The organism is Alteromonas sp. P256 (genome assembly GCF_036864455.1).
Classification (GTDB): domain Bacteria; phylum Pseudomonadota; class Gammaproteobacteria; order Enterobacterales; family Alteromonadaceae; genus Alteromonas.
This window is the reverse complement of the sequence record NZ_JAZETM010000001.1, coordinates 57,672-173,014: the sequence shown is the minus strand read 5'-3', so window position 1 is coordinate 173,014 and position 115,343 is coordinate 57,672. Positions and strand designations below refer to the sequence as shown.

The window sequence follows — 115,343 nt, the reverse complement described above, 5'->3', positions numbered from 1 at the left end:
ATGAAAATTCAACGCATTGAGTGTAAATTAAGCATGAGAGCAGGGCAGGTAACAAAAAGTCTTTACCTTTTAATTGTCATACGTATAATGCACAGCGCGCTAGGGGTGTAGTTCGAATTGGTAGAACAGCGGTCTCCAAAACCGATGGTTGGGGGTTCGAGTCCCTCCACCCCTGCCACTTTCCTTCTGAGTTTTTTTGGTTACACTTTTACAAATTATCGTAAAGCCTCGAACCTTAATATAATTTCCTTTTATTCGTTTTTATTTATCCCTTCATTTCTAATGTTTTCCCATTGAGAAGAGCCTGTGAAAAACGATTAGTCATTCAATATCTCACGTCATTGCAGTACACTATGAACACGTTATTACTACGCTATTTCTGCTTAAAGCATTAATCTAATTTGCCGGTATTATTATGCTCATTACGCCTTATCAACACGCTGTTTTGCAAGAGATGGGTATTCCCGTTTGGATATCTAAAGAGGCATATTTTGCCGCACAAAATAGTAAAGAAGATAATGGGGCTAATAAGAATACGGGCAGTGAGAATACGGCCAAATTGCCTTCTAGAGAAAATGCGACTGCTCCAGTATCTAGCAAGCCTATTTCACAGCAAGAAAAACAGTCGAGACTTGATCAGCTAAGAGCCCATGTTGGTGGTGCGTCCGCTCATAAAGAAAGCATACCCATTGAAGAAAGCTCAGCCGCTAAAGAAAGCACACCCATTAAAGAAAGCTCAGCCACCAATAAGCCACAACCCACTCAAAGCGATACCAGTTCTCAGTCTCAGCCATTGGGTATACCACTAAGTGCTAGTCAGAAAGTAGCAAGTGCAGCATGGCTTTCTGATCTCACATTAGCCTGCGTGCAGCTAGGCCTCTCTTCGAGTCAGGTTAACGTATTCATTGGAACAACACTCAGTATTCGTAAAGACGCTATAGTTTTACCTGCACCGCCAACGCAGCTCAATACGCAGCAAAAACGAGATCTATGGCAGGCGTTAATATCAACTAGCCAAAATAGCGAGTAAGATCAAGTGCCAAATTTGACGATTGTTAACTCGCATACGCCATTAGATTCTCTTACCGAGGCCCATCGCATTCACGAGTCTGTGCAGGTTGAACCATGGTCTTTTACTACTTTTGAAGATTGCCTTACCTCACCTTATTATGGCGTATTCGCTTACCTTAACGAAGAGGTAGTGGGGTTCGCCATTGTGCTAGAAGTGCTGTCAGAAGCTACGTTAATGGATATTGCTGTAGATGAAAAAGCAAGAGGTAAAGGGCTTGGTAAAGCGCTGCTTACCTTTGTACTAGAGCAATGTAAACGTCGCAGCATGGATGAGATGTGGCTCGACGTGAGAGAAAGTAATGAAGTTGCTATCTCTCTTTATAAGCAGCAGGGATTTTCCTATATAGATACACGGAAAAATTACTATCCCACAGAAACCGGCAGAGAGAATGCCTTAGTCATGAAGTGGAGTCATGAAGTGAAGTCATGAAGTGGAGTAATGCCAAGCCGTAGAGTTTGTCATTTATGTGGTGATTAATTTACTTTGCATGCAATTTCGATAGCAAATATGCTCGATTATCATGATGAATCCCAAAGGTATCTTAGTCTATTAAGCTGTAACTAAAAGTTGACCATTTGGTCATATTTCGTTTTGCATTTTTCCACGCTTCATTTCAATTAGGCTAGTTTTACCTTATAGTCGCGCTCTTTATAAATAATACCAGTGCACCTGCGGTAGCACGCCGCGATTATACACATTTTAAGTCTCGCTGAGTGAGTAACTATCTAAGCGGACTGGTATAAAAGGTGCTCAATACTTCAGTGCGCAGCAACAGCGCAAATGTAGCCAATTGGATTTAATAACCATGCAACACACTTCCACTATAGATAAAACCCAGTCTAAAGGCATTAAAATGCTGTTAGTTGCCGTGCTGTGCTTGGGGTTTAACTGGCCTGGAATGAAAGTAGGGCTAGAGATAGTTTCCCCGCTGTGGATGGTGAGTTTACGCTTTTTACTCAGCTTACCAGTATTAGCGCTTTTTGTGGTGTTAACCAAGAAGCGGTTACCTATGCTGAATCGAAAAGACAGGTCCGTCATTCTTGTTGTCGCTTTTTTTCAATTTATTTTATCTATGGGCCTAATTACGGTCTGCCTCCAGTTTATTCCTGCAGGAACAGCGAGTATTCTCATTTACACCACGCCGCTTTGGATGTTGTTAATTGACACCTTATGGTACAAACATCGTGCCCCATCAAAGCGACTCATACTTACCGGTATATCCACCGTTGGCTGCGCAATGATTTTGTTTGCATCTGGTGAGCCGGGCGCACGCCTACCGTTGTTGGGAATGTTAGTCGCCTCTGCGCTCTGGGCTGTAGCAATCCGCAGAGTGTCATTTCACAAGTGGCAAGGTAGCGTTATCGAGGCAGTATTTTGGCAGTTCGCCATCGCAGGAATTGCTATGGTGGGATTAGCCTTGGCTTTTGAACCTATTCCAGACTTTGCACTTTACACATGGGCAGACTGGCTTCTATTAACCTACATTGGTCCTGTGGCAACAGGGGTGGGGTTTGGGTTAATGGTGGCGGCTGGGCCAAAGCTTCCTCCTGAAAAAATTGTGCTTATTTCAACGCTGACTCCAATAGTGGGCTATGTAAGTTCAGTAATTATTTTACAGGAAACCTTATTGCCAATGGTGGTCGCTGGTGCAGTATTAATGATTGCTGCACTGATTGTGAATGGGTTGTCACCGTATACATTGAAAAAAGTATTTAGGCTACCCTAGGCGCTTTTTACTCCTTATTACTCCATAGCTTTGCTGAGCAATACACAATTTTAGTGCCGTTAAAGTTAAGTAGAGGCAAGTTGAGTCAAGTTTTTCTACTCCCTAAATAATTAAACAATATCAGAAAACTGAAGGTTGACGTTGAGAATAATAAAGGCAAAAAAAAGCCCAAGAATATCTCGGGCTTTTACTACATGTTTATGTTTTAAAAGTATGCTCTAAACGTGTTTTACAACACGGTTCAGTTTTAGAATCTACCTCTTAAACCAGCAAAGAAGTTTGTGCTTGTATCATATACAGTTGGATAAGTATTACCGTTACCTAGCGCTGGGCCAGCACCTGAGTATACAGGAGGCTGTTCGCCAAGTAAGTTAAGTGCACCAAGCGTTAACTCAAAGTTATCTGACATATAATACGTCGCCGAGATATCTAGGTAGTTAATCGCATTGAAGCCAGTTTCTAGTGTATCGCCTTCATCATCGTTATCGGTTGCACCGAAGTGTCTCCATGTAGCGGTAATATCGATGTCTAGCTCAGTGTTCCACGTTGCCATAAATCTGTGACGGTATTCTGGGTTTGGCGCACCACAAGCATTACCAAAGAAGCCCGCACATTCTACTGCATCGCCACCGGGGAATGGCACAGTATCTAGCGCATCAAGCAATGTTGCTGCGTAGTCTAGCTTAATGTTGCCAAGTTCAGTGTCGAAGTTGTAGCCAACTTGTAAATCAACACCCGATGTTTCAAGCGTTGCGATGTTCAAGTTTGTTTGTTGGAAACCTACACCAAATGTACCTGCTGCAAGTGAACCTGCAGATGAACGCGTGATTAAACCACAGAAGGTTGGATCGCCTGTTTCTAGACAGTTATCAAAGATAGTCTGCGCTGGAATACCGGCAGAGATAGCGTCATCAACTTTAATATCGAAATAATCGATACTGATTGAAAGGCCTTCAATGCTTTCAGGTGTAATTACCGCGCCAAAAGTTACTGTGTCTGCAGTTTCTGGGGATAGATTAGGGTTACCACCAGTTAGTGACTGTGTTTGACCAGAAATAACATCAAGGATGCTGCCATATTGAGCTGCAGTTACACCCGTGCGCGCACAAGTTTCCAGCGACGCAAGAGGGTTGCTACCCGCACAAGGATCGTATAGCTGCTCACCACTTGCATCGGTACCTTTAGGACTTAGGTTAGGAAGACCTGTGTTTTGACCTGTGAACAAATCAATTACGTTAGGAGCACGTACCGCACGTTGGAACTGTGCACGTAATTTAACGTCTTCAACCGGCGTCCAAGATAATTGATAGCCATACGCATTAGTATCAAAGCTGTTGCTTGTACCATTTCCGTTAGCGTCGTAATCAGAGAAGCGGTATTGCGCACTTAGCACTAATTGCTCAGCAAAAGGTGCGTCAGAAAGTAATGGAATTTGCGTTTCTAGGAAGAACTCGCGAACTTCAATAGAACCTTCAACTGCTAATGTTGCGCCGCCTACACCAGTAAAACCACCACCTTGAATTTGACTTATCTCATCTGGTGAAGAAGCAAGTGTATCTTTACGATACTCAACACCCATCAGTAGGCCAATGCCGTCATCAGCTGTAGGTAACTGAATACCGTAATCGCCTAAGTTAGCTTGAATGTCTGCGCCGAACACTTTCTGTGAGGTTTCACCATTAACAATACCAATACCTTGAATGAAATCGAGTTGGTCTTGTGTAACTTGGCTCTCACCGCCTGGGCGTTGGAAAATGTTATAAGGAACACAACCGCCAGATTGGTCAGTACACACTACGTTGCCGTCGGCATCGGTAGTAGCAAGTAAAGCTTGCTGCAGGTTAGCCACAACGAAATCGTTAGTAGAAGCGCTTTGGTCGCGAGTTTCCGAAATTTGACCGAATAAGTTCCATGACCATGTATCGTCTATGAAACCTTTTAAGCCACCCACAAAACGCCATGTGCTGTTTTCAAGACGAGAATCACGAGGACCCCCTTCAACGTTACGGTGAGAAGCAGTAATACCGCTCACTATAGCATCACTGGCGATATCATCGGCAGAACAACCAAAGATCTCTGTAAATGCAATACCGTCGTTACCCTGGATAAGTGGGTTGCCACAGTTTATATCATAAGCACCAATACCAAATGATGCACTTGGTGCAATCTGGGCGTTACTGGTGTTGTTGATAAATGAGAAGTCAGCGTAAGCTTCAAGGTTCTCAGTTAAATCGTAATCGCCTTTTGCATAAAAGTGATAACGCTCTGAAGGACGTTGGAAGAAGTTCTGCGCACCAAAGTTAAAGGTTTGCGAAGGTCCGCCAGCGTAAGGAATGATGTTGCCGTTTTCTTCTTGGAAGGCAAAACCGCCCGGGCCGCCAAATAAACGGAAGTTGGCAGAACCAACACAGCCTAAACCTTCAAAGCTTGACGCGCCGCTGCTTTGACCAAGTGTACATGCAGAAAATATACGGTCTGCTTGAACAATTTCATTTCTATCTTCATAGGAAGCGTAAATGGTTACGTTACCCTTACCGTCGCCTGTTGAAGCACCGAACATGGTATAAATAAGGGTTTCATCGCCATCCATAGTCGAACCAGGGACAGGCTGATTACCCGCATTTAATACGCCTTCGTAAAGGCCATTATCGTTGTCTGCATAGTTTGAGCTAAACTGACCACCAAACTCTATGCCCTCAAAATCGTCGCGAAGAATAAAGTTAGCAACACCACCTACGGCGTCAGAGCCGTATACCGCCGATGCACCACCAGTTAGAATGTCTACACGTTCTAACATTTGAGTGGGTACTAAGTCGACGTTAGCCGCCGCTGTACCAGATGAACCGTATGGAAGACGTTTACCGTCGATCAGCACCAAAGTTCTGTTTGCACCAAGACCACGTAAGTTAAGCGTTGCTGTACCTGTCGCGCCATTTGATACTTCAGAGGCCTGACCGGCGAACACCTGCGGTAGCACGTTTACGAAGTCTTCTACACGTAAGTTACCACGAGCAGCAGCTTCCGCGCCTGATACACTTAATACCGGAGTAGCAGCTGCAATGTTAGGGTTTGAAAGTAGACGAGAACCTGTTACTTCAATTTTTTCAACTTTTTCGTCTTCGGTGTCTGCATCTTCTTGTGCATACACATTACCGGATAATGCTATGGAAGCCGCAGCTCCGAAAGCGCAAGCTAGTCTGACTGACTTAGCCAGCTTGTGGTTTGTAAACATTGTAGTCTCCCTAGACTGTGTGTTGTCTTAGAACTTTTAATTATTTTAATCTGTGCGTCTTTTTTGCGCACATCTAATCTATACACAAAACTGTCATATAATCAACATGGCTATGTAATATTTACAAAATATATGTTTAAACTTGAGTTCTTTATGATTCAGGTTAATAAATCCATTTTCTGCCAAACGTGTAAATATTTCTTGAAACAAGGCTCTACTGTTACAGACGGTAAGATGCTAAAATCGCCAACAATTAATACACCACCCGAATTTTGTTTTTTCATTACATTCGTAAAATGGAAATTCAATGCATTGTGGTTCAAATGTCGGAGTCGAGTTGGCTAATCAACACGACATCCAAAAGCACAAAAAAGATTATTATTAATGTCAGATCTAAAGCTTCTTGAAGAAATAGGAAAGCGACGTACGTTTGCAATCATTTCACACCCTGATGCGGGTAAAACCACCATTACCGAAAAAGTGTTGTTGTTCGGTCGTGCTCTTCAAACCGCAGGTACGGTTAAGGGAAAAAAGTCGGGCCAGCATGCCAAATCAGATTGGATGGAAATGGAAAAAGAGCGTGGTATCTCCGTGACGACTTCCGTTATGCAATTTCCTTACAACGACCACTTAGTGAACCTACTCGATACCCCGGGGCACGAAGATTTCTCTGAAGATACTTATCGTACGCTTACCGCCGTTGACTCCTGCTTAATGGTTATTGATGCCGCGAAAGGGGTAGAAGATAGAACCCGTAAGTTGATGGAAGTGACTCGTCTGCGCGACACGCCAATCGTTACTTTTATGAACAAGCTCGACCGTGACATTCGCGACCCGTTAGAACTGCTTGATGAAGTTGAAACCGAGCTTGATATTCTTTGCGCTCCTATTACATGGCCTATTGGCAGCGGAAAGCGATTTAAAGGTACTTATCATCTGTATCGCGACGAAACCGTGTTGTACCAAAGTGGTCAAGGTCACACCATTCAAGAAGTACGCACCATCAAAGGGCTGAATAACCCTGAGCTTGATGAGGCAGTAAGCAGCGAGTTAGCAGATACACTGCGCGATGAACTCGAATTAGTGCGCGGTGCGTCAAACGACTTCGATAAAGAGCTTTTTTTAGAGGGGCAATTAACCCCCGTATTTTTTGGCACTGCACTAGGTAACTTTGGCGTTGATCACATGCTCGATGGCTTAGTTGAGTGGGCGCCAGAGCCTTTAGGTCGTGAGACAGAATCAGGGAAAGTTGACAGCAAAGACGCCAAGTTCAGCGGGTTTGTATTTAAAATACAAGCTAACATGGACCCAAAACACCGTGACCGAATTGCGTTTTGCCGAATTGTGTCGGGTAAATACGAAAAAGGCATGAAAATGCGCAACAGTCGTTTAGGTAAAGACGTTCGTATTTCTGATGCGCTTACGTTTTTAGCCGGCGACCGCTCTTTACTTGAAGAAGCCTATGCTGGCGACATTATCGGTTTACACAACCACGGCACTATTCGCATAGGCGATACTTTTACTTCTGGCGATAACTATCGATTCAGCGGTATTCCTAATTTTGCTCCCGAACTATTTAAACGTATTCGTTTAAAAGATCCCCTTAAGCAAAAACAATTGTTGAAAGGCCTTATACAGCTTTCAGAAGAAGGCGCGGTTCAGGTGTTTCGTCCGCTCGCGAATAACGACCTTATTGTTGGCGCCGTTGGTGTGCTTCAGTTTGATGTGGTGGTTGCGCGTCTTAAGGCCGAGTACAACGTTGAAGCCTTGTATGAGCATATCAATGTAAGTACAGCGCGCTGGGTTTATTCTGAGAACGAGAAAAAACTAGACGAGTTTCGTCGAAAGGGTGAGCAAAACCTTGCACTAGATGGCGGAGATAACCTCACGTACATTGCACCGACTATGGTGAACCTTCAGTTAGCGCAAGAGCGCTACCCAGACATTCAGTTTACGAACACGCGCGAAAATTAAGAACACACTATGAATATACATGCTCTATTAGTTAACCGATTCAGCGAAGCACTTCAAAAAATGGGCGTTGAAAACGCGCCTATTCCCGTTTCTCGCAGTGCTCGCCCAGAATTTGGTGAGTATCAGTTTAACGGCGCTATGGCGTTGGCTAAGCAATTGCGCCAAAAGCCGCGCGACATTGCAGATAAAATCGTCGAAATAGTAGAACTTGACGACGTATCTTCAAAACTAGAAGTCGCCGGCCCAGGCTTCATCAACATTCATATGAGTGACGAATGGCTTGCTAGCCAATGCGAAACTTCACTCGCTGACCCTCGCTTGGGCATCGCTAAGTCGGATGAACAAAATATTGTTGTCGATTATTCTTCACCAAACTTAGCTAAAGAAATGCACGTGGGGCATTTGCGAACCACTATTATCGGTGACGCGGTAGTGAAAGTACTTGAGTTTTTAGGGCATAAGGTCATTCGCCAAAACCACATGGGCGACTGGGGTACACAGTTTGGAATGCTGTTGGCACACCTGTCTGACAAGCTTCAAGAAGAAGTGGCTGAAACCGCGCTGTCTGACCTAGAAGACTTTTATCGCGAAGCTAAGGTTCGTTTTGATGAAGAAGATGGTTTTGCCGATCGTGCTAGAGAGTACGTAGTGAAACTTCAAGGCGGAGACAAGCAGTGTTTAGCACTTTGGGAGAAGTTTATCGATGTATCGATTACTCACTCAGAAGAAGTGTACAAAAAGCTTAATGTCAGTCTAACTCGCAACGATATTATGGGTGAATCGGCGTACAACAGCGATCTGGCTAATGTCATTGCCGACCTTAAAGCAAAAGGGATTGCTGTTGAAGACCAAGGCGCGCAGGTGGTGTTTATTCCTGAACTTGCCGACAAGGAAGGTAATCCTGCTGTTTATATCGTTCAAAAATCTGGCGGCGGATACCTTTATGCCACAACCGACCTTGCAGCAATGCGCTATCGCAGCACTAAGCTAAATGCCGATCGTACGCTGATACTTACCGATGCCCGTCAGGCGTTGCACTTTAAGCAAACTGAAATTGTAGGCCGCAAAGCGGGCTTTATGCTTGAAACACAAACCTATGAGCACTGTCCGTTTGGTATGATGTTAGGCAGCGATGGCAAGCCTTTTAAAACGCGTACGGGTGGAACGGTTAAGTTGGTAGAACTGCTAGATGAAGCTATTGAGCGCGCAGGCAAACTGATTGCTGAACGTGACAACGATTTAAGCGAAGACGAACTGAATGAAGTAGCCTACAAAGTAGGTATCGGTGCGGTGAAATATGCCGACCTATCTAAGAATCGTACCACTGACTATATGTTTAACTGGGACTCGATGTTGAGTTTTGAAGGCAACACAGCGCCTTACCTACAGTATGCTTATACTCGAGTGAAAAGTTTATTTAGAAAGGCTGGGGTAGACATGGCGTCTATGCCGGTTGATATCTCATTGGTTGAGAAACAAGAGCATGCGCTAGCTGTACTTCTTTTACAATTTGAAGAAGTTATCAGCATGGTGTCTCGTGAGGCAACGCCGCATATTCTTTGTACTTATCTGTACGATGTGGCATCGGCCTTTATGACGTTTTACGAGGCGTGCCCAATGCTAAAAGACGGCATAGAGCCAACAGTTCGCGACAGCCGGTTGGCATTGTCAGCTTTAGTTGCCAATACGTTGGAAAAAGGTTTGACCCTTCTCGGTATCGAAACACTAGAAAAAATGTAATCTACGTCATACATTGCACAGTATAAACTAAGTATATGAGAAAGAGGCTGGCAGTAATGCCAGCCTTTTTCATTTCTGCAAGCTAGGTCAACAAGGCTTTGTCTTTACGGATTGAAGCTTATATCGAAGCGCGTATACCGGTCAGCTTTTTTATATAAAAGCTGATAGTAAAAACAGCGTGGCCATTACAAAAAATAACGACAAATCATTAACGACAAAACAACAATAGGAAAACCAATGACAAAAATACTCGCATTCGCTGGTAGTACTCGAGACGGTTCTTTTAATAATGCTATCGTAAAAGTCGCCGCTGAAGGGGCAAAAGAAGCAGGGGCCGATGTAACCGTTATCAACCTAGCTGATTATCAAATGCCAATATTCAATGAAGACGAAGAGGCTGAGTTTGGTATTCCAGAAAAGGCATTAGCGTTTAAAGCTTTATTAATGGAGCACGATGGTTTTCTTATTGCTTCGCCTGAATATAATTCCAGCTATCCTGCTTTGCTGAAAAACGCTATCGACTGGGCTTCTAGAATGAGTGAAGGTGAAAAGCCGCTTCAAGCATTCAAAGGAAAAGTTGCTGGTATTATGGCTGCCTCTGCTGGTGGGTTAGGCGGCTTAAGAGTGCTGGTAGTGCTTAGAATGCTGTTAGAAAACATCGGCGTTATTGTTAGCCCAAATCAAAAGGCCATTGCGAAAGTAAACACCTTACTTGATGATTCTGGCAGCGTAAGCGATGAAAAGACAATAAAACAGCTTGAAAACTTAGGCAAAGACACCGCAGAGCTTGCGCGTAAGCTAGCTGATAAATAGTTCAACGATCTAGCCGATCGCGTTTCTAGTTTTAGACTTATTTTAAACTATGGGCGCAGCTACAGAGCCGCGCTTTTCTCCCATCACTATTACCTCAAATGCCTAGTTCAATTCGATATATCTGTTGGTCTAATTCATATCTAATTGTCTTGATACTTCTGTACCATTCTCGACGCTAATCTCCAGATCCTGAGCGCAGGTGAATCAGGCTTTTGCTTTTGTAATTCCATCTATTTTATAGGCTTAGGTGCAGTAGAAAGCCGGTAAAACTTAGGCATACTTTAGCTGAAAGCTTAATTATTGAGCTTTTTAGAAAATGGAAACAATTTAATAAGGAATAAATAATGAAGGAATTGATAAGTTCAGAGATAGATGCCGTGTGTGGTGGAAATAGCGCAAGACGACTGGAAATTCAACGAATGCGAGAAAGCCGCACTGGCGGGAGACGTGACAACTCTCTGTTTAATTGCGTAACTGCAAGCGTTGTAGGAGCCAGTTTAGGCATTTTTGGAGTTGCTGGTGCAATGGCTGGTGCTGGCTTTGGTGCTTATGTGTGCTCCCAGTAAAACCAAAAATTTGCGGGATGCAGTAGTGTATCCCAGCTTTTCTAAAATTTGAGTTTAAAGGAATATTATGAAAACGTTTTTGTTTAACAGCATCTTTGTCGCTCTTTCTTCATGCTGGGGCTGGTTCGATCAAAACCTTTGGTTTCTATTTGCGCTCTTGGTACTCATTAAAATTGAAATGGCTGTTAATGCCTCTGAAAATGTTCGATTTAAGATTCAAAAGAACAGTGTTTAGTCTATTCATTGCCAGCCGTTGTACCGCGCTTTAGCGAATTCAATCAGCAAATGAGTGTTCACTTTAGCTAGCAATTGTATTTTCTCACAGCAGTGTCTGCGCAGGTGTTTACTCAATACCTCTCGACGTTTCCAGATAGCTTGCGAAACTACCAAGCCAGTGGCTTCCCATATAGTGCATATCTTCAAGGACTGCATTGAGTCCTGCATCGCGATGTGCTTTCATCACATTTTGCAAAGCGCCTACTCGCGGATCATTAATATCTAACGCGTTTATCATACCCTCAATCATCCACGCTCTGCTGATATTTAAACCGTCTAAATGTGCTAATTTTCCATCAGATTTATCGGTTACCGTAGCGGGCTGCAACCAATTGTTGCTTGTGCTGTTAAGCGTAGGGAAGAAGTCTGTAAGCCATTCGCCGTATTCTTTTTTAGATAAAACTCGGCGCATTAAATCCGCTTCTGCCAAGCAGGGTGAAAGAAAGTCTTGCCCCGATGGCTCATAGCTGATTGGGCAGCGGGTATCGCTTTTATAATAATCTTTTATTCTTGATGTAAGCAGGGCTTCAAAAGGCTCATTGTTTGCAATTCGACTCCAATCTAGCATTAAGCCAAATGCAAAGGCAGTTTGACTGTGTTCGCCTGTGCGTATGGGGTAGGCGAGCTTGGGTAACCAACTTTCTATTCGCTTGACAATAATAGCTTCTAGTGGCTCTAGTCGCGACAGCCAAACGGCAGATTCAGGCAACGACGATTGGCGCAGCTCAGCGGTTAGCTGTAAGAACCATGCAAGGCCGTAGGGGCGTTCGAATGCGTTGTTATTTGGCCGTTGTATTGTTGCTATTTCACCCTCGATATTTTGCTGACTAAAACTTTTATCTAAACTGGCAATAATCGTTTCTCTGGCAATGTTATCGGCTGCGGTGTTGAGCATGCGAACCAATAACCAGTGGCCGTGTACAGAAGAGTGCCAATCGAGACAGCCATAAAATGCAGGGTAAAGGGCTTTTGGCGTCTTTGCATCGGCATTGCTGCTCATAGTGTGTTTAATAATATTGGGATATTCTTGATGAATACATTGAAGAGCGAGGTCTGAAAATACCTTCTCGTAGCCACTATCTTGTTTGATATCTCTGTTACTTGAGTCATATGCTGCACTAGTACTGCTTTTTGCGTTGTCACTGACCTGTGCAGCAGCCATTGTATCGCTAGTTTTCAAACCAGTCGCAAGGCCTCTAGCGTTCTCACTAGCGCTACCGTTCAAAGAAGCATTAGCGCTGAATGTGGCGCTGGCGAAAAATGAAATAGCGGTTAGAGAGCAGAGAATGGCGTTTTTGACCTTTCGCATACAGATTCCTTTTTTAGTCAATGTGACATTAACTTGTAAGAGATTACCTTCTAAGAGATTACCTTCTAAGAGATGAACAAATAATAGCTTAACCCACTTCTAGGGCGTTTAATATCTCTTCATAGTCACTTGTATTGCCTATCTCTTTGTCAAGCCACTCGCGATTATAATAGGTATCTAGATAGCGCTCTCCGCTGTCGCACATTAGCGTAACAATAGAGCCCTGCTCCCCTTTTTCTAACATAGATTGAGCAACTGCCAGCGCGCCCCACAAATTTGTCCCCGTGGACGGGCCCGCCTTTATACCCATCGTGTCATTTAGCCAATGCATGGTGGCCACGCTTGCTGCATCAGGAACTTGAATCATATCGTCGATAACATCGCCCTGAAATGAAGCTTCTACTTTGGGTCTGCCAATACCTTCTATCCTACTGCCTCTATTGGCCGTTAATGAGGGGTCTCGTTGTTTATAGCTGTCATAAAACACGGAGAACTCTGGGTCTACCACCACCAATTTAGAGGCCATACCTTTGAAGCGAATGTAGCGCCCTATGGTGGCAGAGGTGCCGCCGGTGCCCGCACTCATCACTATGGTATGGGGCATAGTGTGAGGTTCGGCCTCCATTTGGTGAAAAATACTCTCAGCGATGTTGTTATTTCCTCGCCAATCTGTGGCGCGCTCTGCAAACATGAACTGATCCATAAAGTAACCGTTATTCTGCGTAGCCACATGAATTGCCTCATCGTGCATTTGTGTCGGGCAGTCGACAAAATGACAGCGGCCTCCAAATTGCTCAATAAGCGCAATTTTTTTAAGGGCAGTAGAACGCGGCATAATGGCGATAAATGGAACGCCAATCATGCGAGCAAAGTAGGCTTCAGATACCGCGGTGCTTCCAGAAGATGCTTCCACAACGGTAGTGTGTTGATTTATTTTGCCATTACACAAGGCATATAAAAATAATGAGCGGGCGAGACGATGCTTTAAACTGCCAGTTGGATGGGTACTTTCATCTTTTAAGTAGATATCGATACCGTTAAGTTTGAGTGCATCGAGTTTGATAAGGTGCGTGTCCGCTGAGCGCTGATAATCCGCATTTATTTTTTTTATCGCTTGGGAAACCCAGTTTGCCATTACAACTCCTTAAAACATGTCGCCAGAAGAAAATATGACTGTAGAATAGCAGTGAGTTTTCAGTTTTTTTGTGCGTTGTTTTCTATATTTAATAAGTTAATTGCGACTCAATGCCAAAAATTAATGATTAAGAGGTTTGTGATTCTGTATGGCGTTTTTGAAGCGAAGTGTTCGGCAGTGCTGAGGGCATAAATTGTTTGGGCTTGATAAAAAACTTGGTATCTTGTGCTAAAACGCTAAAGCACTAAAGCACTAAAGCACTAGGTCTTAGGTCAGGTCATTTCACCCTAAATCATCATGCTCAACGACAACGTGTCTTAGATCTTTACGTCTTAGGTAAATTATAAATTGGGAAATATACTATGAGAGCTTCGCTACTCACCTTTTTATTTATGCTGTCGCCATACTGTCTATCTACTGAAACACTGAAAGTCGCTACATTCAATGTCAGTATGGAGGCGGGAAACTATCCTGAGGCTTTAACAAAAACGAAAAATTCACAAGGGGTAACGCAGCAGTCCACACCGAGTATAGACGTGCTTCAACGAGTGCTAAGTACGGGAGAGCACCCGCAAGTTAAAAATGTGGCTGAAATTATTCAGCGCGTTAATCCAGACGTACTGCTATTGAATGAGTTCGATTATATTGCGGATAAGACCAAAGGTGTCGACGCCTTTATTAGCCACTACCTGAATGTTTCTCAAAATGGTCAGCAGGCTGTTGACTATCCCTATACGTACATTGCACCGGTCAATACGGGGCTCGCCACGCCATTCGACTTAGACAACAACGGGCGGGCTGAGCAGCTTGGAGGTGATGCTTACGGTTTTGGCTTATATCCAGGGCAATACGGTATGGCACTGTTGTCGAAATATCCCATCGACATCGATAATATTCGCACGTTTCAACGGTTCAAATGGCACCACATGCCTCACCCCCAACAGCCATACATACCCAATCCTCAGCAAAAAGAGACTGAGTGGACGCCTTGGTACGATGCCAAAGAGTGGCAGGCGCTGCGTCTAAGCTCAAAGTCTCACTGGGATGTGCCTGTGCTGGTTAATGGCGAAAGCATTCATATATTGGCAATGCACCCAACGCCGCCGTCTTTTGATGGGGAAGAGGACAGAAACGGCAAGCGCAATCATGATGAGATTCGTTTAATGGCAGATTACTTATCGCCAGATAAAGGAAGCTATATTTATGATGACAACGGCAACAAGGTGAGTTTGCAACACAATACGCGCTTTGTACTTGTGGGTGATTTTAATGCTGCCGACATAGGCGATAAATACCGTGAGGGTGTCATTGAGCAACTAACGGAAAACCCATTAGTGAATAATACTGTTTTGCCAATAAGTCGCGGTGGGGCAGAGTCATTTAACGTCGCTTACAGTGACCGCTATACGGCAAGTTGGGGCGCTAGGGCTGATTATGTGCTACCCTCTGCACAGTTCGACATCACTGACGCTGGCGTTTTCTGGCCGACAAAAAACAGCGAGCTTTATCGTTTGGTGGCCAACAGAAAAACGAGTTCTGATCATCGCTTAGTTTGGGTTACACTAGCGCTTGATTAACCCTTCTATGCCCTGAGCATGCAAACGCTAGCAGTCGTATTATTATTTGAAAATGAGAAACCGTTGAAATATTTTTCTCTCCCATTTGCGTTGTTCGCCAAGCTTTTATTGCTATTGCTCGTACTACCCCATACAAGCGTTGGTTACGCCGTCAGTACCAGTGTCATTACCGTTCCGCTTAATCGATACTTTCCTCAAACATGGGGCACCCAAGATGGCCTACCTCACAACACCATAAACGCGCTCGCACAGACTCAAGATGGCTATTTATGGGCCGGCACTTGGGAAGGCTTGGCGCGATATAATGGTGTTGAATTCGATGTGTTCACACGGGGAGAAAAAACAGGCCTGCCTGACTCAGGGATCCGAAGCCTGTTTTATCACTCAGATTCCCAAGAATTATTGGTTGCAGGGAGTAGAGGAGGACTCTCCGTTCTCAGCCAACAGCAATGGAATGCTCAGAAAACGGCTTCATCAATGATCAACCACGGCTTTAAAAGTAGCGATAACACCGTGTGGCTAGCAATCGAAGATGGTGGACTTGAGGTAAGGTTTCCAGATGGTACAGACGCTCAATTCCTCACCCATACCAGCGCCTACCGGGTAATTGAAGACAGACAAAAGCGAATTTGGATCGCAACCAATGCGGGGCTCTATGTTTATAAAAACCATGATGTGGAGTTGGCAGCGCCCAATATTCCGGCGCTATCCGGCCCATCTTTTACTTTTACCCTAAACCAATATGGCTACGTGCTGGTAGGCACTGAGCAAGGGGTGTGGCAACACAGTGCTGAAGGTTTCTCAATGTTACATCCAGCACTGGCAAGGGAATCAATCAGCAGTATATTAATGGATAGCCAAAACAGCATTTGGGTTGGCACCATCAATCATGGTTTGTATCGGTTAAGTGGATTTGGTCTAGAAAAGCTTGATGCAAACGTTGGGCTTCCAGATAACCGTATTTTCGCTTTGCTTGAAGATGCGGAAAAAAGTATTTGGGTAGGCACCAACGGCGGCCTTTTTGCGTTGCGACGTGCGCCGTTTACTACGTTTACGCAAAGCCAGGGATTAAGCGGCGACTACATTCGAACGGTTATGCAGCATAACGAGACTATTCTCGTTGGCAGTAGCAACGGCCTAGATGTGCTAAAAGACGGTCGTTTTACGCCGATATCATCTCCTCTTAAGCGTTCTATCTCAGTCTTAAGCCTAGCTAAATACGCTGACAATGCAGTATTAGTGGGTACCTACACTGATGGTGTCATGGTGTTTAAAGATGAGACGTTAACGCCTTTTCTAAATCGAGATGGTGGGTTACCCAGTAATGAGGTGAGAGCTATTTTACATGCCAAAGACGACAGCGTTTGGTTTGGCACAGCACACGGTTTAGTCAGGATGCTCCCCGATGGTAGCCTTGAACAATTTGATGAATCAAGGGGGTTACCTGCCCATTTCACCATGGGGTTAGCAGAAGATAAATTAGGTCGAGTTTGGGTAGCTACAGGTTTAGGCGTTGCCTATATTGACAATAACCGAGTGCATAACATCAAATTTCCCGAAAGATCTGATGCACAGTATGCGTTTAGTTTTCTTGTCGACAATGACGGACTCTGGATGGCAACCGATAGGGGCGTCGCTTTCTTTGACTACGCGTCAAAATCAGTGACACTTGCTGGGCGTGCTCAAGGCCTGCCCGTAGACAAAGTATTTGCCATCCGATTTGATAAAAAAGAGCGTGCGTGGATAAGCTCCAACCAAGGTGTCTTTTTAGTTTCTCGTCAAAACTTACAAGCATGTATGGAAGACCCATCGAAACAGCTTCAGTTTGAGCAGTTCAAAGAGGCCGACGGCCTGCAAAGTATGCAAATGAACGGTGGATCGCAGCCTTCACTTTTTATTAGTGATGAAAATAGCATTTGGCTTGCTACCGCTAAAGGTCTCGCCAACATACAGCCTCAAAGCTTAGAACGTATTACTGGTTTCAACATTCCCGTGAACGTTGAGCAGGTTTCACTTGATGGTAAAATAATATCGTTACTCCAAAGTGAAAAACCAATTGAAGTATCACCGAATATCGACCGCATTACGTTTGAATATGCCGGGCTGGGTTTTGCGATGCCCTCTCGCATTGAATATCAAACGAAACTAGTGGGATTCAACCAAAAGTGGCTAACTCGAGACCAAGTTAGGCTAGCGGAGTATACCAACCTAGCGCCTGGTAACTATATATTCAAAGTGCGAGCTCGTTATCCCAATGGACAATGGCAAGAAAGTCGTATGCCTATCAGCTTTGTTGTACAGCCTAAATTTACACAGACTGTTGTGTTTAAGCTCGGCGTGTTTGTCATTATTTGTTTAAGTATATTGGTGCTGTTTAGATTGCGTTTTCATCACTTACGAAAGTCAGAAGCCCTGTTACGAGAAAGAGTATTAGCGCAAACTGAATCACTTGAATCGCAAACTAGGCAATTTGAATATCAGGCCACCCATGATGGATTAACCGGCATAGCCAATCGACGGGCCTTCGATGCCCGAGTCGTTGAATTGTTTGTTCAAGCTAAAAATAAGATGCAGCCCCTTTGTTTAGCGATTATCGACATCGATCATTTCAAACAGGTTAACGATCAGTACTCCCATCTCATCGGTGATAATGTGATAAAAGAAGTTGCTGCACTCATCGAAAAAGCGCTACCCGTTGACGCTGTTTGTGCTCGTTGGGGCGGAGAAGAATTCACTGTTTTGATGCCAAACTTTGATTTAGCCACAGCAAATAAGTGTATTGATACGCTTCGTTTATCCATTAAAAAACACGATTTTAGCTGGATTGCCGACAACCTAAGCGTTACCGTAAGTGCGGGTGTCGCGAGTATCGAGTTCGCTAGTGATCACGACAGGCTGCTAAATCAGGCCGACCAAGCGTTGTATCAAGCGAAGCAGCAAGGTCGAGATAGAGTCATTGACTACACCTTCTGAAGTGCTGTAGCGCTAAGTGCAGAACCCTAGCCATTGATAAAAACCAGTATAAGAGCAGAGAATTCTATATGCGTTTACTAGCGTTTGTTTTTACTTTAACTCTCGCCGCTTGCGGTGCAAAGCCCAATGAAGAATTTATAGATATAGAAGCATTACAGAATTTAGAGCAAGGCGTCGATCACGACCTTCCCCTTATTGCGCAGGCATATTCGATAAAAAGCAGTGAGCTGTGTGAAAAAGAGGGTGGCACGTGGAAGCAAAATGATAGCAAGCAATCTGCTATTTGTGTGTTGCCCGCCAGTGATGCCGGAAATGTATGTTCTGATAGCTCTCAATGCACAGTGGCGTGTGTGGCAAAAACCGACAATGTCACCGCTGGAATGAAGGTTGAAGGCATGTGCTTAGAATCTACCAATCTCTTCAACTGCCCAATTTATGTGTCAAATGGCGTTGCCGAACAAAGTATGTGCGCCAACTAGCTAAAGCGATGCTCTCCACAAATTGACTTTTAGCGAACTTACACCTAACCAACTTACACCTAACCAATTTATACCTAACAATTCATAAAACAGGGACATGTTAGATGCTTCAAAATATTCAACACTTTGCAAAATCCATAGCGGTTTCTCTTTTCGCTATTTTTATCTGTTTTGGCGTGCTCGATTTCCTGTGGCTAGGCATCATTGCCGACAGCTGGTATCAAACCGAAATGGCGCCGTTGCTACGCTCGCAATTTATTACGTGGCCGTGGCTAATATTTTATCTTATGTATGGCTTTGTTGTATTTGTATTGGCAGTGGTAGCAAACCGCGACAAGTCGCTATTGTATGCAGGCATTGATGGCGCTTTACTTGGGCTTGCCAGCTATGGCGCTTACAACCTCACGGCGTACAGCATTATCGACGGGTTTACCCTGTTTATCATGCTAATAGATTGGGCATGGGGAACATTCCTAACCAGCGCTAGCGCTATGGCAGGCTGGTTAGGGTTCAAAGCAGCGCTACAAAAATAGCTGTTTTACGGAAATGAATAGCGGACAATGCGTTTTAGCACGCTGGCATACTGCTTAAAAAATCCGCCCGTGTTGTAATGCATACCGTGTTCTTTGAAAATGGCTTGTACCTGCGGTGCCATTTCTTTGTAGCGGCGTGCGGGAATATCTGGAAACAGATGGTGCTCTATCTGAAAGCTCAAGTGGCCGGTGAGCACGTGAAATAGCTTGCCGCCTTTTATGTTGGACGAACCAAGCCCTTGTCGGTAGTACCATTGCCCTTGAGTTTCATCAATACAGTCTTGGGCACTAAAGGTTTGCACATCGCCCGTGAAGTGCCCGCAAAATATGATGGTAGACGTCCATAAATTCCTCAGTAAGTTAGCCACCAAGTTACCGGTGAAAACGTAAAGAAAGAACGGGCCGGCTAGCAAAGGAAATAACACATAGTCTTTAACTAATTGACGGGCTCCTTTGCTAAAAAAGCGACGCTTTAACTCAGCATGTGACAATTGATTTTTGCGGTTGTCTTTTTTCTTACCAAAAAATACGCGCTCTGCGGCCATCTCATGATACGACACCCCCCATTGAAACATGACGCTAAGCATTACGTAGGTAATAAACTGCCATAGGTTTTTTACGCGCCAGCGAAAATCATTCGACAAACGCAGTAAACCATAGCCAAAATCTCTGTCTTTGCCAATAATATTGGTATAGGTGTGGTGTTCGTAATTATGCACACGATTCCAGCTAGAGCCATCACAGGCAATATCCCACTCATAGGCTTTGGAGTTGATGTGCTTATCGTTCATCCAGTCGTACTGGCCGTGCATAACATTGTGACCAATTTCCATATTATCTAAAATTTTAGCCGTTGCTAAACTCAGCACACCTACTACCCACAGCAGAGGTTGTATAAACCCTAACATCAGCAGTATTCTGCCGGTCCATTCACACGCACGCTGGGCCAATATTACCCGTCTAATGTAGGCGGCATCTTCACTGCCAATTTTACTTTTCACGTCGGTTTTAACGGCATCAAGCTGAATGGCAAGTTTGGTATAGTCAGGTACCTTTGTATTGCTATTTTCTGTGTTAATTGATGCACGGTGTGAAGCCTGTTCATTCGCATTTTTTCCACTATTAAAGCGGTAGCTTGAACCTTTGAATACTTGGCCCTTATTAACGATACTTTTATTAACCGTGCTTTTATTGACGGTGCTTGTATTTACAGTGTCTGTATTAATTGTCGCGGTCATGCTTGAAGCTCCAAATCGGTAACGGCTTGAGATACACAAAGTTGAATTAGCTGCTCTGCGTTGTCTGATAGCGCGCCGGTTCGTGTATCTCGAACCACGCCACGTTTTTTCACACATTGGCATTGGTGACAAATACCCATGCCGCATCCGTAGGTAACAGGTCGGTTAGCTTGCTGAAGTTGTGTTAATAGCGTTTGCTGGTTATCTACTAAAAGAGAGCTTCCGTTATGGTTTAAAGAGAAAATGGCTTTCTCACTACTGGTTTGCGCTGTTGCCACGGGAAATGCTGCAAAATGTTCGCTATCTAATGACACATCATCAGAAGGGGGAAGGTTCGCATGTGTATTTGCCACTTCATCATAAAGAGACTGCGGGCCGCACACCATCCACTGTGCTTCAGTGTGGTGAGCCAAAAACTGTTCCACCCCGCCGTCTTTTTGGCGGCACAGTAATTCATAGGTGAAGTATGTATTTAGGCGCTTATGTTCGGCAAGCTCTTCTGTGAGTAGATGCTCATTCTCTTTAGCAAAATACAGTAAGTGAACAGGCCGACTTTGCAGATTATCGCTACTTGCACTGTTTAAATCTTCTAGCATAGCGATGAAAGGCGTAATGCCTGAGCCGCCAGCTATCATTACAACGGGTTTGATTTGCTCGGGCATTGCTCCTTTCAAAGAAGTGTTTTCGGGCTTATTCAAACGCGCAGCGTTTGTTATAACAGCATTTGGCATAATAAAGTGGCCCATGGGCGCAGAAATATTCACTGACAACTTTGATGATGCCTTTGATACCGCTTGTGTTGCCGATTTCGATGAAAGCGCGCTCAAATACGGCGTTAGCGCCCCGTCTTCTTTAACCCGTATAACCAATCGAATAGTACCTTTATCCAGTTGGCTTTTCTGGCCGCTGGCGATAGTAAATACCCGAGTAACTAACTTGCCGTTTACTTCTACGGTAAGCGCAATATGTTGGCCAGCAGTATGTTGGGGCCAGCGCTTTTGTGGCAAGAGAATAAGCTGAACGCTTGTATCACTTAGCGCAGATACCGATTTTACACGGGCCTGATAATACCCGTCCCGCCATGATGGATTCACCATTTGAACAACCGTTTCCCAATATCCTGCCCACGTAGCGTGGTGGAAGAAAACGGCTGCGGCCTTATGTATTAATGCTTTCACTGCGATGTTTACTCTTTTCTCTTGTATTAGCTTTTATATTTGCTCTCTGGGAGCCTTCAAAAATAGGTACGGTTAGCGTTTTTACTATCACCAAAGATATGTAAAACCCTTGGCTTACACCTGTATGCTCAACCAGCGCACAAGTGTAAGCTTAAAAAAATAAAAAACAAGAGGGCGATTATTAAATGTTCAAGCACGACAAACGCAATTAAGACAAAAAGGGCTGATAAAATAGGCTGTCTAAATTGAGTCTTATTTACTGCAGCCTCTATCAAAATTGCTCTAAATTCGGTAGTATCCGCGGTCTTAATTTTTAATTAATAAGCGGACTATGTTTGAAATTAACCCGGTTACTAATGCGATAAAAGATATCCGCGAGCGCACCGACGCGCTTAGGGGGTATCTTTGACTTTGATGCGAAGTCAGAGCGTTTAGAAGAAGTAAGTCGAGAATTAGAAAGCCCAGATGTGTGGAATGAACCAGATAAAGCGCAAGCACTTGGGAAAGAAAAGGTAGCCTTAGAGCAAATTGTAGAAACCATTCACAATTTAGACCAAGGCACTGAAGATGTTGAAGGTTTGGTTGAACTTGCCGTAGAAGCTGAAGACGAAGAGACATTCGAAGAAGCGCAAAATGAACTGAATAGTTTAATTGAGGCGCTAGAGAAACTAGAATTTCGCCGTATGTTCTCCGGCCCAAACGATGCCAACGATTGCTATATTGATATTCAATCTGGGTCAGGCGGCACGGAAGCTCAGGATTGGGCGAATATGCTGCTGCGTATGTATCTTCGCTGGGGTGAAGCTCACGGCTTTAAAACCGAACTTATCGAAGTATCAGACGGTGATGTTGCCGGTATAAAAAGTGCTACATTGCGCATTCAAGGTGAGTATGCCTTTGGCTGGCTGCGCACCGAAACAGGTGTTCATCGCCTTGTTCGAAAGTCGCCATTTGACTCTGGCAATAGAAGACACACCTCGTTTTCTTCGGCGTTTGTATACCCTGAAGTTGACGACGATATTGATATCGATATCAATCCTTCCGATTTGCGTATTGATACTTACCGAGCCTCAGGTGCCGGTGGACAGCACGTAAACCGAACGGACTCCGCTGTGCGTATTACCCATGAGCCCACCGGAATTGTGGTGCAGTGCCAGAACGATCGCTCGCAGCACAAAAACAAAGATCAAGCCATGAAGCAGTTGAAAGCGAAACTCTATGAGTTTGAACTGCAAAAGCAAAACGTTGAAAAACAAGCGATGGAAGACAGTAAGTCAGATATCGGGTGGGGGAGCCAAATACGGTCTTACGTATTAGACGACTCTCGCATAAAAGATTTGCGTACTGGCGTTGAAACACGCAACACCCAGGTTGTCCTTGATGGCGATTTGGATAAATTCATTGTAGCTAGCCTGAAATCTGGGCTGTAGACCGAACAACGAAGTGAAAGGTTATGACTGACCAACAAACTGACGATAACAAATTGATTGCAGAGCGCCGTGCTAAGTTAAGCGCTATTCGTGAGCAGTGCCGTGCAAACGGTTTCCCTAACAGCTTCCGTCGCGAAAATTACGCTGACGAATTACAAGCTAAGTTCGGTGAATTCGATAAAGAAACGCTGCAAGAGCAGGGTAATAAAGTAAGCATCGCCGGACGTATTATGGCAAAACGCGGTCCATTTATGTTGCTTCAAGACATGACTGGACGTATTCAGGCCTATGCTGACAAAGATACGCAGAAAGTGCTTAAAGCCAAATACGGTGCGTTAGATATTGGCGATATTATTGGTGTTGCCGGTGATTTGCACAAATCTGGCAAAGGCGATTTATACGTTAACATGGCCGAATACGAGCTGCTGACTAAAGCACTGCGCCCATTGCCTGAGAAGTTTCATGGCTTAAGCGATCAAGAAACTAAGTATCGTCAGCGCTACGTAGATTTGATCACCAGTGAGCAAACCCGTAAAACCTTCATGATCCGCAGCAAAATTGTAAATGGTATTCGCAATTATTTGACTAAGCGCGACTACCTAGAAGTAGAAACGCCAATGCTGCAGGTTATTCCAGGTGGCGCTACCGCAAAGCCTTTCGTTACGCATCACAATGCGTTAGACATTGATATGTATTTGCGTATTGCTCCTGAGCTTTACTTAAAGCGCTTGGTGGTAGGCGGGTTTGAACGTGTGTTCGAAATTAACCGCAACTTCCGTAACGAAGGCTTATCAACGCGTCACAATCCCGAGTTTACGATGCTTGAGTTTTATCAGGCCTACGCTGACTACAACGACTTGATGAATCTTACCGAAGATATGCTTCGCACCTTGGCAGAAGATATCCTTGGCACTAGCATTATTACCAATACCACAAAAGACACTGACGGCAATGTAACCAGTGAAGTTCAGTATGACTTTGGTCAGCCTTTTGAGCGTTTAAGCATGGGTGATGCCATTTTGAAGTATTGGCCAGAGGCCAATGAAGCAGCAATCCGAGACCCAGAAGCGCACCTCGATGCGCTGAAAGCCATGGCAAAGCAGCTTCATATTAAAGAGCCTGAAGTGGATGGCATTTGGGGGGCAGGTAAATACTTGTGTGAAATTTTTGAAGCCACTGCAGAAGAGAAACTAGAGCAACCGACGTTTATTACGGAATATCCGTGGGAAGTTTCTCCGCTAGCGCGTCGCAACGATAATAACCCGTTTATTACCGACCGTTTTGAGTTCTTCGTTGGTGGTCGTGAATTGGCCAACGGCTTTAGCGAGCTTAACGACCCAGAAGATCAAGCGGAACGTTTTGCTAAGCAAGTGGTAGAAAAAGACGCTGGCGACGATGAAGCTATGCATTTTGATGACGATTACATTCGCGCCCTTGAGTATGGCTTACCGCCTACAGCGGGTGAAGGTATTGGCATCGACAGATTAGCCATGTTGTTTACCGACAGCTCTACTATTAAAGACGTTATTTTGTTCCCTCACATGAAGCCTCAAGCAGGCAACGACGCTGAGGCAAAAGACTCAAAAGCTGAGTAAAATAACCGAATCAAAAAAGCTAGATAAGAAGCGCTTTCACGCGCTCTACAAGAAGGGTATTGGTGGGAACGCTAATACCCTTTTTCTTTGCCATAGACACAATATAGCCGTTGATCGCGTCTATCTCAGTTTCACGTTTATATTGCACATCTTGATGCATACTGGAAAAATTACTGCCCGTCGCCTTTGCTACCTGCATTACTTTGTCTTTAACTTCACTAAGGTCAAAGTGCTCACCGCAAGCTCGAGCTACTGCTACAAATTCTTGGCAAATATCGTGTATTTGTTCGCTGTAGTTTTCATTGCAAATAGCAAGGTTTGGGACATTATTAAGCGCAGTGAGTGGGTTTATGACTGCGTTAACTGCAAGTTTGCTCCAAAGCGCGTGTAAAATTTTGTTTGAGAGTGCCACTGGCGGTAACGCTTTATTCAGCAATGTATAGGCTCTCACAAGCTGTCTACTTTCACGCTCTGTTTTTGATAGCTTGCCTGTTTTCCCTAAGCTGCCTGTTTCCAATAGACTGTCTGTTTTCAATTGATGGTTTGTTTTCAATAGACTGTCAGCCTTGAATGAGTCGGCTAACGCACACAAGTTAGGATGTTTTATACTGCCTAGCGTAGTATTTCCCAAGCCCGTATACACAAGCTGTTGCTGTGCATCGTCTCTTTGCTTTTTCAATGCACCGTGGCTCGTTGTCGCTAATAGCAGTGGATAGTCATCACCTAGTAAAGCCCGCGCTATTTCTTGTCCGCCCATGCCATTTTGTAGCAATACAATAACCGGTTTGGCGTGTAAAAACGGTAGCCATTGGCGAAGAGCCGATTCTAGTTGATACACTTTAAGCGGAAATATTATTACATGGTCGGCATCAATCTTTGTGGGTGATGCAATAGCGCCGTGCAGGGGAAAAGAATGTCCATCAAGCCATGTTGCTTCGTTTGGAATACTAGATTCGTTTGGAGTGCTAAAAAATGTACCGAGTGTTGGTTTATCACAACGCTTGGTAGCTTCATTGCGGTGCAAGGACGAGTAAACCCGAGGGTAGCGAGTATAAGTCACCTTATGCTTTTCAGCGCCTGCTGCCAAAAGGCTCCCAATGGCACCACTGCCTACAATATGTAAGTGCGTCATATCAGCTAGGTTGCCTGGCCGTGCTAGGGGAACTGTCATGAGTGTAGCGAGAGGGCAGTGCTGGCCATGCAAAATTATCGGGGTTTGCGACAGTCAATAGCCATTGCTGCACCATACCATCGTTAAATTCATCGCCCTCTAGTAAAGGCGCGGTAAAGGTCAATGTACCGCTTTTCAAAGGTAATGAAAGTACAAAGGCGTGTAAATACAATCGGTCGGCACTGCTACCGCCGTAAAGTGAATCCCCTAAAATAGGTGCGCCTATGCTTTTTAAAGCAACTCTAATTTGGTGAGTTTTACCTGAATGGGGCTTTAATAAAAAACCGCGGACCCCTTGTTTTGCCGACTGGCTAAAAAATTGAGTGACGGCAGGGTTGTCAGTGGTTTTTAATAAAATGTGTTGACCACCACGGCGATTTTTCATGTCGCCGATGATTAAGCCCTGCTTTTTCTTCGGCTTTTTATCACTGAGCGCTAAGTAGTACTTACTTACCTGGCGAGTCTCGAATAGTAGGCCAATCTCTGCTGCCAAATGCTCATTTTCAGTAAGGCATAAACAGCCAGAAGTGCCGGTGTCTAAGCGGTGGCATAGAAACAGTTGAGGTATATTTAACTGACGTTTTAATAACTCGACTATACCCAGTTCTGGTCCAAGCTCTGAACCAAGCTCTGAACCTAGCCCTGCACTGGGTTGTGCAACATGCTCGCTATGCGTAGGTGAGGTAGTATGCATGGCAATGCCAATGGGCTTATTGACAACAATAACCCCGTTGTCACGGTAAATAATAGGAATGTGCTGCACTGCCTAGCTTCACTTAACGTCTAGGGTTGATAACGCTTCTTCGTAGTCTAATTCGTCTACCGCCTCAATAACTGCTTCGCGCTTTTCATCGCTAAGGTTCATCGCATTTAGCCATTCATCGAGAGTAGTTTGTGAAATAAACTCACTGGCTTTTAGCGCTGCCACTAGCTGTTTCTCAGCGCGATCTGCAGCTGCGTTATTTGTCACATTATTCGTCACATTACTCGTCACATTATACGTCGCATTAGTTTGCGCTTCAGATGCCGCGGGCTCAGCAGTCAGGCTGTCTACTTCGGCAACAGTGTCATTAAGCAATACAACAAACCGAGAGTAATTACCGGGTAGCTGCTGTTCGTTTCTAATTGCACTTTCTATTTGTTTACTGTCATTGTGAAGCGCGAATAAGCCCAAGTTACCAGTCACGCCCTTTAGCGTATGCATAAGCGAGTAAGCATCGTCATACTGCTCCTTTTCCATAAGCGCTTGCAAGTTTGCATCTAAAAGACGATATTCGTCTGTAAATTTACCGAGTAGGGTAAATAAGAGTTTTTTGTTCCCGCTTAACTGCGACATTCCAAACTCGAGATCGACTAATGTGGTTGACTTGTCCATGCAAATATCCTTCTACAACACGTTAAGGCGACGTTGCTCTAACGTCGTTGGTCATTGCTTTACTACCATTGAGCGAAACAATATGGCACTGGTTTGCGTTACCAGAGATGATAGAACTCATAATGGTGATAGTGTATTTCAAGATCGCACAAATTAATACAGCCATAGTGTTGCCTGTACAAGTAAAGCATTAAAAATTCTGTTAATCTTCGATGCAATTGCGACGCCCCCCTCTGTTATAAAATAATAAAAACACCGCTTTAAAAAGTGCGGTTTGTAACGTAGTTAGTTAAAAAAGGAATAAACATGCCGGGTAACCCCTCCTTTCGTATCGTCTGTGCGGCCCTTTTAGTGTTAATTGGTAGCGGGTGCCAACGGGTGCAGGTAGAACAACCGCAAGAAGAAAATTCAGTTTCTATTCCTTTTGAGAAATACACGTTGGATAACGGCCTAACCGTCATTCTTCACGAAGACAACTCAGACCCACTTGTGCACGTAGACGTGACTTATCACGTTGGCTCTGCGCGGGAAGACGTTGGCAAATCAGGATTCGCCCACTTTTTTGAGCACATGATGTTCCAAGGCTCAAAACACGTTGCTGACGAACAGCATTTTAAAGTTATCACCGAAGCAGGTGGAAACTTAAACGGCACAACAAATACAGACAGAACCAATTATTTTGAAACCGTACCTGCTAATCAATTAGAAAAGGTATTGTGGCTTGAATCTGATCGCATGGGCTATTTACTTGAAGCGGTAGACCAGAAGAAGTTTGAGAACCAGCGGGAGACCGTTAAAAACGAAAGGGCCCAACGAGTCGATAATCAGCCCTACGGGCTTCGATTTGAGCTAAATGGCGAAGCGCTCTATCCCGAGGGTCACCCTTATTCATGGTTAACAATAGGCTACGTTGAAGATTTAGACCGCGTAAACGTTAACGATTTAAAGGCATTTTTTAAACGTTGGTATGGACCAAACAATGCAGTGCTCACCATTGGCGGCGATATTGATGTGGCCAAAACAAAAGCACTTATTCAGCAGTATTTTGGCGATATACCCTCAGGGCCAGAGGTTGTGGATGCGAAGCCTCAGCCCGTGACGCTTGATGAAACGCGTTACTTAACCTTAGAAGACAAGGTACATTTGCCCCTGCTACAAATAACGTACCCTACCGTTTACGCCCGTCACGTTGATGAGGCACCCTTAGATGTGTTGGCCAATATTCTTGGCGGTGGAAAAACGTCGTTATTTTATAAGAACTTGGTAAAGCAAGGAATGGCGGTGCAGGCCGCTGTGTCTCACCCCTGTCGCGAGCTAGCCTGTGAGTTTCAGCTACTGGCCTTAGCCAACCCCGCTAAAGTGACGTCGTTAGCGACACTGCAACAAGCGCTCAACGATACATTAAAAGAATTTGAAACCCGAGGGGTTACCGCCGATGACCTTGCCAGAACGAAAGGTCAGTTAGAATCTAGGACGGTATTTGGGCTTCAAAGCGTTTCAGGTAAAGTCTCTGCGCTTGCAGCAAATGAAACCTTCTACAACACTCCCGACCTCATTGCACAAGACATTGCGCGATACAATTCGGTTACCGCTAGCGACATAATGCGTGTATACAATGATTATATTAAAGACGCCAACAGCGTTGTATTAAGTGTTGTGCCAAATGGCAGCCCTCAGCTTGCTGCAGCAGAGCCGACGTTCGAGCGACCCACGCGCAAACTGCCAGATGACCAATTACAATCTGAGCATCAATCAGCCTCTGCTAAGCATAAAAGTGACAATGAGTCGTTCGCTAGCCCAGCGTCAACGTTTGATAGGAGCATTATGCCAAGTGCCGGGCCTGCGCCGGTTTCTAAAGTACCAGACTACTGGGAACGTTCGCTACGTAATGATATTAAGGTGCTTGGCGTAACCAGTAATGAAACGCCCACGGTAACCATAACCTTGGGTATGGACGGTGGCATGTTGCTAGACCCAGAAGGCAAAGCAGGCACCGCATACCTTACGGCGCTACTGATGAACGAGACCACGAAAAACTACAGTAATGAAGACTTAGCAAACGAACTTGCTAAGCTAGGCAGTTCGATTCGCTTTAGCACTGGTGGAAGGTTTACTCAGATGTCAGTGTCTACCTTGACGAAAAACATTAAACCCACGCTAGCGTTGATGGAAGAGAAACTGTTTAACCCTGCATTTACTGAAGCAGATTTCTCGCGCATGAAAGAGCGCGTTCTGCAGGGCTTGCAGCAGCAGGCAAAAACGCCCTCTAGCTTAGCGCAGAGAGCCAAAGACTTAATTTTGTTTGGGGAAGAAAATCGAGTAAGTTTGCCTGATGGAGGCACTATAGCGTCGGTAAACAATATTGCCTTGGATGATGTAAAAGCATTTTACGAGCGCTATTATTCACCCGCAAAGGCCAGCATGGTTGTAGTGGGTAACCTGACGCCAGAGCAGACCATGGAAGCGCTTGGCTTTTTAAATGACTGGGAAGGGCAAGACTATGATTTTGTCGATTACCATGAATTTCCTCAGTACGAAGAACAAAACCTGTATGTAGTACACAGTCCTGATGCGGTGCAGTCGGTGGTGTATATTGTGGATAGAGGTTTACCCTTTGATGCAACAGGCGAATATTTTAAATCTCGACTTATGAATTTCCCGCTAGGTGGAGCCTTTAACAGTAGAATCAATTTAAATCTACGGGAAGATAAAGGTATAACCTACGGTGCGAGTAGTGGCTTTGTTGGTGGAAAAACCTTAGGTTGGTTTGAAGTGAGTACTGATTTAACCGCAAAGGATACTGCACTGGGCATCAAAGAGATTTTTGCCGAGATAAATGCGTATAAAGAAAAGGGCGTGACTGAGTCTGAAATTGAATTTATGCGAAATGCCTTTACATTAAGTGATGCATTGGCATTTGAAACACCCTCTAGCAAAGCTCGCTTCTTACGACAGTTGCTCAGCTATGACTTGGAAAAAGGATATCGAGACGAGCAACTCGACATCATTAACCGCATAGATAAAGTGGCTATTAATAGGCTAGCAAAACAATATTTGAATGCTGATAAGATGCAAATTATTGTAGTGGGTGATAAAACGAAGATTTTGCCACAGCTGAGCTCATTAAATATACCGATGGTTGAATTATCGGTAGAGGACAACAAGCGAGAAGCGTTAGACTAAACAGCCAACGTATCTTGAATTTACACTATTGCCGCCCATGACTTCCAAACTGGGCGCAATAATGACATCACGGAATACCATTTTGACAGCAGACAACACTTGTTTCGACGCGCGCGTTAAGGCGCTTAAATCGCCAGAATTTTTAGCCTCGTTAAAAGACATAAAGCGTGGTGTAGAGCGAGAGGCGCTTCGAATCAATCCAAACGGTACGTTGGCACAGACGCCACATCCTAAGCCGTTGGGCTCGGCCCTGACTCACGAATCTATTACGACAGACTTTTCTGAGTCTTTGTTAGAGTTTATTACTCCTCCAGAGGCAAGCTCGGCAAAGACCGTTGCACAACTTCAAGATATTCACCGCTTTGTTGCAGATAATATTGAAGAAGAGCAAATTTGGCCACTCAGCATGCCCTGCTTTATTGATGATGAGACGGAAATTCCCATTGCCTACTTTGGCGAGTCTAACGTGGGTAAAATGAAGCGCGTGTATCGCATCGGGCTTAAAAATCGCTACGGTAGTATGATGCAGGCTATCGCGGGTGTTCATTTTAACTTTTCCTTACCAGAGAGCTTTTGGGCACTGTGGGCGAAGCAAAACGGTACCACTCATTCACAAGACCAAACGTCGGCAGAGTATTTTGGCCTTATTAGAAACTATCGGCGCTTGTGCTGGCTAATCCCTTATTTGTACGGTGCATCTCCAGCTTTATGCAGCTCATTCTTAACAGGCAAGGAGCACAGTCTACCGTTTAAGAAGGTGGGTAAAGGTACACTGTATATGCCTTACGCCACATCGCTTAGAATGAGCGACTTAGGCTATACCAGCGCAGAACAATCTTCGCTAAAAATTTGCTACAACGAATTGGATAACTACGTTCGCTTGTTGCGCGAAGCGATGAGCACACCTTCCACTCGTTTTGAGCGCTTTGCCTCAGGTGAAGGCGGAAATTATCAGCAGCTCAATCACAATATTATTCAAATTGAGAACGAGCTTTATTCTCCTATTCGTCCCAAGCAGCCTACTGAGTCAATGGAGAAGCCCACCGACGCTCTCGTAAGGCGCGGTATTAGCTATATAGAAGTGCGCGCATTAGATGTAAACCCGTTTTCTGCCATAGGCATCTCTGATTCGCAGTTTGATTTTCTTGATGTGTTTCTGCTTTCCTGTTTGCTGATGCCCAGTGACGCGTTAGACGAACAACAGCTTAATGAAGCAAAAGAAAATATGGATCGCGTTGTATTGGAAGGACGAAACCCGGAGCTAATGCTGACAGAAAATGGCAACCCGGTATCGTTACCTCAATGGAGCGAAAAGCTTTTTGCATATTTTGGCCAAGCGGCCACATTGCTTGATGAGGCGAATAACACAAAACAATACACCAAGGCAGTAAGTGACGAATACGCTAAAATTCAAAACCCCGCTTTAACGCCTTCAGGGAAAATGCTTCAGTCTCTGTTAGACGGTGACAAAGACAATAGTATTTTTGGGCTAGAGTTAGCGCAGAAATACAGCAACGAAATGAAAGGGTTTGACTACACGTTTACCGATAGTGCTGAGTTTGTTAAACAGGGCGAAAGTTCTTTTGACGCGCAGCGAGAAATAGAGGCATCAGATGAAAAAGACTTTGATACCTTTATTGCTGACTACTTTGCCGAGCCCCCAGCAAAAAAAAATGCCTGACATAAGTCAGGCATTGAAGGGTTCCAGGGAAACACACATTTTACTAGAACATTAATTAAGACATTCTATGAGCCAAAAGTTCAAAAAGTGGGTTGTTTTTTTATCAAGCTTCATCGTTCTTTTTCCGCTATTCATCGCAGGGTGTGCCACAACACCTCCAAAAAATATTAGCAATCTATGTGAAATTTTTTACGAAAAAGAAGACTGGTACGATGCTGCCGCCGACGTTAGAGATAAGTGGGGCGTGCCCATTCATATCCCAATGGCAATGATGTACCAAGAGAGTTCGTTTAGACACGACGCACTCCCTCCTAAAGATTATGTGTTTTTTGGTTTGATTCCTTGGGGTAGGGTAAGCAGTGCGTACGGATATTCGCAAGCGAAAACACCTACGTGGCAAGACTATGTGAGAGAAACCGATAATTCAGGCGCAGACAGAGACGACTTTGAAGATGCCATTGATTTTATGGGCTGGTTTATCTACAAATCACAAAAGGTCAATGGTGTGTCTAAGTGGGATGCTTACGCCCAGTACCTTAATTACCACGAAGGTTGGGGCGGGTATAAGCGTCGCAGCTACGATAGAAAGCCATGGCTTAAAAAGGTGGCATCAAAGGTCAAAGCGCGCTCGTTACGCTATGCCACTCAACTAAAAACCTGCGAAGAAGATCTTCAGAAAGGTTGGTTTATGAAGCTATTCAGCTAAAGCTACTTCGTAAGGCGTTTGTACTTGTCGCTCTGCGGGCTGTTAAACGCTATTTGAAACTAGCGTAGTAATAAGCAGCATATATCAAAACAAAACCATAAAACATCAGAACAAAAAAAGAGGGGGTAGATTATCTCTACCCCCTCAGCGACGCTAAGCTAAGACCGTTTTTTTGACCCAACGTCGAACAGGCATACTCAATGTATTGCAAATGAGAATGATTTGCAATAACAATTTAGTGTATTTTTTGTGACCCTTCTATTTCTTGATGCAGATCAAGATACCCATGCGAAACCATTCATCCCTTTTTCGCTGTTGATCTAGATCATAACCATAGCTCCCGCGCTCCCATACACTTCAACTATAGATTTTTATTCACGTGCTCGTTTACGTGCTAATTTTTCGTACTTGTGGAGAGAACAATTATGTTGTGGACAATGATTAAAGATCCGGTGGTGTGGGGTTCGCTGTTAGGTATAGGTATTATCGTTGGAATGATGGTGTACTACACCTATTTGTTCATGCACAACAGCGCGGCTGGAAAATAAAGCTGGTTGCTTTAAACGGCAGAGGCAGTCAGGCCTCTATTTTCAAAAAGTAGAGTGGAGCTACTGTTTGCCAGCCATTACCGGCACATCAAGCAATACCAGTAAAGCAGCTTTACCGCCATACTCTAATGGGGCCTGGTGAAACGCTTTAACGTGGGGATGTTGAACCAAGTAATGGGGCAGGGCGGCTTTCAGTACGCCCTGACCAAAACCGTGCATAATACAGGCGCAGTCTACAAGGTCTTTTCTCGCGGCGTAAATGAGCGCGGCAATTTCATCTTTTGCTATTTCTCTTGTCAGTCCGTGAAGATCTAAATGTAGCTCTGGCGAAAAATCACCTCGTCGCAATTGCTTTAACACATGGGTGGGCACATCGCTGCGGCAATAACGCATCGGGCCTTCTTGTGGCAATACGGCTTGGTACATGTCTGAAAAGTTAAACGACGCCGCGAGTTGTTTACTGTGTTTAAGATTTTTAGCCGACGACTGCTGTTTCTTCTTAAACAGTTCTACTTGTTTATTTGGCTCTACTTTATCTTGCGCCAACGGCTTTACGCCAACCATGGCGTCGGTAAACGAAAAGGTATCTTCTTGAGCAGCAGGCGCGTGCGTACTTTGCCGCTTTTTTAACGCTTTCAATTCTTTTTTAAACACTTTCATAATGAATCTAATCTGCATTGGGCTTTCAAAGAAGCAAGAGGCTTCTGTCAAAAGCGAGCGTTAATAAAATACCTTTCGACGCTGCCTCACCCACAGTTAATTATGTGAATTAGCATGAAGTTTGGGTATGATACCAGCTTTCAAAATATTGATGTACCCAAACGCTATGACCGATAAGTTTTACCTAGAAGAAGCCATTGACGATCTGCATACATTGCTTGATATGACCCGATGGGCAACAAGCCGTTTTAATGACGCTGAACTCTACTTTGGTCATGGCACGGACAATGCGTGGGACGAAGCCACAAGCTTGGTATTGCAAGCCCTTCACCTTCCACATCCTATCTTATCGTCAGTGGGAGATCATATATTGTCTTCTCGCCTTACAAAAAGTGAGCGTGAGAAAATAGCAGAGCTTGTATTAAAGCGTGTACAAACACGCATGCCTTTGCCCTACATGACTAACGAAGCATGGTTTTGCGGTATGCCGTTTTATGTTGACGAACGAGTGCTCATTCCTCGTTCACCCTTTGCTGAGTTAATTCAAAACCACTTCTCGCCGTTTGTAGAAAACGAACCGTCGAACATTCTTGATATGTGTACTGGGGGAGCCTGCATTGCAATAGCACTCGCCCATGCTTATCCAGAAGCGCAAGTAGATGCGGTGGACATTAGCTCAGACGCACTTGAAGTGGCAGATATCAACATACAAGAGCATGGCCTTAGTCATCGCGTTTATCCCATTAAGTCTGATTTATTCACAAGCCTTGAAGGGCAAAAGTACGATTTAATTATTTCAAACCCGCCGTATGTTGATGCACAAGATATGGCAGATCTCCCAGAAGAGTATCATCATGAGCCAGAACTCGCGCTAGCCGCAGGGGAAGATGGCCTTGATTTGGTGGATACCATGTTGCGTCAGGCCCCCTCGTATTTAAATGATGGCGGTTGGCTATTTATCGAAGTGGGTAATAGCGAAGTGCACATGAATGAGAGATTTCCTGGCTTAGAAGTTATTTGGTTAGAATTTGAAAACGGCGGCCAAGGCATCTTTGCTGTGAATAAAGACACACTGGTTCAGTATTTTAGTAGTAAGGATTAATGGTTAATTATGTCAGGTAACAGCTTCGGGAAACTTTTTACTGTAACCACGTTCGGAGAAAGCCACGGTATTGCCATTGGCGGTGTCGTAGACGGTTGTCCTCCAGGATTGGACATTACTGAAGAAGACCTTCAGATTGATTTAGACAGAAGAAAGCCGGGAACGTCTCGTTATACCACAGCTCGCAGAGAGGACGATGAGGTACAAATCCTTTCAGGCGTTTTTGAGGGCAAAACAACGGGAACCAGTATTGGTCTGTTGATAAAAAACAAAGACCAACGAAGCCAAGATTACGGCAATATTGCCGACCGGTTTCGTCCAGGCCACGCCGACTATACCTACGATCAAAAATATGGCAGCCGCGATTATCGCGGAGGTGGTCGCTCATCTGCTCGCGAGACAGCTATTCGCGTAGCAGCGGGTGGTATTGCAAAAAAATACCTTAAAGAAGTTCATGGTATCGAAGTGTCGGGTTACCTATCTCAACTGGGCCCCATTGCCGTAGAGAACGTTGATCATTCTATTACCAATACCAATCCTTTTTTCTGCCCAGACGAGAACAAACTAGACGCTCTCGACGAATACATGCGCGATTTAAAGAAGTCTGGCGACAGTATTGGCGCGAAAGTGTCAGTGGTCGCTAAGAACGTGCCTGTAGGACTTGGTGAGCCCGTGTTTGACAGGCTAGATGCAGAAATTGCGCATGCCATGATGGGTATCAATGCGGTTAAAGGCGTTGAAATTGGTGACGGGTTTGACGTTATTAACCAAAAGGGCAGTGAGCATCGCGATACGCTGACTCCTGACGGCTTCGCGTCTAATCATGCCGGTGGCGTACTTGGTGGTATTTCTACGGGGCAAGACATTGAAGTTCACATGGCATTAAAGCCAACGTCGAGTATTTCTGTGCCAGGTACCACAATCAATAAGCAAAACGAAGAAATTGATATTGTGACAAAAGGTCGCCATGATCCCTGCGTTGGCATTCGCGCTGTGCCTATTGCTGAGGCAATGATGGCGCTAGTATTGATGGACCATCTTTTGCGCCACCGCGCACAAAATATGGGCGTTGTATCAACGACCGCACCTATTGCAGGCAGCCGTTAAACGCCACGTCTATCGTTTAAAACACTTTGCTTGCTATATTACGTTAGTGGCGCCCTAATATTACATTAGTGGCGCCTTTTTATATGGTCGGTGTAAATGGATTTTATACATATGGAGATACGCATTGACGCTTCCTAGCCATTCTTCGATTACCAGTAAAAAGTCTTTCATTATTTTAGCATTAACCTATTGGCTCTACTTTGGTCAACTTGGTGTGCTTGTTCCTTATTTAGGTATTTTTTTAGACGGTCGAGGTTTTTCGTCACAGGATATTGGTGAGCTATTTGCTGTAATTACGTTAGCGCGTATTTTAGGGCCTGGACTGTGGGCAGGTGTGGCAGATAAAACGGGTAACGCGGTTGGTATTATGCGACTTGGCTGTCTTCTTACGGTGCTCACCTTTAGCTCGGTGTTTTACTTTTCTAGCTTTTGGGGGCTCACTCTTGCCTTTGGTCTTATGATGATGTTTTGGACTGCGGTATTGCCTCAGCTGGAGGTTATCACAATGAACGCAGTCTCTACGAGTACTGCTAACTACGGGCAAATAAGACTGTGGGGCAGCATTGGTTTTATCTGCTTGACCGTGACTGCGGGTAAAGCCCTCGATATGTTTTCCACCGAAACTCCGGTGTATGTCAGTGTTGGGGTGCTATCGCTACTATTCATCAGTACATTATTCATTACCGCGCCGGCTAAGAAATCAGAAGCTGAAAGTGAGCCTGGAAGTATTTGGACGTTCGTTAAGCAAAAACCGTTTGCGGTATTTATTTTTGCCTCTGCATGTCTACAAATTAGCTTCGGTGCTTTCTATGGCTTCTTTGCATTGTACATGCGAGATCTCGGATACTCTGGTCAGCAAACCGGCGTATTTATCGCACTTGGTGTACTGGCTGAGGTGGGTATATTCTTAGTTGCCAGGCATCTTATCAGCCGTTTTGGCGTGTGGAATTTACTGTTTGCGAGTATCGCGCTGACGGCTCTGCGATGGTACTTGCTTGCCGACTTTGCCCAACATATATCCGTGATTGTGCTTAGCCAAGTTATTCACGCATTAAGCTTTGGATTGACTCACGCGGTGTCTGTGCACTTTATTCATCAGTATTTACCCGCAGCGTTTCACAGCCGCGGGCAAGCCGTGTATATCAGCATTGCCTTTGGTTTAGGGGGCGCGTCTGGTAACTACCTCGCAGGTCAACAGTGGTCACAAGGCACCAATGCCTATGAAACATTTGTGACTGCAGCCGTTTTCGCTGCAGTGGGGGCCCTGTCTCTCTTCTTGTGCTCTAAAAAAGTGATGGATGGTAAGGCACCTCAACAAGCCTAATCAACCCATTAAATTGAAGGCCAAGCTTCAGAAGTCCAAGCTTCAGATGTCCAAGCCTCAAAAGGCCAAGTTTCAGAAGGCCAAGTGTCAAAAGGCCAAGTGTCAAAAGGCCAAGTTTCAAAAGGCTAAGTATCAGAAGAAGCGGGGCTAGGGCATTGTGAAATGACCTCGATTATACCGCTTTTATGCTCTTGCTCTAACCGTACATCAAATTTCCACAGCCGATGCAAATGACGCATCACTTCCTCTTTTGACTCAGCAAGAGGGATATCGTGTTGAGGGATGTAGCGTAATGTTAAGGAACGGTCGCCGCTTATATCTACGTTGTATACCTGAATATTAGGCTCTAAGTTGCTCAAGTTATATTGGGCCGAGAGCTTTTCTTTGATTGTGTGGTACCCCTTTTCATTGTGAATAGCACTTACGCTTATAAACGATTTTGAGGTGTCGTCTTCAAGAGCAAATAGCTTGAAGTCTCGAATGATTTTTGGGGATAAGAACTGACTAATAAAACTCTCGTCTTTAAAGTTCTGCATGGCAAAATGCACCGTTTCTAACCAGTCCTTTCCTGCGATGCTGGGAAGGTAGTAATAATCTTCTTCAGTAGGAGATTGGCATACCCGTTTGATATCCATAAACATAGAAAAGCCTAACGCGTAGGGATTAATGCCAGAATAATACGGACTGTTGTATTCGGGCTGCATGACAACGCTTGAATGACTGTGCAGAAACTCCATCATAAACCTGTCGCTTACCAGCTTGTCGTCGTACATTTCATTTAGAATGTGATAATGCCAAAAACAGGCCCATCCCTCATTCATTACTTGGGTTTGCTTTTGCGGATAAAAATATTGCGACACCTTACGCACAATTCTTACAATTTCACGCTGCCAAGGCTCTAATAATGGCGCATTCTTTTCAATAAAATAGAGTAAGTTTTCCTGTGGTTCACTAGGAAAACGACGGGGGGTGGTATTATGTTTTTGTGCGTTCTCCGGCAATGTTCGCCATAGCTCATTAACCTGCGACTGTAAGTAAGTCTCGCGCTCTTGCTGACGGCTCTTTTCTTCCTGTAGGGATATTTTCTGAGGCCGCTTATATCTGTCTACGCCAAAGTTCATCAACGCGTGACAAGAGTCAAGGGTATTTTCCACTTCCTCAAACCCGAACTTCTGTTCGCATTTGGCAATGTAATTTTTAGCAAACACCAGATAATCAATGATTGAGTCAGCGTCGGTCCAGGTTTTAAATAGATAGTTGCCCTTAAAAAAGGAGTTGTGGCCGTAGCATGCATGGGCCATAACTAACGCCTGCATGGTAATGGTATTTTCTTCCATTAAATAAGCAATACAGGGGCTTGAATTAATGACTATTTCATAGGCTAACCCCATTTGCCCCCGTTTGTACTGCTGCTCAGTCTGAATAAACTTTTTTCCGAATGACCAGTGGGTGTAGTTGAGCGGCATGCCGATGCTGGCGTAGGCATCCATCATTTGTTCTGCGGTAATAACTTCAATTTGGTTGGGGTAGGTGTCGAGTTTGAATGCTTTTGCTATACGGTCAATATGTTCCTCGTACTCACTAAGCAAGTCAAAGTTCCAATCAGGTCCATCACTAAGCTTATAAAATTGATGGGATAAGGGGGGAGTCGACATAGAATGCTCCTTAACGTGCGTCAGCATCTGCGCGCTTAAATATCTCTCTAAACACGGGATAGATATCAGCTTGAGATTCAATATGCTTACACATAAAGTTGTCGTGGGAAGCGCTTACTTGCTCAAAGCCTTTCCATAAACTTTGATGGGGCCGTTCAGTAATCTCAATGTAAGTGTAGTAGCGGCAAACAGGTAATAAATGGTGGGCGAGCAACGCACTGCATTTTGGCGAGTCGTCAGCCCAATTATCACCATCAGAGGCTTGAGCTCCGTAAATATTCCAAAGGCCGTCGCTGTATCGTTCTTCAATGATGTCTTTCATCAGCTTTAATGCGCTTGAAACAATGGTGCCACCGGTCTCCTGGGAATAAAAGAACTCTTGTTCGTCTACTTCTTTAGCCTGTGTGTGATGGCGAATATATACCACGTCCACATTTTCATAAGTACGACTGAGAAAAAGATAAAGCAGAATATAAAATCGCTTCGCCGTCTCTTTTGTAGCTTGATCCATTGAGCCAGATACGTCCATTAAACAGAACATCACGGCCTTACTGCTAGGAAGCGGTCGTTTGTCATAATTTTTAAAGCGCAGATCAAAGGTATCAATAAAGGGTACTTTGGCGATTTTGGCTTTTAATGCGGCAATATCCGCCTCTAAAGCGACTCGCTCTTCCGTTACTAATTGCGAATTAGCAGGCATGTTTTCATCTGTGCTGTCAGTATTATTGCATTCGTTGGCTTTTAATCGCTCATAGCGTTCCTCTAATTCTCTAAGCTTGCGTTTGTCTGCTGCAGTCAACGCAATGCGCCTGGCCACAGAGCCTTTTAATGAACGCACGATATCTAAATTAGAGGGAATGCCATCGGTTTGATAACCCGCTCGATACGTTTCGTATTGTGTAACGTGATTGAATTGGTTTTTTTGCAGGTTCGGTAATTCAAGATCTTCGAACAGAATGCTTAAATACTCGTCTTTAGAAATAGAGAAGACAAATTCGTCTTGCCCCTCGCCGTCGTTGCTGGCGTCTCCGTCTCCATTGCCCCGGCCAGCTCCTTGAGGGGGACGCTCAATTCTATCTCCCTCTGAAAACTGGTCGTTGCCGGGATGGACCATATCCCGCCGTCCGCCTTTACCAGTGTGAAATACAGGTTCTGAAATATCCCGTGTAGGAATACTAATTTGTTCACCAGTTTCCACATCGGTTACCGAACGCTTACCTACTGCGTCTGACACCGCCCGCTTTATTTGCTGCTTATACCGTTTAATAAAGCGCTGCCGGTTTATCGTGCTTTTGCCTTTGCTGTTGAGCCTTCGGTCAATAAAATGGGCCATAAACACCTACTTACATAATGATACTCATGTATTAAACTTCGACCTCATACAGGGGAAATTCATACAATGAAAATCCACATGAGTGAGAATTCGATAGGCAGAGAGAAAGCGCGTTTTTACGACGCTTTTCTCACTCGGAGATACCATTCGCAGAGTAATCTTACTTGCTTTTGCGTATAGCCTTTTTCGGTCATGCGGTTAACAAAGTCGTCATGCTTCTTCTGCTCCTCAGTGGAGCCTTTTGTGTTAAACGAAATGACGGGCAACAAATCTTCAGTATTTGAAAACATTTTCTTTTCAATCACGGTGCGCAATTTTTCATAGCTGGTCCACGAAGGATTGTTACCGTTGTTATTCGCTCTGGCGCGAAGCACAAAGTTTACGATTTCATTTCTAAAATCTTTTGGGTTGCTTATTCCCGCTGGCTTTTCCGTTTTTTCAAGCTCTGCATTAAGTGCCTCACGGTCGAATAATTGACCAGTTTCGGGGTCTCGATACTCTTGGTCCTGGATCCAAAAGTCAGCATACGTGACATATCGGTCAAATAAATTTTGACCGTATTCCGAGTAGCTTTCTAAATAGGCGGTTTGTATCTCTTTTCCAATAAACTCCACATATCGAGGCGTAAGGTACCCTTTCAAAAATTCGAGATATCTGTCTGCAATTTCTTGGTTGAATTGTTCACGCTCAATTTGTCGCTCTAAAACGTAGAATAGGTGCACAGGGTTAGCTGCTACTTCTTGGCTGTCGAAATTAAACACCCTAGATAAAATTTTAAACGCAAAGCGAGTGGAAAGACCCTCCATTCCCTCATCAACTCCCGCGTAGTCTCTATACTCTTGATAAGACTTCGCTTTTGGATCTGTATCTTTTAAGCTTTCTCCATCGTACACCCGCATTTTAGAAAATAAACTTGAGTTTTCAGGCTCTTTAAGACGGGAGAGAACAATAAATTGAGCCAAACATTCCAATGTGTCGGGGGCACAGGGCGCACCGTGTAACTCACTGGTGTCCAGCAGCTTTTTATAAATCTTAATTTCCTCACTCACTCGCAAGCAGTAAGGCACTTTGACAATGTACACCCTGTCTAGAAACGCCTCATTGTTTTTGTTGTTGCGAAAGGATTGCCATTCAGATTCATTAGAATGAGCCAGTATAAGACCATCAAACGGCAATGCCGAAAATCCCTCTGTCGGATTGTAATTACCTTCTTGCGTTGCTGTAAGCAGAGGATGTAACACCTTGATAGGTGCTTTAAACATTTCTACAAATTCCATCAGCCCCTGATTGGCTTTGCATAGAGAGCCGGAATAGCTGTAAGCGTCTGGATCATTTTGAGCGTATTGCTCTAAGCGGCGAATATCTACTTTTCCTACCAGCGCAGAAATGTCTTGGTTGTTTTCATCACCAGGCTCGGTTTTTGCGATACCAGTTTGGTCGAGTATTGAAGGATAAACCCGAACCACTTTGAACTGGGTAATATCGCCATTAAATTCATGTAGACGCTTGCGCGCCCATGGCGACATGATGGTTTTAAGGTAGCGCTTGGGAATACCGTATTCTCGTTTTAAAATGTCACCGTCTTCATTTTCATCAAATAGACAGAAAGGGTGATCATTAACTGGCGAGCCCTTGAGCATATAAATTGGAACATTTTGCATTAATTCTTTCAGTCGTTCGGCCAATGACGATTTACCGCCGCCAACAGGACCTAGCAAATACAAGATTTGTTTACGCTCTTCTAACCCCTGTGCGGCATGCTTTAAATATGACACGATTTGTTCAATCGCCTCTTCCATACCATAAAATTCTGAAAAAGCTGGATAGCGAGAAATGACGCGGTTAGAAAAAATGCGACTGAGTAGTGGATCGCTGGCGGTATCAATCCGCTCAGGTTCACCAATGGCTATTAAGAGACGTTCGGCGGCGTTGGCATAGGCCAGAGAGTCTTCCTTGCAGATTTCAAGGAATTCTCCAATGGTAAACTCTTCCTGCTTACGCTCCTCATAGCGACTTTGATAGTGCTCAAAGATACCCATAAATACCCCTTAGAAAACGGAAACCCGTACTTTCATGTTAGTAGGTATTCTTGAAAAGGTAAGGTTTTGTAGGTTAACTTTTTTAGAGAGTGTTTGTCGCTTAACACAAAAAAGCCTCGCTAGTGCGAGGCTTTCATATTCAGCTATTTGTAGCGATTTATTTCTATTCAAAGACCGCTCTGTATAGCGCTCACCCTGTCTAGAAAGAAAGGTCGCTTACGCTAGGTTGCTGTTCGCAAATTCCCAGTTTACCAGTGCCCAGAAGTTTTCTAGGTACTTAGGACGAGCATTACGGTAATCGATGTAATACGCGTGTTCCCAAAGGTCAACAGTTAGGATTGGCGTTAGCGAGTCACCTGAAATAGGTGTTTCAGCATTGCTTGTATTAACAATGTCTAGGCTGCCGTCAGCTGTTTTTACTAGCCACGTCCAGCTTGAACCGAAGTTGTTCACTGCTTTGTCATTAAACGCTGCTTGGAAGTCAGCGAATGAGCCCCATTTTGCATTAATTGCGTCAGCTACTGCACCTGTTGGCTCGCCGCCGCCATTTGGGCTTAGGCAATTCCAATAGAAAGTATGGTTCCAAACTTGAGCTGCATTATTGAATACACCGCCTTCAGAAGCCTTAATGATTTCTTCTAGGCTTTTGCTCGCCATATCAGTACCTTCCACTAGGCCGTTAAGCTTAGTTACATAGGTAGCGTGATGCTTGCCATAGTGGTACTCAAGTGTTTCAGCAGAAATATGCGGTTCTAATGCATTTTGTTCGTAGGGTAATGCTGGTAATTCAAAAGCCATGTCGGTCTCCATGATTAGTTTATAGATATAACGCTATTAACCCTCTAAAGCCTGCAAATAGAGGACAACGTGCTAATTTAGCTCACTAATATCGTTATGTGTACTGCTTCGAAATAAAGCGTTTCGAAATAAAGCATAACGTAGAAGTGGGGATAAAGTCTTATAACTCAATGACAAAATTATGAATTTTTTATCTATGCTTGAGAGAAGTAAGTAACAATACAATTGATAGCCACATGACCTTTTAACAGATCACTTTATAACGCGTATTTTATTGGCGCTAGTACAACAACTGCGACGTTACTCTATTCATTACAAAGCATATTAGCGATTATGTTTAGAGACTGGATAACATCACAATGAGATAATTTGTGTTATTCTGCCCTTGATAAATGTGACGAGCATTCCCACTTCCTGAGTATTAACTATTCCGCTGAGAGGATCCAATGGACAATACTGAAAGCCAATCGACGATTGACAGAATTAAGCAACAAATTGAAGAGAACCCAATCCTGCTTTACATGAAGGGCTCACCCAAGCTTCCAAGCTGTGGATTTTCTTCACAAGCTTCACAGGCGCTCATGTCATGTGGAGAGGCCTTTGCTTATGTTGATATTCTGCAGAACCCAGACATCCGTGCAGAGTTGCCTAAGTATGCAAACTGGCCAACGTTTCCACAACTTTGGGTTGATGGCGAGCTAGTAGGCGGGTGTGACATCATTATTGAAATGTTCCAGCAAAACGAGCTGCAGCCTTTAGTCAAAGAAACGGCTGAAAAACACAAAACTGAAGAGTAATAAGGGAATCTTAATTCTCTATTGAAAAGCCGGCTTTAAGTCGGCTTTTTTGATTAAAACCACCCAAAAACACACTGCTTTTAATTCCGCTAAAACCTTATAGACAAGCCAGAAAAATAAATCCTCTACGCCTTGAAAAAATATTTTTATTTTATCGAAAAAGGTTTGTTTTTTAATACGTTACCCTCTATAAAAAACCTGTGCTGACACAGCAGTCGTCAGTGTTGAAGGTCTAATAATAAATACTTTACAGCAATTAATCTGTTTATGGTTTAAGGCGTTAAAGCGCCAAAGCTGATAAAGAAAACTCCGGGAAAACACCATGAAAACACACTTGTCTTTATTGACTAAAAACGTACGCAGCGTACTCGCTGCTTCTGCTGCGTTTTCCGTTATCGCTGCTGCGCCTGTTTACGCGCAAGAAGCAGATGACGAAAAGAAAGCGGAAGATTACGAACAAATTGCGGTAGTTGGTTCACGTGCAGCACCACGCTCAATTGGCGATTCAGCAGTGCCAATTGACATCATATCCAGTGAGGAATTTAAGCAACAGGGTGCCACTGATATGGTATCTATGATGCAAACAGTGGTTCCTTCATTTAACGTGAACGACCAGCCAATCAACGATGCATCAACGTTAGTACGCCCAGCAAACTTACGCGGCATGGCAGCTGACCATACTCTTGTTTTAGTCAATGGTAAGCGTCGTCACCGCTCGGCAGTCATTACTTTCCTTGGTGGCGGTCTTTCTGACGGTGCACAAGGTCCAGATATTTCAGTTATTCCAGCATCTGCATTAAAGCAGGTAGAAGTACTTCGTGACGGCGCCGCTGCACAGTACGGCTCAGATGCTATCGCAGGTGTTATCAACTTCGTCCTTAACGATGCATCAGAAGGCGGTACGTTTGAAGCCCGTTACGGCTCATTTTATGAAGGCGATGGTGACATGATCCAGCTTTCAGGTAACATTGGTCTTCCACTATCTGATGCGGGCTTCATCAACCTTTCTGCTGAATATCGTACTGCAGACGATACATCTCGCAGCGTGCAGCGTGATGACGCAGCAGCGCTTGTTGCTGCTGGCAATACTTTTGTCGCAGACCCTGCACAAATATGGGGTTCGCCTGAAATTAAGCACGACATTAAGCTTTTCGCGAATGCGGGACTAGAGCTATCAGACTCTTCAGAAGCCTACATGTTTGGTAACTACGCAGTACGTGAAGTTGAAGGTGGCTTCTACTTCCGTAACCCACACACTCGCGGCGGTGTTTTCGCTAACGACGGGTCGCTACTTGTGGGTGACTTAACTGGTGATATGTCGGGCAACTGTCCAACTGATATCGCGCCGGGCGCAAACGTGTTGACTAACGACCGTTATATCAATGAAGTGGCGAACAATCCTGATTGCTTTGCGTTTAACGAAATTCTTCCTGGCGGCTTCACACCACGCTTTGGCGGTGAAGTAACTGATATGTCTTTGGTATTCGGTACGAAAGGCGAATTAGACAACGACGTGACGTATGACGTCAGCGTTAACTTAGGCCAAAACGAAGTTGATTTTAAAATTAGCAACACTATCAACCCATCTCTTGGTCCAGATACACCGTTTGAATTCAGCCCAGGTCGTTACACGCAATCTGAACAAACGTTAGATATAGATTTCACTAAACCTTTCGATGTTGGCCTATACGAGCCACTTTTCGTTGCAACGGGTTTCCAATACCGTCACGAAAGCTACGAAAGTTTTGCAGGTGATACCGCGTCCTATGAAATAGGTCCATTGGCGTCACAAGGTTTTGGCATTGGTTCAAATGGTTTCCCTGGCTTAGCAGCTAATAGCCAAGGCCTTGTGTCTCGTCATAACGTTGCATTTTATATTGATGCAGAAGCCTATATTACTGAAAACTTCATGTTAGCAGGTGCGCTTCGTTATGAAGATTTCTCAGACTTCGGTGACACCACAAAAGGTAAAATTGCGTTTCGTTGGCAAGCCCTTGAAAATATTGCGTTTCGTGGTGCTTACTCAACAGGCTTTAAAGCGCCAACACTGGGACAAAGTAACGTTCGTAACGTAACAACAGCGTTTGGTACTAACGGCGAGCTTATTGACCGTGCGACACTGCCACCAACGGATCCAGTATCGCAGCTTAAAGGCGGTGAACAACTCACTCCTGAAGAATCAGAAAGCATTACTTTTGGTATTGTTGCACAGTTTGACAGCGGGTTATTTATCACAGCTGATTACTACAATATCGAACTTACAGACCGTTTAAGTACTGCGTCGGGCATTGCGCTGACTGATGAAGACATCGCGACCTTGATTTCTCAAGGTATCAATGACGCGTCTAGCTTCTCTGAGATCAGCTTCTTTACCAATGACTTTGATACTACGACGGAAGGTGTTGACGTAGTAGCAAACTACAGTATGGAAATGCTGGGTGGAGACACTAAGTTCTCACTTGCGTATAACTGGACATCGACGATAGTTGACCGCGCGTCTGATAATATTTCAGATTTTCGTATTCGCATGTTAGAAGACAACCTTCCTGCGGTACGTTACAGCGCTACGGCTAACCACACAAACGGTGACTGGCGTTTCCTTACTCGTCTTAACTATTTTGGCAGCATCTTTGAAGATCACTTAGACTCAGCCCTTCCAATTAATAAGGTGGGTTCTGAATTTACCGTTGATTTAGAAGTAGCGTATAGCTTTACAGAAGACTTCACGCTTACTGTTGGCGCCAAAAACGCGTTGGATGAATACCCAGACGAAAATACGCAATATGCGGGCATTGCAGGGTCGTTATACCCAACAACAGCACCTATTGGTATTAATGGTGGGTTCTACTATCTACGAGGCATGTACACGTTCTAACGTGTACGTCTAAAAAAGGGGAGCATTTGCTCCCTTTTTACTTACCGAAATTCCTTATTTAAAGCGTGAAAAGCCCGACAAACACAGGCATGATTAGGGGCTATAGATTTTAGGTGTTATCCCAAAATCTATATTTCTTGAACATCTGTAAGCAATTCGAAACACATTCATTAGAGATTTATGACCAGAAAGTCGACAGTAGCTGAAACCTTCTTAAAATACCGTAGCAAGTTAATGCGAGCGGTAGGCACTATTGTCGGTACTGATGATATAGAAGATATAGTGCAAGAGGCATTTATTAAGAGCTATGAGGCCGAACTAAAACAAGAAATACAGTACGAACGGACCTACATGCTCAAAACTGCGCGTAATTTAGCGCTTAACCATGTGTCGAAGGCTGAAAATAAAAATAAACAGCATTTGGACGATATGGACATGCTGCCCTATGAGTTGATAGGGCACAGCTTAGAAAAAAACGTAGAAAGTAAAGAGCGCTTCATTCATTTTTGCCGAGCCACAGACACACTGTCTGCGGATGTAAAGCGCGTATTTTTATTAAAAAAAGTGTATGGCATGCGACAAAAAGAAATTGCGGAACTCGTGGGGTTGAGTGAAAGCACTGTGGAAAAGCATGTCGCCAAAGGTCTTTTAATGTGCTCTCGGTATTTGGCCGAATTGTCAAAGGATACTTCGTCACCCCAAGCACCTTCAAGTGCGACTCAGGACATAAGCAGTAGTTGATATGAATAACATTCGCCAATTTTCCAGCAAAGAAGATATCCAAGAGCATGCCTGCTTGTGGGTTAGTCGCTTAGACCGCGGTTTGAAAGATGAAGAGCTCGTGGAACTTGATAACTGGCTAAGCGAGAGTAAGGCGCATCGTCAGTCTCTTATTGAGGCTGCTAGCCTCTGGGACGATATGTCTGTGCTCAACGAGCTAAGTGGCCTGTTCCCCGAGTCTCACATGCGTAAAAGTGATGGAAACAGAGCAAAGCGCCAAAATGCTTCTCAACATCGTGGTAAGTGGAGTATTGCCGCTGCCTTTTTGGTAATGACGTTAGCGATAGGGGCGATTGTTCAGCAAGTGTGGTTAGACAATACACCTGAGTTTGCCGCCATAAGCGAAAAAGTAGAGACGGGTATTGGAGAACAAAAAAACATTACCTTGGCAGATGGGTCGGTGCTGCACTTGAATACAAACACTATCGTTACGGTGGACTTCTCCCAAAACGCTCGCTCTATTGTATTACTTAAAGGTGAAGCTCACTTTGAAGTGGCCCACGACACATCTCGCCCCTTCTCAGTAACCGCAGGCAATAACACGGTCACTGCGGTAGGGACAGCATTTAATATGCAGTACGTTAACGATAATGCTTTCGAATTGGTGGTGACAGACGGTAAGGTGTTAGTCAAAAACCGGTTCAGAGATTCCACGTCTGCCGAATCTTTGTTTGGGAAAAAGCCGGTTACCGAGGAAGGACTACTTATGTTCGCGGGAGAAAAAGCCACGGTGCAAGGCAAGGTAGAAGCTCGCGAAAGCATGTCGAAAAACGATATCGATGATGATTTAGCGTGGCAGCAGGGGATGATTGTATTTAAAGGCGAGCCTCTAGAAGCGGTACTTGCTGAAATAGGACGCTACACGCCAGTGAGATTTAACATAACAGATGAACGCCTGCGTAAACGCCGAGTTGCTGGCTACTTCAAAGTGGGCGATATCGACGGCCTACTGGCTGCGCTGAAAAGCAGTTTTAATATCAATTATGAAAAAATAACCGATACAAGCATTCAGTTATCTGTAGCGTCTTAGGCCGTTTTGATAATGCCTGCATGAATCTTGGGCAGCTTGAGCAGCTTCAAAAGCTAAGAGAAAAGATCGACACGCCCTAATATTATATAAAAATAATTAGCGTGTTGGCATTGGCCTATTGGCATCCTCTTATTGAATGTGACAATATACGAAAGAATAACAGCACATCGATATTTTACCTTGCAGTACATGCACTTCGCAGACATTACTCATTCCATGAAACGTCAATTTTCCAGTTGGCTTTTTCGTGCTGTGCATTCTCTTCTCTGTGCTCACAGAAGCGCTGGTCTCGGCGCTTATCCCGGCGTTCATCGTAGCTCTCATCGTGACTCTCATTACATCGCCGCTCGTAACGCTCATGACATCAGCAAGAAAAAAAGCCAAGTTGCGCTGGCGATATGCATAGCCTTTTCAAGCATGGGGTGGCAAAGCGTTAGCCATGCTCAGCAACCTACACCTGCAAGCCGCGATAGCGAGGCCCTAGCGCTATCGGAAGCGCCCTCATTTACGTTTTCGGTGCAGTCCCAATCAGCAGATGAAGCCCTAACCGAGTTAGCTAAGCAGGCAAATACCACACTCCTTTTTCCCTTCGATTTAGCCAAGCGAGTTAAAACCAACTCGCTTATTGGCACCTATACGCTAAATGAAGCACTTGAGCAGTTGCTTGAAGGAACCGAACTTGCGGTAATTGCTGATGATTTAGGTGTACTAAGCATACGCTCGCGGGCATCTTTAGTTGCTAAAAAGCCCGTTGAGCGCAAAGAAGAAGAGCAAGAGGACAATAGTAACGCCCTAGAACGCATTGCTATTGTTGGCACACGAAATGCGCCTCGAAGCGCAGTCGATTCGCCGGTGCCGCTGGATATTATTGGCGCTAAGTCGTTAAGCTCTCAAGGCAATGCAGACGTACTGTCAATGCTCAGCGTCATGGTGCCATCTCTTAATGTGAACGACCAGCCAATCAACGACGCAAGCAGCTTGGTAAGGCCAGCAAATCTACGCGGCATGTCTTCTGATCACACCTTGCTATTGCTCAACGGTAAGCGCCGACATCGTTCTGCGGTTATCACCTTTTTAGGTGGCGGGTTAAGCGATGGTGCACAGGGCCCCGATATTTCAGTTATTCCAGCGTATGCGTTAAAACAGGTGGAAGTATTGCGAGATGGAGCATCAGCGCAATATGGCTCAGACGCTATTGCCGGCGTCATTAATTTTGTGCTTAAAGATGATGAGGAAGGAGGAAGCTTTGCCTTGAAATCAGGTGCCTATGGCGAGGGAGATGGTGCTTTATTCCAATTTCAGGGTAACCGGGGCTTTGCATTGGGCGACACTGGTTTTATCAATGTCACTGGTGAATATCGTCAACAGGGCGGAACGTCGCGCTCGGTGCAGAGAGACGACGCTATAGCGCTGATGGAACAAGGTAATGGTTTTATTCAAGATCCCGCGCAAATATGGGGAGCGCTTGATGTTGACAACGATATGAAGCTCGCTATTAACGCAGGTTATAGTCCGTCTTCCACCACGTCCTTATACGGTTTTCTCACTGCAGCTACTCGAAAGCTATCGGGGGGATTTTACTACCGCAATCCCCAAACACGGGACGGGGTGTTTAGCCGCACTGATACTGTAACCGGAGCACGGCGATTAATCGTTGCCGACTTAGATGGTATCGATTCTGGCATACAGTGTCCTTCAATTACCCTCACGGATAACAATGTGCTACAAAATGCCGCCTACGAGCAGATTGCGGATAACAGTACAGAGCTTGGCGCAAACTGCTTTGCATTTAACGAACTTTATCCAGGTGGATTTACACCAAGGTTTGGTGGCACCATCGAAGATGCTTCACTAGCTGTGGGGCTTAAAAAAGAGCTCCCTTACGATTGGGCTTTCGATGTCAGCGCGAGTTTGGGCTACAGCAATATAGACTATGACATTTCCAACACGGTGAATCCGTCCTTAGGTCCACTTTCTCCTACGTCATTCGACCCCGGCGGCGTGTCGCAAGTCGAACGCACGCTCAATTTGGATTTTTCAAAGTTAATTCAGACTGTATTCGACGATCCTGTGAGTATTGGGCTTGGCATAGAGTGGCGAAAAGAGACCTATTTTCAAAAAGCAGGCGATGAGAGTTCATATATTGCCGGGCCTTATGCATTTGAGCCGCCGCTAGGCTTAAACGAGGGATTTTCAATTGGCTCCAACGGTTTTCCCGGCTATCAGCCTCAGTCTGCTGGAAACTGGAGCCGCAGTAATTGGGCTATGTACGCCGATATTGAGTTTTTCGTTACCGAAGCACTACAATTTGGTGTTGCCTCACGCCTTGAGCACTTTAGTGACTTTGGCACTACATTTGATGGCAAGCTGAGTACCCGCTACAAACTTACCGATCTTTTTGCTTTAAGAGGCTCAGTGAATACAGGCTTTAAAGCGCCCACGGTAGGGCAGAGCAATGTTATTAACGTGACCACGGCATACGGCCCCAACGGGCTAGAAGACCAAGCCACACTGCCGCCTACAGACTTAATATCCGTACAGCTTGGCGCAACACCGCTGACCCCAGAGGAATCGGTGAATTTCAGTGTAGGTGCGGTAATGCACGTGAGTGAGTATTTCTTTGCCACCGTCGATTATTTTAATATTCGCTTAGATGATAGGATCAGCACTACATCAGCTATTCCGCTCACAGAAGATGACATTAGTGCACTTATTGCCGATGGTCGACCTGATGCCGCTAAATACAACGCTGCAAAATATTTTACTAACGATTTTGATACTAAAACACAGGGCGTTGATGTTGTTGTAAACTATCAATTTGCCACAGGAGAGTGGCAAAACAATCTGCTGTTTGCCTACAACTGGACCGATACACAGGTAGAGCGAGTGACGTTATACCCCGCATTAGTCGATGGCGCGCTTCAGCTTACGCCAAATTTGACCAATGCGCGGATACGCATGTTAGAGGATAATTTGCCGGCCCACAGGGGAAGCATTACCCTTGAACAAGCTATTTCGTCATTCGCATTTACATGGCGCGTAAACTATTTTGGCTCATTTTATGAAGACCACTTAGATGCATCTGCAGGCTTTGATATATACGGTAGTGCTAGACTGACCATGGATGCGCAGTTTTCGTGGCAAGTGTCAGAGGAAACTCGTTTTACAGTAGGGGCGCAAAACTTATTCAATACGTTGCCAGATACTAATATTTTCAAGGGAGAGGTTGGTGCTTTATATCCGCCGACTACGCCGGGCGGTATAAACGGAAACTTTTTCTATGCAGGTTTGGAGTTTGAATTTAAGTAGTGAAATGAAAAAGGCGGGCTCAATGCTGCTGGCTATGATTTGAAACTCACTATGGTTTGTTACTCGCTATCGATTGATGTTTGCGAAGCGTCGAAGCGATTATTAGCCTACGTTTTTGAATAGGGATTCGTCGATGATCGTTTGGTCAATAATTTGCTGAGCCATGCCGATACATTTGCCGCACTGAGAGCCAAGCTCTAAATGCTCACGTAATTCACGCATGTTGCCTACGCCGTTAGTCTCAACAGCAGCACGAATACTTTTATCGGTTACACCGTAGCACATACATACAAACATTATCGAATACTCCAAATGAATCTGTAAATGATAATAATTGTTATTCGTGCTTTTGGCAAGGCTAGTTGAGAATAATTTTCATTAAATACGACTAATGGTTTACTGAGTCCTTTCGTTTATCCATACTGCCTTTATCTACCGTGCTTGATAAGGCGTACTTTACTAGCACGCCCAAGCCCCCGGATTATTCTTCTTCAGCAAGAGGCCAACCGCCCAGTGACTGGTAACGGTTTACCATATAACAGAAAAGCTCTGTGGTTTTTTGTGCATCATACAGCGCGCTGTGTGCTTCGTTTTGGTCAAAGTCTATACCCGCAGCTCTACACGCTTTCACTAGCACCGTTTGGCCAAGCGCTAAACCTGCAAGACTTGTTGTATCAAAAGAGACAAAAGGGTGAAACGGCGTGCGTTTTATATTGCATCGGGCTATGGCTGCATTCACAAAGCCTTGGTCGAAGGCGGCGTTATGAGCCACAATGACAGAGCGCTGACAATCGGCATTCTTTTGCGCCTTGCGAACGCCTTTGCATAAGTCTTTCATTGCATCGCTTTCTTCAATAGCACCTCGTAGAGCACAATTTGGATCGATACCATTAAATTCTAACGCGGCAGGTTCAAGGTTTGCGCCTTCGAAGGGCTCAATGTGGTAATGAAAGGTTTCGTCTGGGTGTAACAGACCATTTTCATCCATTTTTACCGTTACAGCAGCAAGCTCTAACAACGCATCAGTTCCAGCGATGAAACCCGCTGTTTCAACATCAATTACGACGGGAAAATAACCTCTGAAACGCTGAGATAAAGTAGGCATTGCGGTTGAAGACATAGATTCTCTTTTCAAGACAAGTGAATGTGATGTGTCGTGAGGATAATCGCAGACACGGGTAACAATAAAACGAGATTATCGCAAGGATAATAGGCAAGTGCTAGCACGAATTAGCGCTGTACTTTTTTACGCAATTTATAAACCTGCGGCGTTAGCGTTGTTAATCACCCGTTCTTCACTACTTGGAAAATCGCGACGCTCGGTATTAGAAAGGGTAGTGCGCTCCAATAGAATGTAAATTAATAAATCACGTCTAAACTTTTTTGTGCTTAAGGCGATATACTATTTATAGTTCGTATTTGCAGGTGCTAAGACAGGTGCTAAATCAGGTATTAAATTAAGCACTGAAGCAAGTTCTTAAAAGCGCGTTGCTGCGTTGTTAAATTTTAATTTTCTGGGTTTTCGTTATGCTATCGATATCTAAAATAGTGTGGAATTTTAAAAGAAGAGTTTCGTTTACGGGGTTCTCTTACATTTGCATGCTAGTCGTCACCGCGGCCGTTGTGATGAGCTCGACAGCAGCGCATGCGGCCATGCGCCAATACTCAGCAACAGTGGAAACGTCTAACTGGCAAGTCGATACAGAATCGCGTTTGCAGTGTACGTTAAATCATGAGCTGCCTGGATACGGTGATGCCATGTTTACGAGCGTGGCGTCTAAACAGCTGAATATGGAATTCGAGCTTGATATGCATTTGCTGCCCAATCGTTTTGATGTTGCTGCGGTGTACTCTGTGCCTCCAAAGTGGATGCCGGGTGTCGCACCAAAAACAATTGCGGACATGACAATGAGAAAGCAGTACAACGGCGACTTGCCGCAAGATGCGGCATGGACCATGCTTTCAGAGCTCGAAAAAGGGTTCTGGCCCACTATCTATTACCAAGATTGGTATAATAAGTACGACAAAGTGAGTGTGGCGCTGAACGCAAGTAATTTTGCCGGCGTTTACAGACAATTCGTTCAGTGTGTTTCTAACCTGCTTCCTTATACCTTCGATGATATAGCTTACACAGTATTATCTTATCAAAATGCCAGTACAGAGTTGACTAAGTACTCGCAAAAGCGACTGACAATGATAGGCGAGTATCTGAAAGAAGATGGTGAGTTAGAGCTCGTGCTGCTAGACGGTTATACAGATAGCTATGGCGGTCGTTGGAACAACGAGCAGCTTTCTATTAGAAGGGCGAATGAGGTTAAAAGTTACCTTACCGCTATTGGCGTGCCTGACGATCGTATTAAGCTAACCGGCCATGGTGAAAAGCGTTTTATCGCGCCTAATGATACAAGAGAGTCGCGAGCGCAAAATCGACGAGTTGTAGTACGACTTTCTAAGTCATAGCCGCCGTTGACTAATGTGGGCGGCTTTTATTGATAAGCTCTAATTAATAGTGCTTCCAGACAGTCTTTCCTGACAGAGCTCCCTAACAGAGCGTCCTGACAGAGCCCCCACAGTATCATTGCCTGATTGGCTAGCTACGATGTATTTGCTGTGAGCTAGCCGTTAGAAGTTACAAGTGCGTTATTGAGCGCCATCAACGTTTGAACGCCTTTGTTCACGCCATGCAAGTACAGGAGGGACGTGGTCGGTAAATATGCCGTCTACCTTAACTATGTTGCGCAACGCGTCTAGTAAGTGCGGACCTGTTATTCCAGGTGGCAGTGCATCTTGACGATAGGTGTAAGGGTGAATGGTTAAATTATTATTGTGTGCATGTGTTACCCAGTTTGCAGCTTCAATTTTTTTACTCTTTGCGTCGTCTTGATTGAAAAGCTGAGGTACCCAAGGCCCAATACCATTTGCGTATTTAGCGACTTCTGCCATTCCCTCTGCACTTCTTATCCACGTGTAATCAGTACTGCTTTCTTTCCAATCATTTTCGCCAATTAACATAACAACTTTGCCTTTGTAGCCTAACTCACTGCGAATTCTTTTCACTTCATTAAAGTCAAAGCATTGCAAGTAGCTGTTGTTTTGTGCACTGTCTAAATTAAATGCTTGAAGCGCGTCTATAACAATGCGGCTTGCGTCTACTCCTTCAGCTAAGTGAAAAGCAGGTGATTTCACTTCTGGGTATACCCCTATGTTTTTGCCAAGCTGACGGTTGAGTTCGCTTATTAAATCGAAGTGCTCATAAAGGGTTGCAATCGTAAAGCGGGAAGTAGTGGCGGCAAAGCGGGTAGGAAACACTCTGTTCTGTTTATTATCTTCTCGTTCGTGCACGTTTAGCCTGCGTAACTCTGCCAATGTAAAATCCCGCGCATAAAATCTACCGTCTTCCCGCGCTCTTTGAGGAAAGACAGTCTCTACGTTAGTGACTGTTTCTAAATGTATATCGTGAAGCACAATGGGAATGTCATCTTTGGTGATCACAACATCCTGTTCAATAAAATCTGCGTTAAGTGCAAAAGCAAGCGTCGCTGCTTCAAGGGTATGCTCGGGCAAATAGCCAGAGGCGCCCCGATGAGCGATGACAGTAAATTCAAAGGCTTGGCTTTTACCGGATTTTTCTGTGCCTTCCTCATTGCTTTTTACCCTGCTGCTTACCTTGCTGTTTATCTTTTCTGGGCTTTGCCCAGCTGATGGGCCTTGTGCTTTTGATACTTCAGCAAAAGGCAAAGACATTAAGCAGAAAAATAAAAACAACGAAATCCCGTAGCGATTGTTCATCAATAGACTCAAAAGAATTCTCCAAAAGAATTGTATATTCGGGGTGCTTTATTTATCAGTTACACAGTCATAAATAGCGCTTTCAAAAAAAGCGGTAACTGTAATTGGATTGAATAAGACTAGCGACCTTCTATTAATTCAATGGCATAGCCATCGGGATCGCGGACAAAGGCAATAACGGTATTGCCGCCTTTTACTGGCCCAGGTTTGCGGTAAACGTCAGCGCCATTTTGCTCAAGGTTTTCGCAAAATGCATAAATATCGTCTACGCCAATAGCGATGTGGCCGTAAGCGTTGCCTTTATCGTAGGTATTTTCTCCCCAGTTATAGGTGAGCTCTAATACGGTAGAATCTTCCTCATCGCCGTAACCCACAAATGCGAGTGTGTACTCATAGTCTTTATTGTCAGATTGACGCAACAGGCGCATACCCATTAGTTCTGTGTAAAAGTGAAGTGATGCGTCTAGGTCTTCAACGCGAAGCATAGTGTGAAGCATTCTCATAGTCGTTCCTTTTATTTATTTTCTATTGATAACTTATTGATACGTCATCGAAACACTTTTGATTAAGGGTAATAGGTAATTGTTAATACTTGAAGACACAGTGTAAATTGCTGGGTTTTAATCGATGGGTTTAAATCGAACGGTCTATATTTGGGCATGCCCTAATAATCCGATAAGAAAATGAGTGGTTTATTGACGGCAGGCCTTTATTCATACCCTAATTTTCTCTCAATTTTCGAAAATAAGAGTGTTTTAAACGTAAATCACAGATTTTTTCAAACGAGGTGAAATTAAAGTCAAATAAAAATCACATGAAAAAGTACAATAAAAGCGATGTAAAACAGTCACTTGCTATTTTATTTGGCTTTTTTTGGGGTGAGGTTAGAAAATCAATGGTGAAAAGGTTAGACATGCCCATGCTTTGCATGTATCTTACGCGGGCTTTAGATATGTTTTACGCTTTACCTAATACTGCTTTGTACCACTCTTTTATTCCTTCAATTGAAGTTTTATATAGATATACATCTGCTTTACTAGCTCGTTTATGTCTATCGCTATCGGTGATTTCACCACTCAAACATCAATTTTTTAAAAGGTATATATTATGTCTAATTCTGTAAACGGTACAGTAAAATGGTTTAACGAAGAAAAAGGTTTTGGTTTCCTAACTCAAGACGGCGGCGGTAAAGACGTATTCGTACATTTCCGTTCAATCGCTTCTGACGGTTTCAAAACTCTTTCTGAAGGCCAAGCGGTAAGCTTCGAAGTAGAACAAGGTCAAAAAGGCCCACAAGCAGCTAACGTTGTTGTTCGATAAGCTAAAAGACGCTTAGAGTCTTTGAAGTGATTAGGCTCTCTTATGAGAGCCTAATATAAAGTTTTTGAAATTTCTTACTACCAATTGCTGACCACAAAAGGAATACTAAAAACAACAATATAATAATGATAAAAGAAGTAATTAATTTGCACATCCAATCTTTAAAAAATTCCCCAGTACAAACTCCAATTTCCAATATTTCAGTCTATAAAAACAGCATTGCTTTTACCGAAGTAAACAGCAAACGTCATATTGAATTCAGTTCTAAGAAAGAAACTAGAGCCTACCTTAATTGGTTATTGAACTTTTCATAACGCTTTCAGTGTTGATTAAATTCGTATTTGATTAGCAAGCCTAGCTCGAGAAAAGTGCTTAATACACACTCATAAGCCAAACTTCCAAAAAGCCCGCGTTAGAAGCCCGTGTTAGAAGCCCGTGTTAGAAGCGCGTAGTTAAAAGTTCGAAGGAATAAACGCATAAGAGAAACCGCAAAGAGAAACCACGGAATACAACAGCCAACGTCCGTGTTAACTGTTATCTCGTGTCTTGATGCTATTTTGCGCCTTTCAAGTCTACGTCTGTATCTGCCAAGAGATAGATACTAGCTGCATACGCTGCAATGTTTTGCGCGAGCTCGTGAGGATTGATTTTATCCAGCGTGTCATCAGGTGTATGGTGTAAGTCAAAGTAATCACGACCATTCTGATTCAGTCTGATAGTGGGCACGCCCTTCGCTGCTAGTGGAATAATATCTGGGCCTCCGCCTGCAATATCAGAGCCGCCTCGAATAATGCCTAATGGTGACAGTATCTTCGCGATATCGTCCACGAGTTGCGTTGCGTCTGAATTAACATTTGATACTAATTGCCACACTGTTTGCGCGCCAAAATCTGACTCAGTGGCCACAACGTGATTTGCTAAATTTGCCTCGTGCTGTTTTGCATAGGCAAAAGCACCTAATAGGCCTACTTCTTCAGCGCCAAACATAACAACGCGTATCGTGCGTTTAGGTCGCTTTGGAAGTTTAGCGATTAGCGCTGCTGCTGCGGTAGTTATTGCGATTCCTGCACCATCATCAACCGCACCTGTTCCCAAATCCCAGCTGTCTAGATGCCCGCCAATGAGTACAATCTCTTCTGGCTTTTCACTACCAACGATATCAAGGATAACATTGCCGCTGCTCACTTCACCTTTCCATTTGGATTCACTGTGAAGCGACATGGAAAGTGGTTTGTTGGCTTGATGGAGGCGGCGAAGATGGTCGGCATCTGGATTAGAAATCGCGATAACGGGTATATTTGCCCATTCGTCGCCGTTTTTACTCATCATGCCCGTATGGGGAAAGCGGTGGGAATCTGAGCCAACAGAACGCACAACAAGCGCACTTGCTCCGCCACGCTGGGCATGTTGCCATCCAATGCGTCGACGCTGATTAGCTTGTCCGTAGCCCGCACCAGTTTGGCTTTTAACCATAGCGTCGCCATCAACAAAGGCAATTTTTCCCTTTAGTTCTGTGTCTTTGATATCTGTTAAGGCGTGAATGTCGCGAAAATAGACGACATCGGCATTAATTTCACTCTCGCTTGGGGCAGCTCCGCCAAGGGCTGTGCCATAAAGCGGCTGTTTATAAGGAGAGGTGAGCGTAATATGTAAGTGACCACGATCCCAAAAAGGCATTGTGAACTCTTCTATAGATACCCTATCAAAACCTAACTCTTTTCCAAGCTCGGCCCCCCAGTTCCTTGCACGAGCTTCAGCCTCTGAACCACCTAATCGCGGACCCACTTCTGTTGTCAGTGATGTGACTATGTCATAGCCCATATCACTTTCAAGAGCGGTTTGTATGAGTTGTTCTGCGGTTTCTTTTTGTGAATCGGTAATGGGGGAGGGAGCAGCTAGTAAGGATGTGCTAAACACCCCCACTAATGCACTCAGTGTTACTGCTTTAAGTTGTAGCATGACATCTCCAAGTTCTTGTTTGTCAATTTTGTGTTTTTATTTTCGTTATCAGGGCGTGTTCATCTTTGCTGTACATTTTTGCAGCCTTACTCAATCATAGCGACTGTAAGGTGAATGTCGATATTGCATGCTGCAAGAACGTGAATTTAGAGGACAGTTGGCTCCGGTTTTTACGATTTACGATTTTCGCTTAACGGCCTTTGCTTTTTTCTTAGTCGCTACTGTTTTCTTCTTTTCCTGCTCTTTAATAACTTCATTGATGAAACTTTTTCGTCCAAACTCTCTTGTTATTAGGCATCGGTCTAACGAAAAGCCCCTTGCTGGACAATACTCGCGGCCGTAAAAAATTATTTGTAGATGTAAGTCGTTCCATCTCTCTCTTGGGAATAGGCGTTTTGCGTCACGCTCTGTTTGCTCAACACTTTTGCCATTTGATAAACCCCAGCGATACATTAAGCGATGAATGTGTGTGTCTACCGGAAAGGCAGGAACGCCGAATGCTTGAGACATGACGACGGATGCGGTTTTGTGACCCACAGCAGGCATAGCTTCAAGGGCCGTAAAATCTTGAGGAACCTTGCCATCATGAAGCTTTATAATCATGTCAGAGAGATGCCAAATACCTTTTGACTTCATTGGCGACAGGCCGCAGGGTCTTATAATATTTTGAATTTCTTCAATGCTCATTTTGACCATGTCGAATGGGTTATCTGCTTTGGCAAAAAGCTTCGGTGTTATCTGATTAACACGTTCATCGGTACATTGCGCAGAAAGCAATACTGCGACTAAAAGAGTGTATGGGTCGGTATGATCAAGGGGAACGGGAATTTCAGGGTAAAGGTCGTCGAGAATATCCATGATGGCCTGGACTTTTTCGTGTTTCGACAATGTTTTTACAGCGTCACCCATAAATGTGCTCTCTTAATAATAATTATAGTTAACTTGAACCCTGCTTAAGGACCGGACCGCTGATGGCAAGGAACGGTCCGCTGATGGCTATGTTTCTGCGGTAATTCTCACCCGTTCAGCTTTCGCTTTCGGTGTTGTCTCTTTTTCAGCGATTTTCGCGTCTATCATGTTTTTGACTGCGATTAATAAGCCCATGGCTAAAAACGCGCCGGGTGGCAAAATGGCCAGTAAAAAAGGGCTGTCTGTTTCAAACAGTGTGATTGTCCAGTTTTGTGCGACCTCACCGAATAGCCTATCGGCACCGGTAAACAAGGTACCCGCACCTAAAATTTCCCTGAGACCGCCTAAAATTACGAGAACTGCGGTGAATCCAAGTCCCATCATTACGCCGTCGTAGGCCGAAGCGAGAGGTTGATTCTTGGAAGCAAATGCTTCTGCGCGGCCAATAATGGCGCAGTTAGTAACAATGAGAGGAATGAATATTCCCAGTGCCAAATACAGATCGTAGGTGTAGGCGTTCATTAGTAGCTGAACAATCGTGACGAATGAGGCGATGATCATAACAAATACGGGAATACGGATTTCGTTACGCACAATATTACGCACAAGCGACACAGTAACGTTGCTGCCGATAAGAACAAGCATGGTCGCCAAACCTAGCCCTAACCCGTTTATAAAGGTAGAGGTGACTGCAAGTAATGGACATAGCCCGAGAAGCTGGACTAAAGCCGGGTTATTCTTCCATAGTCCTTGAAGCGATAAATCGCGAAAATCTGTCATGATGGCTGCTCCTGACTGTCGGCGTTTATATCACTACCTATTTGGCATTGATTGGGGGCGTCAAATAAGCGAGTCTGATTATCTTCCACGTAAATCAGTGCATTTTTAACGGCATTAACCACCGCTCGTGGGGTAATTGTTGCCCCTGTAAATTGATCGAACTCACCACCGTCTTTTTTTACCTGCCACGGCGCTAGGTTTTCACTAGAAAAGTCTTTTCCTGCGAATGTTTTTATCCAGTCGCTAACGGCAAGCTCTACCTTATCACCAAGCCCTGGCGTCTCTTTATGCTCAACAACACGAACGCCCAGTACATTGAGTTTAACATCAACGCCAATAACCATGTCGATGTTGCCGCTATATCCATCAGGTGCAGTGGCTTGAACAACAAGCCCACTGGGTTGACCGTCTAGGCGCGCTCGATATACTGCATGATTGCCCGGTCCCAGGGCCGAAGAATCAATAACAGTACAGTCGGCGTAGAGCGGGTTAGTGTGCAGTGAACTTGGCACCACTTCGTTAAGTACACTCAAAAGCTTGCGTCTTTTTTGCTCTTCAATAGTGTCTTTTGTACCAAAGAAAGTAATGGCAATAAGTGCGGTAGTCACGATCGCGAAGGCACCTAGCATCACGCCGTTTTTAATTAGGCTATCTTTTATCGGGTTATTTTTAAAAAAGCTGCCTTTTGACATTACTTAGCCCCCCGTTTGCTACTCACATTTTTGCCATAAACGCGTGGGCGTGTGTAGTAGTCAATTAAGGGCACTGCCATGTTCATGATAATAACTGCAAACGCTACGGCGTCGGGATAACCACCAAATACACGGATAATAACGACCCAAAATCCAATAGCAGCACCAAAAATGATACGGCCCTTTGGGGTGGTGGATGCCGACACGGGGTCGGTGGCAATAAAAAATGCACCGACGATGACAGCGCCGTTCAGTAAATGAAATAGAGGTGAAGCGTACAGGTCGCCGTTAACTAGGTGCAGTGCCGCTGCGCAAACAAACACACTGATTACCATGCTGCCAGGAATATGCCAGCTAATTACGCGGGTTTTCACTAAGGCCAGACCGCCAAGTAGGTAAGCGAGACTAACCCAGCCCCAACCAGCACCTGCTGCATCAAATAGGCTACCGTCAAATGTGGGTTTCGCTAATGACTCTGAGTATGTGAGCCCCTGCGTTAAATCAGTTTTTAATGTATCTAGAGGCGTGGCCATAGTGACGCCGTCAACCATAGATGCGCCCCCGGCTACCGTTCTAAGTTGAGTAACATCATAGCCGCTGGTGGTAAACCCGGTAAAAATAAGTGATGCCGAGTCGAGAAAGTTAGGCGTAATGGCGGCATGCGTTGCAGCAGGAAGCCACAAACTCATCGCTGCGGGGAACGAGATAAGTAGCACCACGTAAGCTATCATAGCGGGATTGAATATATTAAAACCAAGCCCACCGTAAACTTGTTTTGCAACGGCAATGGCAAAAAACACGCCTATAATAGTCATCCACCAAGGTAGGGTAGGCGGAATACTGATAGCGATAAGCAGGCCCGTTAGCACCGCACTATAGTCAGTCAGCGTTCTCTCAATGGGGCGCTTTCGCAAATACAATATCACGCCTTCAAATATGAGCGCGCTAGCCACTGCGATGATAGCTTGAATAAGCATACCCCAGCCAAAAAACCACGACTGCGCTATCATGCCAGGGATCATGGCATAAATGACTATGCGCATGACTTGGCCCGTATCTCGTTTTACGCGCTGATGTGGTGAGCTTGATAAACTTAATTTCATTTCAACTCTTTCTCTTTATCGATAGCTGCTTTTTTGGCTTTGGCTTTTGCCACCGCAGCTGCAATTCGCGCTTTTTTCGCATCTGCGGCACTTTTAACATCTCCACCACTGTTAGAATTTGCGGTACTGTTCTTTTGTGGATGGTGATTTTGTGAACCGTGCTCTTGCGATGCACTCTCTTCCTTATTACTCGATGGGCTGATGCTTTCGTTTTTTGACACCTCAGCGGCCTCTCTACTGTCGCTCTTGCTGATATGGCGTTCGTCACCGCTGGCTTTGCTTATTGCGCCGCTATTAATGCTCTGCTTTGCACTGGCTTTTTTGGCTTTTGCTTTAGCCACCGCAGCTGCAATACGTGCTTTCTTCTCATCAGCTTCACTTAAAGGCGTATCATTTACCCCGGTGTCACCCGTGGTGCTCGCAAGTTCCGCTTTTTCAGCGGGTTCAGCTTTAGAAAGCTCAGATTTAGAAGACTCAGATGTAGAATGCTTGGCTTCAGAAGGCTTAGCTTCGAAAGACGAGGGCTCATCGCTGGATGGCGCAGATGCCTGTTGAGCTGCTTTTTTGGCTTTAGCTCTGGCTATGGCAGCAGCAACCTTCGCTTTTTTATCATCAACGTCTGCTGTGCCCGAAGATGACACCTCGGATGCGTCTGCCACCCGAGCTTCCTTCTTTGCTTTTGCTCTGGCAATAGCGGCGGCGACTTGCGCTTTTTTATCGCTAACTGAGCCGTCGCCTGAGCCGCTGCTTGAATCCACTGCTGATTCCGGGGCGCTTTCTTGCGTCTTAGCATCAGATTGACTTTGATTACTGACATTGCTTTGCAGCGCTGCTTTTTTAGCTTTAGCTCGGGCAAGTGCCGCCGCCACTTTGTCTTTGGTGTCACTCGCCGGTTGTGCTGGCGCGTCAGTGTTTGCCGATTTAGCTTGATTAGCTGCTAGTCGCGCCTCTTTTGCTCTGCGATGCTTTTCTTCTCTTTCGCGTTTTTCACGCTCTAGGCGCTCATTTCTGGCTTCAAATCGCTGCTTAGCTTTTTCAGCTTTGTTCTTTTCATCCCGCTGTGTACGAATATCAGCTTTAGCCTGTCTGTAGTAATGCACCAGTGGTATTTCACTAGGGCATACATACGCACACGCACCACATTCTATGCAGTCGAATAAGTCGTATTCTTCGGCTTTGTCATACTCTTTGGCTTTCGCATGCCAAAACATTTGCTGCGGCAGTAGAGACGCCGGACAAGCATCAGCACAGGCGCTGCATCTAATACAAGGACGCTCAGCATTGTCGTCTACCAATTCTTTTTTGCTGGGTACTAGCAGGCAGTTTGTTGTTTTTATAATAGGAATGGTGGCATCTGATAACGTGAACCCCATCATAGGGCCGCCCATTACCACTTTAGGTGCTTTTTGTTTTTTAGGATTGTACTGAGCCTGTTCAAGTAAATGAGCAACAGGTGTACCAATAAGTGCTTTGAAATTGCCTGGCTGTTTAACGGCTTCTCCCGTCACCGTCACCACTCGCTCTAAAAGAGGCTTTCCTTGCAAAATGGCATCGGCTACTGCGTAGCAAGTACCGACGTTAAACATGACCACGCCGATATCAACAGGTAAGCCGTCGCGGGGAACCTCTCTGCCAGTGAGCACTTGAATAAGCTGCTTTTCGCCGCCGGCAGGGTACTTTGTTTCCACACTAACAACTCGGTAAGCCTCTTTGTCTTGGCAGGCAATGTTTAATGCCTGAAGCGCTTCCGGTTTGTTGTCTTCTATCGCGACAATAATGGCCTTAGGGTTAATAAGGTGCGCTAATATGTCGAGCCCTTGCCTAATCTGCCAGGCATGCTCTCTCATCAGTCGGTCATCTGATGTGATATAGGGCTCACATTCAATGCCATTTAGCACCAAAAACTCTACAGGCTTCGATGTTGATGTTTTTATATGTGTTGGAAACCCTGCGCCGCCCATTCCAGAAATACCTGCTTGGCAGATATGGTTAATTAATTCGTTTTTATTAACCTCAGTGTAATTGGGAATAGGACTTAAATCGCACCATGTATCATTTCCATCAGGTTTCAATGTGATACAAATCTCCGTTAGCCCACTCGGGTGGGCAACAACATGTGGTGCGATTGCGATAATTTCGCCAGATGTCGGCGCGTGCACCGGCACCGCAAACGGCGTTGCGCTTTGCGATAGTATTTGTCCTTTTTGCACCTTATCACCCACTTCAACGCAGCATGTGCCATCAGAGCCAATATGCTGACGCATAGGAATAATAAGATGCGCTGGTAAAGGGGGCACTTGTATCGACGTTGTATTGGATAGCGACTTTTTGTCGTCGGGGTGCACGCCACCTGGAAATGAGTACAACTTGTTACTGTTCAGCGTTTCAATAATGGAATCAAAGCTTGGAGATAACACGATTAAGACACCACTTTTATTGGAATGTCACCTTTCGGTGATGAAGAAAAATCCCAGTTCCAGGTGGACGTTGTTTGAACCAATGGAACCATATCAATGCAGTCTACAGGGCAGGGATCAACACATAAGTCGCAACCGGTACATTCATCGGTAATAACAGTATGCATATGCTTTGCAGCCCCTAAAATAGCGTCTACTGGACAGGCCTGAATACACTTTGTACATCCAATACATTCGTCTTCGCGAATAAACGCTACTTTTTTTGTATCTTCTTCACCGTGAGCAGCATCAAGGGGTTTAGCTTCAACACCCATTAAATCCGCAAGCTTCTTGATTGTTGATTCACCACCGGGAGGACATTTATTAATATCATCTCCGTTAGCGATGGCTTCAGCGTAAGGCTTACATCCTGGGTAGCCGCATTGCCCACATTGAGTTTGAGGCAGAATTTCGTCAATTTGCTCTACTAGTGGGTCGCCTTCAACATGAAAACGAATACTGGCGTAGCCAAGAATAAGGCCAAAGATAACGGCAAGAACACCGATGGTAATAACAGCAAATGAAATAGACATTACACTTTCACCAATCCGCTGAACCCCATAAAGGCGAGGGACATTAAACCTGCCGTAATCATTGCAATGGAGGCTCCTTTGAAAGAAACGGGCACATCTGCAGCCGCAAGGCGCTCTCGCATCGCCGCGAATAAAATAAGTACTAATGAAAAGCCAAGCGCTGCGCCGAACCCATAAATAAGGCTCTGCATAAAGTTGTGCTGTTCAGTTAGGTTGAGTAATGCCACGCCAAGCACTGCACAGTTAGTAGTAATTAGAGGGAGAAAAATACCCAAAAGCCTGTAAAGCGTAGGACTCGTTTTGTGTACTACCATTTCAGTAAATTGAACAACCACGGCAATAACTAAAATAAAGGCAAGGGTGCGAAGATAACTTAGCCCAAGGGGAGCCAACAAATAGGTTTCAACGAGATAGCTTGAAGCAGACGCTAATGTGAGCACGAATGTGGTTGCCATAGACATGCCCATAGCCGTTTCCAGCTTGTTTGAAACGCCCATAAACGGACACAAGCCTAAGAACTTCACCAATACGAAGTTGTTTACTAATACTGTGCCAATCAATAGCAGTAAAAAATCAGTCATGAAAAACCCAAATGAAAAACCAAAAGAAACGCTCTAGAAGGCGAGGGGCCCTTTGGTAAATTTTTATGCGCGCTCTAATCGCAAATAAATAAGACAAAATAACGGCACTATTATCGCTTTTTACAGCCGTTTTAACAACTTGATTGAATTAGGGTAATTTAATGAATTTGAAACAAATAATGAAAATATGGCAGAGATAAACAAGAAGTGTAGAAAAGGAGTGTATAAAGAGTGTATTGATGATTTGGATACTACTTGGAGCCAATCAAGTGGCTCCCCCTCCCCGACTCGAACGGGGGACCTGCGGATTAACAGTCCGTCGCTCTAACCAACTGAGCTAAGGGGGAATTGACACTTAATTTGCTGCTGAAGTTGGCTCCCCCTCCCCGACTCGAACGGGGGACCTGCGGATTAACAGTCCGTCGCTCTAACCAACTGAGCTAAGGGGGACCTGTGCTTCAACGGAGGCGAATATTAAAGAGGTACTTAGTTGCTGTCAACAATATATCTAAAATATTTGTACTGACTGCACAAAAAATAACTTTTTAACGTCTTGATGCTTAATTTGTCACCAATGGGTTAAAATTAATGATTAATTAGTGAACGGAAGCCTCCATATCGCCTTTATTACATTTTTGCGGTCGCTTGGACGACACGCTTAAAATATTTTGTTTTTTATATCTCGTTACTTGAAATAACTATAACAAAATAGAATAAAAAAAAGCTTTGATACTGATATTATATACAGCGTTTAATAAAACTGTAACCTGAACGTAAGGATTAAAAGGTTAGTCACTACTTACCTTTTATTTTGCATTTAGGTCATGAAATCCCGCCAACTATGGTCTTGCGTTAGTTATCCACTAAATCTGTGGATAACTATGTTGATAGATTGATTTGGTGCTAAACCAATGCACGATCCTTATCCTTTTGATCTCTATTTTTAATTGCATGTATCTTATAAAAAATTAGCAAAAACAATAACCTGAATCTATATTTGTGATCTTAATATAAGATCGAAATAGATCTCGTGGACAAAATTTAGCTTGTGTGTTAATTCAACGACTGACTAAATGCTATGCAGCTAAATTTATGTTTTATCAAAGGTTGTTACATTTTAATAACAATATTTACGTGTTGCTAAACCTTCGAATTTTGAGAGTAAAGCGCTAAGAAGCCTGTTTTACTGACGCACAAGGTAAAAGTGTGCTGTCGGCATCAATAGCTGATACAAAATAGACGACTAAAAATAGGGTGTTTTACTAACAAAGATTAATTTTGGTGGCTAAATATACATTTCGACCAATTCGTCCCCAAATATGATTCGAGTTACAGAAATAACGCTATTTTTTAATTTTTGATACCAGCGAAGTTAGCGTTCTAAAAATTGTTAAAATGTGGCTCAGCATCAAGAGAAATACAGTATTAAGTTAAGCCTAGTATCAAGTCAATCGATAGAGTCGTCTCCTCTTTCACTTAAAAAATTGCAGCAGACGTTTTCAACCCATAGTTCATCGTGTTGACGTAGCGTAACGACGTGGACTCTTTTACACTAGAATAGTGGCGATGCGTTTACCGAAATCGGTAGTGCTCTTGCGACAGTGAACGCGAAAACTGCTCGCGCATAAGAGCATTGTCATTATACGCAAAACACCGTCATCGCATTGTGCGATTTATACACGTAAAATTATCAGAGAGCGCTTAAACATCATGAATCAGGAGCATAAGTGATAAATAATCAGCCACCCTCAAAAGCGTCTAATCTTTTAGAGGGAAATATAGCATCCACGTTAAAGCGTATGACCATCCCCATGATTTTGGGCATGATAATGATGATGAGCTTCGGCTTAATTGATACGTTTTTCGTTAGCTTGCTAGGCACTGAGCAATTAGCAGCGATAAGTTTTACATTCCCAGTGACGTTTACGGTGATCAGTTTAACTATCGGCCTGGGTATTGGTACTTCTGCAATAATTGGCCGGCTGCAAGGCAGTAAAGAAATTGAGAGGTCGAAACTTTACGCTACCGGCTCTTTAATGTTGTCAGCGATGTTGGTTGGCGTATTAGCCACCATGGGTTTCTTTTCTATAACGCCTGTATTTTCTCTATTAAACGCGTCTGAACGACTCATGCCTTATATCTCTGACTATATGGGGCTATGGTACGTGTCGAGCGTATTTCTTGCACTACCCATGGTTGGAAATAGTGTATTGCGCGCCTGCGGTGATACCAAAACACCGAGCATAGTGATGGCCTCTGTTGGCGGCTTAAACGCTCTGTTAGATCCTTTATTTATTTTTGGCCTTGGTCCAATTCCCGCGATGGGAATACAAGGTGCGGCACTTGCCACATTTATAGCTTGGCTCGTGGGGGCGTGTTGGATTATTTATATATTGGCAGTGCGCCGCAAATTAATGCTGCCTCGTTTGCTGACGCTGAGTGAACTTCGAAGTAGCAGTAGAGACATTCTGAAAATTGGTTTACCCGCTGCAGGTGCCAATATGCTCACGCCAGTTGCTGGGGGCGTAATGACTGCAATAGTAGCAGGTTACGGCGCAGAAGCGGTTGCCGCTTGGGGAGTGGGAAATCGAATGGAGTCTATAGCCTGTATCGTTGTACTTGCGCTATCAATGACATTGCCTCCTTTTATTAGCCAAAACGTAGGCGCACTTCAAATTAAGCGAGTAAAACGCGCCTATTCCATTACCCTGAAGTTCGTATTGATATGGCAGTTTATTGTCTTTCTGGCTATGTGGGGGTTATCAGGGTGGATAGCGCAAGCTTTTGCTCATGAGGCTGAAGTAGGCAGTTTAATACAGCTGTTTTTAATGATTGTACCCCTAGGTTATGGCATGCAGGGAGTTATTGTTCTGACTAACTCATCGTTAAATGCCATGCATCGTCCGATGACCGCACTTGTTCTCAGTGTCATCCGCTTGTTCGTTTTTTTCGTACCCATTAGCGTTTTAGGAAGTTATTTATACGGTCTACAGGGATTATTCGTCGGTAATGTGATTGCTAATGTGGCAATGGCAGGCGTATCACTCTTAGTATTTAAAAGAGTCGTAGCGCAGGCCGTAACTAAAGAGCATGCTAATTTAGTTGACGCCAACCCAGTTAGCTCAAAATAAAGGTGTAGTAATGAGTAGAGGTTTCGAACTTCATTCGAAATATAAACCCGACGGTGACCAGCCCGCTGCGATTGAGGCGCTAGTCGACGGATTGGAAAGTGGTTTAGCAGGTCAAACACTGCTGGGTGTAACGGGCTCTGGTAAAACCTTCACCATGGCCAATGTGATTCAAGAAGTACAGCGTCCTACGCTTATCCTTGCTCACAACAAAACATTGGCAGCTCAGCTTTATGGGGAAATGAAGGATTTTTTCCCCAACAATGCCGTTGAGTATTTCGTGTCTTATTACGATTATTATCAACCCGAAGCCTATGTGCCGAGCACCGATACATTTATTGAAAAAGATGCGTCGATAAACGACCACATAGAGCAAATGCGTTTGTCTGCGACTAAAGCGCTCATGGAGCGGCGAGACGTTGTCATTATTGCAAGTGTTTCCGCCATATATGGCCTAGGCGACCCCGAATCCTATATGAAGATGCTGCTGCATCTTCGTCAGGGTGACACCATGGATCAGCGTGACATACTGCGCCGACTTGCTGAACTTCAATACAAACGAAATGATTTGGCGTTTGAGCGAGGCACGTTTCGCGTTCGCGGTGATGTTATTGATATTTTTCCTGCTGACTCTGAAAAGCAAGCTGTTCGCGTAGAGCTATTTGACGATGAGATAGATAAGATAAGCTTATTTGACCCATTAACGGGGGCGGTGGACAAATCAGTTGTGCGGGCCACGGTTTTCCCTAAGACCCACTATGTAACGCCAAGAGAAAAAATTCTTAATGCGATTGAGCACATCAAAGTTGAATTGGGCGAGCGCAAAACGCAGCTGCAAGAAGCGAACAAACTGATTGAAGAGCAGAGAATTTCTCAACGTACCCAATTTGATATCGAAATGATGATGGAGCTAGGGTATTGCTCAGGTATCGAGAACTATTCTCGCTACCTCTCTGGTCGTGCACCAGGTGAGCCACCTCCAACCTTACTCGATTACTTTCCTGCCGATGGACTGATGTTTATCGACGAGTCTCACGTGACCGTCTCTCAGGTTGGTGCCATGTACCGTGGTGATCGCTCTCGCAAAGAAACTTTAGTGGAGTTTGGCTTCAGGTTGCCGTCGGCCCTTGATAACCGACCGCTGAAATTTGAAGAATTTGAGCAAATTTGTCCTCAGACTATTTATGTTTCTGCCACACCCGGCGATTACGAGCTGAAAAAAACAGAAGGTGACATTGTAGAACAGGTGGTGCGACCGACAGGACTACTTGATCCAATTATTGAAGTTCGCCCAGTGGCTACACAGGTGGATGACGTGTTGTCCGAAATTCACAAGCGTGTTGCGCTAGATGAACGGGTGCTTATTACCACGCTAACAAAACGCATGGCTGAAGATTTGAGTGAGTATTTAAATGAGCACGGCGTAAAAGTGCGATATCTCCATTCTGATATCGATACGGTAGAGCGGATTGAAATTATTCGCGACTTACGCCTAGGCAAATTTGATGTATTGGTGGGAATAAACCTTTTAAGAGAAGGGTTAGACATGCCAGAGGTGTCATTGGTTGCCATTTTAGATGCTGACAAAGAAGGCTTCTTACGTGCAGAGCGCTCGTTAATTCAAACCATTGGTCGCGCCGCCCGCCATTTAAATGGTCGCGCTATTTTGTATGGAGACAAAATAACGAAGTCTATGCGCAAAGCAATAGATGAGACGGATAGGCGTCGCGAGAAGCAGCTTGCGCACAATAAAGCCAACAACATCACGCCAATGCGCTTGAATAAGCCAATTACGGATATTATGGACTTAGGTGAAGGCGCACATCCTGCGTCTGGTAAGGTGCGACTGCGTAAGGTAGAAGAGAAAAATAAACAGAAAAAAGCGGCGAATGCGACGGATCTTATGGATCAAATTGCAGAGCTTGAAAAACAGATGTTCGAATACGCTAGAGAGTTGGAGTTTGAAAAAGCGGCTTCGCTTCGCGATGATGTAGAGGCATTAAGAAAGCAAGTAGTCGCTTTGTCTTGATCACGGTGTAGGCCGCGTGTTTTTTCAGTATAAAGCTGAATAACACGCGGTATCCCAGCAAGTCGTTAAAATGTTCAATATTGCGACGAAAAGACTCAATTTGTCGTTGTAATACCCTGTGTTGTTTCATATAGTTAGCGCAAGAGTATCAATAACTATACCTAAAACAGGTGCTACTATGCTAAATCGTCTCCAAGAATCGGATATAAAGTTACTACGCGTTTTTTATGCAGTAGCAAGTTGTAATGGATTTACGGCGGCTGAACCAGTTCTACGGATGCAGCGGCCCAATATAAGTGCGGCAATCAAAAAGTTAGAAGAACGGTTAGATCTTGTGCTTTGCCACCGAGGACGAGGCGGTTTTCAAATGACCAAAGAAGGCGAGGTTGTTTTTCAAGAAACCAAGCGCATTTTTAATGCATTCGATAACTTTGTCTTTAACCTTAAATCGTTACATGACGATTATTCAGGACACATTACCCTTGTATTAATGGCTGGCTTACCACTTTCCATGCATCTAGCAGTGAGTAAAGCGGTTAAAAGCACCATGAAAAAGTTTGATGATATTCACGTAAATATCCAAACTCGTCTTTACAACGAAGTAGAGCATGTGGCGCTATCAGGTGAGTGTCATTTGGTAGTGTCTACCTACGACATGGTGAAACCTGAATCAGTGACTTTCCACCCGGTAGGCTTGAATGTTGAAGGCCGGTTGTATTGTTCTCCTACCCATGTGCTAGCGAAATATCGAGATACTGAGCTTCCTGATAATGTGAATATTGAAGATTATCCCGCTATCGGAATTTCTGGTCTGTCATCAGCAAACTACATTGAAGACGAGTCTAGGCTAGCCATTCAAACATTCTCAGATTCCTTTGACGCCTCAATGTCGGCGATAATGACAGGCGAGTACGTAGGCCTTTTACCGGATTATATGGCGAAAGAGCAGGGCGCTGCGCTAGGGCTCGTGCCTATCGCCAATGGCAGCCTGTTTAACTTCAGTCATGAACTGTTTGTGATGAACGGTAAAAATACCCGATTGAACCCTGTGTTGCGTCACTGCATCAAAGAACTAAGCTACTTTATTGCTGAAAGCCAAAAGTAATCACATTCTTTCGTCCTACAGTAGTGCTTGGATTTGCGTGCTAATAATGACTAAATCGGAGCCGAGCAGTGCAAGCCATTAAGAAAGTGGGTCTTTTTTACAGTGTAAAACTGCTTTCTTTCTTTTTGGGTTTGTATGGCTGCTTTGTTCTTCATCAGTTATTGGAAGTGCCTATTGTGGTAAGTGCAGTCTCAATAGGGCTTATAGGCAGCTTTCTTCCCACTACCACTCAATTTCAACATCATCCACAGGCCGCCATGTATGCAGGCGCGTTTGCGGGCATGTGCTCGTCTGATATTATTAGCTCCCCTTACGAACTTGTTGTTATTAGCCTCATTGGGGCGGCAATTTACACATCGCTAAAAAATCATTTTATTGGCGTTGGGGGAAAGCTAGGGGCAATCGCCTTTGTGTCTGTCGCAAGTGTCATTCTTTGTACAATGGTTATTGGTAAGTGGGTGTCTGGATAGTGTTAGTTTTGTTCTTTGCTATTTTAGGGGGGATTATTACGTATAAGCTGTCTGTTTTACCTTGGATGAATACTATTCGAGCGAGCAGTGCCTGTACGTTGATATGTTATTTACTGGTGGCTTATACAGCAGGCACAGAGACGGCCAATACGTATACCAGCATTTTTTTTGGCGGAAGCTTTGTTGGAATGACATCATCACATCGCCTATCAAGTCAAGGCGTCGTGGCGGCGGCGTGTCTATTTGGTGTTATTAGCTCGCTGTTGCTACCCTTTCTTGAGGGCGTTGGCGGAGCGTTAGGGGTTTGCGCTTTCATTTCAGTGTCAGCAGTACATCTGACGAAAATGGCAGCGACACGCTTATCCATTAATATCAGAAAGCCTTGAAAAACAAAGCAAGGGGGCGACTTCTTTCAGCGAGAAGCGCCCAACTAAAAGCATCCAACTAGAAGCGCTTAGGCCTCTAGTTGAACGCTAAATGAAAAAATTAACCTGTTGCTATTCATACTCTAGCGGGTCGGTGGCGTTATTGTCTCTAAAGGCTTCTAGTCGCTCTTCGCAAGCACCGCATTTGCCGCAGGCTTTTTCTCGGCCGTTGTAACATGTCCATGTCTTACCGTAATCAAGCCCCATATTTAACCCATCAGTTAAAATAGCCGTTTTACTTTCATCAATGTAGGGGGTAACAATTTTTACAGGCGTGTAGTTTGCAATACCGCACACATCATTCATTCGATGCACAAACTCTGGTCTGCAGTCAGGGTAAATTGCATGGTCTCCAGCGTGAGCACCGTAATACACTTCTTTTGCTTCCAGGCTTACTGCGTAACCTACTGCAAGAGAAAGCAAAATCATGTTGCGGTTAGGAACTACGGTCTGTTTCATGCTTGGCTCTTCGTAGTGACCCTCAGGAACCTCAATATCAGAAGTCAGTGCAGAGCCTCCTACTAGAGAATTAATTGCACTTATATCAACAATTTTATGAGGTACGCCTATTGAATCACACACACTCGCGGCATAATCGAGCTCTTTCTTATGGCGCTGACCATAATTAAAACTAAGTGCATGTACATTCTTTCCTTCACGCAGTGCTTTATGCAGCACAGTGAAAGAATCCATACCCCCAGAGTAAATAACAACAACGTTTTCTGACATAGATTTTCACGAATTAAGAAATAATGTCAGAATTTTATGTGATCCTTGGTAAAATCCCAACATACAATCGTTAAAGGACGTCAATTTGTCTGTATTAAGCACATTAAACATCAATGAGATGTTCGAAACTATTCAAGGAGAGGGGGCACACACTGGGATCCCCTCTATTTTTGTTCGTCTTCAAGGTTGCCCTGTGGGTTGTCCGTGGTGCGATACAAAACACACCTGGGAAATTAAAGAAGAGCTTATCGTTGCCCCGCGGCAGGTAATCGATCAGGCCGAGGAGTCTGAGACCTATTTTGTGGCAGACGATGAGTCTTTGCTTTCGCTGTTCAAACAAGAAGGGTACGTAGCGACTCACGTTGTTATAACTGGCGGTGAACCCTGCATGTACGATCTGCGGGGGCTGACAACCATGCTGCACAATAACGGCTTTACCACGCAAATCGAAACTAGCGGTACTTTCGAGGTACTCTGCGATGACCGAACTTATGTGACAGTGTCGCCAAAAATCAACATGCGTGGTGGCTTTGAGGTGCTGACAAGCGCATTAGAGCGCGCTAACGAAATAAAGCATCCTATTGCGATGCAAAAACATATTGATGAACTCGATGCGCTGCTTGCAAATGTTTCTTTAGAGGGCAAGCAGGTATGTTTGCAGCCCATTAGTCAGCAGGCAAGAGCAACGCAGCTCGCTGTTGAGACTTGTATTGCAAGAAACTGGCGGCTATCTTTACAAACACATAAATACATTGGTATTGAGTAGAAGGGTATTGAGTAGAAGGGTATTGAGTAAATGGGTATTGAGTAAATGGGTATTGGTTGCCTTGAGAATGATTAGAGACTGCAAAAAACAAGTAGGGAGTTTAGGTTTGTTGAAAGTGTTGATGTTTGCGCTCTCGCTAGTAGGGCTTAGTGCGCACGGCGCGTTGTGGACAATCACTTATCCTCGCCCTATAGATGATACCGATGAGCGAACTCAATACCCCATCGCGCTACTGAAACTCGCACTGGATAAAACCGGCGTGAATTATGAATTACTGCCCTCTGACAGAATTTTGCTGACGGGCAAAGCCATGCGACAGCTGCGCGAAAACAGAGAAGTGAGCGTGGTCTGGAGTATGACAGACATCCAGCGTGAGAAGGACCTAACCGCCATTAGAATACCCATTGCCAAAGGATTAATTGGATTACGGGTATTTGCCATTCAAGACCAAAAAAGTGCAAAGTTTGCTCAGGTTGAATCCATAGCCGATATGCGTGAATTTGTTCCTATTCAGGGTGAGGATTGGCCTGATACAAAAATACTGCAGGCCAGCGGATTCAATGTATTTACCGTTCCGGAATTTGATAAAGCTTACGACTTCCTTAGCCAGGGAAAAGGGGATTTCTTCCCTCGCTCCGTTATCGAAATTACCCCAGAGTTAGACAAACTAGGCAAAAGCGCTGGCGTGTCACTTGAGCCTTCCCTCGCCATTTATTACCCCACGGCCATGTACTATTTCGTGAGCAACAATAACAAAACGCTTGCACATTTAATTGAGACCGGCTTGCAACGGGCCATCGAGGACGGTTCTTTCGACACACTTTTCCAGTCGACTTATATGCCTATTCTCGACGAAATAAATATGGATGAGAGAACGATTTTTACTATTGAAAACCCGCTTTTACCCAACGACACACCCTTGTCGAAAGAGGGGTTGTGGTATAAAACAGCAGCTGAAAAATAATGCATAAAAAACGCGACCATGGGTCGCGTTTTTTATTATTTTAATATGCTATCTAAGCAAGAAGCCTAAGACTCTCCAGAGTGCACACCTTTCATTGAGCGACCTGAAGGGTCTGCATTATTCTTAAAGCTTTCATCCCACTCCAATGCTTCTGCGGTGCTACAGGCGATTGATTTACCACCGGGAACACAACGTGCAGCGCTTTCTTGTGGAAAGTAGCTTTCGAAAATAGTGCGGTAATAGTAGCCCTCTTTTGTATCCGGCGTGTTGTAAGGGAAGCGGAACTCTGCTGTTGCCAACTGCTGGTCGGTTACTTCACCGTCAACAAACTCGCGAATAGAGTCTATCCATGAGTAGCCTACGCCATCACCAAACTGCTCTTTTTGACGCCATAAGACCTCGGCAGGCAAGGTGTCGCCATTATCAAAAGACTTACGTAAGATCCACTTTTCCATTTTTCCATCAAGACACATTTTGTCTTGTGGGTTTAAACGCATAGCAACATCAATAAAGTTTTTGTCTAAGAAGGGAACACGTGCTTCTACACCCCATGCTGACGTTGCTTTGTTTGCACGAGCACAGTCAAACATGTGGAGGCGGTCTAATTTACGTACGGTTTCTTCGTGGAATTCTTTTGCATTTGGCGCTTTGTGGAAATACAGGTAGCCACCAAAAATTTCATCAGCACCTTCACCAGATAAAACCATTTTGATACCCATGGCTTTAATCTTACGCGTCATGAGGTACATGGGCGTGGCTGCGCGAATTGTCGTGGTGTCGTAGGTCTCAAGGTGAAAGATAACGTCACGAATGGCGTCTAGGCCCTCTTGAATGGTAAAATGTATTTCGTGATGCACAGTACCAATCATGTCAGCCACCTTTTTGGCTGCTTTTAAATCTGGCGCCCCTTCAAGACCAACAGCAAAACTGTGTAGTCTCGGCCACCATGCATCTGTCTTATCTTCATCTTCGACGCGTTTGGCAACGTATTGCGCAGCAACCGCAGACACTAATGAAGAGTCTAGCCCGCCAGATAGTAAAACCGCATAGGGCACATCTGACATCATGTGCGATTTTACTGCTTTTTCGAAAGCAACGCGAAGCTCTTCTAAATCCGAACTATTGTCTTTAACGTTTTCATAGTCCATCCAATCGCGCTTGTAATACTTAGTCAGTTTACCTTCTTTGCTCCACATGTAGTGGCCTGGAGGAAATTCACTAATCGTTTTACATACACTAGCAAGTGCCTTCATTTCAGACGATACATAGAAGTTGCCGTGTTCATCGTAGCCTGTGTATAGCGGAATAATACCAATATGATCCCGTGCAATCAGATATGCATCTTGTTCTTCATCGTAAAGAATAAAGGCGAACATGCCTTCTAGTTCATCAATGAAGTCAATGCCTTTTTGTTGAAATAAAGGCAGTATTACTTCGCAATCCGAGCGAGTCTTAAATGGATAAGGCTCGTCTAAATCAGCAGCTAGTTGCTTGTGATTATAAATCTCACCATTCACTGCAAGGATATGTTTGTCGTTCTGGCTGATAAGAGGTTGAGCACCTGTATCCACGTCGACGATGGCTAATCGTTCATGACAAAGAATGGTATTGTCATTATTCCAGATACCCGACCAGTCAGGGCCACGGTGGCGCAATAATTTAGATAAGTCGAGGGCTTGGGTTCTGAGTTCAGACACATCGGTTTTGATATCAAGGATACCGAAAATACCACACATAAAACGGATTCTCTCTGTTCGCTGGTTTAAAAAATGGGTTATTTCTGTCGGGTACTCGTTGAAGAGCAGCGAAGGATTATTATTTTTGATTTGTCTGATTCGCGTGTCTTGAATGTGCCAGTCTGACAGGAAATTGCAAGTACATTATGATGATAAAATGGAATTTATTGGTTCTTTTTAGCGAAGTTACAATGATAAATGCAAAAGTGTCCTATTTTGCGTAAAAAACCATCTTCTAGCTTTATGCGTTGAGTTTACGTCTGCACCAGTAAAGAACTATTACCACGGGACTATAGATAATGGGTAGTGGCAAACGTGTGTTTATGAAAGCGAACTTACAAAGGTGTAAGTACTAAGGTGTAAGTACTAAGGCGTAAGTACTAAGGCGAATCTACAGAGAAGTACCAATAACGATGTGTAAAAAAAAGAAATGCCCCGACAAGTCGGGGCACTGTAGCTTTACTCTGAGCGACTTATGCCGATTTAATTAAGCTTAAATCAGCTTTTATTCGCATCTCTGACGCTCTGACGTATTATGATGATAACGTTGATTAATATTGGCGCTGGAATTCACTGCCTTCATTCCACTTTGGCCACATCGGCGCATTCGCTACATTCACACCTACATCGAACAACATTTGAGTGTCTTGAACAATGCCGCCCATATCCCAATTCTCACGATACTCGTCGCACACTTGGTGGTAGCATCCGGTCACAATCACATTCATTCGCTTGCGGTATTTAGCTGTTTCTTCATCGGCTGGCTCGTCGCCGCCTTCAGCATATAGAGCTGGAACACCTTGCTTAGCAAAGCTGAAATGATCCGAGCGGTAGTAGTATCCCGCTTCAGGCTTATCTTCTTGGGTTAACACTCGACCTTGTTTTTTTGCGGCTGCTCTGAGGTAGGTTTCAAGTTCTGATTTACCCATTCCTACAACGGCAACATTTTTGGTTTTACCCAATACATTCATGGCATCCATATTTATGTTCGCCACAGTCTTCTCTAGCGGGATAACAGGATTAGCAGCATAGTATTTACTGCCCAGTAACCCTTGTTCTTCTGCAGTGACCACTAAAAATGATATTGAACGTTTGGGTCTTGGCGTTAGTGATGAATACGCCTTGGCCATCGCTATCATTGCTGCTGTGCCGGTGGCATTGTCATGGGCGCCATTATAAATTTGATCGCCTTCTTTGCTTTCATCTTTGCCAAGATGATCCCAATGGGCGGTGTAAATAATATGGTCATCAGCAAATGCAGAGCCAGGTAATGTAGCTATGACGTTATTACTTTCTGATTTTTTGAACGTGTTTTTAACGGTTACCGACGCTCTAATGTCCATGGCTTTGTTATAAGGTCCTGACATTGCCTTTGCTTTTTCAGCATCAAAGTCCAATCCAGCATCGCTAAATACTTGTTTGGCAGCATCTAGAGTCAGCCAGCCTTCAACAGCAACGCGACTGGCGCCTTTGTCCTCACTTACTAGACCATACTGCGGGCCGCTCCAGCTGTTGGCAACAACCGACCATCCATAAGATGCGGGGGCCGATTCGTGTACGATAATGGCTGCTGCAGCGCCTTGGCGGCTGGCTTCTTCATATTTATAGCTCCAACGACCGTAATACGTCATTGTCGTACCCTGAAACTTGCCGCTCTTTGGGTTTTCAAACCCAGGATCGTTTATGAGAATAACCACCGTTTTCCCTTCAACGTCTAAACCCTCGTAGTCATTCCATTTATATTCTGGTGCGTTAACACCATAACCTACGAACACTAATTCAGATTCGTTCAGCGAGACCGAAGCTTGCTCACGCTTTGATGATGCCACCATGTCTTCTTTATAGACGAAGCGGTTGTCACCAATAGTCATTGTCATATCAGGATTTGCGGTGATTTCCATTAACGCAACCTTCTGCAAATAGCTATCGCCATTTCCAGGTTCAAGACCGGCTTCTTTAAATTGGCTAACAAGGTAATCAATGGTTTTCTTCTCACCCTCTGTCGTGGGTAGGCGACCTTCAAACTCATCAGATGAGAGTATTTTTAACGGCTCTCGAATATCTGCATCGGAGATACTGTTGTATACCGAGTCGAAGTTTGTCGTTTCTTGTGCTGTGGCTAACGTATCAGTGTCGCTAACCTTCGTTTCACTGTCGTTGGAGGGGGTACATGCACTTACGCCTAACAGCGCAGGAACAAGCAAGGGCAAGAATATTTTTTTCATTATTAGTCTCTATTAACCGTCTTAGTTTGCTCTACAATAGACCACAGTATAGAGAAATCCACAAAACGAACCAATAGGTGTTATGCAATCAACAGATATTCCTTTTAGTAAACCGTATTTATCCCAATATGCCTCGTTAAGTGTTACTCGCCTTTTGACAGAAATGAACTTGATAGACCTCAGTGAGTTTCCTTCAACGGAGCAGCTAAATGCATTAACGCAATACTTTCATTCCAACTGGCAGGGGCCTCACTTTGTAGCGCAAAGTGAGTTAGGCGAGGATGAAACGCGATATTACGAAACTATCATTGGCGAAGATAACCGTGTCCCTACACGGGAGAATAGTTGGCACGACTTGTTCAACGCACTTATCTGGATACAGTTTCCTAACACGAAAGCCTTGTTAAATACGCTGCATGTGAACGATATAAATGAGTTTGGGATTAGTCCCCGTACGGCAAGACGTAATCGCATTACTCACTTCGATGAATGTGGTGTAGTACTGGCAGTGGAAACCCCCAAAGACAATAACACGGCCGATTTAGAAGCGTTCTTAACGTCACTAGCTACGCACAACTGGCATGAAGTGTTTATAAAACAGCGCAACAAGTGGGCAGGAGATGTAACGCCCTTTATTTTTGGTCACGCCAATTTAGAAATGATGCTAAACCCTTTTATTGGATTAACGGGCAAATGGTTAGCCGTTGCAGTTCCTCGGGGCTTCAGTCAGTTGAGTCAGTGGCAACAGCGAAGTGAGTTGGATAATGCCTTAGTTAAGCGAATTACCCAATTAGATGACTTTCAGCAAGCTCCTTTATTAAAACCTATTCCTTTACTTGGCGTGCCTGGGTGGCATCACCCGCAGTCTGACAGTTTTTACAATAATGAAGAGTATTTTAGGCCTGCTAGAAAAGGGGCAAAACAGACAATACAGCTACCGCTATGGAGCCATAGCCAGTTTTGAAATTTCAACGCTATACGTAATGTAAAATGCCTGTTTACTGGCACGACTCATAGAAAACGGCAGGGCCAGCAGTTACCGGCCCTTAATGAGCAGATTAAAATGCAAGGATTGCAACAAGCCATATAGAATAAATAACGAGGTATGGTGCTGCAGCGACAATGGCGGCTTTCTGCCTGGAAAACGATGTCCATTGAGCAATGCCTACCATTGCAAGATAAATTCCCCAAAATAGCTCTAGTCTAATTGCTTGAGCAAAGGCATACCACTGTGAATCCATAGGAATACTCAGTATAAAGCTAAGAGAAGTGGGAGCGAGTGTGGCTGGAGATATCTGATGATCGCTTGCGAAAAGCAGTAAGGCAACGCCAATTAAACCCGTTACAACATAGGGCATCGCCACCCACCACGAAAAGCCATACCAGTCAGTAAACCCAAAAACGTGGCTGTCGTCTGAACGAGTAGCAAGATTAAGGTATAGAGCATAAATAGCATTAATGATGGTAAGTACAAAAAATGCCCCAATCAGTTGGGACCACATTAGGCTTGTTCGTGTGAAAAAAGCACGCATTTGATCTTCTTCAGCAGGGCTCATATCGCCCTGGGCGGCAATATTTAAATTCGCAAACCATTCAATATCGACAAAATTCACATAAAGATATTGAAGGACTAAGGTAACGCCCATTACCATAAAAAACGGCATCCAGCTCCAGTTGTTATTCTCGCCAACTGCTTTGAACACCCCATCGGGTTTGAAAAATATATCGTTACACGCTTGAAACGGGTTTGACACTGTGTGCATTCTAACTCCCTGAAAAAGTTTAGTTATTTTTATTGGTATGTTGGCCTATGGACCGCTTTAAAAGTTTACAAAAAATCAATTAAGCGCATATAGATTACTGAGTTGGTGAATTTAAGTACAGGGAAATGGGCACAAATTAGGTATTATTTGTAAGTGGTTATTTGTGAGTGACGATTTGTAAGTGACTAGCAGGCCAACATGTCCTTGGCCAACGCGCTTCTGGTTTACTAACTCTTGGTTAACTAACTTGTGATTAACGAGCTGGGTACAGGCTTACTTTTAAAGTGCTAGAAAACAAAAAAGGAAGCCTTCGCTTCCTTTTTTACTTGTATGCCTGCCCGTGAGCTTCACCCTGCATTTGATCTTATTTTTGAACGAGCTTCCAACCGTGCTTTGAATAAGGTGCGATGCCGCAATCAAAAATAGGTGATATTTAGCAGGCACAATACAATGGCGCTATAAACCAATGAGATGGGCAACCCAATTTTTATAAAATGAGAAAAGCGGTAGTTCGCGGCATTATAAACCAATAAGTTAGTTTGGTAGCCAAAGGGAGATATAAAACTCGCACTTGCCGCAAAAGCGACCGCAAGAGCAAAGGGCATAAGTGGTGTACCTATAATCTCAACCAAGCCATAAGCAAATGGAAACATTAACGCCGCTGCCGCATTGTTGGTGACAAGCTCGGTGAGTAGAAGCGTGATGAGATAAATAGCAATCAATGCAATAAACCAGTCAGTGCTTGATAATAGCGGCAAGAGCGCCTCTGTGGTGACTGCAATCACGCCAGAGGTTTCTAGTGCGGTAGCCAAACTCAATGCACCCACTATAACAACAATCAAATTGAGGGGGAGATTGCGCTTCATTTCACCGTTAGACGTCACTTTCATAAACACTAACACTGCGGCTAAAAATAAAAGACCAATAGCCAAGTGAATAATATTTGATGCAGCAAGGGCGACAGTGGTTAAGAAGCCGCCTAGAGTTATCCACTCTTGCTTGTTCGTTAGCGGCCGCGCTATTTTCTGTTCTGAAAGTATGAAAAAGTTTTTACTTAGGTTCTGCCGAGTCGCAAAATCAGGGCCGGCAGCGAGCAGTAAAAAATCACCAGATTTTAATTTTATCTCTCCAAGCTTGCCTGATAGCTGTTCACCGTCTCTGCGTATAGCCACAACTGCTGCATCGAATAACGCTCTAAAGCCCAATTCTTTAATAGTTTGGCCAATAATTTGAGCGCGGTTAGAAACAACCACTTCGGTGAGGCTTTCCCGTAATACACCGTCTGTTTCTGCAAACATACTTAATCCTTTAATGTGGCTTAAGTTTTCTAACTTCTGCACATTTCCGGAAAATATAAGCTTGTCGTGTTCGAGAATTACCAGGTCAGGGCCAACAGGTGATATTAGATGTTTATCTCGAACAATTTCAACTAAGAACAGTTCAGGTAAGTTTCGCAGGTGGTTTTGCTCAACGGTTTTGCCAATAAGTTCAGAGCCTGCTTCTACTTCAGCCTCGACCATGTACTCAAAGTAGTTACTGTCTTTGTTGCTGATACTCGGCAAAAGTGGCAGCAATACAAACATAAGTAAGCCACAGCTTAATCCTGCCACTGTGCCATACAAGGTAAAGTCAAAGAAGTTGAAACCAGGGTGACCGTGCTCTTGCAGAAAGCTGTCTACTATCAAATTGGTAGAGGTACCGATGAGAGTAACCGTTCCGCCTAAAATAGCAGCGTAAGACAGCGGGATGAGTAATCTCGAAGCCGGGTGATGTTGGTTTTGCTTTATCGGGCCAATAAGACTGGCCACAATAGCCGTGTTATTTAACAGTGCTGATGAAACAAAGGTGAGCGAAAATAATCGCCAGTACGAGCGGGTGAAGTCAGCCGTCACGAGCTTTCTACCCAACCGTTTAATAAGTGCAGTTTTATCAATGGCACTACTGACCAAAAGTAACAAAACAAGGGTGATTAAGCCCTTGTTGGTTAAATTCGATAGAATGTCATCTAGCGATAATTGCTGCGTAACCAGTAAGCCTAACACCGCACCTGAAAATACGGTGGCAGGGCGCTGATTGGTAAAAATCAGCGCTAAAATCGTACTGGCAAAAATGGCCAGTACGATGAACTGGGTAACATCCATATATGTCCAGTCCTGCTTATAGCTTGGAAATATCCACAGCGTTCCAATGAGGGAAATGCTTGCGCACGAGTTCATTGAATTCTAATTCAAACTCAGAGAAGTTTGGAGAAGTGTGCTGTGCATCACCTGAAATGGCATCAATTACCATACCCGCGCCTACGGTGCCATTTGTGAGGCGATCAATAACGATAAACGACCCCGTTGGGCGGTTGCGTTTGTAAGGGTCACAGGCAATAGGCTGGGTAAATTTAACGTCAACCACACCAATCTCATTAAGGTTAAGGTGCATTGCGTCAGTTTCTTCCAGCGTGTTCACATCAATTTGATTATCGATATGCGCTACAACGCCAGGCGTTGATTTGGTCGCAAACTTAAACAAGTACTGTTTGTTTGGCATTAACGGTTCTTCTGACATCCACACAAGGTGTGTCTTGAACTGTGTAGACAGTAAAGGCAGGTTATCCGACTTCACAATCATGTCACCACGAGAGATATCAATTTCGTCTTCAAGGGTTAGCGTAACGGCTTGTGGAACGTAAGCCTTTTCTTGATCGCCTTCGAAGGTGACCACTTGCTTCACTTTTGACGTTTTGCCTGAAGGCAATGCGGTAATTTCGTCACCGGGTGCTACCTGGCCTGAAACCACTGTGCCGGCGAATCCGCGGAAGTCTAAGTTGGGGCGGTTAACATATTGAACCGGGAATCTGAAGTCGTCGTGATTATCATCTTCACCAATTTCGATATTTTCCAGCATTTCCATAAGCGGAATACCGTCAAACCACGGTGTCTTTTCACTGATACTCACTACATTGTCGCCCTCAAGCGCCGATAGCGGTACAAATTGAATATCAGGAATTTCAAGCTGCTCGGCAAACTTAAGGTAGTCCGCTTGAATTTCCTCGTAGACTTCTTGTGAATAATCCATCAAGTCCATTTTGTTAATAGCAACAATAACGTGCTTAATGCCTAATAAAGACACAAGGAAAGAATGGCGTTTAGTTTGTACTTTTACACCACCGCGAGCATCTACAAGAATGATGGCAAGGTCACAAGTTGACGCACCGGTAACCATGTTGCGAGTATATTGCTCATGTCCTGGCGTATCTGAAATGATGAACTTACGCTTGTCCGTAGAGAAGTAGCGGTATGCTACATCAATAGTAATACCTTGTTCGCGCTCAGATTGAAGACCGTCTACTAATAACGCAAGGTCTACTTTTTCGCCTGTAGTACCTGATTTTTTGCTGTCTTTAGTAATAGCAGCTAGCTGATCTTCATAAATCATTTTTGAATCGTGAAGAAGACGACCAATCAATGTACTTTTACCGTCATCTACGCTTCCGCAAGTTAGGAAACGTAGCATGTCTTTCTTTTCATGTTGTTCTAGGTAAGACAGGATGTCTTGTCTTAATAATTCGTTTTCGTTGTTCATGTTATGCGCTCACAAGGAAAAAGGGGTTTAACACAGATTCTTTCTGATTGTAGGTAAGATCTTCTGCATTGGAATCTAAAGGATTAGCCGGATCAAGAACTGTCACTTTCGCGCCAGCTGCAATCGCCACGGCATGTGCTGCTCCTGTATCCCATTCTGAGGTCGGGCCTAACCGTGGATAAAGATGCGCTTCACCCTCAGCCACTAAACAGAGTTTCAATGAGCTACCCATGGCAACTAACTCAGTTTCACCGTCAAGTTGTGCTAACAGATTCTGAATTTCAGGGCTTTGATGAGAGCGGCTTCCAACGATTTTCCAAACGTCGTTTCCACTGTGCTTTGTCGCCGAAATAGGTGCAAACTCACCATTTATTTCAGTCCAAGCACCGTCACCTACAATACCTACGTAGCTTTTATTTAATGCAGGTGCGTAAACAATACCCATGGTTGGTTTACCATTTTCAATCAGGGCAATGTTTACCGTAAATTCACCGTTTTTCTTGATAAACTCTTTTGTGCCGTCAAGAGGGTCAACCAGCCAATATGACTGCCATTGCTTACGCTCGTCCCAAGAGATATCAGCCGACTCTTCAGAAAGAATAGGTAAGTCAGATTCTGCGGTAAGTGCATCAACAATCACGTTATGAGCGGCTAAGTCAGCTTCCGTTAGGGGGCTGGTATCTTGCTTTTCATAAATGGCAAAATCATTTTCATAAATCGCCATTATTTTATCGCCTGCCTCTTTGGCAATGCGCAGCACAGTTTGTGCTAAAGAATTAATTGGCAGTGTCATTTACACTAATCCTTTTTCGTGAAGCAAAGTGTATAACCGTTCAGCGGTTTGCTCTGCAGGTTCTTCCTGATACGTTAAGTGTACTTCTGGCGACTCAGGTGCTTCGTAGGTAGAGTCGATGCCGGTGAAATTTTTGATTTCGCCGCTGCGAGCCTTCTTGTACAAGCCTTTAGGGTCGCGCTGCTCGCAAACCTCAAGGGGAGTATCAACGAACACCTCTACAAATTCTGTATCTTCAAGTAAACTGCGGCAGTAGTCACGGTCTGCTTTAAATGGAGAGATAAAAGCAGTTAACACAATCGTGCCCGAGTCTACAAATAATTTTGCCACTTCACTGATACGGCGAATATTTTCAACTCTGTCTTTATCGCTAAAGCCTAAATCGCCGCATAATCCGTGGCGCACGTTATCGCCATCAAGCAAATAGGTATGCTTTTGCTTTTCGTGAAGCTTTTTCTCAAGCAAATTAGCCAGTGTAGATTTGCCAGAGCCACTTAGTCCGGTCAACCAAAACACACGTGGACGCTGATTCAACTTTTCAGAGCGTGTCACCTTGTTCACTTCATGTTTATGCCAAACAACATTGTCGGTGGCCATTAGAAGTATCCTTCCATCTTTTTCTTCTCCATAGACCCAGAGCTATCGTGATCAATTACTCGACCCTGTCGCTCTGACGTTTTGGTAAGCAGCATTTCTTGAATAACTTCAGGTAGTGTCGACGCTGTAGACTCAACTGCACCGGTTAATGGATAGCAGCCTAAAGTACGGAAGCGAACAGAACGCATTTCTGGTACTTCGCCTTCTTCTAACGGCATGCGATCATCATCAACCATGATCAGTACACCGTCACGCTCCACTACAGGACGAGGCTTAGCAAGGTAAAGTTGAGGAATATCGATGTTTTCTAAATAGATATATTGCCAGATATCTAACTCTGTCCAGTTAGACATTGGAAATACACGAATACTTTCGCCTTTATTAACCTGTGAATTATAGATGTTCCACAGTTCAGGACGCTGATTCTTTGGATCCCAGCGGTGGTTGCTGTCGCGGAATGAGTAAACACGTTCTTTGGCGCGAGATTTTTCTTCATCACGACGGGCTCCGCCAAACGCTGCATCAAATTGATACTTGTTAAGCGCTTGCTTTAGAGATTGAGTTTTCATGATGTCAGTGTGCTTGGCGGAACCGTGTGTGAACGGACCAACGCCTTGTTCAATACCTTCTTGATTAATATTAACTAACAAATCAAAACCGTGCTTTTCGGCTTGCTCATCACGAAACTTTATCATTTCCTTGAATTTCCACGTGGTGTCAACGTGAAGAAGTGGGAATGGAATTTTACCCGGTGCAAAGGCTTTACGTGCTAAATGAAGCAGTACCGAAGAGTCCTTTCCTACCGAGTAAAGCATTACTGGGTTGTCAAACTCAGCAGCAACTTCTCGGAAAATTTGGATACTCTCGGCTTCGAGTTGTTTCAGATGCGTTATAGACGGGATACTTGCAGTCATTTTGAAGTCCGATTTATGTTATATAAAAAAAAGTTATATGCGGGTTGTTTTTCTGCATAGAAAGATAACATATTTAATTTTAAAAGTAGTATGCCATTTTGCTATTTAAAATAGCTTTCTTATGCTTTAAAAAATAATCGCTATACAATTTAGGCATAAGCGCTATTTTCGCTCTCCAGAAAGTAAAAAAGCCCCAAACTGTTTTTGCAGTTTGAGGCTTTTTAAAATTGAGAGCATTATCGATTATCTTGCATTGAACTGCTTTTGGAATTCATCGAATGTCTCGGTTACACCTTCACGGGGCTTACCTGATTTGCTGAGTATCATTATGGTTAAGCTTGAAAGTATAAATCCAGGTACAATCTCATACATCCAAGCACCTAGGGGCTGTCCATCAATGGTGATTGGAAGGTAAATCCACAATAACACCGTTACCGCGCCAACAATCATGCCGCCTAACGCTGCGCGACGAGTCATTTCACGCTTGAATAAACTAAATAGCACTAATGGACCAAATGCTGCGCCAAATCCAGCCCAAGCGTTGCTTACTAATGTCAATATGGTGCTGTCTCTGTCGTAAGCTAAGAATATTGACACTAAAGCAACTGCAATAACACTGAGGCGACCAGCAATAACTAACTCTTTATCAGAAGCATCTTTGCGTAAAAAAGCTTGATAGAAGTCGCTAGTTAATGAGCTAGACGTTACCAGTAGTTGTGATGAAATTGTACTCATGATGGCTGCTAAAATAGCCGCAAGCAAAAAGCCACCAATTAGCGGGTGGAAGAGAATCTGTGAAAGGTAAATGAAGACGGTTTCAGGATCAATCTCGTTACCATTGCCTGTGATGTAGGCTAACCCAAACAAACCTGTCATTAATGCGCCGATGATAGACACTATCATCCAACTCATACCGATATTTCGAGCCGCTGGAATATCTTTTACAGAGCGAATAGCCATAAAACGGACGATAATATGAGGCTGTCCAAAATAACCTAATCCCCATGACATTAATGAAACAATGCCAATAAAAGTAATCGTTTGATTAGTAGAGGCATCCATAAACGCATCAAAAAGGGCAGGATTAATGTTATCTAATGCATCAATAGACGCGCCAATACCACCTAACTCACTGATGACCACCGCTGGCACCATGATAAGCGAAACAAACATAATGCAACCTTGCACAAAGTCGGTCATGCTTACGGCCATAAACCCGCCTACCAGCGTGTAAGCAACAACAACGCCTGCAGTAACATATAAGCCAGTTTCGTAGCTCAGTCCAAAAGATGTCTCAAATAATTTACCGCCGGCAACAACGCCAGAAGAGGTGTACAAAGTAAAGAAAACAACAATTACCACTGAAGCGATAACTCTGAGAAGGCGAGAGTTATCGGCAAAGCGATTTTCGAAATAGTCAGGGATGGTAATTGAATTACTTGCCACTTCGGTGTAGACACGCAGTCTTGGAGCAACAAGTAAATAGTTGGCAAGTGCACCTAGTGTCAAACCAACAGCTATCCAACCTGCCGAGAGCCCTGAGACATACATAGCACCAGGAAGCCCCATTAGCATCCAGCCACTCATGTCAGATGCACCAGCAGATAAAGCGGTTACCGCAGGACCCAACTGTCGACCACCAAGCATATACCCTTCAACATTGGTGTCTGTTTGCCGGTAGGCAAAAAGACCGATACCCAACATTACAACAAAATACAAACCCAACGAAATAATCGTACCAGTAGCCATATATGTTCCCTATGAATTTTTCTTCCATGCTATCACCAATATTTAGGAGTCTCCACGTAAGTAGGTACTCACCGGTTACTTTCTGTGCAGTGAATCTTAGATTGATGTGATGATGATGAAAGCCTACACCCGATTTAGTGGCGAAAAGACAGGAGACCAAGCAACATTGTGGACTTAATAAATGAAGTTAAACAAATGAGCTCAAGTAAATGAGCCACGTATAATCATGGTTTAGGCATGGGCGAGTGTTGTGGACTCAACGCGAGAGCGACCGCCGTTTTTAGCTTTATATAAAAGGTCGTCGCATGTTTTAATCACAGACTCTGAGTTAACCGAGCCATTCAGCGCCACTACACCACTTGAAAACGAAACGGTAAACGCCTTGTCTGTGTGTTTCCAGTGGGCGACACGAGAAAACGCGTCATTTAACTCATTGAGCACGCTTTTCACTTCTTGTTCACTGGAATTCTCAAAGTAGATTAAAAACTCTTCGCCACCATAGCGGCAAAGCAAGTCGGATTTGCGGATACGCTTGCGAATGGTTTGACTAAAGGTATTTAATACCTCATCACCTACGACATGACCGTATTTGTCGTTGATACGCTTGAAATGGTCGATATCAATAAGGGCAATACACGATGTGGGGTGTTTCTTGAGTAAGGATTTTAATTGTCTTAGCATGGCACGGCGAGTTAAGGCGCCAGTGAGTGAGTCGGTATCTGCCTTGGTGTCGCTTTTCCTTTTCGCTATCCATAGCCACGTAGTCAGAATTGAACAAATAATGGTCACAAGGGCGAAAACTGCAGTGCGCAAATTCTCTGTTTCGCCAGCAAGTCCCGAGGTCTCACGCTGCAATGCCTCAAGTTCTTTTTGCCTATACTCTGCAAGTTCGACGTCCCGCGAGAGCATACTTAATTTGGCGTTGTCATTGAGCTGGAAGCGCTCTGTATGGTAATTCACTAGCGCAGAGCTGTACTTATTTTGGTTTGCAAAAGCTTTTTCACTGTCGCCTCTCACTGCGTATATATGCTTTAGTGCTTGAAATTTCGCCAGTATTGCAGTCTTCTTGTACGGTACAGCGTTAAACTTTTTTTCAAACGCCTTCTCGTATTCGCGAATTGCAGCATCAAATTGGGAATCGCTTCCGTTAACCGCAATGTACATGGCATTAGCGATAGGCTTTGCGTCAATGAGGTAAGCAGGCATGTCAATAGCTGAGCTCAAAATTTTATTGGCTAATTCTGTTATCTTTTGTGTGTCACCCTCAGCTAGACGAGAGCTGTAGATACTCATAAGCAATAGATCTACATAAATACTTTTGAAATCTTGTACAGGGGGCATGTATTTTTTTGCGTCTTCAATTAAGGCTAAAGCCTCAGCAAAACGCCGAAGTCGGTTCAGAGCTGTAATTGCTAACAAAAAGTCAACAGTGTCCAAAGTACTATGCTGCTTTTTTAGGGAGATATATTCTTTGGCATGCTCCACAGCCTTGCTAGGTAAATTTAAATCGAGATAGCTTTCCGAAAGTAACCTATGTGCGTCATAAAGGTTGAATTCTTTTTCAAGTTTGTTGCTATTTTTAGGAACGGCGAGAAAGGGGATTGCGTATTCCATTTCGTTGATGGAACGTATGGGAGATGATGTAGAATACTCCTCAGCTAACCACATACTTGCCATCGCGACCGCTCGCTTATCGCCTGACTGAAGTATTTCTTGCTTGAGGTTGTAGAGCAACGGAATAGTTGTACTTAAACGTTTGAGGGAGCCTTTGTAGTCGCTCACCCCTTTTATGTAAAAATAATAAGCTTTTAAGTAAACATAGGTTCTTAGGTCTATCGATTTTAACTTAAGCCAATTTTTCTCTAATAGCGGCCGTTTAACTGCTATAGGAACTTGAGGCAAATCTTGATGTTCTACATTTGATAGTGCCATGATATGGCGAAATACAACGGCTATTTCCGAATCATCAGACTGAATACCGCTTTGCTGTAGCTGTTTAGCAATGTCTTTATTAGAAAGTTCAGAAGGATAATTCCATTCAAATAAAACAGCATGTGCCAGATTTGCATAAGTATCTACCTGATTTTTCATGCTGACATTATTGCCAGAGGCTAGGGAAGGGGACGTTATCAAAAGCATAAGTACGCACTTAAGCATTAGCTTATTTGCAAAATGACATAATGACGTTACTGCTGTGCCTTTAATGCTACCAGCGCGCATTTCTGATCTACGGCTCACTTACTGCTCTTAACTCTATACTGCTTAGGACGAATTGAACTTGTCTCAATAGGTAATTTTGCACGCTTGCTGCGCCAGGATTTGTAGCGTGTACGCCACACTCTTCATTAACCTAAATTATAGATTTTACAGCGCTTAGTTGCACCTTAAATTTTTAGAATGAATATATTGCTATGTTTGCCACCAAGTCGACGACATTGGCAGCAAACTAGCGTAAGTAGATAGAAAAGCTGTAAGCGTTTGAAGAGCAATACACTTTTTTGTTTGCTTACGCAGAAAACTGAATCCTATTCGCCACCGCGTCTTTCATAGTAGATAGGTCGCTGCCTTTATTACCCACGACTATTATATTGGCCTGTTGCATTTTGAAGCTCTCGCCGTGAAAGGAGTCATCTCCGAATTCGCTAGGCACTTTCACATTGTCACGACTTGGCACCACAAAAACTGACATTTTACCCTGCGGTGTATCGACAATAAGGTGCAGGCTTTGTACGGTGCTGAGGTGGCAGTAGTTGGCAACCTCTACACCATCAATCATGGTGTCGAAGCTAGCGCCAAAGCTCGCCAGTTTCGCGTTTACCATATTTAAATCAACGGGTAATAGGGAGTGAGATTCCTCTACATCAGCATATTGCATATGAGCCAGCGCATGGTCGCCCAAACTAATGGACTGCTGCTGAAGCATAGTGAAACTAATCCCCACAGCAAATGCGACAGATGCGGCTATCGCAACATACCAGCGACTTCTTTTCTTGTAGCGGCTAAATTCATCCGCCGATTGCTGCCAAATAAGTTTACTCGCTAAATCTTCTGGTACTTCAACTTTAAGAGTTTGCTTGAGCTTATTGTCTAATGCTTTTTGTTCCTGCCAAAAAGCGCGCTTTTTCTCATCTGCATTTGCAGCAGCGACTAAATCGCTGTCAGTCGTATTAGGATCAGCGTAAATTCTGCGTCTAAATTCTAATTCATCCATTAGCTTGACCTCTATGTTGATTCTGTTTCTCCAGCGCCTCTTTTAACTGATTTCGAGCCCGAAAAAGCCGTGTCATTACTGTGTTTTTGTTGAGATCTAATTGAGTCGCTATTTCTTCACCGCTAAAACCAAATAACAGCTGCAGAATAAGTGGCTCTCTATATTCAATGCTTAAGGTACCGAGTAACTTATGCAGTTCTCGTTCTTTAATATCGCCTTCAGCCTGCTGAGTGTCATCGTGTATAAACACATCATCGATATCTACGAGCTCTAACTGTTTTCGTTCGAAGCGGCGGGCATTTTCACGGCGCAATATCGTGATTAACCAACCTTTGGCGGCTTTTTCGTCGTTTAAGGCGTCCAGAGAACGCCATGCCCGTAGGAATGTTTCTTGAACAATGTCTTCCGCAACACTTCTGTCTTTGACTAACCAGTAGGCATAACGAAAAATATCGGCGTGAAATGCTTTCACTAGGGCTTCGTATCTTTGATGCTTTGCTTTCATACTCGATAAGACCTGAGTGTTATCGATTTTATTTCGAGCAAACATAAAATAAATTCCAAAAAGGGTTAATTTTTTAACGTCTCACACCAAATACCGACTAAAAGAAACCTAAAAGGCACCTTTTGAGCAAAAAAAAAGCGCCATGCTTTTTAGGCGACGGCGCTTCTTAGAACTCTATTTGGAAAATACAGAACGTTTACATAGCGCTTTGGGTTGCTATCCAGCTATCGATGTTTTCCTCAAGCATTGAAAGCGGGACCGGTCCATACTTTAATACTTCATCATGAAAATCTTTCCAATCGAAGTTGTCGCCGAGCTCGTTCATCGCTTTTTCGCGCAACTCCATAATTTTTAATTTTCCAATCATGTACGCTGTGGCCTGCCCAGGCATAGCAATATAGCGTTCAATAGCCTTTTGTGCATCATATTCTGGGTTCGGCGTATTTTCTACCAAGTAATCGACGGCTTTTTCGCGAGACCACTTTTTAGCATGAATACCAGTATCTACGACAAGACGACAAGCACGCCAGAGCTCCATAGCTAATCTACCAAAGTCAGAGTAAGGGTCTTCATAAAACCCCATATCTTTAGCAAGTTCCTCAGTGTAAAGCCCCCAGCCCTCAGTATAAGCGGTAAAGCTTAAGAACTTTTGGAACTGCGGAATACCGTCGAGCTCTTGAGCAATAGTGCGCTGCATATGATGGCCTGGAATGCCTTCATGATATGCCAATGCCTCTAACTGGTAGGTTGGCATTGCTTTCATATCATATAGGTTAGCGTAATAAATGCCTGGTCTACTGCCATCTTGTGCCGGGCTCTGATAGAAAGCTTTCCCCGCCGACTGCTCTCTAAACGCCTCAACGCGTTTTACTACCATTGGCGCTTCGGGAAGTATTCCAAAATATTCTGGGACCATCTCTCTCATATCATCGATAGCTTGCTTAGCATCGTCTAGATATTGCTGTCTGCCCTCGGGAGTAGAAGGAAGATAGAACTGGTCGTCCTCGCGCATAAATACGAAAAACTCTTGTAACGTACCTTCAAACCCCACTTCTTTCATAATGCCGCGCATGGCGTTGTGAATCCGTTCTACATTTTCTAGGCCAATTTCATGCACTTCTTGGGCAGTGAGGTCGGTGGTAGTGAACCAGTTTAGACGGTTTTGGTACCACTTATCGCCATCAGGTAAACGCCATACACCATCGCCTTCAGGTGATAATGTTTTTTGATGCTCAAGCTCATTGATAAAGCGGGTATAGGCTGGTTTAACTGAAGCCGTAAGTGCGCTTTTAGCGTCTGTGAGTAGCGTTGTCTTTTCACTGTCACCAATGTCCAATGCATTCACTTTGTTTTGGAAGTCGTTCAATAATGTTGAAGGGGTGTCTGAGTCATCAAATGGCGCCCCCTTTATCACATTTTCAGAGGCATCCACCATTTGGTCGTAAGCCCATTTTGGCGGAAATACGCCTACTTTCTCTCTTATCTTCATTTGGTCGATAACTTGATCAAAGTAGGTACTTACATTATTTAGCCGGCCGATATAGGCCACTGCATCTTCTTTGCTCTTCACACTATGAATGTTAATGAGGAAGCTTGGGACTTGGGTATGAGCCGCTCTGAATTGATGGACAATATACCTATGATGGCGAAACTCGTCATTGGCCAAGTCTCTCTCAATACCAAGCTTGTATAAACGCAAGCTTAAATTTTCTTGGTCACTCAGTTTTAGCGTGTCGAAATTTTCTAGTGTCTTAAGCCTGTTCTTTGCTATAGCAATACGCGCGTCCTTCTCGTCTTCGCTAATGTCATCCCACTTGTCATAGTCCCACTTTTTTCCTAAGTAGCTTTGAAAAAGTGGTGAGCGTTTAAGGTCATCTTCAAATGAGTTCTCAAAAAAAGTAGCAAGACGTTGGGATTCCGTTTGCCCTGACTCGCTCTGTGATTTTACTTCCGGCGCTTGGGATTGAGGTGTTTCATTGGCAGGTGAACAAGCCGTTAGCGTTAAAAGTGCTAACGCAACTGGTGTTAGTGAAAAGAGTGACGTTTTCATGTTTTCTCCCGGTATTGGTTGGTCGCACTATCTTTGGTGCGGCTATTTTTATTGTTTTGTTATCTTATCTTCTGTCGTTTTGACTAATTGGTGTTTTTCGCAAATTTACTGTATCCACTCACTGGCGCTATTAATTAGCGCTAGTGAGTGGCACGATTTACTCGCTTACACTTTTATTTACGATGTAGGATAAAGCTTAGAAAGTGTAGCGCCTTTACTTTTAGCGTGCATAAAATACGCTTTTCTTGCCGCCACTATTTCTGACATCAGTTCAGACAGAATTTGATTAGTACTGTCTGTGCTTTTAGCATCATTAGACTTCGAAAAACGCGCTTGTTGTAATTTATCCAGAGGCCCTCTAATCGCTTCAGTGTCGCTCGAGTCTTCTGGCATTGACCGCCCACTTGCAGTGCCATTCAAGGCGCGAAGCCATACTTGTAACGCACTATCAATTTGTGAAATATCTTTTGCTTTCAGTATGCTAATAAGGGCGTTATACGCTTTCTTTTCAACGCTAGAATTGTGTTGATGGTTCAATACGCCTGACGTAGACAGGCTACTTCTATTCTCACTCATTTGAGAGCCTTGGCGACTTCTCTTAATAAACAGTACCAAAACAACAAGGGTAACTAACCAACCCAATGCCAGCACGCTAATGAGCAGCCAAAGTGTTGTTGTATCGCTTGATTCTGCAACATTAGGCTCATTTGCCTTAATGTCAGAAGCGGCATTTGAAGGCGCTTGGGCCACAGAGGGCGTTTCATCTTCTGGCGCTGCTTGGGGCGGGGCACTATTGGTTTGCCCAGAGGCCGCGAGCACGTTAATTGAGCGGGGCGGAATAGTCGCATACTCTGTTTGCTCAGTAAGCGTATTGAACCAAGGAATAGTCACCTCTGGCAAAACCATTTTGCCAGGCTCCGTTGGAATAATAGCCAGCGAGCTCTGTCGCTGAGCAATTAGGTTTTGATTTTTTTCAACTGTAGTCGTGTTTGATTGATCTGGGTATAGCTTGAACGTAGGCGGATAGAATTCCGGTATTTCAGGCAATTGTTCTTCTACTACACCGAGGGCGGTGAGAGTAACTATTCGCGTAACAGGCTCGCCAACAACAAAATTATCACCTTGCGGCCACTCTTCATCAATTCTCACCATTTCAGAAGGTAGCCATGCATAATCAATATCACGAGGAATAGGGTTAATATTAACGACAATATCTGGTCCCACACGGTTAATTTGCTGCGTGCGGTTAAAAAAACCAAACCGTTGATTTGTATTTGCCGCCATCACCTCACCGGTAAATACAGGGCCTCGTAGGGTGAACTCTCCAGAGGCTTGCGGTACCACTGCAAATTGGCGCTCAATAATTTGATAACGTCTTCCATTTAAAATATCGGTGTACTGCTTGTCGTCGCCTAGTTGTCTTATTTCCGCATTCTCCATTTCCGGCGCTTGTAAACTGCCTCTCTCGATATTGCTAGAGAGGTGTAATTTTACGGTGTAGAGTAATTGCTGATTGAGGTACGCCTCGTTCTTGTCGATATCAGTGGTGACGAAATAGTCCCTTGCTACATTACTTTGTTCCTGTACTGGGATCACCGAAACTTCAATGGGGGAAGTCGTTTTATCTTCAATTCGTAGAGATGGAATGGTAAATGTCCCTTCTTTTCGAGGAAACAGGGTAGTAGTCCAAGTGGTGGTGCGCTTCGCATCAAAATTCACTATAGAGGTTTGACTGCTCACCGACGTTCGCCCCACTACAAAGTCCTTTAACAATGAGGAGCTGTCGAACGCATCCCGATCGGCGCTGCCGTTTGCAGTTACTGTGAGTCTTATGGCTTCGTCTAACATCACCGGGTTTCGGTCGATAGTGGCTTCAACTGACTCTATATCAGCATGCACGTGAAAAGTGACGAAAAAAGTACAAATTAACGTTAATAATGTAGATTTTGATAAAGCTTTCATCTACCAATCTCTCCGGTTTGATGGCATTCGCTGCCTTTTGCGTCTCTCAGCCTCTAGCTGCATTTTTCTTTTTAGCAAAAATGCAGGGTCATCAGGTACTCTTCGCATTAGGTTTTCCATGCGTTGCATTTCTTCTTTTTCTGCATCCGTTAGCGGTTGCTCTTGATTCTGAGCCCCCGCAGCTATGTCTTTAGCGTCTGTTTGTTTGTCTTGGTTTTCAGTGAACTCACTGTTTTGCTGATTAGAGTCAGAAGAGTCTTCGCTTTCTGATTGTTCTCCCGCAGCTTCTTGTTCTTCAGGTGGTTCGTCTGATGGTTGAGATTGCCCTGAACCTTCGCTTTGGTCTGAATTTTCTTGCTTAGCTTTGTTTTCAGGGCTATTTTCATTTTCAGCGTTGTTCTCGTTTTCAGAGCCTTGAGATTGTTCCCCTTGCTCTCCCTGTTGGTCTCCTTTTTGCTCGCCTTGTTCTGACTGTTCACCATCCTGTTGCCCGTTTTCTTGATTCTCCTGCTCTTGCTCTTGTTGCTGTTGTTGATTGAGCAACTCCTCTAGCAGTGATTTATTGGCCTCGGCATCTTCATGGTCTGGCTGCTGTTCTAACACCTCATTGTATTTTTGAATAGCCACCTCAAGTTTACCGAGCTTGGCAAGGGCATTGCCTTGATTGTACAGACTGTCAACGCCAGGGACGTCTTGATAAGCAGCTAATGCCTCTTCAAATAGGCCAGCTTTATAGAGTGACGATGCTTTCCAGTTTTTGTTTTCAAACTGCTCTGCAGCGTCCTTAAATTGCGCTTGCTGGTAACTATTTAACCCTTCTTGGTCAGCATTTAAAAATGGAGTTTGCCACCACGATAGGGGGGCATCTGATGCGGTGTCAGTCTGGGCTGGCGACTCTGAAGATGCTTTTGCAGATGTTTGCTCAGATGACTGCTCAGATGTTTGCTCAGATGCCTGGGCGTGTGCTACCTGGCTATCAAAGGGAGTTAGCACTCCTACTATGACAAAAAAGAGTAGCCCTCGGCGAAACGCAAAGGCAGCAAAAGGCAAGATGAGCAATATAAGATATGGACCCACTTCTTTCCACTGGTCGCCCTTTGAGTCACTTTCCTCTTCACTAGTGTCCTTAGTGTCACGCCCTAACAATGACACTGTGCTTAGCGCCTCAATGTCGTCATCGTTTGAGGTAAAGGATTCAAGCTGGCCGCCACTTGCTTTTATAACGCCACGAACCACATCCTCTTTCAGCTTAGGAACGACGATGCTTCCAGATGTATCTTTAAGCAGTTCGCCATTTAGCTGTCGAATTGGTGCGCCTTCAGCACTACCCACCGTCAGTGCGTTCACTGTAAATGGAATGCCGCTCACATATTCTTGAAGCTCTTGTTGCTGACCAAACTCAATACCATCTGTTATCCAGTAAATTGCCCCGTTGTTAAAGCCGGCATTGGTTAACAGCTCGACGGCCGCTTCTATGCCAAGAAGTGGATCGCTACCAGGTACGGGCATGATCTCTGGTGATAAACTGGGAAGTAGACTAGTAATGTTCGCGGCATCTTCGGTTAAAGGGCTTATAACGAAGGCGTCGCCTGCATAGGCAACCAACCCCATTTCGCCCTCAGAGATCGTGTTGACTAAATCGATGGCCTTGTATTTGGCGCGAGTGAGCCTGTCCGGTGTCATATCCGTTGCTCGCATTGACATCGACATGTCAATAACTACCACGTGCCCCATTTTAAGCTGATAAACCGGTTGGGGAAGGCGTTCCCATGTTGGACCTGCAAGCGCTACAACGGCAACACACCATGTGAATGGAAGTAACCAAAGTGGTGGGCGTTTTCCTTTTTCTACTTTGCCCACAACCATATGGTTATAGAGGTGGGCGGGAATAACCGATTGCCAGCCCGAATACTTCGTAGAGCGAGTTCTTAGCCACACATAAAGCACTAACAATGGGATTGCACTGTAAAACCACTCAGGTCGAATAAAGTGAAAGTTGTTTAAAAAATCAAAGCTGTTTAAGAAATCCGAGTTGTTTAAAAAGTCAGTGTTGATCACGCCTGCTTCTCCACGCTTTCTTTATCGGTGCTTTTTAAGCTCATACCACCAAACAGCGACTTAAAAAATGCACCTACTATCCATAACACTGAGCCTAGTAAAGCGAAGGCTAACGGGTAGTAAAACAATGCCGTAAGCGGGCGCATTTTGCGAGTTTCACCTTCGATAGGCTCAAGAGTATCGAGCTGTTGATAAATGGAATTGAGTTCTTCAGCATTGCGGGCGCGAAAATACTGACCGCCAGTAGAGCTAGCAATATCCGAAAGCATCGTCTCGTCTAGCTCTTGGGAAGGATTTATTTGTCGGCTACCGAAAAAGCTTTGGATAAGCATTTTGTCAGCGCCTACACCAATCGTGTATATTTTTACGCCTTTCTTGATTGCCAGTTCCTTTGCTTGTTCTGGTGTGATGTTACCTGCTGTGTTTTGACCATCAGTGAGAAGAATGAGCACGTTATTTGATTCATCTTTTGCATCAAATCGTTTTACCGCCAGGCCTATTGCATCGCCAATAGCAGTCTGTTCACCGACTAACCCGATAACGGCTTCACTGAGAAGTGTAGATACGGTTTCTCTATCGTACGTGAGGGGCGCCTGAACATAGGCTGTATCAGCAAATAGAATTAGTCCTAACCTGTCACCCACCCGGCGTTGAATAAAATCGTACACCACAGACTTTGTCATTGTTAGCCGATTAACCTGCCTGCCATTTAACTGCATATCGTCTATTTTCATGCTGCCGGATAAATCAACCGCAAGCATCATTTCTCTGCCTTCATTTGGAATGCTGACGGGCTCACCTAGCCACTGGGGTTGAGCGGCAGCCGTGACTAACGCTAGCCAAATAAGCGTTGCTGTCGCCAGCGCTACCTTACTCTTTCTAACCGTTCTGTCTTCATTGTGTTGCTCCGGACGCAGTCTAGGCACTCTAAGAGCAGCCAACGAAGGTTCTGACGCCTTAGGTACTAGAAACCTCACTATCAAGGGCAAAGGCAGCGCAAGAAATGCCCACCACCAATTGAAATCTAGCATTATGATGTTGCCTCTAAATACGATGGAATACGATGTTGCCTTGGAAATGTTGCGTTTTTAATCCACATTTTTACAGCATCATGGGAGACAGCAAAATCAGTATGCTGTGCACTATTTCGATAAAGGTTTGCATGTAACGCAGTCAAGCCTTCATTAAGGGCTTGCGCGTTTTTAGGGCACGAAGCTAACAGAAAATCTCGCCACTGCTGATTATGCAATCTACTGATGCGTTCTTTAGGAAAGTAGGAAAGGGCGGTTCGCTTTAATAACGAATTTAACTGAACAGGCCAATCATCGGCATGCTCTGATATTGTCCCTAATGCCTTTAATGCTTCCTTGCGAGGTCTGTTAAATGCAATTCGACGTTTGATGAAAACAATGAGGGTAATTAACACAACCACACTCAATAGCATTAAAAGCCACCATCCCCAATCAAGTGGCCACCAATCAACGCTCGTAGGTGTTTTAATGTCTCGTAGTTGCAAAAGTGGATCTTGTTCTGGTGATGTTTGTAACGCCATTACACTTTCTCTCTTTGCATACTTTGAAGTTGCTCATCTAATGGATATGCGCTCGAGACGTGATAGCGTGCAATGCTCATCTGTTTGAGCGTTTGCGTAATGGCTGTGTTTTGTTCTTCGCGCCATTCACTGTAGCTGAGCGTTTCCTTGCTATCGCCAAGTACCCAACGCTGATTCACAACGCCATCAGACACGTTGACGCTTTGCAGCGCGTTGGTTTCTGGCAATTTGTGTTCTAAAGGATCATCAACAACGATAGCTCTCACTTCACAATGACGTGTAAGGTGCGTTAAATGCTGCTGTGCCGCAGTGCTCATATTTTGAAAATCAGAAACTAAATAAACCAAACTACCAGGCTTTGCCAAACGCCTTGCTCTAGCGCAAGCGTCAGAAAAAGCGTTTTGGTCGCGAGCAGTGTTCGGCTGCTCTTTATGGGCACCTTGACTTAATGCTATTAGCTCATGGCAAACGTGAAGTACGGCTTTTTTTCTACTTAATGGTTTTACTTCTTTGTGACTATTTTGATTAAAAACCAAGGCGCCTACTTTGTCTCCTCGGGCGGCGGCAGACCAACTTATTAGCGAAGAAATATGCGCTGCTTGAACGGCCTTTGTCAGTAGTTTTGTACCAAAACCCATGGAAGGAAGGTAGTCGCAGAAAATAAAAACAGGACGTTCTCTTTCTTCTCTATAAATTTTAGTGTGGGTTTTTCCGGTTCTCGCAGTTACGCGCCAGTCGATGGCTCGAATATCGTCACCAGGCTGGTAATGGCGGGCCTCATCAAACTCCATGCCTCTACCTTTATGCTTGGTGAGGTAACTCCCGCTTAAGCGCGCTTGTGGCACCTTTTTGGGAGTTAAGTTCATCAATTTTGCCAGCTGCTGATAGCGCAGTAACTCTGCTGTCGTCAGATTTACCCCATCGCTTTTTAACTTCTCTAATTGCGAGTGAATGTTTGACATGGCTTAGGGTACGGCAACGGTAGCGACTATTTTATCCAGTACATCATTGACAGTAACGCCTTCGGCCTCTGCCTGATAAGACAAAATAATTCGGTGTCTCAGTACATTGTGAACAACGGCTTGAATATCATCAGGTCCAACAAAGTCACGACCGCTAAGCCAGGCGTGGGCGCGAGCACAGCGGTCTAGTCCGATAGTAGCTCGTGGACTCGTTCCCATAGCAATCCACTGAGCAAGGCTGTCGTCGAAAAGCCCAGGTTTGCGCGTAGCCATGATAAGTTGCACGAGGTAATTTTCTAATTCAGGTGCCATGTAAAGGGATAGCGCCTCTTTACGAGACGTGAAGATCTCGTCTTGACTCAGTGTTGGCGGTGTCACCGGCGGTTGCGATAGCGCCTCTCCTCGAGTAAGTCGTAAAATCTCTAATTCAGTATCTGCATCGGGATAGTCAATATCAACATGCATTAAAAATCTGTCGAGTTGTGCTTCAGGGAGTGGGTAGGTTCCTTCCTGTTCTAGCGGATTCTGCGTTGCCATCACTAAAAATAGAGGAGGCAAAGGGTAAGTTTTACTTCCTACCGTTATCTGACGCTCTGCCATGGCTTCTAACAACGCAGACTGGACTTTAGCAGGCGCTCGGTTAATCTCATCGGCAAGTACTAAATTGTGGAAAAGGGGACCTTTCTGAAAAACAAATTCTCCTGTTTCAGGGCGATAAATGTCTGTTCCCGTTAAATCAGCAGGCAACAAGTCCGGTGTAAACTGAACTCGATGAAAGTCGCCATCCACGCCATTGGCCAAGGCATTAATCGCACGGGTTTTTGCAAGTCCTGGCGGTCCTTCCACAAGAAGGTGCCCATCGGCAAGTAGCGCTATTAAAATACTTTTTGTTAATGCGTGTTGACCAATAATTTGTTGATCAAGATACGCATGTAATTGTTTAAATTGCTCTGCTGCCATATTGCCATTTTTCCAATTAAATTCTAGTTATTAGGAAGTGCCCGTGATGCTTGTGGGGAAATGTCGACCACTGTGCACAAAAAAAGCGTAGTTTTTCAGGTCATCACCTAGACTTAGCTAAACAATGACACAAAACAGACTGTGTTACTCATATAAGGTTCATTTTGCATTACTTCAAGTCACTTATGTGGATGAAAATGAGAAATGCCATATTAAATTGCGAAGAAATTCTGGTGAGGCTGATAAGAAACTCGATCTACACGCCTAATCTAGTTAAAAGTTAGTCTGCCCATATTCTTTGCTTGATAACCGTTATTCTCTTCGCATTATTTGCTATTTTGTTCATAGTTTGTAAAAATCGATGATATTACAGGTCAGACCACTTGGGTCAGGTGTCGATAGCACTTGCTGAGGGTCACTAATTTAGGTGCATTATGTCCACAAAACAATCAGTTACAACCCGAGAGGGTGATCGTATCGCTATTGTCGCGGGGTTACGTACTCCTTTCGCAAAGATGGCGACATATTTTCACGGCGTTCCCGCTGTAGACCTAGGCAAGATGGTCGTGAACGAACTTCTTGTTCGCCACGGAATTCAAAAAGAGTGGGTGGATCAGGTTGTCTATGGACAAGTAGTGCAAATGCCTGAAGCGCCAAACATCGCCCGTGAAATTGTATTGGGCACTGGCATGAATGTGCATACCGATGCTTACAGCGTCTCACGGGCGTGTGCCACAAGCTTTCAGTCTACGGTTAATATTGCCGAGAGCATGATGGCGGGACACGTTCAGGTTGGTATTGCAGGTGGCGCCGACTCTACGTCGGTATCGCCTATTGGTGTGTCTAAGAATTTAGCCAGAGCGTTGGTTGATTTGCAAAAAACGAAAACTCTCGGTCAGAAGTTGAATATTTTCAAGCGCCTTGGTCTTAAAGATTTAGCCCCTGTACCGCCTGCAGTTGCAGAGTATTCATCGGGACTGTCAATGGGACAAACCGCAGAGCAAATGGCGAAGTCGCATGCTATCAGCCGTGAAGAGCAAGATAAATTGGCTCACCGCTCGCATAGCTTTGCAGCGCAAAGTTGGGAGGAAGGCAAGTTATCAAGTGAAGTAATGACTGCTTATGCCGAACCTTATAAAGGTGCTCTTGAGCGCGATAATAATGTGCGTTTCGACTCAAAGTTAGAAAGTTACGCCAAACTACGCCCTGTTTTTGATAAGAAATACGGCTCTGTGACTGCGGCTAACGCCACGCCCCTTACCGACGGTGCATCTGCCGTTATCATGATGACAGAAAGTCGTGCTAAAGAGCTAGGATATACTCCACTTGGTTACATCAAAAGCTATGCATTTTCTGCTATTGATGTGTGGGAAGACATGTTGATGGGACCTTCTTATGCTACACCCATTGCGTTAGATAGAGCCGGCATGACGCTAAACGACCTTACCTTAATAGAAATGCACGAAGCATTCGCTGCACAAACACTTGCCAATGTAAAAATGTTTGCAAGCGATAAATTTGCCAAAGAAAAGCTAGGGCGAAGCAAAGCCACGGGCGAAATTGATATGGACAAGTTCAATGTAATGGGCAGCTCGATTGCTTACGGCCATCCGTTTGCCGCTACGGGAACTCGTATGATTACGCAGATGCTAAATGAGCTAAATCGTCGTGGAGGCGGAAGTGGCCTTCTTACAGCATGCGCAGCCGGTGGTTTAGGCGCAGCTATGATTGTGGAGACAGAATAATATGAGTCAGGAAAATATGAGCCAAAACACAGAAGTGAACGAGGCAGCCGCGCCCACCACAGGTGCGTTTACGTTGACTAAGCAGGACAACGGCGTTGCTATTCTAAGCATGGATGTGCCTGGTGAGAGCATGAATACGCTAAAAGCCGAGTTCGGCGATGAAATTAGCGCAATGCTAGATGATATTGAGCAGGACAATAGTATTAAAGGCGTAGTCGTAATCAGCGGTAAGCGTAATTCGTTTGTTGCTGGCGCCGATATCTCTATGCTTGCCGCATGCAAAACAGCCGAAGATGCAACAACAATCGCTGCTGGTGGCCAAGCTGTGTTCGACCGAATTGAAAATATGAAGGCAACATTTGTCGCTGCCATCCACGGACCTGCCTTAGGCGGCGGTTTGGAGCTGGCGCTTGCTTGTCACTATCGCGTATGTACCGACGCACCAAGCACGCAAGTTGGTTTACCAGAAGTACAACTTGGCTTATTACCAGGAAGTGGCGGTACCCAACGTCTTCCGCGTCTCATTGGTATACAGCAAGCGATGAAAATGATGCTTACTGGTTCGTCAGCCAGAGCGAAGCAAGCTAAAAAGTACGGCATTGTTGATGAGGTAGTGCCTGAAAGTGTGCTGCTCAAGGTGGCTGAGCAATTTGCGCTTAAACGTAAGCCAGAGCGCGAAGCGCCGCAAAAAGGGCTAATGAATAAGATGTTGGAGACTACCGGTCCCGGTCGCAACATGATGTTCAAAAAAGCGCGTGAAGCCACATTTGCCAAAACTAAAGGTAACTACCCTTCACCTGGCTACATTATTGACGTTATTGAAACGGGCATTAATGATGGAATGAAAGCGGGTTTAAAGGCAGAAGCTGAAGCATTTGGTAAATTGGTGATGACGCCAGAGTCATTCCAGCTTCGCCAAATATTCTTTGCTACTACCGAAATGAAAAAAGAAAACGGTGTAGAAGGCGTTACCCCTACAAAAATGAAGAAAGTAGGCGTTTTAGGCGGTGGGCTAATGGGCGGCGGCATAGCTTTTGTTACATCAACAAAAGCCGGCGTGCCTGTGCGTATTAAAGACGTGCGCGCAGAAGGTATTGCGAATGCAATGAAGTACAGCTATGACATCTTAAATAAAAAGGTGAAGAAGCGTTTTATTCGCAACAGCGAAATGCAGAAGCAATTAGCCTTGCTAACGGGAACATTGGACTATAGCGGTTATAAAGACATTGATATCGTTGTAGAAGCCGTTTTTGAAGACCTTGATTTAAAGCAAAAGATGGTGGCTGACATTGAAGAAAATTGTAAAGAAACAACAATTTTCGCATCAAATACGTCATCTATTCCTATTACGCAAATTGCTGAGAAAGCTGCCCGTCCAGAAAATGTCATTGGCCTGCACTATTTCTCCCCGGTAGATAAAATGCCGTTGGCGGAAGTAATTGCTCATGATAAAACCTCAGATGATGTCATTTCATCTACGGTTGAGTTTGCGAAGAAGCAGGGTAAGACACCGGTTGTGGTTAAAGACGGCGCAGGCTTTTATGTGAATCGTATTTTAGCGCCTTACATGAATGAAGCGGCTAACTTAATCTTAGATGGCGAGCCAATTGAGCATATTGACAAGTCTTTAGTGAAATTTGGGTTCCCAGTTGGCCCAGTCAAGCTGCTTGATGAGGTTGGTATAGACGTCGGCACCAAGATTATTCCATTTTTAGTGGAAGCTTTTGGTGAGCGTTTCACCGCGCCTTCTGCATTTGACAAAGTGTTGTCTGATGGACGTAAAGGTAAGAAAAACAAGAAAGGGTTTTACGATTACGAAGGTAAGAAGCCCGGTAAAGAAGTCGATGAGAGCATTTATGAATTATTAGGGCTATCACCGTCAAGTAAGCTTAGCGAGAAAGAAGTGGCCGAGCGCTGTGTTCTAATGATGCTGAACGAAGCTGCTCGCTGTTTAGATGAAGGTGTTATTCGCAATGCCCGTGACGGTGATATTGGTGCTATCTTTGGTATCGGTTTCCCGCCATTTTTAGGTGGACCGTTCCGATACATGGACACGCTTGGTATAAAGCATGTTGTAGCTAGGCTAAATCATTACTCTACAGCTGTTGGTAATAAGTTCGCGCCAGCTGATGTACTTGTTGAGATGGCGGAAAGCGAGAAGTCGTTTTACTAACATCTATTGAAGTACGAATTAAAAACGGGGCATTTAATAGATGCCCCGTTTTTTAGTCTTTTTTTAAGTAAGAGCTTTTTTAAATAAGAGCTTCTAGTCAGAGGCCTAAGTTGAACCCACAGCAAATTGCTAAAGCACCACCGGCTTTGCAAAAATACCCTTAGCTATTTCAAGTAAGTTTGAACCTTAAAATAAAGCAAGGTTAATAATGCTGCGGCAAAAAAATACTTTGATGTGAATACATACTCACCTTTAGCCGCTGCAAAATACATTACCATCAGCCAGCAGTACACAATATTCACAACGACCAACCCTCGGCCAAATCGATAAAGCTTACTAACGTCTTTAATGAGTTGCATCGTATAAACCTGACCCTAAACCCGCGCCGAAGTCAGCAGCAACCTGGAGGGCTCCTATGTAACCGGCAGTGAACAGCATGGCCGTTAATATTGGTCCGATACCACCAGAAATATTGTCTAATTCATGAATTGTTAGCTCTTGCATTTCCCATCTCTTTATTTGTTCAATAAATAGGTTAAAACGGCCTAGAGCCGTTTTTAACTTTTAAAGTTTAAAACTTATTTACTCGTGATGAGTTTAAGAAGAGTAGTGGATTCACTATGATTTATTAACTGTTCGTCAGCCTAGAATTGATATATCGCCATTTCTGTGCGAAAGGCTTTTTGTTAGTAGTCAACGCCAAAAGATAAGTTTTGGTTACTGGAGGGTTACTCAAATGTTAAGTGTGGGTCGTTCGTCGATTTTCGCTCATGTATCTGCAATTTGTGCTGGTTTATTGAGCATATATGGTTAGAATCGCCCCGTCTTCTTTAATTACTATCGGTATATTATTCAAGGCGAGCCTTCATATTATAAAGATAATACTGATGTCAAAAAAATGACGCCTCACTTAACAGAAATCGTCATTACTGCAACCATTCTGATGGCGATAAAAGTTCAAAGTGAGTGATGCTACCGTTTGAATAAACAGGCAATGGTTACTTGCTATGGTTTAATCAAAACCCTTCTAAATTGTGGAGATGTAGAATGTTGTCACTTGTCCTAGTGTGCATGATATCTAGCGCCTATTTTTATGTAGAGGCGTTTAAGTGGGGGATGAATGCCAGACGCTGGGCTGCTGCCGGTTTACTCCTAGGCCCTGTAGTGCTTCCTATGTTCTCTATTTCGCGTCATATCCATTGGCGCAACGCAGTTGGCTACAACAACCTCTTTATTGCCGCATAAGCGCTTACAGAACGCTTCGACCTAATGCTGCAAAAGGTGCAAGTGAAGTGTGTGGTGATGGGGAAGTGGACAGGGGTATTAGAGGGCGAATAGAGGTCGAGTGATTCGGTAAAAAGCTAAGCATAAAAAAAGAGAGCCAAGGCTCTCTTTTTAGAATCTGTGTTAGTGCGCATTACCAGCCTAAACCACGACCATTGTTGCCACTACGAGGCTTTGGAACATAGCTTTCTGTCGCTACTTCTTTTTTAGTCTCAGGAGCCTGTTTGGCGCCGTCTTGCTTGTCAGCAGCAACGGGGGTAGCGGTAGATAGTACTAGTGCAACAGCGTACTCTTTTAACATGTCTTTTCCTCTGATTTTTTAATTTTTTAAACGAACAAACAAAATCGATTTTAGTTTCTATTGTCAGCTCTTACCGACACTTATTTCTTTGCTAAACTTGTGCCAGTTTTTAAAAGTCATTTTAAAACAGGTGTTTATGTGTGTTTTGTTGGTTTTTTGACGGTGCTTTAATACCAAAGTCGATTAAACTTTTGCCTAATGGGCGGTAAATTGCCGGAACGGGGTGTGAGGAGGAGGCAGACCCTAGCCTGCCATAAAACGCATTATCAAAGGTTGAGAATGGTAGGTTGTTAACTACTGTAGGTCTGCGTTGCCAAGAATGGTATTTAGCTGGTGGTTTTCGGTAAGTAGTTTTTCAAAGCGCTCTGCATTAAGGGGTTTACTGTAGAGAAAACCCTGAAGCATTTCACAATCGTAACGGCGCAGAATATTAAGCTGTGCCTCTTCCTCTACGCCTTCAGCAACAACTTTAAGTCCGAGGTTGTGGGCAATATTAATAATGGCTGCTGCCATATGACGGTCTACACTACTTTTTGCGATATCGTCAATAAACGCCTTATCGATTTTAAGAGTGTTCAGTGGAAAGCGTTTGAGGTACGCAAGTGACGAGTAGCCAGTGCCAAAGTCGTCAAGGGCCAAATGAATCCCTCGCTCTCGCAGGCGAGTCATCATTTGAAGGCCATTTTCCGGGCTTTCCATTAACGTACCTTCGGTTATCTCGCATTCTAAATGAAGCGGAGATAGCCCTACGTCACTTAATATCCGGTTGATACGCTCGTCCAAGTCAGGTAATTCAAATTGCTTGGCAGAGATGTTGACAGCGACGCGACCGCTGAACAACCCCTGGCTGACCCAGCGCTTTGTATCGGCGCAGGCTTTTCTTAAAACTTGTTCGCCTATCTCAATAATTTGACCAGTTTGCTCTGCAAGGGGAATGAATTGGCCAGGGCTTACAATCCCTTTTTGAGGGTGCTCAAACCGCACTAAAGCTTCCATGCTTACAAGTCTGCCCGACGTTATATCTACCTTGGGCTGGTAGTACACGGTGAAGAGGTCGTCTTTGATCCCTTGTCTAATTAGATTTTCGATTTGTAGCTGTCGAACGGCGTTTTGATTCATTTCACCGCTAAAGAACTGATAGCTGTTGCCACCATTGTTTTTAGCAAAATACATGGCCGTATCGGCATTTTTTAGCATTTCTTGGGGTGACATACCGTCATCAGGAAAGAAAGCGATCCCTATACTTGCGCCAAGTACAAATTCTTGTTTATTGATAATAAACGGCCGTGATAGCGTGTCTAATACGTTTTGAGCGTAATGCGTTACGGTGTGAATATCTGCATCACTCTCCATTAGAATACTAAATTCATCGCCGCCAAGGCGGTAACAGGTGGCAGTCTTACCGGTAATTCTCTGCAATCGTTTAGCTATCTGTTTAATTAAAATGTCACCAGTTTGATGCCCTAGAGAATCATTTATTTTCTTAAAATTATCCATATCCAGACAAAGAAGCGTATGCTGCTCGCCTTTACGCACTAAGTTTTGATGACTGGCCTGAAAGAACGACCTATTAGGCAATTCAGTCAGCGGGTCGGTATTAGCAAGTTTAAGCAGTTCTTTCTCGGTGTTTTTACGAGATGTAATATCACTAAAAACGCCCACAAAATGACTAATTTTGCCGTCTTCATCGTGTACGGCATCTATATTAAGCTCAATCTCAAAACGTTCGCCGTTAACGCGCACGCTTTCAACCTCGCCACTCCAGTTGCCTTTGCTCTTTAAGGTTTTCTTAATTTCTTCTGTAAAGGCATCAGGGTATAAATGAAAATGCATATAGCTGGCTAGCGCTTGGTCTCTGGTTTCACCGGTGTAGCCGCAGTAGGCATTATTAACGCTAATAAATTTAAATTTAGTGTTAGAAATAAACACCCCTTCAGAGATGTTTTCAATAGAGCGCTTAAATAAATTTAGCTGCTCTTCAGCTTCTTTAAGGTGATGAATATTCTTCAGCGTACCCGTCATGCGAATTGGCTGTTGATTGTGATCTCGCTCTACAACCTTTCCTCTATCGAGTATCCAAATCCACTGATTTTTAAACGTTTTCGCTCTGTAGGCAAGCTCGTAAAAGTCGCTTTTCCCCTCTAAGTGCTCTCTCAGTGAGTCCTTAACACGCTTAAGATCATTAGGGTGTATGTTGGCATCATAGGCGCCTGTGGTTCGTATATCATCTTGAGGGAAGTCTAGGGTACCCCACGTATTTGCCCGATACACTTGACCTCGGTAAACGTCCCAATCCCACAGCTCATCCCCTGAACTCCATAGCGTTAACTTTAATCGTTCTTCAGACTCTTTTATCGCTAGCTGGTTGGCTTTTCGAATTTGAAATTGTCTTACCAGAAGTGCAAAAATTACCACAGTGACTAAGGCATAAAATACAAGGGCTACTGCATGTAACCAAGGCGGGCGTTCAATTTCAATATCTAAACTGCGACTTTCAGACCACTGTTTGCCAGGTTCTTTTGCCTGAACTTCAAAAGTATAGCGACCAAAGCCGATATTGTTGAACTGGGCAACTCGCCCATCATCAATATAAATCCAGTTTGCGTCTAAATTATTAAGACGATAGCGGTAGGATACTTGAGAAGGATAAACTGGATTTACTAATGCAAAAGAAAGGCTGAAGCGCGTTTCGTCGTGCGCTAATCGAACCTGTTCACTGTAATGTACGTCTTGGCTGTTAGCATAGGCTTGAGGATGTTCAGTGCCTCGCTGCTCATTGGCTTTCACTGAGCCAAATACCGATAATTGACCTAGTTGAGGCGTCAACGTGTTTTGGCCAGTTTTATTCACATTGTCTCGTTGCTTTGATATTTTGTTGTAACCTCTGATACCGCCGAAATAGATAGAGTTATCTCTGGCTACAAATACTGAAGACTCTCCTAAACTGTTGTATTCTAACTCAGAATTGGGAATGAGGGACTCTTGAGTTAGCGAAGGCAGAGCAATTTGGTGCACGCCAGCGGCATCGGCATACCAAATACTGCGTCCAACTCCAATAGAGGAAATAATATACCCATTTCTATCGTTTCTGACCTGTCGTTTTACAATCTCGAAAGACCTTTTATCAACCATAAGAACGCCGTCAGAACGAGTGGTTAACCAAAACGCCTCAGAGCTTTCGTAAATAGAATAAACTTGAGAATTTAGACCGTTGTCCTGAGAAATCTGGCCTATGACGTCCTTAGAAAACGGCGATACGATGGTGACACCTTGTTCATTTCGGAGCCATAAACGATTTAAGCTATCAGTAAAAATAGGAAAAAGTGTATTGGATAACCCGTCTATAGCTAGAGGTTTAGCAGATAGCTGTTTATTGGGATTTGATATTGCAGCTGTGTCCACATAATGAGTTCCAAGCCTGTCATGCCAAACCCATATTGTGTCATCGTGATAATGAATGTGATCAATAATATCGCCTTTGAACAAATGTGCCTGCTTGGTAATAGTACCGTCGTCTTCTTTATATGCTGCTAATCCATCTGACGATGCAACCCAATAGTATCCTTGGGAATCAATTGCTAAGTCCCAGTAATTTGATTGAGCATTATCGCCATCGGAATGAGTTAAATAATTGACTTTACCAGAGGCTTTATCAAATTTCGCGAGGCCCCGCTCTTGCGTTGTGAGAAGAAGCTCGTCTTTATTATTTTCTGCCAGAGCCCAAACTGTCGCGAAATTATCTTCTGTTTGTTGCGAGGAGTTATACACTGGCTGGTAGTGGACACTTGCGTACTCGGGGTGATATCTGAATGCCCCCTGACGAAAGGTACCTGCCCATACTACTCCAGTCCGGTCTACCATTACCCGAATAATTACCGCTGCCGGAAAACCCGTCGATTCAAAGTTGTCTGAATTCAAATGCAGCGACTGAAGTTCGGTCGTAGGCGTTATTTCTTGTGAAGCAGCACCACTTAAAACAAAGAGTCCAGAGGTAGTGCCCATCCAAATGTCGCTCTCGTTTATCGTAATATTTAAAACATTGAGGTCGCCGTCAAAACCTAAATCAGCACCGTTTTTAATTAATACTGTTTTACCGCGGGCATTGACAATCTTTATGCCTTCTTTGGTTGCTAGCCAGTAATTACCGTTGATAATTTTTATGTCGTGTAACGCAGCCGAATCAAGGGTAATTCCCCAAGGATTTACTTTGTTTAAGCTCGACAATTCGCCTGTATCCTTATCGAGAATTTTTGCACCCAATTCATTTGACCCAATCCAGGTTCGGTTGGGCTCATCCATTATCACTTTTACAAAGGTTCGTTCATCAAATACTTGTTTAGCAGAGGTAATATTGTTCTGACTCTTATCAAATTGATACAGGAACTTTTCGTCAGCGAACAAAATTTTGCCAGACTTTGATTCGTTAATCGCGGTAATTGAATTAGACTTGATTATAGAATTGTCTTTATTAAACACTTCGAAGTTATCGGTGTCTGGTTTGTATTTTGCTAAGCCATTATTCGTTCCTAGCCAAAGCATGCCGTCTGAGTCTAAAAATAATGTTTGGATAAAACCTGATGGAATTGAATTTGCGTCGATATCTGAAGGGTGGTACTGCTTAACTTCGTAGCCTGAGTAACGATTAAGGCCGTTAGAAGTCGCTATCCATATAAAACCCATGTCGTCTTCAACGATATCAAGAACGGTAGTATCTGATAAGCCTTGGCGCTTATTAAGTTCAGTAAATTTAAGATCGGATACTTCTATCGCATCTACAGAAGAGCATAACCCTGAAAGCAGCAGCAAGAAAACGGATACAGTTTTTAATAGGGTTGAACGCACCTAAACACCTTTGGCTTGCGCCGATTGTTTTTATTTTTCATGTTTCGTTTTTACAGCGTCCTAGTCGCATCCCTAACAACTAGAGGAATAAATATGCCGAATTAAAGCACGCTCCACAAGGACTTTTTATAAAAGCGAAAACAATGGCTTACTTATTAGCCAGCTTGAAAGGTTTGGCTAGTAATTTATCGGCAAGAATAAAGAATTGTTTATCAATGATATGGAATTTTCTGTTTAAATTCGGCAATGCTGTTTATTGTGCGTTTTTCACGGGTTGGCATAGGGTCAAATTTGCCGTCTGAGTAGAGTACTATTTCGCCACAACGCTCTCTTTTCGCGAGTTGGTCGGCAAAGCCTTGGATATGTTCAAACGAGAGTTTCTTCACACACTCTGCTAATTTTAGGTTTCTGTTGAATTCCAAGTCTTGTGTGCCAAGGCTTACCCATAACCTTTGCGACTTCATCGACAAGGTCAGGTCCCGTTCTTCAAGCTGCTTTAAAAGGTTTTCTTGAATAGTGGGCCAGTAGAATCGATAGAACTCTATTTCATGTAGCTGTTGATATAGAAAAGTGGTCATCGCTTCAAGCAAAGGTTTTGGGCCTTGTTCAGGGCTTTGAATATAAAAGGCAATACCAGGGTGCTGGTTATGCGGTACGTAACCTGTACCGACGATGTAACCCAGCTGTTGTTCAGTGCGCAGTGAGTTGAAAAATGGAGCTGCTAGCATTTGCTCTAACACCATACAGAGGGCAGTGTCAGATAAGCTTGCTGAAGGGGCTTGCAAGTATAATACAACCGCACCGTCGTCGTGTTTGCAGGTAACTTGATGGTATAGCGTCTCGCCAACCGGAAGCTTCGATACGGCCCGAGAAAGTGGGCTACCCTGTGATTGCTCGCATAGCTGATAAGTCGATTTTGCAAACTGCTCAGCCTGATTGCTAGTCCAGTTACCATGCATAAAAGCTTCAGCAAAAAAATGCTCAAATGCGTTTTTTCTGGCCAAGAGCATATCGTTATAGCTAGTTTCAGACATCACGTCTAAAAGTTCTATTGGCGCTTGCGTGTTACGCTGAATAAGAACACTTAATCTTGAGAATAGGCGGTTAGTAGGTTTATTGAGCAGTGAATTATGAAGTGCTTGTTCCTGTAAATATTTATGGTGCGAGAACGCCCGCTCATCAGGTATGAAATTAATCACCGCGTCCATCAATTGACTAGCGAGCAGGGGCTGTTGATTGGTAAAGCCTCGTGTGTGAAGCGTAAATCCCGCTTGATGTCCGTAAATACGATAATGTAGCCCCGCAATTTCAGCACGGTAATACTTTGCTTGTAAGTGATCGTTAAGCGCCCCTAACCAAATTCGCTTGGCGGCTACTGCCGTGAGAGATTCAGAAAAGCTTGTGGCGTCAAAAGAGATATAAATATCCCCTTTGGGACTGTGAAACTGTTGGTCTTGCGCAAACCAAAACTGATAGCCTTGTTTATCAATAAGTTTATTAGGAATGTGAAAGCCAGACTCTGGAAGCACAAGTTGATACTCATCGCCTAGGTAAGGATTTGGGGGCGGAAGCTCGAGCTCGTCTAATACCAACGGCGAATTTAATGACTCTATTACTTCAGAAGGAATATTTTCAACGCTATAGTTTGCTTCGTAGAACGCACAGGTTTTATCTGCCGGCACGTCTTTAGAAATTACTTTTAAACGAAGGTTCGCCGATTTAAAGTAAGACAATGCATTGAGTATGGCGCTATGGTCAAAACTGCCTATTGTAGACCTCAGTTTGTTGAGCTCTTTAGGTGAAAAAACAAACTGATGCTGGGCGTATTCAGTAATCAGGTTCAATGGCTTTATATTTTCTTCATACTCTAATGCTAGCGCGTCAAGTTGCGCTTTTTCTTGATATCGCCATTGCTCACTCGACGCCTGCTTAATCAATTCTATATAACTAAATAAGGCTTGCAGTACCTTATATTTGCTGGCTAGCCCTTCGTTAGTAAGTTGAAAGCTTACATTGAAGTCCTTAAAACCATCGCCCTCAATACCTGCTCCAGCAATGAGATTTAACGCCCAGTCACGCTCCTTTAAAAGCGCTAAAAGACTACCTTCACCTTCATCGCCAATTAAATGACTTATATAGTTCAGTGGTTTACATTCATAGTCGTTTTGCAACGGTGGAAGCGCAAAAGTCACAATCATTCGCTTTGCCGATTGCAAAGGTTGTATATTAATTTGAATGCCTAATTCACTCTCACGATAAAGGGGAGGCCATTGGTCTTTAGCGAGCTCTCCTGCATTAAAGCTACCAAAACATTGGTGTATCAATGCGTTA

Annotated in this window: 89 protein-coding genes and 3 tRNA genes (2 of these 92 cut by a window edge); 40 read left to right on the top strand and 52 right to left on the bottom strand. The window is 44.2% G+C overall.

Features of this window, described 5'->3' with window-relative positions; genetic code table 11:
• The 5 genes from V7R39_RS00735 to V7R39_RS00715 all read left to right on the top strand — a co-directional run.
• Window positions 1-20, top strand: the 3' end of a protein-coding gene (locus tag V7R39_RS00735; RefSeq protein ID WP_334027206.1) for a phosphotransferase. The gene continues 916 nt to the left of window position 1, outside the view; 20 of the gene's 936 nt are visible here — the last part of the coding sequence; its start codon lies off the left edge, out of view; its stop codon occupies window positions 18-20.
• A gap of 81 nt (window positions 21-101) precedes the next feature.
• Window positions 102-178: transfer RNA gene (locus tag V7R39_RS00730), tRNA-Trp, on the top strand.
• A gap of 237 nt (window positions 179-415) precedes the next feature.
• A complete protein-coding gene (locus V7R39_RS00725) occupies window positions 416-1,030 on the top strand; it encodes an alanine acetyltransferase (protein ID WP_334027204.1) in 615 nt (204 codons plus the stop codon).
• A 6-nt stretch (window positions 1,031-1,036) separates the two neighbouring features.
• Window positions 1,037-1,501, top strand: a complete 465-nt coding sequence (gene rimI, locus V7R39_RS00720) for a ribosomal protein S18-alanine N-acetyltransferase (protein ID WP_334027202.1) — start codon at window positions 1,037-1,039, stop codon at window positions 1,499-1,501.
• Window positions 1,502-1,877: 376 nt separating this feature from the next.
• Complete coding sequence (locus tag V7R39_RS00715; RefSeq protein ID WP_334027200.1) at window positions 1,878-2,798, top strand: DMT family transporter; 921 nt, start codon at window positions 1,878-1,880, stop codon at window positions 2,796-2,798.
• Between the two features lie 247 nt (window positions 2,799-3,045).
• Here V7R39_RS00715 and V7R39_RS00710 read toward each other — a convergent pair whose 3' ends face one another.
• Window positions 3,046-6,030 (bottom strand): TonB-dependent receptor plug domain-containing protein, encoded by a 2,985-nt coding sequence (locus tag V7R39_RS00710; RefSeq protein WP_334027198.1) that lies wholly within the window; start codon window positions 6,028-6,030, stop codon window positions 3,046-3,048.
• 384 nt (window positions 6,031-6,414) lie between these two features.
• Between V7R39_RS00710 and prfC the strand changes: the two genes are divergently transcribed.
• The 4 genes from prfC (at window position 6,415) to V7R39_RS00690 (ending at window position 11,123) form a co-directional block, all read left to right on the top strand.
• Window positions 6,415-8,004 (top strand): peptide chain release factor 3, encoded by a 1,590-nt coding sequence (prfC, locus tag V7R39_RS00705; protein ID WP_334027195.1) that lies wholly within the window; start codon window positions 6,415-6,417, stop codon window positions 8,002-8,004.
• Between the two features lie 9 nt (window positions 8,005-8,013).
• Complete coding sequence (argS, locus tag V7R39_RS00700) at window positions 8,014-9,744, top strand: arginine--tRNA ligase (RefSeq protein WP_334027193.1); 1,731 nt, start codon at window positions 8,014-8,016, stop codon at window positions 9,742-9,744.
• Window positions 9,745-9,981: 237 nt separating this feature from the next.
• On the top strand, window positions 9,982-10,557 hold the full coding sequence (locus tag V7R39_RS00695; RefSeq protein WP_334027191.1) for an NADPH-dependent FMN reductase: 576 nt from the start codon (window positions 9,982-9,984) through the stop codon (window positions 10,555-10,557).
• A 344-nt stretch (window positions 10,558-10,901) separates the two neighbouring features.
• Window positions 10,902-11,123: a hypothetical protein gene (locus tag V7R39_RS00690; RefSeq protein WP_334027189.1), complete on the top strand. Its 222-nt coding sequence runs from the start codon at window positions 10,902-10,904 to the stop codon at window positions 11,121-11,123.
• A 343-nt stretch (window positions 11,124-11,466) separates the two neighbouring features.
• Here the strand turns inward: V7R39_RS00690 and V7R39_RS00685 are convergent, their stop codons facing one another.
• Complete coding sequence (locus tag V7R39_RS00685) at window positions 11,467-12,708, bottom strand: DUF2891 domain-containing protein (protein ID WP_334027187.1); 1,242 nt, start codon at window positions 12,706-12,708, stop codon at window positions 11,467-11,469.
• Between the two features lie 88 nt (window positions 12,709-12,796).
• Window positions 12,797-13,843, bottom strand: a complete 1,047-nt coding sequence (locus V7R39_RS00680) for a PLP-dependent cysteine synthase family protein (RefSeq protein ID WP_334027186.1) — start codon at window positions 13,841-13,843, stop codon at window positions 12,797-12,799.
• Between the two features lie 362 nt (window positions 13,844-14,205).
• On the opposite strand from V7R39_RS00680, the gene V7R39_RS00675 reads away from it, so the two are divergent.
• The 4 genes from V7R39_RS00675 to V7R39_RS00660 all read left to right on the top strand — a co-directional run bounded on the left by V7R39_RS00675 (window position 14,206) and on the right by V7R39_RS00660 (window position 19,405).
• A complete protein-coding gene (locus tag V7R39_RS00675) occupies window positions 14,206-15,420 on the top strand; it encodes an endonuclease/exonuclease/phosphatase family protein (RefSeq protein WP_334027184.1) in 1,215 nt (404 codons plus the stop codon).
• Between the two features lie 63 nt (window positions 15,421-15,483).
• A complete protein-coding gene (locus V7R39_RS00670; RefSeq protein WP_334027182.1) occupies window positions 15,484-18,393 on the top strand; it encodes a ligand-binding sensor domain-containing diguanylate cyclase in 2,910 nt (969 codons plus the stop codon).
• A gap of 68 nt (window positions 18,394-18,461) precedes the next feature.
• Window positions 18,462-18,872, top strand: a complete 411-nt coding sequence (locus V7R39_RS00665) for a hypothetical protein (protein WP_334027180.1) — start codon at window positions 18,462-18,464, stop codon at window positions 18,870-18,872.
• A gap of 104 nt (window positions 18,873-18,976) precedes the next feature.
• Window positions 18,977-19,405 (top strand): DUF2177 family protein, encoded by a 429-nt coding sequence (locus V7R39_RS00660; protein WP_334027178.1) that lies wholly within the window; start codon window positions 18,977-18,979, stop codon window positions 19,403-19,405.
• Window positions 19,406-19,410: 5 nt separating this feature from the next.
• Here V7R39_RS00660 and V7R39_RS00655 read toward each other — a convergent pair whose 3' ends face one another.
• Window positions 19,411-20,643, bottom strand: coding sequence for a fatty acid desaturase family protein (locus V7R39_RS00655; RefSeq protein WP_334027176.1), 1,233 nt, complete (start codon window positions 20,641-20,643; stop codon window positions 19,411-19,413).
• The gene (locus tag V7R39_RS00650) at window positions 20,640-21,740 is read right to left on the bottom strand and encodes a flavin reductase family protein (RefSeq protein WP_438823498.1); all 1,101 of its coding nucleotides are present in this window, start codon (window positions 21,738-21,740) and stop codon (window positions 20,640-20,642) included. The genes V7R39_RS00655 and V7R39_RS00650 overlap by 4 nt, the downstream gene beginning before the upstream one ends.
• Window positions 21,741-22,152: 412 nt before the next feature.
• Here V7R39_RS00650 and prfB point away from each other — a divergent pair.
• A protein-coding gene (prfB, locus tag V7R39_RS00645; RefSeq protein ID WP_334027172.1) for a peptide chain release factor 2 occupies window positions 22,153-23,251 on the top strand; the annotation gives its coding sequence in 2 pieces (ribosomal slippage) (window positions 22,153-22,227 and window positions 22,229-23,251; 1,098 coding nt in all).
• Window positions 23,252-23,274: 23 nt separating this feature from the next.
• Window positions 23,275-24,846 (top strand): lysine--tRNA ligase, encoded by a 1,572-nt coding sequence (gene lysS / locus V7R39_RS00640; protein WP_334027170.1) that lies wholly within the window; start codon window positions 23,275-23,277, stop codon window positions 24,844-24,846.
• 19 nt (window positions 24,847-24,865) lie between these two features.
• Here lysS and V7R39_RS00635 read toward each other — a convergent pair whose 3' ends face one another.
• From V7R39_RS00635 to V7R39_RS00625, 3 genes are read right to left on the bottom strand one after another with little or no spacing between them, the layout of a single operon-like run.
• Window positions 24,866-26,017, bottom strand: coding sequence for a ketopantoate reductase family protein (locus V7R39_RS00635; protein ID WP_334027168.1), 1,152 nt, complete (start codon window positions 26,015-26,017; stop codon window positions 24,866-24,868).
• Complete coding sequence (locus tag V7R39_RS00630) at window positions 25,980-26,780, bottom strand: pseudouridine synthase (protein WP_334027166.1); 801 nt, start codon at window positions 26,778-26,780, stop codon at window positions 25,980-25,982. Before V7R39_RS00630 ends, V7R39_RS00635 begins: the two co-directional genes overlap by 38 nt.
• 9 nt (window positions 26,781-26,789) lie before the next feature.
• On the bottom strand, window positions 26,790-27,392 hold the full coding sequence (locus V7R39_RS00625; RefSeq protein WP_334027164.1) for an Hpt domain-containing protein: 603 nt from the start codon (window positions 27,390-27,392) through the stop codon (window positions 26,790-26,792).
• Between the two features lie 306 nt (window positions 27,393-27,698).
• Here V7R39_RS00625 and V7R39_RS00620 point away from each other — a divergent pair, with 306 nt between their 5' ends.
• From V7R39_RS00620 to V7R39_RS00605, 4 genes are all read left to right on the top strand, one after another.
• Window positions 27,699-30,575, top strand: coding sequence for a M16 family metallopeptidase (locus tag V7R39_RS00620; RefSeq protein WP_334027162.1), 2,877 nt, complete (start codon window positions 27,699-27,701; stop codon window positions 30,573-30,575).
• A gap of 61 nt (window positions 30,576-30,636) precedes the next feature.
• Complete coding sequence (gene gshA / locus V7R39_RS00615; RefSeq protein ID WP_438823493.1) at window positions 30,637-32,256, top strand: glutamate--cysteine ligase; 1,620 nt, start codon at window positions 30,637-30,639, stop codon at window positions 32,254-32,256.
• 67 nt (window positions 32,257-32,323) lie between these two features.
• On the top strand, window positions 32,324-32,962 hold the full coding sequence (locus tag V7R39_RS00610) for a transglycosylase SLT domain-containing protein (RefSeq protein ID WP_334027160.1): 639 nt from the start codon (window positions 32,324-32,326) through the stop codon (window positions 32,960-32,962).
• Between the two features lie 425 nt (window positions 32,963-33,387).
• Window positions 33,388-33,510, top strand: a complete 123-nt coding sequence (locus V7R39_RS00605; protein ID WP_152561496.1) for a DUF3149 domain-containing protein — start codon at window positions 33,388-33,390, stop codon at window positions 33,508-33,510.
• Window positions 33,511-33,570: 60 nt separating this feature from the next.
• Here the strand turns inward: V7R39_RS00605 and smrB are convergent, their stop codons facing one another.
• A complete protein-coding gene (gene smrB, locus V7R39_RS00600; RefSeq protein WP_334027156.1) occupies window positions 33,571-34,170 on the bottom strand; it encodes an endonuclease SmrB in 600 nt (199 codons plus the stop codon).
• Window positions 34,171-34,336: 166 nt separating this feature from the next.
• Between smrB and prmB the strand changes: the two genes are divergently transcribed.
• The 3 genes from prmB to V7R39_RS00585 all read left to right on the top strand — a co-directional run bounded on the left by prmB (window position 34,337) and on the right by V7R39_RS00585 (window position 37,703).
• Window positions 34,337-35,272, top strand: a complete 936-nt coding sequence (prmB, locus tag V7R39_RS00595; protein ID WP_334028107.1) for a 50S ribosomal protein L3 N(5)-glutamine methyltransferase — start codon at window positions 34,337-34,339, stop codon at window positions 35,270-35,272.
• A 9-nt stretch (window positions 35,273-35,281) separates the two neighbouring features.
• The gene (gene aroC / locus V7R39_RS00590; RefSeq protein ID WP_334027154.1) at window positions 35,282-36,379 is read left to right on the top strand and encodes a chorismate synthase; all 1,098 of its coding nucleotides are present in this window, start codon (window positions 35,282-35,284) and stop codon (window positions 36,377-36,379) included.
• 124 nt (window positions 36,380-36,503) lie between these two features.
• Window positions 36,504-37,703, top strand: a complete 1,200-nt coding sequence (locus tag V7R39_RS00585; protein ID WP_334027152.1) for an MFS transporter — start codon at window positions 36,504-36,506, stop codon at window positions 37,701-37,703.
• 125 nt (window positions 37,704-37,828) lie between these two features.
• On the opposite strand, the gene V7R39_RS00580 is transcribed toward V7R39_RS00585, so the two are convergent.
• From V7R39_RS00580 to sodB, 4 genes are all read right to left on the bottom strand, one after another.
• Window positions 37,829-39,358, bottom strand: coding sequence for a SpoVR family protein (locus tag V7R39_RS00580; RefSeq protein WP_334027150.1), 1,530 nt, complete (start codon window positions 39,356-39,358; stop codon window positions 37,829-37,831).
• 10 nt (window positions 39,359-39,368) lie between these two features.
• A complete protein-coding gene (locus tag V7R39_RS00575; RefSeq protein ID WP_334027148.1) occupies window positions 39,369-40,691 on the bottom strand; it encodes a YeaH/YhbH family protein in 1,323 nt (440 codons plus the stop codon).
• 116 nt (window positions 40,692-40,807) lie between these two features.
• The gene (locus V7R39_RS00570; protein WP_334027147.1) at window positions 40,808-42,730 is read right to left on the bottom strand and encodes a PrkA family serine protein kinase; all 1,923 of its coding nucleotides are present in this window, start codon (window positions 42,728-42,730) and stop codon (window positions 40,808-40,810) included.
• Window positions 42,731-42,946: 216 nt separating this feature from the next.
• Window positions 42,947-43,528 (bottom strand): superoxide dismutase [Fe], encoded by a 582-nt coding sequence (gene sodB, locus V7R39_RS00565; RefSeq protein WP_032094491.1) that lies wholly within the window; start codon window positions 43,526-43,528, stop codon window positions 42,947-42,949.
• A 446-nt stretch (window positions 43,529-43,974) separates the two neighbouring features.
• Here sodB and V7R39_RS00560 point away from each other — a divergent pair, with 446 nt between their 5' ends.
• From V7R39_RS00560 to V7R39_RS00540, 5 genes are all read left to right on the top strand, one after another.
• Window positions 43,975-44,325: a Grx4 family monothiol glutaredoxin gene (locus V7R39_RS00560; RefSeq protein WP_032094492.1), complete on the top strand. Its 351-nt coding sequence runs from the start codon at window positions 43,975-43,977 to the stop codon at window positions 44,323-44,325.
• 322 nt (window positions 44,326-44,647) lie between these two features.
• Window positions 44,648-47,200 (top strand): TonB-dependent receptor plug domain-containing protein, encoded by a 2,553-nt coding sequence (locus V7R39_RS00555; RefSeq protein ID WP_334027143.1) that lies wholly within the window; start codon window positions 44,648-44,650, stop codon window positions 47,198-47,200.
• Window positions 47,201-47,380: 180 nt separating this feature from the next.
• Window positions 47,381-47,941 (top strand): RNA polymerase sigma factor, encoded by a 561-nt coding sequence (locus V7R39_RS00550; protein WP_334027142.1) that lies wholly within the window; start codon window positions 47,381-47,383, stop codon window positions 47,939-47,941.
• Between the two features lies 1 nt (window position 47,942).
• A complete protein-coding gene (locus V7R39_RS00545; protein WP_334027140.1) occupies window positions 47,943-49,010 on the top strand; it encodes a FecR family protein in 1,068 nt (355 codons plus the stop codon).
• A 417-nt stretch (window positions 49,011-49,427) separates the two neighbouring features.
• The gene (locus V7R39_RS00540) at window positions 49,428-52,319 is read left to right on the top strand and encodes a TonB-dependent receptor plug domain-containing protein (RefSeq protein ID WP_438823497.1); all 2,892 of its coding nucleotides are present in this window, start codon (window positions 49,428-49,430) and stop codon (window positions 52,317-52,319) included.
• A 102-nt stretch (window positions 52,320-52,421) separates the two neighbouring features.
• Here V7R39_RS00540 and V7R39_RS00535 read toward each other — a convergent pair whose 3' ends face one another.
• Both V7R39_RS00535 and rnt read right to left on the bottom strand, forming a co-directional pair.
• Window positions 52,422-52,616, bottom strand: a complete 195-nt coding sequence (locus V7R39_RS00535) for a bacterioferritin-associated ferredoxin (protein ID WP_032094496.1) — start codon at window positions 52,614-52,616, stop codon at window positions 52,422-52,424.
• 184 nt (window positions 52,617-52,800) lie between these two features.
• A complete protein-coding gene (gene rnt, locus V7R39_RS00530) occupies window positions 52,801-53,439 on the bottom strand; it encodes a ribonuclease T (protein WP_239059987.1) in 639 nt (212 codons plus the stop codon).
• A gap of 479 nt (window positions 53,440-53,918) precedes the next feature.
• Here rnt and V7R39_RS00525 point away from each other — a divergent pair, with 479 nt between their 5' ends.
• A complete protein-coding gene (locus V7R39_RS00525) occupies window positions 53,919-54,779 on the top strand; it encodes a flagellar protein MotY (protein ID WP_334027134.1) in 861 nt (286 codons plus the stop codon).
• Window positions 54,780-54,959: 180 nt separating this feature from the next.
• On the opposite strand, the gene glpQ is transcribed toward V7R39_RS00525, so the two are convergent.
• Together glpQ and gloA are read right to left on the bottom strand one after the other, a co-directional pair.
• Window positions 54,960-56,120 carry a glycerophosphodiester phosphodiesterase gene (gene glpQ, locus V7R39_RS00520; protein ID WP_334027132.1) on the bottom strand — a complete coding sequence of 387 codons (1,161 nt, stop codon included), beginning with the start codon at window positions 56,118-56,120 and terminating at the stop codon, window positions 54,960-54,962.
• A 107-nt stretch (window positions 56,121-56,227) separates the two neighbouring features.
• Window positions 56,228-56,611 (bottom strand): lactoylglutathione lyase, encoded by a 384-nt coding sequence (gene gloA, locus V7R39_RS00515; RefSeq protein ID WP_334027130.1) that lies wholly within the window; start codon window positions 56,609-56,611, stop codon window positions 56,228-56,230.
• Between the two features lie 604 nt (window positions 56,612-57,215).
• Here gloA and cspE point away from each other — a divergent pair.
• Window positions 57,216-57,428 (top strand): transcription antiterminator/RNA stability regulator CspE, encoded by a 213-nt coding sequence (gene cspE, locus V7R39_RS00510; RefSeq protein WP_032094499.1) that lies wholly within the window; start codon window positions 57,216-57,218, stop codon window positions 57,426-57,428.
• Window positions 57,429-57,980: 552 nt separating this feature from the next.
• Here the strand turns inward: cspE and V7R39_RS00505 are convergent.
• From V7R39_RS00505 to V7R39_RS00460, 10 genes are all read right to left on the bottom strand, one after another.
• Window positions 57,981-59,387, bottom strand: a complete 1,407-nt coding sequence (locus V7R39_RS00505) for a M20/M25/M40 family metallo-hydrolase (protein ID WP_334027127.1) — start codon at window positions 59,385-59,387, stop codon at window positions 57,981-57,983.
• Between the two features lie 177 nt (window positions 59,388-59,564).
• Window positions 59,565-60,296, bottom strand: coding sequence for an endonuclease III domain-containing protein (locus V7R39_RS00500; RefSeq protein ID WP_334027125.1), 732 nt, complete (start codon window positions 60,294-60,296; stop codon window positions 59,565-59,567).
• A gap of 87 nt (window positions 60,297-60,383) precedes the next feature.
• Window positions 60,384-61,076, bottom strand: a complete 693-nt coding sequence (locus tag V7R39_RS00495; RefSeq protein ID WP_163105367.1) for an electron transport complex subunit E — start codon at window positions 61,074-61,076, stop codon at window positions 60,384-60,386.
• The gene (rsxG, locus tag V7R39_RS00490) at window positions 61,073-61,768 is read right to left on the bottom strand and encodes an electron transport complex subunit RsxG (RefSeq protein WP_334027122.1); all 696 of its coding nucleotides are present in this window, start codon (window positions 61,766-61,768) and stop codon (window positions 61,073-61,075) included. The genes V7R39_RS00495 and rsxG overlap by 4 nt, the downstream gene beginning before the upstream one ends.
• On the bottom strand, window positions 61,768-62,871 hold the full coding sequence (gene rsxD, locus V7R39_RS00485; RefSeq protein WP_334027120.1) for an electron transport complex subunit RsxD: 1,104 nt from the start codon (window positions 62,869-62,871) through the stop codon (window positions 61,768-61,770). The genes rsxG and rsxD overlap by 1 nt, the downstream gene beginning before the upstream one ends.
• A complete protein-coding gene (gene rsxC / locus V7R39_RS00480; protein WP_334027118.1) occupies window positions 62,868-65,288 on the bottom strand; it encodes an electron transport complex subunit RsxC in 2,421 nt (806 codons plus the stop codon). Before rsxC ends, rsxD begins: the two co-directional genes overlap by 4 nt.
• A 2-nt stretch (window positions 65,289-65,290) precedes the next feature.
• Window positions 65,291-65,860 carry an electron transport complex subunit RsxB gene (gene rsxB, locus V7R39_RS00475; protein ID WP_334027116.1) on the bottom strand — a complete coding sequence of 190 codons (570 nt, stop codon included), beginning with the start codon at window positions 65,858-65,860 and terminating at the stop codon, window positions 65,291-65,293.
• On the bottom strand, window positions 65,860-66,441 hold the full coding sequence (gene rsxA, locus V7R39_RS00470; RefSeq protein ID WP_334027114.1) for an electron transport complex subunit RsxA: 582 nt from the start codon (window positions 66,439-66,441) through the stop codon (window positions 65,860-65,862). The genes rsxB and rsxA overlap by 1 nt, the downstream gene beginning before the upstream one ends.
• Before the next feature lie 270 nt (window positions 66,442-66,711).
• A tRNA-Asn gene (locus V7R39_RS00465) sits at window positions 66,712-66,788 on the bottom strand.
• A gap of 26 nt (window positions 66,789-66,814) precedes the next feature.
• Window positions 66,815-66,891, bottom strand: a tRNA-Asn gene (locus V7R39_RS00460).
• Between the two features lie 1,349 nt (window positions 66,892-68,240).
• Between V7R39_RS00460 and V7R39_RS00455 the strand changes: the two genes are divergently transcribed.
• The 5 genes from V7R39_RS00455 to V7R39_RS00435 all read left to right on the top strand — a co-directional run bounded on the left by V7R39_RS00455 (window position 68,241) and on the right by V7R39_RS00435 (window position 73,559).
• Window positions 68,241-69,572, top strand: coding sequence for an MATE family efflux transporter (locus V7R39_RS00455; protein ID WP_438823496.1), 1,332 nt, complete (start codon window positions 68,241-68,243; stop codon window positions 69,570-69,572).
• Window positions 69,573-69,582: 10 nt separating this feature from the next.
• Window positions 69,583-71,598 (top strand): excinuclease ABC subunit UvrB, encoded by a 2,016-nt coding sequence (uvrB, locus tag V7R39_RS00450; RefSeq protein WP_334027112.1) that lies wholly within the window; start codon window positions 69,583-69,585, stop codon window positions 71,596-71,598.
• Between the two features lie 178 nt (window positions 71,599-71,776).
• A complete protein-coding gene (locus tag V7R39_RS00445; protein ID WP_032094509.1) occupies window positions 71,777-72,703 on the top strand; it encodes a LysR family transcriptional regulator in 927 nt (308 codons plus the stop codon).
• 68 nt (window positions 72,704-72,771) lie between these two features.
• On the top strand, window positions 72,772-73,173 hold the full coding sequence (locus V7R39_RS00440) for a hypothetical protein (RefSeq protein ID WP_334027108.1): 402 nt from the start codon (window positions 72,772-72,774) through the stop codon (window positions 73,171-73,173).
• Window positions 73,173-73,559 (top strand): hypothetical protein, encoded by a 387-nt coding sequence (locus V7R39_RS00435; RefSeq protein ID WP_334027107.1) that lies wholly within the window; start codon window positions 73,173-73,175, stop codon window positions 73,557-73,559. Before V7R39_RS00440 ends, V7R39_RS00435 begins: the two co-directional genes overlap by 1 nt.
• 111 nt (window positions 73,560-73,670) lie before the next feature.
• On the opposite strand, the gene queC is transcribed toward V7R39_RS00435, so the two are convergent.
• Window positions 73,671-74,327: a 7-cyano-7-deazaguanine synthase QueC gene (gene queC, locus V7R39_RS00430; RefSeq protein WP_334027105.1), complete on the bottom strand. Its 657-nt coding sequence runs from the start codon at window positions 74,325-74,327 to the stop codon at window positions 73,671-73,673.
• Window positions 74,328-74,445: 118 nt separating this feature from the next.
• Between queC and queE the strand changes: the two genes are divergently transcribed.
• Window positions 74,446-75,093 (top strand): 7-carboxy-7-deazaguanine synthase QueE, encoded by a 648-nt coding sequence (gene queE, locus V7R39_RS00425; RefSeq protein ID WP_334028102.1) that lies wholly within the window; start codon window positions 74,446-74,448, stop codon window positions 75,091-75,093.
• A gap of 121 nt (window positions 75,094-75,214) precedes the next feature.
• The gene (locus V7R39_RS00420; RefSeq protein WP_334028101.1) at window positions 75,215-76,057 is read left to right on the top strand and encodes an amino acid ABC transporter substrate-binding protein; all 843 of its coding nucleotides are present in this window, start codon (window positions 75,215-75,217) and stop codon (window positions 76,055-76,057) included.
• A gap of 65 nt (window positions 76,058-76,122) precedes the next feature.
• On the opposite strand, the gene asnB is transcribed toward V7R39_RS00420, so the two are convergent.
• Both asnB and V7R39_RS00410 read right to left on the bottom strand, forming a co-directional pair.
• Window positions 76,123-77,793 (bottom strand): asparagine synthase B, encoded by a 1,671-nt coding sequence (gene asnB / locus V7R39_RS00415; protein ID WP_334027103.1) that lies wholly within the window; start codon window positions 77,791-77,793, stop codon window positions 76,123-76,125.
• A 551-nt stretch (window positions 77,794-78,344) separates the two neighbouring features.
• Window positions 78,345-80,018, bottom strand: coding sequence for a M28 family metallopeptidase (locus V7R39_RS00410; RefSeq protein ID WP_334027101.1), 1,674 nt, complete (start codon window positions 80,016-80,018; stop codon window positions 78,345-78,347).
• A gap of 82 nt (window positions 80,019-80,100) precedes the next feature.
• On the opposite strand from V7R39_RS00410, the gene V7R39_RS00405 reads away from it, so the two are divergent.
• Window positions 80,101-80,982: a DUF3025 domain-containing protein gene (locus tag V7R39_RS00405; protein WP_334027099.1), complete on the top strand. Its 882-nt coding sequence runs from the start codon at window positions 80,101-80,103 to the stop codon at window positions 80,980-80,982.
• 94 nt (window positions 80,983-81,076) lie between these two features.
• On the opposite strand, the gene V7R39_RS00400 is transcribed toward V7R39_RS00405, so the two are convergent.
• The 17 genes from V7R39_RS00400 to V7R39_RS00320 form a co-directional block, all read right to left on the bottom strand.
• Entirely contained in the window at window positions 81,077-81,781 is a 705-nt protein-coding gene (locus V7R39_RS00400) for a YIP1 family protein (protein WP_334027097.1), read from the bottom strand.
• Between the two features lie 416 nt (window positions 81,782-82,197).
• Window positions 82,198-83,922, bottom strand: coding sequence for an SLC13 family permease (locus V7R39_RS00395; protein WP_334028099.1), 1,725 nt, complete (start codon window positions 83,920-83,922; stop codon window positions 82,198-82,200).
• A 16-nt stretch (window positions 83,923-83,938) separates the two neighbouring features.
• On the bottom strand, window positions 83,939-85,354 hold the full coding sequence (gene cysN, locus V7R39_RS00390; RefSeq protein WP_334027095.1) for a sulfate adenylyltransferase subunit CysN: 1,416 nt from the start codon (window positions 85,352-85,354) through the stop codon (window positions 83,939-83,941).
• A 1-nt stretch (window position 85,355) separates the two neighbouring features.
• Window positions 85,356-86,147, bottom strand: a complete 792-nt coding sequence (gene cysQ, locus V7R39_RS00385; RefSeq protein WP_032094518.1) for a 3'(2'),5'-bisphosphate nucleotidase CysQ — start codon at window positions 86,145-86,147, stop codon at window positions 85,356-85,358.
• Window positions 86,148-86,744 (bottom strand): adenylyl-sulfate kinase, encoded by a 597-nt coding sequence (cysC, locus tag V7R39_RS00380; protein ID WP_334027092.1) that lies wholly within the window; start codon window positions 86,742-86,744, stop codon window positions 86,148-86,150. It lies immediately after the preceding gene.
• Entirely contained in the window at window positions 86,744-87,658 is a 915-nt protein-coding gene (gene cysD / locus V7R39_RS00375) for a sulfate adenylyltransferase subunit CysD (RefSeq protein ID WP_334027090.1), read from the bottom strand. The genes cysC and cysD overlap by 1 nt, the downstream gene beginning before the upstream one ends.
• Window positions 87,659-87,901: 243 nt before the next feature.
• A complete protein-coding gene (putP, locus tag V7R39_RS00370) occupies window positions 87,902-89,407 on the bottom strand; it encodes a sodium/proline symporter PutP (protein ID WP_334027088.1) in 1,506 nt (501 codons plus the stop codon).
• A gap of 231 nt (window positions 89,408-89,638) precedes the next feature.
• Window positions 89,639-91,645: a GGDEF domain-containing protein gene (locus V7R39_RS00365; protein ID WP_334027086.1), complete on the bottom strand. Its 2,007-nt coding sequence runs from the start codon at window positions 91,643-91,645 to the stop codon at window positions 89,639-89,641.
• A gap of 268 nt (window positions 91,646-91,913) precedes the next feature.
• A complete protein-coding gene (locus V7R39_RS00360; RefSeq protein ID WP_334027084.1) occupies window positions 91,914-92,618 on the bottom strand; it encodes a DUF3379 family protein in 705 nt (234 codons plus the stop codon).
• Window positions 92,611-93,168 (bottom strand): sigma-70 family RNA polymerase sigma factor, encoded by a 558-nt coding sequence (locus V7R39_RS00355; protein WP_334027082.1) that lies wholly within the window; start codon window positions 93,166-93,168, stop codon window positions 92,611-92,613. Before V7R39_RS00355 ends, V7R39_RS00360 begins: the two co-directional genes overlap by 8 nt.
• Window positions 93,169-93,319: 151 nt before the next feature.
• On the bottom strand, window positions 93,320-95,173 hold the full coding sequence (locus V7R39_RS00350) for a DUF885 domain-containing protein (protein ID WP_334027081.1): 1,854 nt from the start codon (window positions 95,171-95,173) through the stop codon (window positions 93,320-93,322).
• A gap of 177 nt (window positions 95,174-95,350) precedes the next feature.
• Window positions 95,351-97,135, bottom strand: coding sequence for a BatD family protein (locus tag V7R39_RS00345; RefSeq protein WP_334027080.1), 1,785 nt, complete (start codon window positions 97,133-97,135; stop codon window positions 95,351-95,353).
• Complete coding sequence (locus tag V7R39_RS00340) at window positions 97,136-99,193, bottom strand: vWA domain-containing protein (RefSeq protein ID WP_334027078.1); 2,058 nt, start codon at window positions 99,191-99,193, stop codon at window positions 97,136-97,138.
• Entirely contained in the window at window positions 99,190-100,224 is a 1,035-nt protein-coding gene (locus V7R39_RS00335) for a vWA domain-containing protein (protein ID WP_334027076.1), read from the bottom strand. The genes V7R39_RS00340 and V7R39_RS00335 overlap by 4 nt, the downstream gene beginning before the upstream one ends.
• Window positions 100,224-100,745 (bottom strand): DUF4381 domain-containing protein, encoded by a 522-nt coding sequence (locus V7R39_RS00330; protein WP_334027074.1) that lies wholly within the window; start codon window positions 100,743-100,745, stop codon window positions 100,224-100,226. The genes V7R39_RS00335 and V7R39_RS00330 overlap by 1 nt, the downstream gene beginning before the upstream one ends.
• Entirely contained in the window at window positions 100,745-101,707 is a 963-nt protein-coding gene (locus V7R39_RS00325; protein WP_334027072.1) for a DUF58 domain-containing protein, read from the bottom strand. The genes V7R39_RS00330 and V7R39_RS00325 overlap by 1 nt, the downstream gene beginning before the upstream one ends.
• Window positions 101,708-101,710: 3 nt before the next feature.
• On the bottom strand, window positions 101,711-102,667 hold the full coding sequence (locus V7R39_RS00320; RefSeq protein WP_334027071.1) for an AAA family ATPase: 957 nt from the start codon (window positions 102,665-102,667) through the stop codon (window positions 101,711-101,713).
• 434 nt (window positions 102,668-103,101) lie between these two features.
• On the opposite strand from V7R39_RS00320, the gene fadI reads away from it, so the two are divergent.
• Both fadI and fadJ read left to right on the top strand, forming a co-directional pair.
• Window positions 103,102-104,412 (top strand): acetyl-CoA C-acyltransferase FadI, encoded by a 1,311-nt coding sequence (fadI, locus tag V7R39_RS00315; protein ID WP_334027069.1) that lies wholly within the window; start codon window positions 103,102-103,104, stop codon window positions 104,410-104,412.
• A 1-nt stretch (window position 104,413) separates the two neighbouring features.
• Complete coding sequence (gene fadJ, locus V7R39_RS00310) at window positions 104,414-106,585, top strand: fatty acid oxidation complex subunit alpha FadJ (protein WP_438823492.1); 2,172 nt, start codon at window positions 104,414-104,416, stop codon at window positions 106,583-106,585.
• Window positions 106,586-106,749: 164 nt separating this feature from the next.
• Here fadJ and V7R39_RS00305 read toward each other — a convergent pair whose 3' ends face one another.
• Both V7R39_RS00305 and V7R39_RS00300 read right to left on the bottom strand, forming a co-directional pair.
• Window positions 106,750-106,944, bottom strand: coding sequence for a hypothetical protein (locus tag V7R39_RS00305; RefSeq protein ID WP_334027067.1), 195 nt, complete (start codon window positions 106,942-106,944; stop codon window positions 106,750-106,752).
• Window positions 106,931-107,089 (bottom strand): class IIb bacteriocin, lactobin A/cerein 7B family, encoded by a 159-nt coding sequence (locus V7R39_RS00300; protein ID WP_334027066.1) that lies wholly within the window; start codon window positions 107,087-107,089, stop codon window positions 106,931-106,933. Before V7R39_RS00300 ends, V7R39_RS00305 begins: the two co-directional genes overlap by 14 nt.
• A gap of 543 nt (window positions 107,090-107,632) precedes the next feature.
• Between V7R39_RS00300 and V7R39_RS00295 the strand changes: the two genes are divergently transcribed.
• Complete coding sequence (locus tag V7R39_RS00295; protein WP_334027064.1) at window positions 107,633-107,830, top strand: hypothetical protein; 198 nt, start codon at window positions 107,633-107,635, stop codon at window positions 107,828-107,830.
• A 172-nt stretch (window positions 107,831-108,002) separates the two neighbouring features.
• Here the strand turns inward: V7R39_RS00295 and V7R39_RS00290 are convergent, their stop codons facing one another.
• The 3 genes from V7R39_RS00290 to V7R39_RS00280 form a co-directional block, all read right to left on the bottom strand.
• Complete coding sequence (locus tag V7R39_RS00290) at window positions 108,003-108,170, bottom strand: hypothetical protein (RefSeq protein WP_334027062.1); 168 nt, start codon at window positions 108,168-108,170, stop codon at window positions 108,003-108,005.
• Between the two features lie 294 nt (window positions 108,171-108,464).
• Window positions 108,465-113,012: an EAL domain-containing protein gene (locus V7R39_RS00285; RefSeq protein WP_334027060.1), complete on the bottom strand. Its 4,548-nt coding sequence runs from the start codon at window positions 113,010-113,012 to the stop codon at window positions 108,465-108,467.
• Window positions 113,013-113,224: 212 nt separating this feature from the next.
• A protein-coding gene (locus V7R39_RS00280) for an insulinase family protein (protein WP_334027058.1) crosses the window boundary here: on the bottom strand, window positions 113,225-115,343 show its 3' portion. Its footprint extends 629 nt past the window's final position; only the last 2,119 of its 2,748 coding nucleotides appear in the window; the start codon falls outside the window, past its right edge; its stop codon occupies window positions 113,225-113,227.

Bases quoted from the DNA above. Each gene is read 5' to 3' on its own strand.
- V7R39_RS00725 (WP_334027204.1), top strand. From the start codon at position 416: ATGCTCATTACGCCTTATCAACACGCTGTTTTGCAAGAGATGGGTATT.
- V7R39_RS00715 (WP_334027200.1), top strand. From the start codon at position 1,878: ATGCAACACACTTCCACTATAGATAAAACCCAGTCTAAAGGCATTAAA.
- V7R39_RS00710 (WP_334027198.1), bottom strand. From the start codon at position 6,030: ATGTTTACAAACCACAAGCTGGCTAAGTCAGTCAGACTAGCTTGCGCT.
- prfC (WP_334027195.1), top strand. From the start codon at position 6,415: ATGTCAGATCTAAAGCTTCTTGAAGAAATAGGAAAGCGACGTACGTTT.
- argS (WP_334027193.1), top strand. From the start codon at position 8,014: ATGAATATACATGCTCTATTAGTTAACCGATTCAGCGAAGCACTTCAA.
- V7R39_RS00695 (WP_334027191.1), top strand. From the start codon at position 9,982: ATGACAAAAATACTCGCATTCGCTGGTAGTACTCGAGACGGTTCTTTT.
- V7R39_RS00690 (WP_334027189.1), top strand. From the start codon at position 10,902: ATGAAGGAATTGATAAGTTCAGAGATAGATGCCGTGTGTGGTGGAAAT.
- V7R39_RS00685 (WP_334027187.1), bottom strand. From the start codon at position 12,708: ATGCGAAAGGTCAAAAACGCCATTCTCTGCTCTCTAACCGCTATTTCA.
- V7R39_RS00680 (WP_334027186.1), bottom strand. From the start codon at position 13,843: ATGGCAAACTGGGTTTCCCAAGCGATAAAAAAAATAAATGCGGATTAT.
- V7R39_RS00675 (WP_334027184.1), top strand. From the start codon at position 14,206: ATGAGAGCTTCGCTACTCACCTTTTTATTTATGCTGTCGCCATACTGT.
- V7R39_RS00665 (WP_334027180.1), top strand. From the start codon at position 18,462: ATGCGTTTACTAGCGTTTGTTTTTACTTTAACTCTCGCCGCTTGCGGT.
- V7R39_RS00660 (WP_334027178.1), top strand. From the start codon at position 18,977: ATGCTTCAAAATATTCAACACTTTGCAAAATCCATAGCGGTTTCTCTT.
- V7R39_RS00655 (WP_334027176.1), bottom strand. From the start codon at position 20,643: ATGACCGCGACAATTAATACAGACACTGTAAATACAAGCACCGTCAAT.
- V7R39_RS00650 (WP_438823498.1), bottom strand. From the start codon at position 21,740: ATGGTGAATCCATCATGGCGGGACGGGTATTATCAGGCCCGTGTAAAA.
- lysS (WP_334027170.1), top strand. From the start codon at position 23,275: ATGACTGACCAACAAACTGACGATAACAAATTGATTGCAGAGCGCCGT.
- V7R39_RS00635 (WP_334027168.1), bottom strand. From the start codon at position 26,017: ATGACAGTTCCCCTAGCACGGCCAGGCAACCTAGCTGATATGACGCAC.
- V7R39_RS00625 (WP_334027164.1), bottom strand. From the start codon at position 27,392: ATGGACAAGTCAACCACATTAGTCGATCTCGAGTTTGGAATGTCGCAG.
- V7R39_RS00620 (WP_334027162.1), top strand. From the start codon at position 27,699: ATGCCGGGTAACCCCTCCTTTCGTATCGTCTGTGCGGCCCTTTTAGTG.
- gshA (WP_438823493.1), top strand. From the start codon at position 30,637: ATGACATCACGGAATACCATTTTGACAGCAGACAACACTTGTTTCGAC.
- V7R39_RS00610 (WP_334027160.1), top strand. From the start codon at position 32,324: ATGAGCCAAAAGTTCAAAAAGTGGGTTGTTTTTTTATCAAGCTTCATC.
- V7R39_RS00605 (WP_152561496.1), top strand. From the start codon at position 33,388: ATGTTGTGGACAATGATTAAAGATCCGGTGGTGTGGGGTTCGCTGTTA.
- smrB (WP_334027156.1), bottom strand. From the start codon at position 34,170: ATGAAAGTGTTTAAAAAAGAATTGAAAGCGTTAAAAAAGCGGCAAAGT.
- prmB (WP_334028107.1), top strand. From the start codon at position 34,337: ATGACCGATAAGTTTTACCTAGAAGAAGCCATTGACGATCTGCATACA.
- aroC (WP_334027154.1), top strand. From the start codon at position 35,282: ATGTCAGGTAACAGCTTCGGGAAACTTTTTACTGTAACCACGTTCGGA.
- V7R39_RS00580 (WP_334027150.1), bottom strand. From the start codon at position 39,358: ATGTCGACTCCCCCCTTATCCCATCAATTTTATAAGCTTAGTGATGGA.
- V7R39_RS00575 (WP_334027148.1), bottom strand. From the start codon at position 40,691: ATGGCCCATTTTATTGACCGAAGGCTCAACAGCAAAGGCAAAAGCACG.
- V7R39_RS00570 (WP_334027147.1), bottom strand. From the start codon at position 42,730: ATGGGTATCTTTGAGCACTATCAAAGTCGCTATGAGGAGCGTAAGCAG.
- sodB (WP_032094491.1), bottom strand. From the start codon at position 43,528: ATGGCTTTTGAATTACCAGCATTACCCTACGAACAAAATGCATTAGAA.
- V7R39_RS00560 (WP_032094492.1), top strand. From the start codon at position 43,975: ATGGACAATACTGAAAGCCAATCGACGATTGACAGAATTAAGCAACAA.
- V7R39_RS00555 (WP_334027143.1), top strand. From the start codon at position 44,648: ATGAAAACACACTTGTCTTTATTGACTAAAAACGTACGCAGCGTACTC.
- V7R39_RS00550 (WP_334027142.1), top strand. From the start codon at position 47,381: ATGACCAGAAAGTCGACAGTAGCTGAAACCTTCTTAAAATACCGTAGC.
- V7R39_RS00545 (WP_334027140.1), top strand. From the start codon at position 47,943: ATGAATAACATTCGCCAATTTTCCAGCAAAGAAGATATCCAAGAGCAT.
- V7R39_RS00540 (WP_438823497.1), top strand. From the start codon at position 49,428: ATGGGGTGGCAAAGCGTTAGCCATGCTCAGCAACCTACACCTGCAAGC.
- V7R39_RS00535 (WP_032094496.1), bottom strand. From the start codon at position 52,616: ATGTTTGTATGTATGTGCTACGGTGTAACCGATAAAAGTATTCGTGCT.
- rnt (WP_239059987.1), bottom strand. From the start codon at position 53,439: ATGTCTTCAACCGCAATGCCTACTTTATCTCAGCGTTTCAGAGGTTAT.
- V7R39_RS00525 (WP_334027134.1), top strand. From the start codon at position 53,919: ATGCTAGTCGTCACCGCGGCCGTTGTGATGAGCTCGACAGCAGCGCAT.
- gloA (WP_334027130.1), bottom strand. From the start codon at position 56,611: ATGAGAATGCTTCACACTATGCTTCGCGTTGAAGACCTAGACGCATCA.
- cspE (WP_032094499.1), top strand. From the start codon at position 57,216: ATGTCTAATTCTGTAAACGGTACAGTAAAATGGTTTAACGAAGAAAAA.
- V7R39_RS00505 (WP_334027127.1), bottom strand. From the start codon at position 59,387: ATGCTACAACTTAAAGCAGTAACACTGAGTGCATTAGTGGGGGTGTTT.
- V7R39_RS00500 (WP_334027125.1), bottom strand. From the start codon at position 60,296: ATGGGTGACGCTGTAAAAACATTGTCGAAACACGAAAAAGTCCAGGCC.
- V7R39_RS00495 (WP_163105367.1), bottom strand. From the start codon at position 61,076: ATGACAGATTTTCGCGATTTATCGCTTCAAGGACTATGGAAGAATAAC.
- rsxG (WP_334027122.1), bottom strand. From the start codon at position 61,768: ATGTCAAAAGGCAGCTTTTTTAAAAATAACCCGATAAAAGATAGCCTA.
- rsxD (WP_334027120.1), bottom strand. From the start codon at position 62,871: ATGAAATTAAGTTTATCAAGCTCACCACATCAGCGCGTAAAACGAGAT.
- rsxB (WP_334027116.1), bottom strand. From the start codon at position 65,860: ATGTCTATTTCATTTGCTGTTATTACCATCGGTGTTCTTGCCGTTATC.
- rsxA (WP_334027114.1), bottom strand. From the start codon at position 66,441: ATGACTGATTTTTTACTGCTATTGATTGGCACAGTATTAGTAAACAAC.
- V7R39_RS00455 (WP_438823496.1), top strand. From the start codon at position 68,241: ATGACCATCCCCATGATTTTGGGCATGATAATGATGATGAGCTTCGGC.
- uvrB (WP_334027112.1), top strand. From the start codon at position 69,583: ATGAGTAGAGGTTTCGAACTTCATTCGAAATATAAACCCGACGGTGAC.
- V7R39_RS00445 (WP_032094509.1), top strand. From the start codon at position 71,777: ATGCTAAATCGTCTCCAAGAATCGGATATAAAGTTACTACGCGTTTTT.
- queC (WP_334027105.1), bottom strand. From the start codon at position 74,327: ATGTCAGAAAACGTTGTTGTTATTTACTCTGGGGGTATGGATTCTTTC.
- queE (WP_334028102.1), top strand. From the start codon at position 74,446: ATGTTCGAAACTATTCAAGGAGAGGGGGCACACACTGGGATCCCCTCT.
- V7R39_RS00420 (WP_334028101.1), top strand. From the start codon at position 75,215: ATGTTTGCGCTCTCGCTAGTAGGGCTTAGTGCGCACGGCGCGTTGTGG.
- asnB (WP_334027103.1), bottom strand. From the start codon at position 77,793: ATGTGTGGTATTTTCGGTATCCTTGATATCAAAACCGATGTGTCTGAA.
- V7R39_RS00410 (WP_334027101.1), bottom strand. From the start codon at position 80,018: ATGAAAAAAATATTCTTGCCCTTGCTTGTTCCTGCGCTGTTAGGCGTA.
- V7R39_RS00405 (WP_334027099.1), top strand. From the start codon at position 80,101: ATGCAATCAACAGATATTCCTTTTAGTAAACCGTATTTATCCCAATAT.
- V7R39_RS00400 (WP_334027097.1), bottom strand. From the start codon at position 81,781: ATGCACACAGTGTCAAACCCGTTTCAAGCGTGTAACGATATATTTTTC.
- V7R39_RS00395 (WP_334028099.1), bottom strand. From the start codon at position 83,922: ATGGATGTTACCCAGTTCATCGTACTGGCCATTTTTGCCAGTACGATT.
- cysN (WP_334027095.1), bottom strand. From the start codon at position 85,354: ATGAACAACGAAAACGAATTATTAAGACAAGACATCCTGTCTTACCTA.
- cysQ (WP_032094518.1), bottom strand. From the start codon at position 86,147: ATGACACTGCCAATTAATTCTTTAGCACAAACTGTGCTGCGCATTGCC.
- cysC (WP_334027092.1), bottom strand. From the start codon at position 86,744: ATGGCCACCGACAATGTTGTTTGGCATAAACATGAAGTGAACAAGGTG.
- cysD (WP_334027090.1), bottom strand. From the start codon at position 87,658: ATGACTGCAAGTATCCCGTCTATAACGCATCTGAAACAACTCGAAGCC.
- putP (WP_334027088.1), bottom strand. From the start codon at position 89,407: ATGGCTACTGGTACGATTATTTCGTTGGGTTTGTATTTTGTTGTAATG.
- V7R39_RS00360 (WP_334027084.1), bottom strand. From the start codon at position 92,618: ATGGATGAATTAGAATTTAGACGCAGAATTTACGCTGATCCTAATACG.
- V7R39_RS00355 (WP_334027082.1), bottom strand. From the start codon at position 93,168: ATGTTTGCTCGAAATAAAATCGATAACACTCAGGTCTTATCGAGTATG.
- V7R39_RS00350 (WP_334027081.1), bottom strand. From the start codon at position 95,173: ATGAAAACGTCACTCTTTTCACTAACACCAGTTGCGTTAGCACTTTTA.
- V7R39_RS00345 (WP_334027080.1), bottom strand. From the start codon at position 97,135: ATGAAAGCTTTATCAAAATCTACATTATTAACGTTAATTTGTACTTTT.
- V7R39_RS00335 (WP_334027076.1), bottom strand. From the start codon at position 100,224: ATGCTAGATTTCAATTGGTGGTGGGCATTTCTTGCGCTGCCTTTGCCC.
- V7R39_RS00330 (WP_334027074.1), bottom strand. From the start codon at position 100,745: ATGGCGTTACAAACATCACCAGAACAAGATCCACTTTTGCAACTACGA.
- V7R39_RS00325 (WP_334027072.1), bottom strand. From the start codon at position 101,707: ATGTCAAACATTCACTCGCAATTAGAGAAGTTAAAAAGCGATGGGGTA.
- V7R39_RS00320 (WP_334027071.1), bottom strand. From the start codon at position 102,667: ATGGCAGCAGAGCAATTTAAACAATTACATGCGTATCTTGATCAACAA.
- fadI (WP_334027069.1), top strand. From the start codon at position 103,102: ATGTCCACAAAACAATCAGTTACAACCCGAGAGGGTGATCGTATCGCT.
- fadJ (WP_438823492.1), top strand. From the start codon at position 104,414: ATGAGTCAGGAAAATATGAGCCAAAACACAGAAGTGAACGAGGCAGCC.
- V7R39_RS00305 (WP_334027067.1), bottom strand. From the start codon at position 106,944: ATGCAACTCATTAAAGACGTTAGTAAGCTTTATCGATTTGGCCGAGGG.
- V7R39_RS00300 (WP_334027066.1), bottom strand. From the start codon at position 107,089: ATGCAAGAGCTAACAATTCATGAATTAGACAATATTTCTGGTGGTATC.
- V7R39_RS00295 (WP_334027064.1), top strand. From the start codon at position 107,633: ATGTTGTCACTTGTCCTAGTGTGCATGATATCTAGCGCCTATTTTTAT.
- V7R39_RS00290 (WP_334027062.1), bottom strand. From the start codon at position 108,170: ATGTTAAAAGAGTACGCTGTTGCACTAGTACTATCTACCGCTACCCCC.